The following is a 115,343-nucleotide window of genomic DNA, read 5'->3' as shown; positions in this document are numbered from 1 at the left end:
TGACACCACTTCGCGCAGCTCAACGGATGCAATCAATTGCCCAACCGCCATGTTTTCGATTAGTACCGCATCCAGTGCGCTAATCGGATTCACGCGCCGCGCGCTGCGGCCGCTTCCTGGATCGCGTTCAGATTTGCCAGCAACGCAATGATCGCCGTGGCCGTGGGTGGCTATCGGCGGCCAGTTGGTGCAGATGGGGAGCTGGCGCGAGCTCGCCGGACCGGTTAGGTCATATGACTCATCCCAGCAGGAGTTTCGGCGACGAGACTTTACCTACCGTCGGCGCGAGCTGCTTCAAGCTGCTCGGGCTGTCTGCTATTCGATGGCCAATTGGGGACAGCGCATGTCGTTTCTCATCGCAACGCCGGGCTTTGGTGCGCTGATGGGCGACCAACACCGCTATGGCCACTGGCGACCTGAGGCGCCGAGGGCAAGGGGCGTCGTTCATGACGCGAAGGCCGCAATAGCCGCGAAAGTCGTTGTGCTGCAACGTGGCGATCACCGGGACCTTCGGGAGCTACGGGCTGAATATCCGGCGCTCAGTGCGCGGGTGCCGGTGTTCCACGAAGAGTTTGTGCGGGCGTCTTGCTCGGCCGCGCGGCGCGTCTGCGGGCACCCGCTTGGTCTCCGAGAAGAAATCGTTTACGAGTTAAGGGGTCCCAGATGTTGTCTTACGTGACCGCAGCGCCTGAGGCGTTGGCCGCCGCGGCGGGAGATTTGACGGGGATCGGGGAAGCGCTGCGGGCGGCCACCGCGGCGGCGGCGCCCTCGACGACGAGCCTTGTTGCGGCGGCCGGTGACGAGGTGTCCACCGCGATCGCGACATTGTTCTCGGAACACGCGCAGAGCTATCAGGCACTCAGCGCACAGATGGCGGCATTTCACGATCGGTTCATGAACGCCCTGGCGGGTGCCAGCGGGTCGTATGCGAGTGCCGAGGCCGCCAACGTCACGCCATTGCAGACCATCGAGCAAGACCTGCTCGGCGCGGTGAATGCACCGACACAGGTGTTGTTCGGACGCGGGTTGATCGGCGATGGTGCCAACGGCACTGCGCCCGGGCAGGCTGGCGGGGCGGGCGGGCTGCTAATCGGCAACGGCGGTAACGGGGCGCCAAGTGCCGTCGGCCAAGCGGGCGGGGCCGGAGGCGCCGGGGCGAACGGTGGGGCTGGCGGCTCGGCGGGCCTCGGGGGTGCCGGTGGGGCAGGGGGCGCCGGTGGGGCCGGCGCTACCCCGGGTGGGGCAGGCGGTGCCGGTGGAACCGGCGGCGCCAATGGGCTTCTCGGCGGCGGTAACGGCGGCGCCGGTGGTGCCGGCGGGGTCGGCGGCACCGGTGCGACCGGCACCACCGGCGGGGTCGGCGGTGACGGCGGGGCCGGTGGTGCCGGCGGGGTCGGCGGGGTCGACCGGGCGCTGATCGGGTGGTCCGGTGGGGCAGGCGGGGTCGGTGGATCCGGCGGTGCTGGCGGTCTGGGCGGCACCGGCAGCGCTGGTGCAGGCTTGGGCGCGACCGGCGGTGACGGCGGTGCCGGCGGGGTCGGCGGTCAGGCGGGAGCCGGCGGCGCGGGCGGGGCGGTGACTGGCTCAATCAATCATTTGGGGAATGCCGGCGCGCACGGGGCCAATGGCATCGGCGGGGTCGGTGGTGGTGCCGGCGGCAAGGGCGGTGCCGGCGGCACCGGCGGCCAGGGCGGTGGTCCGGGCGGCACGGGCGGTATCGCCAGTGCGCTAGACAGCGGCGCCGGCGCTCAGGGCGGCGGGGTCCCCAGCACCACCGGGGTGCCCGGTGCCGACGGCGGTAAGGGCGGCACGGGTGGCACCGCGGGTGCGGCCGGTGTGGGGGTCGACGGCGGCGCGGCGGGCAGCATCGGCACCGGCGGAGTTGGCGGCACGGGCGGCAATGGCGGCGCCGGCGCCGACAATGACGTCAATGGCACCTCGGGTATTGCGCCCACCGCGGGTGGCCAGGGCGACCAGGGCGGTCAGGGCGGTGACGGCGGGTCCGGCATCGGCGGGGTCGGCGGTGGTGCTGGAGGCCACGGCGGCGTCGGCGGATCCGGTGGCACCGGTGGCACCGGTGGTAGCAATACCGCCAGCACCGGCGGGGTCGGTGCTGACGGAGGTAAGGGTGGCACGGGTGGCACCGCGGGTGCGGCCGGTGTGGGGGTCGATGGTGGCGCGGCGGGCAGTATCGGCACCGGCGGGGTTGGCGGCACCGGAGGCGAGGGTGGGTCCGGCGGCACCGGCGTTGCCGGCGCATCCGGGATAACGCCTGCCGTTGGTGGACCAGGCGGCCAGGGTGGTGCGGGCGGCACTGGTGGCGACGGTGGTGCCGGCATTGGTGGGGTCGGTGGTGGTGCCGGCGGCCAGGGCGGCCAGGGTGGTGCTGGCGGCAACGGAGGCATAGGCGGCGCCTACACCGGTACCGGACCCGGGAGCAGCGCGGCCGGTGGCCTCGGCGGTACCGGCGGAGCTGGCGGCGACGGTGGGACACCCGGTGCCGGCAGCACCACGGGTGGCATGGGAGGTAATGGCGGCACGGGCGGCGGTGGCGGTGGTGGTGGTGCCGGCGGCGCCGCCGCTAGTTTCGCAGTAGGCGGTGGTGGTGGTGGCGGTGGTGCCGCCGGCGGCCCAGGCGGTACGGCCGGAAACGGCGGGGTTGGCGGTAACGCCTTCGCCGCGGGCTTCAGCGGGACCGGCGGTGCCGCCGGTGTCGGGGCCGGGGCGCCCGGGGGCGTCGGTGGTGGTGGCGGCGGATTTGCACAACCAAATCTCTCGAACGATGGAACTCCCGGTGAAGATGGCTTCAAAGGCGGCCACGGCGGACTCGGCGGCGACTTCGGATTAGGGGCGAACGGCGGCCCAGGCGGCGATGCTGCCGGCGTGGGTGGGCATGGCGCCACTGCCTACGAATTCAGCGCCACCGCACAAGGCGGCCAGGGCCAGTCCGGTTAGCGCCGAGCCACTCCGCGGCTGCGGCTGTGGGGGGCGATATCCACGGAATGGTGGCGCCCACAACGGCAACCGGGTGTCGTGATCACGGCGGTATCGGTGATACCGCGATGCCGGCGGGGAAGCGTCCGGGACGCGCTGGCCATCCGCGACGTAGTTGTGACGCCGGCTGGGCGGAAGCGAAGGCGACACGCTGCGTAGGTGCTGAGGGATCGGGCGGCTTAGTCTGGACGGCGCGGAGGTAACACGGTGAAATTGGAGTCACGATCGGATCGATCTGCTGAACACCCCTACCGCGTGGCCGGTGGTCCTGGCGGCCCAAATCGCCTGCACCAGAAGCTGTCCCGTCGCCAGCCGGCCACCGGTGGATGGCCTTCGTAGGATTCGATACCGCGCAGGAAAACAGATGACCGATCATGCCCGCCAGCACAGACCCACTCACCCAGAATCGGAATGCAGCCGAAACCATGAGCAGTAGCCGACCCTTCACCGACCTCACCACCGCCCATGACCTCGGTGACGGAGCGTATAGCGCCACCATCGATCCCATCTGGACCATCGGCCCCAAGGTGCACGGTGGCTGCATGATGGCGGTCTGCGCAGCGGCCGCGCATCGGACGATCGGCGATGCGGTCGACCTGGCGCCAGTTGCCCTGAGCGCCAACTACATCAGCGCTCCAAACCCGGGCGAGGTGCAGCTCACCACGAAGGTCCGCCGGCGCGGACGGCAGGTATGTCTCGTCGATGTGGAACTGTCGCAGGACAGCCGCACCGCGGTAACCTGCTCGGTCACCCTGGGGTCCGTTGACACAAAGCCGCCACGACACAGCGCACCACTGCCCGTGCCGCAGATGCCGGTCCAGCCCCCTGCTGATGCCATACCCGTCTCAGCCGAACATCCCCTGGCCCAGATCCTCCATGTGAGCCAAGGATGCGAGCTCGCGATGGATTCCGCCACCACCGGCTTCCTCGTCGGGCAACGCGGAGCACCGATCAGCCGGATGTGGGTCCGCCCGTTCGCCTCTGACGAAGCCGACCCCGCCGCCGCAACGCTGTTTGCGATCATGGCCGGCGACATCGCCCCGCGCGTCACCGTGAACTGCGGCATCTTCGGCTGGACCCCCACCGTCCAACTCACCACCTACCTGCGGCGCCGCCCCGCCCCCGGCTGGATGCGCGTCATGGCCAGCTCGACCGTCATCGGTGATAGCTGGTTCGAGCAGGACCACGTCATCCTCGACGCCACCGGTCAGGTCGTGGTCCAAAGCCGCCAACTAGCCATGCTTCCGGAGGCCGCCGGGGCCTCGCGACGAACCGCCGTTGACGGCTGATCACGCCCGAGAGGCGCGGGCCTCCCCGACACGTGCGCCTGATTCAAATCAGCAGTTGCCATGCCACCGTGCGCGTGGCCGTTTGACGTCAACCGGATGCTGGGTGCCAGCGATTCCGCTGCGTCGGCGCCTTGCTGATTCCGCGAGCAAGTTGCTGCGGCGGCAAGCCGCCCGCCGATGAAGCGAGCGCAGCAGCTCGCCATCGAGGTGGACATCGCAGCGCGCACCGGCATGATGGGCGCCTACGCAGACCTGCTGCCAGCCCACACAGACCACATCGGTGGTCGCCACCCGACGGCTAGCTCAGCCATGCTCAACTCCCTCGTCTAGGGAGTGCCAAAGATCAACCGAAACACCGTCAGGCATCAACCGGAACAGAAACGTCAGCAATCACCCGACGCAATACAAACCACATGGTGCCCCCGGCAGGATTCGAACCTGCGACACCGGCTTTAGGAGAGCCGTGCTCTATCCCCTGAGCTACGGGGGCGGCTTCGCTGAGCTTACCGGGGGCAACTCAGCGCAGCTCGGCGATCACCTTTGCGAAGTTATCCAGGTGATTGTCCTGCACGGTGAACGACGTCACCCCATATATATCGCGGTAGCCGGCCAAGGTGTCGGCAATCTCGCGCGGTGACCCGCCGAGCACCGAGTGCAGCGCCAGTATCTGTTCGTCGGACAGCTCTGGCGCGTACCGGCGGGTCATCGCCAGGTCGGGCGCGGTTTCGCCTTCGTTGGGCAGGGCGGTGATCGCCAGGTTGAGCTCGAGCGCGTCAAACCGGTCTCCGGCGGCCCGGCGGACAAAGTCCACACGTTCGGCCAGCGGATCGTCTGCCCCGTGGACGTTGGACCCGGTCAGCCCGACGATGTTGGCCTGCTGGGCCGCCAACGTCATCACCCGGTTGCCGTTGCCGGCGATCAGGATCGGCACCGTCGGGTGATGCTGCTTCAGGTAGGCCGTCATGTGTTCGAGATAGTCGACGCGGGCTCCGGCGCTGGGGTAGGGCAGCTCGGCGGCATCGAACTCTTCCCGGACGTAGCCGGTGCCCAGGCCGAGCTCGAGACGACCTTCGCTGAGCAGATCCAGGGCCTCGGCGTCGCGGCTCAGCAGGGCCGGCTTGTAGAAGGCGGCGTTGAGCACATACATGCTCAACCGCATCTTCGTGGTGACCATCGCGGCGGCGGTCAGGGTGGGAAACGGCGCCGCGGCACCGAGATGATCGGGCACGCAGAGAATGTCGAACCCGAGATCTTCGGCCCGTTTGGCCAGCTCTTGCAGCGCTGCGCGCGATTTGATGAAGCGGACGCTCAACCCGAAGCGAAAATCTTTGGCCACCAACAATCTCCGTTCCACCATCGACACTTACCAAGCACGCGCGGCAGCCACCAGGCCTTGTACCAGGGAGGCGGTGACCGGCGACAAACCGTCGTCGCCGGGCAGGGGGCTGCGGGGGCTGAGCCCTCGCACCCGGATGGACAGTTCCAATTGCGCCCCACCGCCGCGGACCCGGTTGACCGGGTTGTCCGGATGCAGCCCGCGTGGCTCCGCCGGGATGGCGTCCAGATCGGTGACCACCTGGTAACCAGGCAGTTCAAGGTGGCGCGCCAGGTGGTCGGCCAGCTCGCGGTTGCGGCCGCCGGCCAGCAGCTGGGTGCCACGGCCGATGCGGCCGTAGCCGTGCAGTGAGACCGCGACGTCGACTTGGTCGAGGAACTCCGCGAGCCGCCGCGACTCGCCGGGGTCGAACCGCGACGATGGCAGGTGGTGGGGGTAGCGGTCGGGATGTCGCAGCACGTACACCGATGCGCCAGCGGCATCGGCGGCTCGCTCGGCGATGACGTCGGTCATCTTCTCCAGGCCGCCGCCGTGGATGGCGAGGAAGCCGAAGCGCGACCGTAGCTGGCTGATCTCGCTCAGGCCGGGCTCGCTCAACAATGCCGAAAGCGATTGTGGCCCAGCGCCGGAAGCCGCCGCGGATACAGGCTGGAGCCAATGCACCGGATCCCAGCGGTGCAGAAAGTCGATCCAGCGTTGCGGTAGCCCGTGATGCAGCGCGCCGTCGATGACGCGATTGAGGTATTCCGGCCGGGGCGGACCCGGGGTGATCCGGTGGTCGATGTACACCCAGGCCGTCGTCGGTCCGTCGTGGGTGCGCACGCACAGCAGGTCACGCCGATAGCGGACCGGAACCCCCTCGGCGCTGTCCAGCGTGGCCAGGTCCCGATCGGAGATCTGCCAGAGCACACCGTGCACCTGGCCGCCGGTGAGCGGCTCAACGGTGGCCACCCCACGTTCGTTGATCAACCAGTCGTGATCGGACAGGACCGCCGGACGCGGGTCGCTCGCGTCGGGGCATCGCACCGACATCTGCCGTACGCACAGGTTGGAACCGTATGCGAAGTACAGATGCCGGCCGGTGAGCATTTAGCGGGTCACCATCGGCTCGGCAGATTTCGACGCGGTGTTTTTTGACGCAAACCAACTCCCCGCGGGCCAGCACGGACGACGACGCAATCCATCCTGCCGTATCGTCGCCGCGCTCACAGCCCGGGCAGGCACAGCAGCGGAATACAGCCCAGATCCGACGGGGGCGTGTCGCCTTCATAGACAAATCCGCCGCGATTGGCCTGGAATCCGTAGTCCACCCAATACCAGGTGTGGCAGACGTTCATGTCCCAGTTGACACCGCCCGCCGGCACCGGTTCCCCGGGGCACCATTGGTAGGGGCCTCGCGGCGCTTGCGGCACGGGTCCATGGGCTCCGGGCCCGGCGTGTGCGGTGCCCGCGGTCAACCCGAACCCGGCTACCGCGACACCCCCGGACACCAGCGCGGCGCTGATCATCCGCTTCAGGTTTGCGGTGGTGTTCATGGTGAGCTTCCTCTGGTCATGCCCCGCCTGGCCAGGCGTAGTCGCGGCAAGTACACAAGCTCGGATTCGCTACCGATCCCAACCGGGAGGCCGGGCACCGGCGGTTTGCGAGTCCTGGCCCGTCAAGCACCCATTGTTCGCGGTTTGGCGGGTGTCGGGAAGCCGTCAGCCGGTCAGCGTCAGGTAGATCAGCGCCACGTTGAGCACGCTGATCAGCACCGCCACCCCCCAGCCGATCCAGGTGGTCAAGCGATGGTTGGTGTCGCTACCCATCACCTCGGGATTGCTGGTGAGCCTGACCAGCGGAAGTACCGCGAACGGTATGCCGAAGGACAGCACGACCTGTGAGAGCACCAGGGTGCGGGTCGGGTCCAGGCCCAGCGCCAAGATCGCCACGGCGGGGCACAACGTGACCAAACGCCGCACCGCCATGGGGACCGACCAATGCAGCAATCCCTGCATGATCATGGCGCCGGCGTAGGCGCCCACCGACGTCGACGCCAAACCGGAGGCCAGCAATCCGATCGCGAACAGGACCGCGATGGTCGCGCCCAGCGTGTCGTGCACGGCAGCGTAGGCGCCTTCGATCGAGGCGGTGTCCTCTCGGCCCTGCAAGTTGAGGGCGGCAACCAGCAACATCGCGGCGTTGACCCCGCCCGCGACGATCATTGCCAGACCCACGTCCCAGCGGGTGACGCGCAACAGCCGGCGCCGGTATGGCCCGGGCTCGGGATGGCCGTGGCGGTCACGGGCCAGGCCCGAGTGCAGATACACCGCGTGCGGCATCACCGTGGCCCCCAGGATCGCGGCGGCCAGCAGCACGCTTTCGGTGCCCTGAAAGTGCGGCACCAGTCCGGTGAACATCGCATCGGGGGGAGGTGTTGCGACGAAGAAGCTGGCCGTGAAGCCGACGGCAATGATCAGCAGCAGTCCGGTGATGACTCGCTCGAACAGGAGTTGGCCGCGGCGGTCCTGGATGAGCAGCAGCAGCAGCGAAATCACCCCGGTGATGATCCCGCCGATCGGTAGTGGCAGGCCGAACAGGATGCGCAGGGCGATGGCGCCGCCCACGACTTCGGCCACGTCTGTAGCGATTGCGACGATCTCGGCCTGCACCCAATAGGTCAGCCGGGCCGGGCGCCCCATTCGCTTGCCGATTTGTTCCGGCAGCGAATGTCCGGTGACCAGCCCCAGTTTTGCCGAAAGGTACTGCACCAGGCCGGCCATGACATTGGCCACCACGATGACCCACAACAGCAGGTAGCCGAACTGGGCGCCGGAGCTGACATTGGCCGCGACATTGCCGGGATCGACGTAGGCGATCGCCGCTACGAAAGCCGGTCCGAGCAGATACCAACTCGTCTTGAACGAGGTCTGCGTGTCTTGCGCCAATTCACCGGCCTTCGATCAGCACCACCGAACAACAAAGTGAGGCTAGCCGAAACAACTCGGCGCGCCGCCGGCAGGCCGCTTAGCGGTAATCGGGATTGGCGAAGTCCGGGCGGCACCCGGCGTCCCACTCGGTGCGTTGGTTCCCGTATGCCGGGACACCACCGGCGCGCTGCAACATCTGCGCCAGGTGCATCAAGTTGAAGGTCATAAACGTGGTGTTGCGGTTGGTGAAGTCATTTTGCGGCCCGCCCGAACCGGGGTCGAGATACGACGGACCGGGGCCGGCCTCGCCGATCCAGCCCGCATCGGCCTGCGGGGGGATGGTGTAACCCAGATGCTGCAGGCTGTAAAGTACGTTCATCGTGCAGTGCTTGACCCCGTCCTCGTTGCCCGTGAAGAGACAACCGCCCACCCGGCCGTAGTACGCGTACTGTCCGTTCTCGTTGAGCAGGCCTGAGCACGAGTAGAGACGCTCGATCACCAGCTTCATCACCGGAACTGTTGTCGCCCAGCCAGATCGGTCCGCACAGCACCAGGATGTTCGCCCGCAGGACCCGCTGATACAGGTCGGGCCACTCGTCGGCCTCCCAGCCGTGTTCGGTCATGTCCGGCCACACGCCGGTCGCGATGTTGTGGTCGATGGCACGGAAGCTGTCCACCTCGACACCGTGCTCGCGCATGATCTGCGAACTACGCGCGATCAGCCCCTCGGTGTGGCTGAGGTCCGGGGAGCGCTTGAGGGTTGTGTTGATGAACAGGGCGCGCAGGCCGTCGAATCGTGGAACCGCAGCACTGTCCTCGGAAGTCGCCGTCATGCCAACCTGCCTATCGTCGTCGTCGCAGTCCGGCGTCGGTTGTCGCCGACGGCCGTGATCGTAGTCCAGGCAGGAGTCGATTCCGCGGCTTGGCGCGTTGGAAAATGCGGGCTAGGCGGCCCCTGCCGGCGGTAGGTACAGGCCCTTGCCTGTAACCAGCGGCAGCTCGAGGGTCGTGCGGATGCCGGGCGGGGCGGCCACCACCGCAGGGATCGCGTTGACCACCCGCATCGCGGTGGCGACCAATCCGGCATGGTTGTGGTCGCCGCGGCGGCTGCTCAGGCAGAGGTCCATGGCGTAGGACGGTTCGCCGGTGATCTCGATCCGGTAGGACCCGCCGGGCTGGGCGGGCTGGGGCCAATCGGGGCACAGATCCTCGCGTAGCCGGGTGACGTGTTCGAGCACCACGACAGGAGCTCCGTCGACCAATCCGAGGACTTCGAAGCGCAGCGCGGCGGCGCTGCCCTGGGGAATGTGACCGGAGGCGATGTCGAAGGCGTGCGGGGCGGGTTCGCGCACGTACATCTCCTCGACCACGTCGAGGGAAAGGCCAAGACCCGCCGCAAGCTGGCGGACCACCGAACCCCAGGCCAAACTGAGCACCCCGGGCTGTAGCAGCATGGGGATCTCGTCGAGCGGCTTGCCGAATCCCATGACGTCGAACATGACGACGGCGCTGTCGTAGGTGGCGTAGTCGACGATCTCCATGCAGCGGATCTGCTCGATGCTCTGACAGGTACCCGCGAGTGCCATCGGAAGCAGGTCGTTGGCGAAGCCCGGATCGATACCGCTGACATAGAGGCTCGAGTTGCCTTTGCGGGCAGCATCTTCGAGCGGCTTGACGAGTTCGTCGGGCAGTACCTGCCACGGATACTGCAGAAAGACCGGGCCGCTGCCGACGATATTGACGCCGGCCGCCAAGACGCGCCGATAGTCATCGAGTGCCTCGGGCAGCCGGTTGTCGGCCATCGCGTTGTAGACGGCGCACTGCGGCCCGCTGGCCAGTACGGCATCCAGATCGGTGCTGGCCTTCACTCCGGTGGATTCGGCGAATCCGGCCAGCTCGGCGGCGTCTTTGCCGGCTTTGGCGTCCGATGACACCCACACTCCGGTGAGCTCGAACTCGGGGTTGGTGATGAGCGCACGCAGCGAGTGAAGGCCGACGTTGCCGGTGCCGAGCTGCACGACGGGTATTGCCATGGCTGGTTCCTTAAGGAGTGCGGATTCACAGGTCGGGGACTGGTATGTCGAGGTTCGGATGGGTGAGGCCGCCGTCGACCTCCAATGTCTTGCCGGTCAGGAAACTGCCCGCCGGGGACGCCAAATACACTGCGGCGGCGGCAATGTCGACGGGATCGCCGAGGCGGCGCAGCGGTGTCGCCTGCTCCATCGGTGCGCGCAGTTCGTCGTTGGCGGCCACCACTTCCAGTGCGGAGGTGAGGATGGATCCGGGAGCGATCGCATTGACCCGGATCCGTGGGCACAAGTCCAGTGCGGCCAGCCGCGTGTAGTGCGCCAGGGCGGCTTTTGCGGTGCCGTAGGCGGCGAACCCTCGTCCCGCCACCCGGCCCATGGTCGAGGTGATGTTGATGATGCCGCCGCCGCCGGAGTGCTCGAGCATCAACGGAACCGCCGCGACGGTCAACGCGTGGGCGGTTGCCACGTTGAAGGTGAATGCGTCCTTGAGGTCCTTCGTCGAGGTGGTCAGCAGCGTATTGGGCATCGTTCCGCCGACGTTGTTGACAACGATGTCTAGTCTTCCGAACGCCTCGACGGCCTGCCCGGCCAGCTCCGCGGTGGCCTCCGGATAGGCCAGATCGGCGGCGACGACGTGCGCGCGACGCCCGATTGAGCGGACCGTGTCGGCGACCTCGTCCAGTTGGGACTGCGTTCGGGAGGCGATCACCACATCCGCACCAGCCTCGGCAAAGGCCAGCGCAATAGCCGCACCGAGGCCGCGGCCACCCCCGGTGATAACGGCAACTTGGTCGTCGAGACGGAACCTGTCGAGGATCACTGCGGCCTCGCTTCAATTGTCGACCGAGACGGCAGCAACCCTCGCCGTTTCGGGTGGGGCAGTTTCTGGAACAGGTTCTAGTTTGGCATAGCGGCGCCGAATTGTAACGACCCCCGCGAAGTGGAACCTCCGCGACAACCTCGCCTACCGCAGCCCCGGCCGTGGCTGAAATCGCGACGAAATGCTGCCTGCCCAGGGGCGAGTGTTCAACGTCCTGTAATCGAAGGTTCCCTGTTGCTAATGTAGCCTGCAGGCTGCGAAGAAAGCTGGTTGACGTGTCGCGCCCGAGGGTTGCGGCGGGAGTGTGTTTCATCTCTACCGTTAGGAACTGAATTGAAACTCAACCGAGTTGGCGCCGCGCTGAGTGTCCTGGCCTCGGGCGCTTTGGTTTTATCAGCGTGCGGTAGCGACAACAACGCAAGCGGGGAAGTTCGCCGGCCGGCCAATCGAGCAACGTGAGCTGCGGGGGAAGAAGACCCTCAAGGCCAGCGGATCGACCGCCCAGGCCAATGCCATGACCCGCTTCGTCAAAGCCTTCGAGGAAGCCTGCCCAGGACAGACCCTCAACTACACGGGCAACGGCTCCGGCGCCGGCATTAGCGAATTCAACGGCAACCAAACCGATTTCGGTGGTTCCGATTCACCGCTTAGCAATGATGAGGTGGCGACGGCCGAGCAGCGCTGCGGCGGTTCGCCGGCGTGGAACCTGCCGGTGGTGTTCGGCCCGATCGCCGTCACCTACAACATCAGCGGCGTCAGTTCGCTCAACCTGGACGGCACCACGCTGGCCAAGATCTTCAACGGCACCATCACCACGTGGAACGATCCCGCGGTCGCCGCGCTCAACTCGGGTACCAGCCTGCCCGACACCCCGATTCACGTGGTGTTCCGCAGCGACGAGTCCGGAACCACCGACAACTTCCAGCGTTACCTTGACGCGGCTTCCGACGGCGCCTGGGGCAAGGGCGCCGGCAAGTCGTTCAAGGGCGGTGTCGGCGAGGGCGCGAAGGGCAACGACGGCACGTCGGCGGCGATCAAGAACACCGAGGGGTCGATCACCTACAACGAATGGTCGTTCGCGCAGGCGCAGCACCTGAACATGGCGAAGGTCATCACCTCTGCCGGCCCGGAACCCGTGGCGATCAGCACCGAATCGGTCGGAAAGACGATCGCCGGCGCTGCGATCATGGGCCAGGGCAACGACCTGGTGCTGGACACGGTTTCGTTCTACAAGCCCACCAAGCCCGGTTCCTACCCCATCGTGCTCGCGACCTACGAGATCGTGTGCTCGAAGTATCCCGATTCTCAAGTGGGTACCGCGGTGCGGGCGTTCCTGCAGTCCACCATCGGTGCTGGGCAGAATGGCTTGGCGGACAACGGGTATATCCCGATTCCGGACGAGTTCAAGTCAAGGTTGTCGACCGCAGTCAACGCCATCGCCTGATCTGAGGTCGACGTGGTCCAAGGCCGGCCGGCCAAGCCTGAGCTAGCGGCGGTCGACGCGAGTTCATCGCGACGAGCCGACCGGCTGTTCAAGCTCTTCGCGTCCACGGCGGGGATGACCATCGTCGTCTCCATCGCGCTGATCGCGGTATTCCTGTTGATCCGCGCCATCCCGTCGTTGCGCGCGAATCACGCCAATTTCTTCACCAGTTCGGTGTTCGACACCTCCGACGACGAGAAGTTGGCGTTCGGCATCCGCGATCTATTCATGGTCACGATGCTGAGTTCGATCTGCGCACTGGCACTGGCGGTGCCGATTGCCGTGGGAATCGCGGTGTTTCTCACCCAGTACGCGCCCAAGCGGCTCTTGCGTCCGTTGGGCGCGATCGTGGACCTGCTGGCCGCGGTGCCGTCGATCATTTTCGGCTTGTGGGGCATCTTCGTGCTGGCCCCCAAGCTCGAGCCCATCGCCGAATTCCTCAATCGCAACCTGGGATGGCTGTTCTTGTTCAAGACGGGCAACGTCTCGTTAGCCGGCGGCGGCACGATCTTCACCGCGGGCATCGTGCTCTCGGTGATGATCCTGCCGATCATCACCTCGGTATCGCGCGAGGTGTTCCGCCAGACCCCACAGATTCAGATCGAAGCAGCCCAAGCGCTCGGGGCGACGAAATGGGAAGTGGTGCGGATGACCGTGCTGCCCTTCGGTCGCAGCGGTGTCATTGCGGCGTCGATGCTGGGCCTGGGGCGTGCCCTGGGTGAAACCGTGGCGGTGTTGATCATCCTGCGTTCGGCGGCCAAACCGGGGAACTGGTCACTGTTCGACGGCGGGTACACGTTCGCCTCCAAAATTGCTTCTGCGGCTTCCGAGTTCAGCGAACCGCTGCCGACCGGTGCCTATATTTCCGCGGGGTTCGCGTTGTTCGTCCTGACCTTCGTGGTCAACGCCCTCGCCCGCGCCGTCGCCGGCGGGAAGGTCAACGGATGACCACCAACGCGCTCGATCAGCCGGTCAAAGTGGTGGTGTTTCGGCCACTGAGCCTGGTGCGGCGGATCAAGAACAGCGTGGCGACGGTGCTGCTCTTCGCCTCGTTCGCCGTCGCGTTGGTGCCGCTGGTGTGGCTGCTGTGGGTGGTGATCGAACGCGGCTGGTACGCCGTCGTCCAGCCGGACTGGTGGACGCACTCCCTTCGCGGGGTGTTGCCCGAGGAGTTTGCCGGCGGCGTCTATCACGCGTTGTACGGAACATTGGTGCAGGCCGGAATCGCGGCCCTGCTGGCCGTACCGCTGGGCTTGATGACCGCGATCTATCTGGTCGAATACGGCTCGGGACGATTGGCCCGGCTGACCACGTTCATGGTCGACGTGCTCGCCGGGGTGCCCTCCATCGTGGCGGCGCTGTTCATCTTCAGCCTGTGGATCGCCACCCTGGGATTCCAGCAGAGCGCCCTGGCGGTGTCGTTGGCATTGGTTCTGCTGATGCTGCCGGTAGTGGTGCGCTCCACCGAGGAGATGCTCAGGCTGGTGCCCGACGAACTGCGCGAGGCCAGCTTCGCGTTGGGCGTACCCAAGTGGAAGACGATCGTGCGCATCGTCGTCCCGATCGCCATGCCCGGGATCGTGTCCGGTGTGCTGTTGTCGGTGGCGCGTGTCATCGGCGAAACCGCACCGGTGCTGGTGTTGGTCGGCTACAGCCGTTCGATCAACTTCGACGTGTTGCACGGCAACATGGCGTCCTTGCCGCTGCTGATCTACACCGAGCTCACCAACCCCGAGCATGCCGGTTTCTTGCGCGTGTGGGGAGCGGCGCTGACGTTGATCATCATCGTGGCCGCGATCAACCTCATCGCCGGGGGGATCCGGTTCCTGGCCACTCGAAGGCGATAGCCCCCGCTCAGGATCCTTGGGCCAGTTTCAGCACCCTGCCGTTACCGCGATCGGCGACGTAGACGTTGCCCTTCTTGTCCACCGCCACCGACAGGGGGTGTTGAGGCCGGTGAAGGGTAACTCGGTGGAGGTGGTGGCCCCGGCCGCCAGCTTGGCCACCGCATTGTTGTCGTGTTCGGTGACGTAGACATTGCCGGCGCTGTCCACGGTGATTCCCCACGGCGCGGTCAGGTTGGAGAACGGCAACACCGACTGGTTGCTGGTGCCGGCGTCGAGCTGCAGCACCCGGTTGTTGTCGGTGTCGGTGACGTAGACGTTGCCGTCGCTGTCCACTGCCACCCCGTCGGGGTTCTTGAGCCCGTTGAACGGCAGCACGACCTGGCTGGTGGAACCGGCCGGCATCTTCACCACCCGGTTGTTGCCCCGGTCAGCGACGTACACATTGCCCTGGGCGTCCACGGCGATTCCCTCGGGGTAATTGAGGCCGTTGAACGGCAGCTCAACCTGGTTGTTCGACCCGGCGGCCAGGGCCACCACCCGGTTGTTGAAGTCGGTGACGTAGATCTTGCCGGAGGTGTCCACGGCCACGCCCTGGGGTTCGTAGAGTCCGTTGAACGGCTTCACCGTCGGCGTGCTGGACCCCGCGGGCAAGGCCACCACCCGCCCGTACATGGTCTGGTTGGTGACATACACGGTGCCGTTGGCGTCCACGGCAACCCCGCCGGGGGCGAAGCGGAAGTTGAGACCGGTAAACGGCAGCACTACTTGCCCTCGCGGCTCGGTTGAGCCTTTGGGTTTGGCGAGCACGAATGCGGTGGCGCCGGCGACGACGAGCAGCACCGCCACCACGGCGGCGCCGATTATCCAGTTCTTCCGGCTCTTTTTCGGGCTCGCCGGCGGCGCGGTGGCCGGCTGACTGGCCGGCGGTGTCGCGCTCGGACTGGATCCGGTGCCGACGGCGGGCCGGATCCCGGACTGGCTGGGCCAGCTTGTGCCGGTGATGACGGGCGCGGCCTGCGTGCGCTGGTCGGATACGTCTGGGCGGGAGCGCCATCCGGTGGTGCTTGCCGGCACCGGCCGAGCCACCGTCTCATCGCCCGTCGGATATTGCGGCGGCGGCGCAACGGGCTGCGGCGCCGGTGGCTGGGCGCCCGATCCGCTGTAGTTGGTCCAGCTTCCTCCCGCGCCAGGGTCAACGGCTGGAGTCATGAAGGCCATGTTGTCGCCCTGACGCAGGATGGTTGCTTCCTGGCGCTGCTCGGGGGTGGTGAGCGCCTCGTGCGCGGCGATGGCCAGGTCCCCGGCGCTCATGTAGCGCTCGTCGGGATTCTTGGCCATGCCTTTGGCGATCACCTCATCCAACGCGGCTGGAACCCGTCCGGGACGGAGCTGACTGGGCCGCGGGGGAGGTTCCATCAGGTGCGCGGCAATCAATCGCTCCACGCTGTCTGCGCGATAGGGCGGTGGACCGGTCAAACATTCCCCCAGCACGCACGCCAGCGCATAGATGTCGGCACGGTAGGTGACGTCGTTGCCGGTGAATCGTTCCGGGGCCATGTAGTTGTAGGTCCCCACGGCCATCCCGCCCTGGGTCAGTCCGGGATCGGCGGCGGCCCTGGCGATACCGAAATCCACCAGATACGCGAAGTCATTGTCGGCGACCAGAATGTTCTCCGGCTTCACGTCGCGGTGGGTGACGCCGTTGGAATGCGCGGCGTCCAGCGCCGCGGCGATCTGGCGCACAATGGCCACCGCCCGGGCCGGGGTCAGTGGGCCGAACTGCGTCAGCATGGCGCGCAGCGAGACACCGTCGATCAGTCTCATCTCCACGAAGAACTGGTCGTCGATCTCGCCGTAGTCGTGGATCGGCACGATGTGGGGCTCGGTCAGCCGTCCCGCGGTGTCGGCTTCGCGTTGCATCCGCGCGCAAAACGTGGGATTGCCGGAGTACTGCGTCGAAATCAGCTTGAGCGCCACCACCCGGCGTTTGCGGGTGTCTTCGGCTTCGTAGACCTCGCCCATGCCGCCACGGCCGATCAACCGCACCAACTCGTAGGGCCCAAAGCGCGACCCAACCCGTGAACCCGGCCCGGTCTCGCTCACGGTCAACGCTCCCTTCGCGTGGGCGCCCATTCCACCGGGGCCGACCCTACATATTCACGCTACCGACGCCCGTGGTGCTGGTGCGCCGAAACCGGTGGTTAACACACGGTAAATCGTCGGAGAGTGAGCAGACAACAAAAACCGGTTACTCACAGCGATTTCTGTATCCTGAGACGAAGATGTGAGCGGACCGATTCGTGCGCGAGAGAGCCCCGCAACGGGCCCGAAACGGCCCGAAGGGGGCTGAGCCAGTAGCGCTGAGGCCGGTGAAACTAGATCGGACTCTTGAGGATTCGAATGGTCCGCGGCGCCGGAGACGGTTACGCGATGGCGTTGACCACCGGGATCAATTTCGAGCGAAACGACTCCGGAAGCGGGATGTATCCGTACTCATCCAAACCAACCTGGCCGTCACCAATTGTCGCTTGCATGAAGGCTTTAACGGCGGTGCCGGTCGGCGCGTCCGGGTACTTCGAGCAGACGATCTCGTAGGTCACCAGCACTATCGGATAGGCGCCGTCCTGGGTGGGCCGGTAGAACGACGAGGTGTCCACCACCAGGTCGTTGCCCTTCCCCTTGAAGGTGGCTCCGGCGATCGTCTTGCCCACCGACTCGGCGGTGATGGTCACCGGCTCCGGGCCCGCTGACGTGATGATCTGGGCCATGTTCAATTGATGGCCCACCGCGTACGACCATTCGTTGTAGGTGATCGATCCGTCGGTTCGCTTCAGCGCCTGCGACGTGCCGTCATTGCCGGCAGCACCCTCGCCGACGCCACCGTTGAAGGTCTGGCCGGCCCCCTTGCCCCACGCTCCGTCCGACGCCGCGTCGAGATACTGCTGGAAGTTGGCCGTGGTTCCGGACTGGTCGCTGCGAAAGACCACGTGGATGGGCGTCGGCGGCAGGTTGATACTGGTGTTGAGCGCCTTGATCGCCGGATCGTCCCACTTGGCGATGGTGCCGTTGAAGATCTTGGCCAGCGTCGGGCCGTCCAGGCTGAGTGCGCTCACGCCTTTGAGGTTGTAGGTGACCGCAATCGGACCGAACACGACCGGCAGGTCCCAGGCTTCCGATCCGCAACGCTCGGAGGCCTTCTGGGGCTCGTTCTTCGCCGGGTTCATCGGCGTGTCCGACCCCGCGAAGTCGGTCTGATTCCCCAGGAACAGCTTCATTCCGGCGCCGGATCCATTTGCGTTGTAGTCCAGCGTGTGGCCCGGGCAGGCATGGATATAGGCGTAGACGAACTGTTCCATCGCATTCTTTTGTGCGGTGGAGCCCGCGGCCAGCAGCTTCTTCTTACCGCCGCAATCCACCGGCACCAATGGCGTGCTGGATCCGGTCGACGACGAGGTATTGCTGGAATGGCCTCCGCATGCCGACAACGCCAATGTGCTGGCGAGCAGCAGGCTGAGCACGACGCCAGATCGGTTGGACTTCACGCAAAAACTCCTCTCGGCGGCACGACGAGCATATGTGAACAAGTCGGGCGCTGGTCAGGACTTGGCAGCTTGTTTGGCCCGGGCCTTCTTGGCCGGCGCCTTTTCGGCGGTGCTCTTCTTCGCCGCTGACTTCCCGTCACCCGAACGCGCTTTCACGCTCGCCTCCAGCTTGGTCAGCAGGTCGGAGACATCTTCGGTCTCGTCCAGCTCTGCGGGTTGTTCTTCGGCGGTAAATGCTTCCCCGCCTTCGAGTTTGGCGTCGATCAGCTCCTGCAGTTGCTCCTGATAGGTGTCGCGGTAGCGGTCCGGGTTGAAGTCGTCTGCCATCGACTCCACCACTTGGCCGGCCATCTTGAGCTCCGCGGGTTTGATCTCCACCTCCTTGTCCAGCACCGGGAAATCCGGGTCGCGGATCTCGTCTGGCCACAACAGGGTATGCACCACCATGACCTCGCGCTTGCCGAAGTCCTTGACCCGCAACGCCGCCAGCCGCGTCTTGCTGCGCAGCGTGAAATGCACGATCGCCATCCGCTCCGTCTCGGCGAGCGTCTTGGCCAGCAGCACATACGATTTAGAGGACTTCGAGTCGGGCTCCAGGAAGTAGCTGCGGTCAATCATCATCGGATCGACTTCTTCGGCTGGGACGAATTCCAGCACCTCGATTTCGCGGCTGCGATCTTCGGGCAACGTGGCGAGGTCGTCGTCGTTGATGATCACCATCTGGCCATCGTCGGATTCGAAGGCGCGGGCCAGGTCGGAGTATTCGACCACCTCGCCACAGACCTCGCATACCCGCTTGTACCGGATGCGTCCGTTGTCCTTGGCGTGCACCTGATGGAACTTGATGTCGTGGTCCTGAGTGGCGCTGTACACCTTGACCGGCACATTCACCAGCCCGAAAGCGATTGAACCCTTCCAGATGGAGCGCATGGAGTCAGTATGCCCAGAACCCGGGTCGGTTAACAGTGCGCCGCGGCACCGGAGTCCTGCTTCCTGCCCCAGCCCCGGTCAGCTCGCGAGCGTGCGTGTCGGCACGGCGACACGCCGCATCACGCGGCATTTCGTGCACCCTCGCCGGGCCCGATTGTGGGCGTGCGGTGGTCATCGCGACTGCCGCAGGTCGGCCCGATAGGGCAGGTCGGCGCCGGCACGGGCAACGGTCAACGCCGATGTCAGGGCCGCGACTTCGAGTGCAGAGGTCAGCGCCGACACCCCGATCTTGCGCAACTCGGTGCGCCGGTCGGCACCTAACAATCCCTGCTCCCACAGCGTGTCGAGCAGACCGGCCATGAACGCGTCTCCGGCGCCGACGGTATCGACCACGCGAACCGGCTGGGCGGGCATACTTGCCGGGCCGGCCACGCAGAACGCCACTGCGCCCTGATCGCCCAACGTCAGCGCGACAATCGCCGGGCCGCAGGCCAGCCAGGCCCGCGCGGTCTGCTCCGGAGGCTGGGTGGGGTCGATCCAGTGCAAGTCTTCGGCACTGGCCTTGATGATGTCGCTGCGCTCGACGAGGCGTTGGATGCGTTCCCGAGTCAGGTCCGGGTCAGCCCTCAGCGACGGACGCACATTGGGATCGAAGCTCACCGTGGCCGCGGCCCGATAGGCGTCGAGCAGCGCCGCGACCGCCAAGCATCCTGGTTCCCGCGCGGCGGCGATGGAACCGGTGTGCACGAGAAGCGGCGGCGCCACGGGGGTGTGTCGGGTATCTGCCATTCCAGGTCGAACGCGTAGGTGGCCGAGCCGTCGGGGCCGATCCTGGCCGTCGCGGTGGGCGTCCGATCAGCCGTCTGGCTTCCCGAAACAAGTTGTACACCTGAGGATTCAATGTACTCGGCGATCCGTCGTCCGCGGGCGTCGCGGCCGATGTGGGTCAGCAGATCGACGTCGCGGCCCAATCTGGCCAGTCCGACCGCGACGTTGAGGGGGCTGCCCCCGACGTACTCGGCCGGGTCCGGCCCATCGACGATGTCGATCAGGGCTTCACCGATCACCAGCCCACGTGCCATGGCGACAGGTTACGTTGGCCATATGGGTTCGGCGCAGGCCTGGCCTCCTGGACAGGCGAATGGTCCGCAGGTGACGCTGACCAACGCGGACAAGGTGCTGTACCCGGCTACCGGAACCACCAAGTCTGACGTCTTCGGTTACTACACCGGCATCGCCGAGGTGATGATCCCGCATATCGCCGGGCGCCCGGCGACTCGCAAGCGCTGGCCCAACGGCGTCGATCAGGCGTCCTTTTTCGAAAAGCAGCTGGCGTCGTCGGCGCCGGACTGGCTGCCGCGTGCCAGCGTGGTGCACCGGTCGGGAACGACGACCTATCCGATCATCGACAGCGCCACCGGGCTGGCCTGGATCGCACAACAGGCCGCCCTCGAGGTGCACGTCCCGCAGTGGCGGTTCGTTGCCGAGTGGACGTCCAAAGGCGAAATCCTCACGCCCGGGCCGGCCACCCGATTGGTGTTCGACCTGGACCCGGGCGAGGGCGTGACGATGGCCCAACTCGCGCAGGTGGCGTGGGCGGTGCGCGATCTGCTCGCCGACATCGGCCTGAGTACCCTCCCGCTCACCAGCGGTAGCAAGGGCCTGCACCTCTACACCCCGCTCGACGAGCCGGTGAGCAGCAAGGGCGCCACGGTGTTGGCCAAACGGGTCGCGCAGCAACTGGAAACGGTGATGCCGGCGTTGGTCACCGCGACCATGACCAAGAGTCTGCGGGCCGGGAAAGTGTTCCTGGACTGGAGCCAAAACAGCGGTTCGAAGACCACCATCGCGCCGTATTCGCTGCGTGGGCGCGAACAACCGACAGTCGCCGCACCACGCAGCTGGGAGGAGCTCGACGACCCGGGGCTGCGCCAGCTGACCTACGACGAGGTGCTTGCCCGCCTCACCCGCGATGGCGATCTGATTGCGGCGCTGGACGCGGACCTCCCCGGCGACGACCGGCTGCTCAAATATCGCAGCATGCGCAACGCGTCGAAAACGCCGGAGCCGGTGCCCCGAGCCAGACCCGTTGTCGGGCAGGGTAATACCTTCGTGATCCAAGAGCATCACGCGCGCCGTCTGCATTACGACTTCAGGCTGGAGCGTGATGGGGTACTGGTGTCATGGGCGGTGCCGAAAAACCTGCCGGAAACCACGTCGGTGAACCACCTGGCCGTGCACACCGAAGATCATCCGCTGGAATACGCGACGTTCGAGGGCAACATCCCGAAAGGGGAGTACGGCGTCGGCAAGGTGATCATCTGGGATTCCGGCACCTATGACACCGAGAAGTTCCGCGACGACTCGAGAAACGGTGCGGAAAAGGGGGGAGGTGATTGTCAACCTGCACGGCAGTCGAATCTCGGTGCGGTACGCGCTGATTCAGACCAACGGGGACCAATGGCTGGCGCATCGCATGAAGGACCAGACGGCCTTCGATTTCGACACCCTCGCGCCCATGCTCACCTCCCACGGCTCGGTGGCAGGTCTCGAGTCGGGTCAGTGGGCGTTCGAAGGCAAGTGGGACGGCTACCGGCTGCTGGTCGAAGCCGACCATGGCGCGCTGCGACTGCGCTCCCGCAGCGGACGTGACGTCACCGCGGAATACCCCCAATTACGTTCATTGGCCGCCGATCTCGCTGATCACCACGTGGTGCTCGACGGTGAATTGGTGGCCCTCGACTCCTCCGGAGTGCCCAGCTTCAACGAGATGCAGAACCGGGTGCGCGCCACCCGCATCGAGTTCTGGGCGTTCGACTTGCTCTTTCTGGACGGTCGCTCGCTACTGCGGGCCAGATACCGCGACCGGCGCAAGCTACTGGAAACCCTGGGCAGTGCGGGCAATCTGATCGTTCCGGAGTTGTTGCCCGGTGACGGCGCCGAGGCGCTGGCCTACTCGCACAAGCGCGGTTGGGAGGGAGTCATTGCCAAGCGCCGCGACTCCGGCTATCAACCCGGGCGGCGCTCGTCGGCGTGGATCAAGGACAAACACTGGAACACCCAGGAAGTCGTCATCGGCGGTTGGCGAGTTGGGGAGGGTGGGCGCAGCAGCGGGATTGGATCGTTGCTCATGGGCATTCCCGGCCCGAGCGGTTTGCACTTCGCCGGCCGTGTTGGAACCGGCTTCACCGAACGTGACCTGGCCAACCTCAAGAAGACGCTGGCGCCGCTGCATACCGACGAATCCCCATTCGACGCTGCGCTTCCGGCGCGCGAGGCCAAGGGTGCTACGTTCGTCGCGCCGACGCTGGTCGGGGAGGTACGCTATAGCGAGTGGACCCCCGATGACCGATTGCGGCAATCCAGCTGGCGTGGGTTGCGCCCGGACAAAAACCCGAGTGAGGTGGTGCGCGAATGAAATGGGTGACGTATCGAAGTGCGGACGGTGAGCGTGTCGGGGTGTTGTCCGACGGTTCGATCTACGCGATGGCGCCGGGAGTCGCCCTGCTCGATCTGATCAAGCGCGGCGCCGACGGATTACGCGAAGCCGGTGAAAACGTCTTGCGCTCACCGAGTGAGGTGGTGGCTCTCGACGAGGTGACGTTGGCGGCGCCGATACCGCGCCCGCCATCGATCCGCGACTCACTGTGCTTCTTGGACCACATGCGCAACTGTCAGGAAACGGTGGGAGGCGGCCGGGTGCTGATGGATACCTGGTATCGCATCCCGGCGTTCTACTTTGCCTGTCCGGCCACCGTGCTCGGGCCCTACGACGACGCGCCCATGGCCCCCGGAAGCGCCTGGCAGGACTTCGAATTGGAGATCGCGGCGGTGATCGGAACCGGCGGCCAGGATCTGTCCGTCGAGCAGGCCGAGCAGTCCATCATCGGCTACACGATCTTCAACGACTGGTCGGCACGTGACTTGCAGCAACTGGAAGGCCAGCTGCGCATCGGGCAGGCCAAGGGCAAAGACAGCGGAGTCACCTTGGGCCCGTATCTGGTTACCGCCGATGAGCTGCAGGCCTATCGCCGCGACGGGAAGCTGAGTCTGCAGGTGAGCGCGCTGGTCAATGACACGGTCATCGGCTCGGGATCCACCGCGACGATGGATTGGACCTTCGGGGAAGTCATCTCCTATGTCTCGCGCGGGGTGATGCTGGCGCCGGGCGATGTGATCGGCTCCGGCGCCGTGCCCACCTGCACCCTCGTCGAGCACCTGACCAACCCCGACTCGTTTCCCGGCTGGCTACATGACGGCGACGTCGTCACCCTCGAGGTCGAGGGGTTGGGGCAGACGCGGCAGCGGGTATGTGCGACCCCGCCACCGCAGCCTTTGGCACCTCGCGTTGATCCCAACGCCGCGCCAGAGGCCGCCCGGGTCAACCCGGCGCCGCCGCTGGTGCCCTACACCCGTGGGCTGCACCAGGTCGCCGATCGGGTGTGGGCGTGGACATTGCCGGACGGCGGATTTGGCTGGAGCAACGCCGGGCTGGTCGCCGGAGACGGTGCCTCGCTGTTGGTCGACACGCTGTTCGATCTGGCGCTCACGCGCGAGATGCTGGACGCGATGCGGCCGATCACCGATGCGGCGCCCATCACCGATGCGCTGATCACCCATTCCAACGGTGACCACACCCATGGCAACCAATTGTTGAGCCCTTCGGTGCGCATCATCGCGGCCAAAGGCACCGCCGAGGAGATTGCCGAAGACACCGGTCCCACCTTGCTGACGGCGATGCAGACCATCGACCTCGGGCCGGTCGCGACGAGATTCATGCGGGATCGCTTCGGGCACTTCGATTTCAGCGGAATAAGGCTGCGCAACGCGGATCAGACATTCGACCACGAGCTGACGATCGATGTTGGTGGCAGGCGGGTCGATCTGATCAACCTCGGTCCCGCGCACACCGCCGCGGACTCGGTGGTGCATGTGCCCGATGCCGGCGTGCTGTTCGCCGGGGATCTGCTGTTCATCGGCTGCACGCCGATCGTCTGGAACGGGCCGATCGCGAACTGGATAGCGGCCTGCGACGCGATGATCGCGCTGGACGCGCCCATCGTGGTCCCCGGCCATGGCCCAGTCACCGACCCGGATGGAATCCGGGCCGTCCGCGGCTATTTCGAGCACGTCAACGAACAGGCCGAGGCTGCCTACCGCAAGGGTCTGTCCTTCGACGAGGCAATCGAGACCGTCGAGCTTGGAGAGTATGCGTCGTGGCTGGACTCCGAGCGGATCGTGGTCAACATCTATCAGCGCTACCGCGAACTCGATCCCCACACCCCGGAGGTAGAGCGATTGGCGCTGCTGGTCATGCAGGCCGAGTGGGCGGCCAAGCGCGTCTAGCGGGTTAGCCGGGTAACCCGAGTGCGCCGAATATCCGGCCGCCGGCGCTACCGGCACCCGGGATCGCGCCGGCGCCGCCGGCACCGCCGTCCCCGATCAGACCGGCGTTGCCGCCATTGCCGCCATTGCCGCCATTGCCCGTGGTGGCACTGACGCCGCCCGCGCCCCCTCCACCGCCCGTACCGTAGAACCATCCGCCGGCTCCGCCGGTGCCACCGCTGCCGCCCACTCCCGCGTCGGAGAACAGCAGGCCATCGCCCCCGGCGCCCCCGGAGCCGCCGACGCCGATCAACCCGGCGGCGCCCCCGGTACCTCCGGTGCCTCCGGCGCCAGCGGGGCTGCCGCCGCTGGCGGCGCCGCCGGTGCCGCCGGTGCCGCCGGTGCCGAACAACCCGGCCGCCCCGCCGGCCCCAACCATGCCGCCGACTCCGCCAGTCCGGTCGGCCTCGCCGCCCTGTCCGCCATCGCCGCCGTTGCCGGCGATACCGGAAAACAATCCGGCGTTGCCGCCGTTACCGCCGTTGCCTCCCGAGCCGGAATTATCAGAGCCTTGGGTTCCAGGACCACCGCCGGCCCCGCCGGTGCCGCCGTTGCCCCAGAGCCCGGCGGAGCCCCCGTTGCCGCCGTTGCCGCCCGGCCCGCCATTACTGTTGAAACTTGCCGGCCGACCGGCACCGCCGGCTCCGCCATCACCGCCGTCGCCGCGTAGCAGACCGCCCTGCCCGCCGGCGCCCCCGTTTGCGGCCACACCGCCGTCGCCGCCGATACCGCCGCCGTTGCCGATCAGTCCGGAGTTTCCGCCACGACCGCCGACCTGGCTGCCTGTGGGTACTGCGGGGTCGTTGAGGTCGCCGCCAGCCCCGCCGTTACCGCCATTGCCGCTCAGCATGCCGCCGTCACCGCCGGCACCGCCGGCCGCGCCATTGGCGCCGTCGCCACCCGCACCGCCATTGCCGATCAGACCCACGCTCCCGCCGTCTCCGCCGGCCCCACCATTGAAAAAGAACTGCTGTCCTGCGCCGCCGGCACCACCCGCGCCGGCATTGCCGAACAGCCCCGCGTTGCCGCCGTTGCCGCCGGCACCGCCGCCGATCACGAACGACGGGCTATCCCCGCCGCCTCCACCGGCGCCGCCGTCGCCGAACAGCATTCCGCCGTGCCCGCCGGCCCCGCCGGCGCCGCCCGGCCCGCCAAGCCCGCCGGCCCCGCCGTTGCCGATCAGCCCGGCGCTTCCGCCGTTACCGCCGGCCACACCCTGGTTCGTGCCGGGCGCGCCGTTGCCGTCGTTGCCGAACAGCAGCCCGCCGTCGTCGCCGCTTTGCCCGGGCGCGGCACCGTCAGCACCGTTACCGATCAGCGGGCGCCCCAGCAAGGCCGTGCTCTGCTGGTTGATCACGTTCAGCAGTTCCTGCAGCGGGGATGCGTTGGCGGCTTCGGCGCCGGAATAGGAGGCCGCCGCACCGCTCAACGATCGCCAGCACTGCTGGTGAAATGCGTTGGCTTCTAAACTGATTGTTCGATAGTCCTGGGCATGGTCGGCAAATAGCGACGCCACCGCGGTCGATATCTCGTCGGTACCCGCGGCCAGGATCTCGCTGGTCGAGGGCAGTGCCAAAGCATTGGCGGTGCTCAGGGCCGAGCCAATTCCTTCCAGGTCAGCCGCCGCGGAAGCCAACAGTTCCGGCACTGCCATCACATACGACATGTTTGTCCCTTGTGTTCTGGTGAGTAGGCGGGAAAGTGCAGCGTATCGCGATACCGAACTGCGTCGTCGTGTTCTGCGAGTATCGTTGTCGGACTTGCTTTCTGGATGCCGTGCTGTTGCTAGTCGGTGGAGCGGACCGCGATCACGAAGCCGATCGTGCTGGCCGGGCTCTGCCGGTCGGCCGCGGTCAGTTCCGCAAGCCCGGCGGCCAGGACCAGATCGCCATGGTCGGCGGTGGCCGTCTTCCAGCCGTGTGATCGCAGATAGGCCGCGACGTCGGTGTGCTCACCGGGATAGGTCAAGCCGGCGATATCCATGTCGAGTCCATGGGCTCGCCATCCCTCGGTCATCTGCTGCGCCAGTTGCTGGGACTCCGCCGATGACCCATTGATGGTTCCGTAGTCGGCGGCTAGCCGGCTGCCGACGGCGCTGAGCTCAATGACATTGTCCAGCAATCGAGTTTCGGCCTCCGGAGGAAGGAAACCGATGAGCACCCCTTCGGCCAGCCAGGCGGTCGGGCGGGCGGCGTCGAAACCCGCTGCCCGCAGCGCGGACGGCCAGTCGTCGCGCAGGTCGATGCCCACCGGATGGTGGTCGGCGGTTGGGGATGCACCGAGTCGAGCCAGCGTGGTGGTCTTGAATTCGATCACCTCCGGCTGGTCGATTTCGTACACCCTCATTCCGGTCGGCCAGGGCAGCCGGTAGGGCCGCGCGTCAAGGCCGGAGGCCACGATCACCACCTGGCGCAGTCCCGCGGCGATCGCATCGGCAAAGAACTTGTCGAAAAACAGTGCACGGGCGGCGAACGTGTCCACCATGCGCGCAAATCCGAGACCGGCTGCAACCTCGTCGAGATCAACCTCGCCGGAGGCCGCCCGGGTGAACAAGTCCAGCCCCACGGCGCGGACCAGCGGCTCGGCAAACGGGTCGGCGATGATCGGCCGTGACCGCCGGGTTGCGGCGGCCCGCGCCGCGGCGACCATGGTGGCGGTGGCGTCCACACTGTTGGCCAGGTCCCAGCTATCGCCCTCGGTTCGTGCCATCTTCTTCTCCTTCGACTTGGGCAGGCGTCAATCCACCGTAGGCCGTGTCGGTAAACGGTCACGTCGCCTACCGTTCGGGTATGGCTGCAGTGGAATTGCAAACTCTTCAGCACAACATTGCTTGCGTCACCTTGAACCGGCCGACCCGGTTGAACGCCATCGACGGATCGCTGCTCGACGCGATGGACGACGCCCTCGACGCGCTGAGCGGGGGCGAGTTTCGGGCCGCGATCCTGACCGGCGCCGGGCGCGGGTTTTGTGCCGGAGCGGATTTGAGCGGCACCGGACAGCCTTGGACGAAGGCCACACCCACCACCCCGCCGTTCAAGGCCACCTACGATGCCCAGGTCAGACTGGCCGACCAATTGACCCGGCTCTACGAGCTGCCCATTCCCGTGATCGCGGCGGTCAACGGCGTCGCGGTCGGTGGCGGGCTGGCCTTTGCGCTGCATTGCGATATCCGGATCGCTGCCGAAGACGCCAGGTTCGGATCGGTGTTCATCAAGGCCGGGTTCTCGTCGATGGACATGGGCACCAGTTATCTGCTGCCCAGAATCGTCGGTGCCGGGGTGGCGCGCGAACTCATGCTGACCGGCCGCATCATCGACGCTGTGGAGGCCTATCGGATCAGGCTGGTGCACGAGGTGGTGGTAGCGGACGAATTGTTGACTGCGGCGCAGAAGCTGGCCGGATCGATCGCCGAGAACAATGCGTATGGCGTGTGGCAGACCAAGATTGGGCTCAACGCGGCGCTGGATGCCCCCAGCCTGCGGCATGCCAAGGAAATCGAGAACCGTACTCAGATTATCAGCGGCTTCACCAACAACCCGGCCGAGGCCGCCCGCGCGCATCAGGAGAAGCGTCCGCCGGCATGGGATTCGCTGTAGCGTCTAATCTTTCGAGATAATCTTCTCGGCGAACTTTTCCAGGTGGGCGATCTTGGTCTGTAGCGGCTCGGTGTCGGGACCCTTGATGTAGGGCATCCGGAAGCCCACGATGACGTCGGTGACTCCTTTGTCCTGCAGCCGCTTGATGCCGTCGACGGTGTAGGCATCCATTGAGATCACATGGATTTCGAACGGGCCGGTGTGCCCCTCTTCCTCGCGAAAGTGCTGAAGTTTGCTGATCAGGCGGTCGAGTTCGTCGGGATCGGTGCCGCCGCCATGCATCCAGCCATCCAGGCGCGCCGCGCGCCGAAGTGCGGCATCGGCATGGCCGCCGACCAGGATCGGGATCGGCGCGGTCGGGGCCGGGCTCATCTTCGTCTTGGGAATGTCGTAGAACTCGCCGTGGAACTCGAAGTATTCACCGGTGGTGAGTCCTTTGACGATTTCGATGCATTCGTCAATCCTCTTGCCGCGCTTGGCAGAGGGCACACCCATCAGCTCGTAGTCTTCCGGCCATGGACTGGTGCCCACGCCCAGCCCTACCCGATTGCCGATCAGCGCGGCCAGTGAACCGGCTTGCTTGGCGACCAGGGCGGGGGGCCGGACGGGGAGTTTGAGGACGAAGAAGTTGAACCGCAGTGTCTTGGTGACCGCGCCCAATGCCGCGGTCAGGACGAAGGTTTCAATGATCTCCTTGCCGTCGAGAAACTCGCGATTGCCGTCGGGTGTGTACGGATACTTCGAGTCGGACTCGTAGGGATAGGCGAGGCTGTCGGCGATCGTCATGCTGTGGTAGCCGGCCGCCTCGGCGGCCTGTGCCAGCGGGACATAAAACGACGGGTCGGTCATCGCCTCGGCGTAGCTGAACCGCACGTCATCCCTCCCTTCTGTGAGCGGGCATCCAGATCGATACTAGAACGTGTTCTAGTGCAATCGCGGCGAGTCCGGACAACCGCGGCTACTCGGCCGGCGCCCAGCAAGCACGCGGGATGAGGGCCCGGCTCACACCGTCGCCGGCTAGAGCTGGTTCTCCGGGCCGATGATCGCCCACACCGTTTTGCCGGTCGCGGTGGGAGTGCTGCCCCACGCGCGGCACAGCGCTTCCACGATGGCCAGGCCGGACACGTCGATGCCTTTTGGCGGAGTCTGCAACCGGATAGCCGGGGCATTGCTGCCGTCGGAGACGGCGATGGTGGCCGCGGTGCCGTCGCACTGGACCTTGATCACTGGGTCGCTTCCGGTGTGCTCCAGCACGTTCTCGACGAACACGTTGACGATCACCAAGGCGACCGGTATCAGCCCGGGTTTCGACCACGACGTGAGCCACTCGCGGACCAGCTTGCGGGACTCGCGAAGGCTGCCCAGGTTGGCGGGCAATTGCACCTGGGCATACCGCACCTTGCGTCGCGCGAGCCGGCCGACGGCCTTGATGGCGCCTTTCTCGGTGGGGTACACCGGCATGAAACGGGTAACTCCGGTTCGGGTGATCAGTTCCCGGCCGGCGCGACTCGCGCACACCAGCAAGATGGGGACATGCTGCGGGGTATCGACCTGCCAGCGTGCGCTGACAAAGATGGACCAGGACGCTTCGTCGGGTACCTGCAGGGCGCTGACGTTGACGACGACGGCGTACGGCTCGTCGAGCGTGGCCTTGATGATGGCATCGCGCAGCGCCGCGCAGTTGGTGGAGTCGATGGCGCCTCGACCGAAAGGACCACCAGCGAGTCTTCGCTGCGCGTGTCGATGGCCAAGGCGTTGGGAGACTTCGCCGTCGCGTTCACTGGACCCGCTCCCGCTTCCGCGAGCTGATCATCGCCCCGACCGGCGGCCGGTGCCTGGCTAGCCGATCTGCAGACATCCCGAACCGGTATGCCAGCTGCATCCTGTCCTCCGGTTCCATGTCGTGCTCCTCGAACTCCCGCCCGTGAATCGTTAGAGGACACCGACTACATCGGTGGCGCAAACTTCCATTTTCGGCCAATGCGGACGCTTTGGGTACATCGGGTGCCATCTGTCTCGCCCATGGCCAAGAGACGGGAAATTTTGTCGGCTATCGATGGTTCGTACCCGGACCGGGTAGATCGGCGCGGCCGGCAAATCCGTGCAGCATGCCAAGGGCGGGCCGGGCGGATCCTGCCACCGCGCCCGCCCGAACTGTCGACCGCTATCGCAGACCATGCCGTTCTCGCTTGTGTCGTCGTCCGTCACCGCACGAGCCACCCAGGATGGTTACCCACACACGTGCGCGGCCAACCCAAGGCTGGGATGGGTCAAGCCTATCGGGCTTGGATCGGACAAGCGCGACGACTACGCGCCCGACGGCCGACGCAGCGACGCCTACCGGCCGCTGTCCGCATAGGGGGGTGCGCCCAGTCCCGCGACCGAATGGGTGCCCCACGGCGTTTGCTCGATGACACGTACCGCGGCGCTTCGTTCACCTACGGTCAGGGTGCCCGCCCTGGCCTGCTTGAGCGTGTCCCGCGGAAGCTGATCAAGGACCGTTCCCTGCCAGTGGTAATTGCCGTCGATCGGGTCGAGGTGGCCGGCAAGGCGCACATGCACCGCATGGCGGACGCCGCCAATCTCCAACGTGGCCGCCCCGTCATAAATGTTGGGGATGTTGGGAATGCCAGTGTCTTCGGGCGCCCCGGCGGACAGGTCGAACGCCCGAAGCGGCTGGTATGGTTGCACCGGCCTTAGCTGGGCGCGCTCGTTGAACACTTGCTGGCTGCTGCGCAGCACCTCGATGCGGGTGCTGGCGGCGCGTTGCAGCAGGTCCACGCACTCGGCGACGTAGCTGATCTGCGCGGCGACGTCGGGACCGCAGATGAAGAAATAGTTGGGAAACCCGTGCACGGCAACACCCAGGAAGGCCTCCATGCCCGGGTACCAGGCCTGTTGGATGGTCAGTCCGCGCGTGCCCACCAGTGTCGGTTCAACGGTCTGCTCAGGGATGGTGAATCCGGTGCCGTAGATGACGGCGTCGACGGGGTGCTCGATGCCATCGTTGGTCCGGATGCCCGACGGGGTGAGCGCCGCGATGGCTGATGCTGCGATCGTGGGCGCCCGCCGCGGTCGCTTGGCGCCGATGCGGCCGAGTAGCCATCGCTTGGCCTGGGGTGGGTGGCGTGCCAGGTCAGTGACCACGCGCCGTGGTCCCTGGGCGAACACGGTGACCGATGCCGCGGAGTCCGCCCACTCATCGATCCAATGAGCGACGTTGGAGTCGGTGCCCAGCACCGCAATGCGTTTGCCCGCCGGACGGAAAGCCGGGTCGGGTGCGCCCGCGTGAAACGACTCGCCCCGGAAATCGTTACGCCCGGCAAAGTCGGGTGTCCAGGGGACGTACACCGGCGGACAGGCTGCCACGACCACGCGGCCGCACACGGTGGCGCCATCGGCCGTGCGCAGCGCCCAGGTGTCGGTGTCGTCGTCGAAGGCCGCGCCGATGACCCGGCCGGGTCGCAGCTGCGAGTTGGCGGGCAGGCCGGGGGCGTGGTCGAGGATGACGACGTCGCAGACGCCGGCCGCCAGCAGTGCCGCATGCACACTCCGGCCACGGAACCCCGCCCCGATGATGACTACGTCGTGACAGTCGTGGCAGTCGCGGAGGGCCCGCGCGACACCGGGGGTGTGGGTCACAAGAACCTGCTGCGCTTCCAGCCGCGCCGCGCGATCGGTCCGAGCAGGCCCACCTCGGTCAGAAAAGTGGCCAGCGGTGCGAAGCCGGCGATCTGTATTTCGCGCCGATGTGGGCTGCTGCGCGCGATCCGGCGGGCCCGCTTGGGGTCCAGGCCCGCCCGTGCGTACGGGATCGGATTGCTGAACAGATAGTTGAAGAAGTACCCGCCGAGCCCGTTGATGTTGGCCATGAACCACCGGTTGACCCGAGGCATCTCGCCCACCCGCTTGCGTGCGCCATCCCGCGCGAATTGGATGTGGCGCGCCTCCTCGGTCACGTGAATCCGCATGAGCCGCTGGATGATTGGCTGCAGTTCCGGATCGTCCATCATCTGGCGCTGCAGCGAATCGAAGATCTCCTCGCCGATCAGCGCGGCCACCCACAGCATCGAACCCCGCTGAAAGGCCAGCGGAAGGGTGTTGATGACCATCCGATGCAATCGCCGTGGGCGTACCGGCTTGGCGCCGATGCGCTCGATGGCTTTGCCGAACATGACCATGTGGCGGGTCTCGTCGCCCAGCTCGGTCAGCTTGTAATGCGTCGAGCGGCTGGTCGGGTCCTCGTGCAGGATGGTGCGCAACAGCGATTGGTTGAGCATGTTCTCGAACCAGATCCCGGCCGAGAGCGTATTGACCAGCTCTTGGCGGGACAGCTCGATCTGCTGCTCGCGGGTCATTTCGTCCCACATCTCGGTGCCGTACAGCGACACCAGCCTGGGGGGCAGGTAGAACTTGTCCGGGTCCAGCGGGGCATCCCAGTCGATGTCGACGATGGGTTCGTAGGACTTTTTGACCGAGCCTCTGAGTAGGCGTTCGGAGAACTCTTCACGACCCGGCCCACTTGGTTTCACCGCAGTGGTCATCGCTTGGCGTCCCTTCATCAGGTGCTTCAGACGTTAGGGAGATCACACTCGATAGTCAATACCCATGGTACTGGGTACCGCTGGTAACGGATAGGTATTTCGCGATCTCAATTACGTTGTGTTGCAAGACCCCGACGACCTCCCGGAAGGACGCCATGGTGAGTCGGCATATTCACGTCATCGGTATCGGCGCCGGTGATCCCGACTATGTGACCGTCCAGGCGATCAACGCGCTCAATGACACGCAAGTGTTTTTCGCGATGGACAAAGGCGAGGCCAAAAGTGAGCTAGTGGAGTTGCGCCGTGCGATATGCGCACGATTTATCCGCGAGCCGAGATATCGCTTCGTCGAGTTGCCCGACCCCAAGCGTGCGGTGGATGCCCATTACGAGGACGCGGTTTCGCAGTGGCACGCGCAGCGGGCGCGGATCTGGGCGAGGGCCATCAGCACCGAACTGGGGCCCGGTGGGGTGGGGGCTTTTCTGGCCTGGGGCGACCCCTCGCTCTATGACAGCACCCTGCGCATCCTGGATGCGGTGTCCGCCGAGGTGGACTTCAGCTACGACGTCATCCCGGGCATCACGGCAGTTCAGGCGTTAACGGCCCGGCATCGAATTCCGCTCAACGACGTGGGCGCGCCCGTCGTCATCACCACGGGCCGGCAATTGCGCGCCCGCCAAGTCGCCGGCACGGCGGTAGTCATGCTCGACGCCGATTGCTCGTTTCGGGCCTGCCCGCCGCAGACTCGCATTTGGTGGGGCGCCTATCTGGGCACCGAAGACGAACTGCTCGTTGCGGGCACGGTCGCCGAAGTCGGCGAGCGCATCGCGGCATTGCGTGCCGAGGCTCGAGCGCGCCACGGCTGGATCATGGATACCTATCTAATTCGAACTTATTAAGGGCTTGCGTAGGCGAGCGCGCTGAACTGCACTGGCTCAATGATGAATTAAGGATTTGGTTTAAGCGCCAGTATCGGGCGCTAGATCGCGCTAGCATCGGCGTCCTACTCAACTTGTGTCGAAGGTCACGTTTTGGCAGTTGCGCTGTCGTGGGGTCGGGAGGTTTTTCAATGTCGTGGGTGATCGCAGCGCCCGAGTATGTGGCAGCAGCGGCCAACGATCTTGGGAGTATCGGTTCGACTCTTGCTCAGGCCAACGCGGCCGCGTTGGCACCGATCACCACGGTGTTGCCCGCAGGCGCCGACGAGGTGTCGGCTGCGATTTCGTTCTTGTTCGGTGCGCACGCCCAGGCCTACCAGGCGCTCAGTGCGCAGGCTGCGTCGTTCCACCAGCAGTTCGTCCAGCTGATGAGCGGCGGTGCCACGGAGTATGCCGCCGCCGAGGCGTCCAACGTGACGCCGATGCAACAGGTCGAGAACCTGGTAAATGCACCGGTGCTGGGTCTGACCGGGCGTCCGTTGATCGGCAATGGTGCCAACGGAGCCGCGGGCACCGGGGCGGCCGGGGGTGATGGCGGCTGGCTGTACGGCAACGGCGGCTCGGGCGCGGCGGGCCAGGCCGGTGGTAACGGTGGGTCGGCCGGGCTGTTGGGCAATGGCGGAAACGGCGGCGCCGGCGGAGCGGGCGCCGCGGGTGCCTCGGGGGTATCCGGCCAGGCCGGTGGTAGCGGCGGTATGGGTGGCAGCGGTGGGTTGCTGTACGGCCTGGGCGGCACCGGCGGTCTGGGTGGCCTTGGCGGCAACGGTGGCGCCGCCACCACGGCCGGCACCAATGGTGGCGCCGGCGGCGACGGCGGCCTGGGCGGGCGCGGCGGATTCTTATTTGGTGATGGCGGGCTAGGGGGTCAGGGCGGCGACGGTGGCGACGCCACCGGCTCCACCAACGCATCAGGTACCGGCGGCACCGCGGGCTCCGCCGGCAACGGCGGCGACGGCGGCCACAGCGGATGGTTGTACGGCAACGGCGGTAACGGCGGCAATACCGGCAACGGTGGGACATTCCAGGCCAGCGCCGACACCATCTTGTCCGGTGCCGGAGGCGGAAACTTTGCGGTAACCGGCGGTAATGGCGGCGACTCCGGGCTGTTCGGCATGGGCGGCGCCGGTGGTAACGGCGGCAACGGTGGGGCAGGTCAGGCCGCCGCCGGCGACCTGACCTTTGCCGGCGCTGGTGGTGACGGCGCCTTCGGCGGTAACGGCGGCAACGGCGGGTTCATCTGGGGCAACGGGGGCGTCGGCGGCGACGCCGGGGACGGTGCGGCCGGCGGAGCGGGCACCAACAACTTCCAGTCGTATGCCGGCGCTGGCGGCTTCGGCGGCTTCGGCGGTACCGGCGGCCAAGGCGGTCTGTTCGGTAACGGCGGTAACGGTGGCAGCGGCGGTAACGGCGGCGACGGCGGCGGGGGTGCGCGCAATGGTGCCGATGCCGGTCCGGGCGCGCTCGGCGGCCAAGGTGGCAGCGCGCTGCTGTTCGGCAACGGCGGCGCCGGCGGAGATGGCGGTGCTACCGGGACGCCCGGCACCTACAGCGATGGCACCGGTACCGGCAGCGTCTACCAGACCAGTGACGGCGGTGGTGGCGGTGACGGCGGCTTCTTCTTCGGTAACGGAGGCAAGGGTGGCGCGGCGGGCAGCATCCCGGCAGGCTTCATGGCTCCCAGCGAGAACGGCATCGGCGGTACTGGCGGTGACGCCGGGCTTATCGGCAACGGTGGGGACGGAGGGGCCGGTGCCCCCGCCGCCCAGGGCGGTATCGGTGGCTTGGGCGGTTCCGGCGGAAAGCTGTTCGGCACGGCTGGGGCGCCCGGACCGGCGTAGCCGCCGATTGCCAGGCGGGTGCCGCCCCATCCGGATCGCGATTGAAACCCTTGGTAGCCGTCAGAGGAGCCATCGATATCTTACCTCTTCGCTGCGCCCGAGTTAGTTGCTTCTGCAGCAACGGATTTGGCGGGCATCGGTTCGTCGATCAACGCGGCCAGCGTTGCCGCGGCGGCACCGACGACGGGGGTACTGGCCGCCGGGGCGGATGAGATTTCTGCAGCCGTGGCGGGAATGTTCGCCGCACACGCGCAGGCCTATCAGGCCCTCAGCCAGCAGGCGGACACATTTCACGCACAGTTCGTGCAGCTGCTGAACTCCGGCGCCAGCGCCTACACCGGCGCCGAGGCGGCGAATGTGTCGCCGCTGCAACAAGCCCTTGACGCTGTCAATGCGCCGGTACAACAACTGACCGGCCGCCCGCTGATCGGCAAAGGCGCCGACGGGATCAACGGGACGGGGCAAAGCGGCGGTGATGGCGGCTGGCTACTCGGCAACGGCGGCAACGGCGGGTCCGGCGCGGCGGGTCAGGCCGGCGGGAACGGCGGGTCGGCCGGGCTGTTGGGCAACGGCGGTGCCGGCGGTGCCGGTGGCGCCGGTGCGTCCGGGGCCGCCGGCGACAGTGGCCTGACCGGCGGCAACGGGGGAATCGGGGGCGCGGGAGGATTTCTGTACGGCCTCGGCGGCAATGGCGGGATCGGTGGCCACGGCGGCGACGGCGGCGCGGCCATCGGAACCGGCACCGACGGCGGCAATGGTGGTAACGGCGGCCTGGCCGGCGCGGGCGGACTGCTCTTCGGCAACGGTGGAGTTGGTGGTCAGGGAGGCGACGGTGGCGACGCCACCGGCGGCACCGCCACATTCAGTGGCGGCCTCGCGGGCTCGGGTGGCAACGGCGGCAATGGCGGTCAGAGCGGGTGGCTGTACGGCAATGGTGGGGACGGCGGAAACAGCGGTAGCGGTGGCACCTTCGAGAGCGCCGGGGGCTCCGTCCTCAGCGGCGCGCAAGGCGGTGGTTTCGCCGCCTCTGCCGGTAACGGCGGCAATTCCGGGCTGTTCGGCAACGGAAGCAGCGGCGGCAACGGCGGCAACGGCGGACTCGGCCAGGCCGCGAGCGGCGACGATAGCCAGGGCGGCATAGGTGGCGATGGCGCGCAGGGCGGCAACGGTGGCAAGGCGGGCTTCTTCTACGGCAACGGCGGCAATGGCGGCTTCGGCGGAAACGGCGCCAATGGCGGAGACAACTCCGGCACGTCATCTGCCGTCAACGGTGCCGGCGGCATGGGCGGCTGGGGCGGCGCCGGCGGCCAGGCGGGTCTGATCGGCAACGGCGGCACCGGGGGAGCCGGCGGCAGCGGTGGTGCCGGCGGGAGCGGCGGCACCGAAAACGGCGACGCCGGTCCCGGCGGGTTCGGCGGCCATGGCGGCGACGCGCTGCTGTTCGGCAACGGCGGCAACGGCGCCAACGGTGGAAACACCGGGGCCCCCGGGACGCTCAGCGGCGGCGGCACCGGGACCGTGTACCTGACCAGCAATGGCGGCGACGGCGGTCAGGGAGGCATCTTCTTGGGCAACGGCGCCAACGGTGGTGCGGCCGGGAATGTGCCCGCCGGCTTCATGGCGCCTTCGCTCAACGGTATCGGTGGTGACGGCGGCGACGCCTTCCTGATCGGCAACGGTGGCAACGGCGGTGCCGGTGCCGGTAGCGACCAGGGTGGCACCGGCGGCACCGGTGGAACGGGCGGATTGCTCTTGGGCCTGCCCGGGTTGGAGGGGCCCGCATAGCCCGCCACACACACGAGTATTTGCCGAGCCCGATGTCGGGCCCAGCCCGCAGCGTCTGACTCGGGCTGCAATGCGAAAAATCCCGCGGATATGTCGGGATCTCACAGGAGGTCTTTAAGTGTCCTTTCTCTACGCCGCACCCGATTTCGTGGCCGCTGCGGCCACCGATTTGGCCAGTATCGGTTCGTCGATCAATGCGGCCAGCGTTGCCGCGGCCGCGCCGACGACGAGGATACTGGCCGCCGGCAGCGACGAGGTGTCTACGGCCATTGCCGGAATGTTCGCCGCACACGCTCAGGCATATCAGGCGCTGAGCACCCAGGCGGACCTGTTTCACGCACAGTTCGTGCAGCTGCTGAACTTCGGCGCCAGCGCCTACACCGGCGCCGAGGCGGCAAATGCTTCCCCGCTGCAACCGGTACTGGACGCGGTGAATGCGCCGTCGCAGGCGCTGACCGGGCGTCCGCTGATCGGCAACGGCGCCGACGGCGCGGCGGGAACCGGGCAGAACGGCGGCGACGGCGGCTGGTTGATCGGCAGCGGCGGCAGGGGCGGTTCCGGCGGCGTCGGCCAGAAGGGCGGCAATGGCGGCTCCGCCGGCCTCTGGGGCAACGGCGGTAACGGAGGCCTCGGTGGTGAAGGTGTCCAAGGCGGACCGGGCCACCCCGGCCAGGCCGGCGGTAACGGCGGTAACGGTGGCAACGCCGGCTTGCTGCAAGGGGTTGCCGGAAACGGCGCGGCTGGAGGGTTGGGCGGCAACGGCGGCACGGTGGGTACGGGTCAGAGCTCCAACGGCGGGGCCGGGGGCGATGGCGGTTCCGGCGGCTCCGCGGGGCTGTTCGGCGGCGGCGGTGCTGGGGCGCTCGGTGGCGACGGCGGAAATGGCGTGGGTAGTGACGGGAGCGGCGGCGGCGCCGGTAGCGGTGGCGACGGCGGCAACGGAGGATTTTTCTACGGCGACGGTGGCAACGGTGCCGACGCCGGTAGCCCCGGCGCAGGTCAGTCGTCATTCGGCTCGCTCGGCATCGCGGGCGAGGGTGATGGCGGCGATGGCGGGAATGCGTTTCTGATCGGCAACGGGGGCAACGGTGGTGCCGCGGCCGCATTCGGCTTCCCTGGTTTTGGCGGCAACGGTGGATTGCTGTTCGGCAAGGCCGGGGCCGACGGTCCGGGTAGGTAACCTGGCGCGGATGGACACCCCGTTGCGACCATCGGCACACTGAACAGGTGCCCGAACTCCCGGAGATCGAAGCGCTGGTCGACCACCTGCGCCGGCACGCCGTCGGGACCACCATCGGCCGCGTCGATGTGGCCGCGCTGTCGGTGCTGAAAACCTTCGACCCGCCGATCAATGCCCTGCACGGCCAGACCGTGACCGGTGCGGGCCGGTGGGGAAAATACCTGGGGGTGCAGGCCAGGGCTCCGGCGTTGTTGATTAGCAGGCTTGTGAGCTGGGGAATTGTGGATTGAGGAGGTCTAGGCGGCGGTTGGCGGTCAAAGCGGTGATCCGGCAGGCTTCGGTGATGTTGTCGGCGCCGTTGAGGCGGTGCAGATTGATCGTGGTGTTGCGTAGCGTTGCTAGGACCTGTGCGCCGTTTCCGGTATGTGCCCTTTGATGGTCTTCGTCGAAGGTGACGTCGCGTATCCAGTGCAGGCTGTTCTCGATTCCCCAGTGTTGACGCATCCAGGTCATGATCGCGGTAGGGCGGGCGTGCTCGAACGGCAGGCTGCAGATGGCATAGACCACCTCCACGCTGCGCTGGTCGGTGGCGGTGATCAAGCGTTCACGAGTGATCCGGATGATTTGTTTTGCGTAGGGGAAGCCGATTCCTCGTGCAGCGGTGATGATTTGCAGGGTGCGGGTCTCGACACGGCCGTGGCCGCGGGAGTCGTCGGTAGCGGCTGTGGGCACCTCGGCCCAGGGCAGCGCGGTGATACGCGCAAGTATTTTGGCTTGGTTGGACTTGACGATCATCAGGTAGTGCGACTTCAAGGTGGCGCAGATCAACTTCGCGGTGACGACCTGGGTATGCATCGCATCCACGGTGACCAGCCACCGCAAGCTACCCGGCAGCAGCGTGAGCAGGGCACGTACGCAGGGAATTTCATTGCTTTTCTCGGCGACAGCGAGTTGACCGAGCACCAATCGGGCACGGTGGGCGAACACCGACACGAGATGCGTGGCTGTCGCTTTGGCGCGTAAAGCACCACGCAGCATCTTGCCGTCCAACGCGATCGGCACCAATCCACTGGGGTCGCTGCTGGCCACGTGTGCAGTGAAGTAACTGCCCATCCTGGCGTTGAGGTCGGCGGGGTCTAGCCGAGACAAAACAGCGCGGAAGGTCTTCTCACTGGGCCGCCGGAACCGGACCCCTAATTGGGCCAACACATCATCGGGAGCGGTGGCCGCTCATGTGGCAAAACCAGCATAGCCGCGCATCCCCGCGGCAGTGGCCAGAACCGCGATCGCCAACAAAGCCATCAGCGAATACCTCCGACCGCGTGGGTCCCTCGGGTCTGGCACCGAGGCCAACACACCGAGAAACTCCGATCCGATGAGCTCGCTGCGCTCACCAGGACTCCAGCGGTCGAACACCTCTGGAACCGACGACACAGGCAATACTGAAACGGTAGGCACGGGCAACTCCAGACCAACGACGAACAGTAACCAACTCGATCGTTCTCCAGATAGCCCGTGCCTACACTCCGGCCCCAATAGCGCGGCACCAAAGATCATCAACCCAGCTCACAAGCCTGCTAATCAACAACGCCGGAGCCCTGGGGTGCAGGCGGGGCCGCTGTGGTTGATCGCGCACCTCTCGCGGGCGGGCTGGTTGCGCTGGTCGGACAAGCTGGCGGCGGCCCCATTGCGCCCAGGCAAAGGCCCGATCGCGTTGCGCGTCCATCTCGGCACCCCCGGGGTGGCACCCGGCTTCGATCTCACCGAAGCCGGGACCCAGAAGCGCCTGGCAGTCTGGCTGGTCGAGGATCCGCGGCAGGTGCCCGGCATCGCCACGCTCGGACCGGATGCGCTCGAACTCGGGCCCGAGGAGCTGGCCGGAGTCTTGGGCCCCCACACCGGCCGGATCAAGACGGTCATCACCGATCAGAAGGTGATCGCGGGCATCGGCAACGCCTACAGCGACGAAATCCTGCACGTCGCGAAGATCTCGCCGTTCGCCACGGCCGCAAAACTGTCCGAAGAACAACTTGCCGCCTTGCACGACGCGGTGGTTTCCGTTCTGACCGACGCGGTCAGCCGTTCCGTCGGCCAGGGCGCCGCCACGCTCAAAGGGGAGAAGCGTTCCGGCCTGCGGGTACACGCGCGCACCGGCCTGCCGTGCCGGGTGTGCGGGGACACCGTGCGAGAGGTTTCGTTCGCGGACAAGTCATTTCAATATTGCGCGACCTGCCAGACCGGCGGCAAAGTGCTGGCCGACCGGCGCATGTCGCGGCTACTCAAGTAGTGGCGCTCGAGCATCGCGGCGCTGCGCAGGGTAACCGCCCGTCGGCCCGACAACTCGACGCTGGGCGGGCAGCCGATATGCTGCGCGAATGACCCGCCAGAAAATTCTCATCACCGGCGCCAGTTCCGGGCTGGGTGCGGGCATGGCCCGCGCTTTCGCTGCCCGAGGCCGCGACCTAGCGTTGTGCGCGCGACGCACCGATCGTCTCGAAGAATTGAAAAGCGAACTCGCGCAAAAACATCCAGAAATCACGATCGCGATAGCCGAGCTGGACGTCAACGACCACGACCAAGTGCCCAAGGTATTTGCCGAGTTGCGCGATGAACTGGGCGGCATCGATCGCGTCATCGTCATCGTCAACGCCGGCATCGGCAAGGGTGCACCGTTGGGCTCGGGCAAACTGTGGGCGAACAAGGCGACGATCGAGACCAACCTGGTGGCGGCGCTGGTGCAGATCGAAACGGCGCTGGAGATGTTTCACAAGAGCGGTTCTGGCCACCTGGTGCTCATCTCCTCGGTGCTCGCCAGCAAGGGAGTGCCGGGCGTGAAAGCCGCCTACGCAGCGAGCAAAGCCGGCCTGAGCTCGTTGGGCGAGTCCTTGCGCGCCGAGTACGACAAGGGCCCGATCACCGTCTCGGTGATGGAACCGGGCTACATCGAGTCCGAGATGACGGCGAAATCGGGCAGCACAATGTTGATGGTGGACAACGAAACCGGTGTCAACGCGCTGGTTTCCGCCATTGAACGCGAACCTGGCCGGGCCGCGGTGCCCTGGTGGCCGTGGGCGCCGCTGGTGCAGTTGATGCGGGTGCTGCCGCCGCCGCTAGCCAAGAAGTTCGCCTAGCGCCTGCTCGCGCCCCTAGTGCCTAGGTGCGCGAGCGTGCGTGTCTGTGCGCGACACGCCGTTCGCTTGTGCACAATTGCGCACGCTCGCGCCACCGCTCTAGCCGGTGCGTCCGCGTTGGGTTCGGTATCGACGTACCAACGCGTCGGTGGAGCTGTCCGACTGCCGCTGCGGTGAGCCATCGCTGGTGATCACCGGAAGCAACGCCTTTGCCTGAGTCTTGCCCAGTTCCACGCCCCACTGATCGAACGAGTCGATACCCCACACCACGCCTTCGGTGAACACCTGATGTTCGTAGAGGGCGATCAGCTGTCCCAACACCGACGGCGTAAGCCGTTTGGCCAGAATGGAAGTCGACGGCCGGTTGCCGGGCATCACCTTGTGCGGCACCACCGCGGCGGGGGTGCCCTCGGCGGCGATCTCCTCGGCGGTCTTGCCGAACGCCAGCACCTGGGTCTGGGCGAAGAAGTTGCTCATCAACAGGTCGTGCATGCTGCCGGTGCCCTCGACGGTCGGCAGGTCATCGATGGGCTGACTGAAACCGATGAAGTCTGCCGGCACCAGCCGGGTGCCTTGATGCAGCAACTGGTAGAAGGCGTGTTGACCGTTGGTTCCTGGCTCGCCCCAATAGATTTCACCAGTATTGGTGGTGACTGCTGTACCGTCGGCACCGGTCGATTTTCCGTTGGACTCCATGGTCAACTGCTGCAGATAGGCGGCGAATCGCGCCAGGTCATTGGAGTAGGGCAACACGGCGCGCGACTGCGCACCCAGGAAGTTGGAGTACCACAGCCCGATAAGCCCAAGCAGCGCAGGCGCGTTGGACTCCGGCGGAGCGGTCCTGAAGTGCTCGTCGACGATGTGGAATCCGGATAGGAAGTCGGCGAAGGCCTCCCGGCCGATCGCGGCCATCACCGAGAGTCCGATCGCGGAGTCGACCGAATAGCGTCCACCGACCCAGTCCCAGAATCCGAACATATTGTCGGTGTTGATTCCGAAGTCGTCGACCAGACGCCGGTTGGTGGAGACCGCAACGAAGTGTTGCGACACCGCCGCATCGCCGAGTGCGTCGGTTAGCCAACGCCGTGCGGCGGTCGCGTTGGTCAGCGTCTCGAGGGTGGAAAACGTCTTCGACGCGACAATGAAAAGTGTTGTGGCCGGGTCTAAGTCGGCCAGCGTGGCGATGAGGTCGGCCGGGTCTACGTTGGAGACGAAACGGGCTGAAATCCCGGCGTCGGCGTAGTGGCGCAGCGCTTGGTAGACCATGACCGGGCCCAGATCTGATCCGCCGATGCCGATGTTGACGACGGTGCTGATCCGCTTCCCGGTGGCGCCGGTCCACTCCCCACTGCGCAACCGGTCGGTGAAGTCGCCCATCGCGTCCAGCACCGCGTGCACGTCCTCAACCACGTTGCGGCCATCCACGATCAACTCGGCGTCGCGGGGCAGCCGCAGCGCCGTGTGCAGAACCGCCTGGTCCTCTGAGGTGTTGATGTGGGCACCCGCGAACATCTGGTCACGGTGTGCTTCCAGATTTGCCGTACGCGCCAGATCGACCAGCAAACTTATTGTGTCGCGAGTGATCCGGTGCTTGCTGTAGTCGATGTAGAGGTCGCCGACGGTGACCGTGAGATGGTGGCCGCGATTGGGATCGTCGGCGAAGATCTGCCGAAGGTGGGTTTCTCCGATCTGATCGTGATGCTTGCGCAGGGCTTCCCACGCCGGGGTGGCGGTGATGTCAGGGATTGATTGCTCGGAGGTCATGGTTCGACCCTAATGCGGTCGGATTCGCGCTAGTAGGGGCGTCTAGCCCGCGCCCAGCACACGTCGTAGATCCGGCAGCATGGCCTGTAACTGCGCGCCCCAGTACTGCCACGTGTGTAGCCCGTTGTCGGGAAAATTGAATACGCCGTTGTAGCCGCCGGCCGCTTTGTATTTGCTCTGGAATGCCTTGTTGCTCACTCGGGTGGCGTTTTCCAGCAGACTGGCCCCGGGCTTGTCCCCGCCCAGTTCTGCCGAGGGGGTGCCGTTGCCGGAATAGACCCAGATGCGGGTGTTGTTGGCGACCAGCTTTGCGGCATTGACCGTCGGATCGTTTTGCGCCCATGCGGGATCCTCCGCAGGGCCCCACATGGCATCGGAGTGAAAGCCACCCGCACCCAGTTGCGCGACACTGACCAGCGACGGCCACTTGCCCGCGGACAAGTTCAGAAAGCCCGACATGGACGAGGCGTAGACGAAGTTGCTGGGGTGGCGGGCCGCCAGGATCAGCGACGCGGATCCGGCCATCGACGCGCCCACCACCGCGTTGGCCATCTGGCTGACGCCCTTGTTGTTCTCCAGCCAGGCGGGCAGTTCCTCGGTGAGGAACGTTTCCCACTTGTAGGTCCAGGTGCCGCCGTTGCCGACCGCAGGCCGGTACCAGTTGGAGTAGAAGCTGGCCATTCCACCCGTGGGCATCACGACGGACAATCCCGACTGATCGAACCAGTCGAACACCGGGGTGTTGATGTCCCAGCCGTTGTAGTCGTCGCGGGCGAGCATGCCGTCGAGCAAGTACACCGCGTGTGGGCCGCCGCGCTGGAACTCCACCTTCACCTGGCGGTGCATCGCCGGCGACGGGACGGTCAGATACTCGATGGGTTGGCCGTGGCGTGACCACGCGGATGAGGTTGCCGAAGTCGAGGACAGCGCGACGAGCAGGACTAGCAGGGCGGCCGCGGACATCCACGTCAGACGGCGCGCCCGTGAAATCCCAGCCGGCTTTGCTGCATCCATTTCGGCGGAAATGTACCGCAGCATTGCCGCAATCTGCGGCAAAGAGCCGCGTTAGTGACCGTTTAGCGGCCGAGTCGACCTCTACCCAACCGCAAAAGCAGAATTGCCAGGTCTTTACCCTCGGGTCCCAGCTCGCTGTAGCGCTCGATGACCTTCATCTCGCGGTTGTGCACCAGTCGGGTGCCGCCGGAGGCCATCCGGGCCTTGCCGATCGCCTGAGACACCTCGGCGCGCCGCTTGACCGCGGCCAGGATCTCGCGGTCCAACCGGTCGATCTCTTCGCGCAGCTCGTCAATGCTGGGGAGATCTTCAGTGTCGATTGTTTCGGTGTTCATTTCTAACTCCGCGTTCTCGTGAGGTGGGGGTTCTGATCTCATCCGGCATCAGGCCTCACGCGAGAGACGAGCCCCGATCGCCGAAGCGGACCACGGGGATCTGCGAAAGCAGCTACGCCTCGGGTACCGCTGGCGGGTACCCGTAGAAAAATCGACGCTGCGTGTTGAGCACCAGGAGAGTGTGCCATTAACGGCCGCACCTGCGCAAAAGGGGTATGGGATGTGAGCCCGGGGCGGTGGCCGAATCGCACGCGGTTTGCGGCGATCGCGCTCGCTGGGAACCGCCTGTGAATCACGGCCCGGTTGCTGGAAAGCGCACGGATCCTGGATCCAGGAGCTTGGATATTCGCAGGCTCCGAATTCGGTGCGGCCGGGAGTCGGCGGCTCAGCTTCGAAGCCTGGCTAAGACCGCTATTCAGGGCTCCGGCGTTGTTGATTAGCAGGCTTGTGAGCTGGGGAATTGTGGATTGAGGAGGTCTAGGCGGCGGTTGGCGGTCAAAGCGGTGATCCGGCAGGCTTCGGCGATGTTGTCGGCGCCGTTGAGGCGGTGCAGATTGATGGCGGTGTTGCGTAGCGTTGCTAGGACCTGTGCGCCGTTTCCGGTATGTGCCCTTTGACGGTCTTCGTCGAAGGTGACGTCGCGTATCCAGTGCAGGCTGTTCTCGATTCCCCAGTGTTGACGCATCCAGGTCATGATCGCGGTAGGGCGGGCGTGCTCGAACGGCAGGCTGCAGATGGCATAGACCACCTCCACGCTGCGCTGGTCGGTGGCGGTGATCAAGCGTTCACGAGTGATCCGGATGATTTGTTTTGCGTAGGGGAAGCCGATTCCTCGTGCAGCGGTGATGATTTGCAGGGTGCGGGTCTCGACACGGCCGTGGCCGCGGGAGTCGTCGGTAGCGGCTGTGGGCACCTCGGCCCAGGGCAGCGCGGTGATACGCGCAAGTATTTTGGCTTGGTTGGACTTGACGATCATCAGGTAGTGCGACTTCAAGGTGGCGCAGATCAACTTCGCGGTGACGACCTGGGTATGCATCGCATCCACGGTGACCAGCCACCGCAAGCTACCCGGCAGCAGCGTGAGCAGGGCACGTACGCAGGGAATTTCATTGCTTTTCTCGGCGACAGCGAGTTGACCGAGCACCAATCGGGCACGGTGGGTGAACACCGACACGAGATGCGTGGCTGTCGCTTTGGCGCGTAAAGCACCACGCAGCATCTTGCCGTCCAACGCGATCGGCACCAATCCACTGGGGTCGCTGCTGGCCACGTGTGCAGTGAAGTAACTGCCCATCCTGGCGTTGAGGTCGGCGGGGTCTAGCCGAGACAAAACAGCGCGGAAGGTCTTCTCACTGGGCCGCCGGAACCGGACCCCTAATTGGGCCAACACATCATCGGGAGCGGTGGCCGCCCATGTGGCAAAACCAGCATAGCCGCGCATCCCCGCGGCAGTGGCCAGAACCGCGATCGCCAACAAAGCCATCAGCGAATACCTCCGACCGCGTGGGTCCCTCGGGTCTGGCACCGAGGCCAACACATCGAGAAACTCCGATCCGATGAGCTCGCTGCGCTCACCAGGACTCCAGCGGTCGAACACCTCTGGAACCGACGACACAGGCAATACTGAAACGGTAGGCACGGGCAACTCCAGACCAACGACGAACAGTAACCAACTCGATCGTTCTCCAGATAGCCCGTGCCTACACTCCGGCCCCAATAGCGCGGCACCAAAGATCATCAACCCAGCTCACAAGCCTGCTAATCAACAACGCCGGAGCCCTGGACCGCTATTGGGAAGGGCTGCGGCAATGAACTTTTCGATTTTTCCTCCCGAGATCAACTCCCTGCGAATGTTTACCGGCGCCGGTTCTGCCCCGATGCTTCAGGCCGCGGCGGCGTGGGAAGGCCTGGCCGGCGAGCTGGGGTCGGCGGCGGACTCGTTCGCATCGGTGACCTCCGGGCTGGTTGGGCAGGCGTGGCAGGGCCCGGCATCGGCGGCAATGGCGGCTGCGGTCGCGCCCTACACGAGTTGGCTGAGTGCGGCGGCGGCGCAGGCGGTCGGTGCGGCCGGTGCGGCCAAGATGGTGGCGAGCGCGTTCGAGGCGGCGCGGGCGGCGACGGTGCTGCCGGCCGCGGTGGTGGCCAATCGAAATGCGTTGGTGCAGATGGTGATGTCGAACATCTTCGGTCAAAACGCGCCGGCCATTGCGGCCGCCGAAGCCGCCTATGAGGAAATGTGGGCGCAGGACGTCGCGGCCATGTTCGGCTACCACTCGGGGGCGTCGGCGGTGGCGGCGGCGCTGTCACCGTGGGAACAGCTGCTGCAGAATGTCCCTGCCCTGAGCCCGCTGGCGGCAATCGGCAACCTCGGCGCCGGGAATCTCGGATTCGGCAACATCGGAATCGCGAACCTGGGCAACGGGAACACGGGCAACCTCAACTTCGGCGGCGGCAACATCGGAAACTTCAACTTCGGCAGCGGAAACCGGGGCGGCAACGTCAACTTCGGCAACGGCAATAACGGCTTTTCAATCTGGGCGGCGGGAACATCGGGTCGAACAACTTCGGCAGCGGTAACCGCGGAAACGGAAATATCGGCTTCGGGAACTACCAAAGCACCGGCGGCGCAAATATCGGCGGCGGGAACAGTGGCAGTGGCAACAAGGGATTCGGTAACACCGGAAACTACAACATCGGTAGCGGAAATTTCGGGAGCTTCAACTTTGGTGACGGGAACCGCGGCAGCAACAACTTCGGTTTCGGCAACACCAATAGCGGCAACGTGGGTTTCGGCAACCTGGGCGCCAAAAACGTGGGCTTCGGAAACCTTGGCAGTGGCAACGTGGGCTTCGGAAACACCGGCAACAACAACTTTGGGATCGGGCTGAGCGGCAACGATCAGGTTGGCATCAACTTCAACGGACTCAATGGCGGAAGCGGAAACATCGGCGTGTTCAACTCGGGCAACAACAACGTCGGCTTCTTCAACTCCGGTGACGGAAATTGGGGCATAGGGAACTCGGGTGACACCAACACCGGCATTGGCAACTCCGGCAGTTTCAACACCGGGTTCGTCAACGCCGCCTCGCTCAACACCGGCATGGCGAACTCGGCCAACACCTGCTTGGGCGTCGGCAACTCCGGCGCCGGCGACGTCGGCTTCATGAACGCCGGTCACGACAATGTCGGGCTCGGCAACGCCGGCAGCTTCAACATGGGCTTCGGCAACGCGGGATCCGGAAACGTCGGCTATGAGAACGCCGGCGGTGCCAACGTGGGCTTCGGCAACTCGGGTTCGGACAACACCGGGTTCCTCAACTCGGGCAGCGTGAACACCGGGTTCCTCAACTCGGGCAGCACGAACACCGGCGCCGGCAATTCCGGTGAGGTCAATACCGGCTTCGGTATCGCAACCGACAGTGGTGCGACCAACTCCGGCTTCGGGAATACCGGCAGCGGAAACTCGGGGTTCAACAACGACGGCAACGACAACTCGGTCTTCCAGAACACCGGCACCTCGAGCGAGGGTTTCGGAAATGTGGGCAATAACCAAACGGGTTTCCAGAACACCGGCGGCACCAATACCGGCTTCTTCAACACGGGCACCAATGATGTGGGAGTCGGGAATTCGGCCAACCTCAACATCGGATTCTGGAATAGCACCGGGGCCGGAAACGTGGGCGTCATGAACACCGGCACGGACAACTCCGGTTTCATCCAGACCGGAACCGCCAGGGCTCCGGCGTTGTTGATTAGCAGGCTTGTGAGCTGGGGAATTGTGGATTGAGGAGGTCTAGGCGGCGGTTGGCGGTCAAAGCGGTGATCCGGCAGGCTTCGGTGATGTTGTCGGCGCCGTTGAGGCGGTGCAGATTGATCGCGGTGTTGCGTAGCGTTGCTAGGACCTGTGCGCCGTTTCCGGTATGTGCCCTTTGACGGTCTTCGTCGAAGGTGACGTCGCGTATCCAGTGCAGGCTGTTCTCGATTCCCCAGTGTTGACGCATCCAGGTCATGATCGCGGTAGGGCGGGCGTGCTCGAACGGCAGGCTGCAGATGGCATAGACCACCTCCACGCTGCGCTGGTCGGTGGCGGTGATCAAGCGTTCACGAGTGATCCGGATGATTTGTTTTGCGTAGGGGAAGCCGATTCCTCGTGCAGCGGTGATGATTTGCAGGGTGCGGGTCTCGACACGGCCGTGGCCGCGGGAGTCGTCGGTAGCGGCTGCGGGCACCTCGGCCCAGGGCAGCGCGGTGATACGCGCAAGTATTTTGGCTTGGTTGGACTTGACGATCATCAGGTAGTGCGACTTCAAGGTGGCGCAGATCAACTTCGCGGTGACGACCTGGGTATGCATCGCATCCACGGTGACCAGCCACCGCAAGCTACCCGGCAGCAGCGTGAGCAGGGCACGTACGCAGGGAATTTCATTGCTTTTCTCGGCGACAGCGAGTTGACCGAGCACCAATCGGGCACGGTGGGCGAACACCGACACGAGATGCGTGGCTGTCGCTTTGGCGCGTAAAGGCACCACGCAGCATCTTGCCGTCCAACGCGATCGGCACCAATCCACTGGGGTCGCTGCTGGCCACGTGTGCAGTGAAGTAACTGCCCATCCTGGCGTTGAGGTCGGCGGGGTCTAGCCGAGACAAAACAGCGCGGAAGGTCTTCTCACTGGGCCGCCGGAACCGGACCCCTAATTAGGCCAACACATCATCGGGAGCGGTGGCCGCCCATGTGGCAAAACCAGCATAGCCGCGCATCCCCGCGGCAGTGGCCAGAACCGCGATCGCCAACAAAGCCATCAGCGAATACCTCCGACCGCGTGGGTCCCTCGGGTCTGGCACCGAGACCAACACATCGAGAAACTCCGATCCGATGAGCTCGCTGCGCTCACCAGGACTCCAGCGGTCGAACACCTCTGGAACCGACGACACAGGCAATACTGAAACGGTAGGCACGGGCAACTCCAGACCAACGACGAACAGTAACCAACTCGATCGTTCTCCAGATAGCCCGTGCCTACACTCCGGCCCCAATAGCGCGGCACCAAAGATCATCAACCCAGCTCACAAGCCTGCTAATCAACAACGCCGGAGCCCTGCCGGAACCGCCAACTCGGGCTTCGCCAACTCGGGCACCAGCAGCTCCGGCGGCCTCAACAAGGGTGACCAGCAATCGGGCTTCGGGAACTGACCCCGAATCCAGACGCTCGCCTGGGTGTTGGACCCCGTCGGCGCCAAGTCGTCGGCGGGCGGCGGTAAGTTTGGGCGGACATGACTGTTCAAGCGACCGATGCCGACCAACTGCTGGAAGGTCTCAACCCACAACAGCGCCAGGCCGTGGTGCACGAAGGCTCGCCGCTGCTGATTGTCGCGGGCGCGGGCTCGGGCAAGACGGCGGTGCTGACCAGGCGGATCGCCTACCTGATCGCGGCCCGCGGTGTTGGGGTCGGTCAGATCCTGGCCATCACCTTCACCAACAAGGCCGCCGCCGAGATGCGGGAGCGGGTGGTGAGCCTGGTCGGCGGCCGGGCCAAGTACATGTGGGTGTCCACCTTCCACTCGACCTGCGTGCGCATCCTGCGCAACCAGGCGGCGCTGATCAAGGGCCTCAACTCGAACTTCTCGATCTATGACGCAGACGATTCACGGCGGCTGCTGCAGATGATCGGGCGCGATATGGGCTTGGACATCAAGCGATACTCGCCGCGCTTGCTGGCCAATGCCATCTCCAATCTGAAAAACGAATTGATCGACCCGGATCGGGCGGTGTCGGATCTGTCGGAGGATTCCGATGACTTGGCGCGCACCGTCGCATCGGTCTACGCGGAATATCAGCGCCGCCTGCGGGCCGCCAATGCGCTGGACTTTGACGATCTCATCGGCGAGACGGTGGGCATTCTGCAAGCTTTTCCCGACATCGCCGGGCACTATCGGCGCCGGTTTCGGCACGTTCTGGTCGACGAATACCAAGACACCAACCACGCGCAATACGTCCTGGTGCGGGAACTGGTTGGTCGCGGCAGCGAAGACGAGCCCGGGGACGTGCCCCCGGCGCAGTTGTGCGTAGTCGGCGACGCCGATCAGTCGATCTATGCGTTTCGCGGCGCCACCATTCGCAACATCGAAGACTTCGAACGCGACTATCCCGATGCCACAACGATTCTGCTGGAACAGAATTACCGCTCGACACAGAACATCCTGTCGGCGGCCAACTCGGTGATCTCGCGCAACTCCGGACGTCGCGAGAAGCGGCTGTGGACCGATGCTGGCGCGGGGGAGTTGATCGTCGGCTACGTCGCCGACAACGAACACGACGAGGCGAGGTTCGTCGCCGAAGAGATCGACGCACTGGCCGAGCGGGACGAGATCACCTACAACGACGTCGCGGTCTTCTATCGCACCAACAATTCGTCGCGGTCGCTGGAAGAGGTGTTCATCCGCGCCGGCATTCCCTACAAGGTCGTCGGCGGCGTGCGCTTCTACGAGCGCAAGGAGATTCGTGACATCGTCGCCTACCTGCGGGTGCTGGACAACCCCGGCGATGCGGTCAGCATGCGGCGCATCCTCAACACGCCGCGCCGCGGCATCGGCGATCGTGCCGAGGCCTGTGTGGCGGTGTACGCGGAGAACACCGGCGCCGGCTTCTCCGACGCTCTGGTGGCCGCCGCCGAGGGCAAGGTGCCGATGCTCAATAGCCGTGCGGCGAAGGCGATCGCGGGCTTTGTCGAGTTGCTCGACGAGTTGCGAGGACGCCTCGACTCATCCGAGGGGGATCTCGGTGAGTTGGTGGAGGCGGTGCTGGAACGCACCGGATACCGCCGCGAACTGGAGTCCTCCACCGATCCGCAGGAGCTGGCCCGGCTGGACAACCTCAACGAACTCGTCAGCGTTGCCCACGAATTCAGCACCGACCTGGCAAATGCCGCCGAGCCCGAACCGGATGCCGAGGATGTGCCGGACACCGGCATGCTGGCGGCCTTTCTGGAACGGGTGTCGCTGGTCGCCGACACCGACGATATTCCCGAGCATGGCGCGGGCGTGGTCACCCTGATGACCCTGCACACCGCCAAAGGTCTGGAGTTCCCGGTGGTGTTCGTGACCGGGTGGGAGGACGGGATGTTCCCGCACATGCGGGCACTGGATGATCCGACCGAACTCTCCGAAGAACGGCGACTGGCCTACGTCGGCATCACCCGGGCCCGGCAACGGCTCTACCTGAGTAGGGCCATCGTCCGGTCTTCCTGGGGGCAGCCGATGCTCAACCCCGAATCCCGGTTCCTGCGGGAGATACCTCAGGAACTCCTCAACTGGCGCCGCCTTGCGCCCAAGCCGTCGTTCAGCGCGCCTGTGAGTGGAGCCGGCCGGTTTGGCACTGCGCGGTCAGCACCCGTCCGCACGAGCACGAGCAAGCGGCCGCTGTTGGTGCTGCAGCCCGGCGATCGCGTCACACACGACAAGTACGGTCTGGGCCGCGTCGAGGAAGTATCCGGTGTCGGCGAATCGGCGATGTCGCTGATCGACTTCGGTAGCTCGGGACGGGTGAAGCTGATGCATAACCACGCCCCGGTCGCCAAGCTTTAGCGGCTACTCGCCGAACCTGAACTCGTTGCGAAAAAGTTGCGAAATCGTCGCAGTGAGAACACATTCGGCCGGAGCCGGCTAGTCGAAAAGCCAGCGCCTGGTCTGGGGATGCAGCGCCAGCACCGCGCTCGCGATCGGCAACACCGGAAAGGCGTGCACGATCCAAGCGACGAGAGCGCCGGCGATGAACACGCCACCGTATGTCAATACCGCAACCACGGCGCCCACCACGATCAGGTAGCGCCCGAAAGGGCGGCGTAGCAACAGCATGATCACCCCGGCGGTGGTGGAGCTCGCGAAGACCAGCGCCAGAAATCCCACCGCGATGCAGAACAGGCGGTCGCTGCGCCACCAGCCGGTGATCAGGTCGGTGGCAACCACCGAGGTGGCCCATCCGTTGACGATGCTGACGGCCGCGGTTGCGACCGCCGTCCGCGAACTTGGCTCGACGGGCAGCCCGTCGGGCAACGGCGGTAGCCGGTGTGCCCGCGCAGTCTCGTCAAGGGAGGTTGGGCGGTGCGAAATCTTGGCGGTCGCGGAGTCCGTCGTCACCGGTTGTGGTCCCGTCGGCGCGCGCCGAATGATGCGGGTCCGTGGCTCGTCGGCGGACGGGGACGGATGGGGTGGGGTCTCGCTCGCAGCGGGGTCGCCCGGTGCGGTCAACGGTCAGCCGGCGTAGTTGCCGACATTCAGGCCGCGCTTGGCGAGCCAGGGCACCGGGTCTATCCGCTCAGTGCCGCCCTGGAGCACTTCGAAGTGCAGATGCGGGCCCGTGGAGAAGCCCCGGTTGCCCATCGTCGCGATCTGATCGCCGGCCATCACCCGCTGTCCAACATTGACCAGCGTGGTGTTGACGTGCCCGTAGAGCGTCACGGTGCCGTCAGCGTGGCGGATTTTCACCCACATGCCGTAGCCGGCGGTGGGGCCCGCGTCGATCACCAGGCCGTCCGATACCGCGTAGATCGGGGTTCCGATGGAGTTGGCGAGGTCGATCCCGGCGTGCAGCACACCCCAGCGGTAGCCGAAGTTGGAGGTGAAAATGCCTTTGGTGGGCATGACGTACAGAGGCTGTTGCAGTCGAGCCTCGCGCTGGGCGCGTTCCTGGGCAAAGGCCACACCGCGAGCGAACTCGGCCTTGTGTGCCTCGACATTGGTCGCCGGTTGTGCGGCGATGACCTGAACCCCGCGGGCCTCGTTGCTGTCCGAGCCTCCGATAAGGGCCGATGCGTTCGCGGTCAGCACGGTGTCCATGCTGGTGACGTCGGATTGGTGGGTCACGGTATGCGCTGCGGCGGCGGCTGCACCGGCGGCCATGGACCCAATCAGGAGTCGACCCTTTGCCGCGCTGGTGGACTGCTTGCGGTGCTGGCCACCACGGCGGGGTGCAGGGGCGACGTTCGCGGCCGGGGGGACAGCAGCGCTTGGCTCGGGGAGAGCCTCGCTGGTCGCGCCGACCAGTACCGGGCTGGGGGTTGCCAACCACGCCGGAATCAGATTGTCGATCTCGTCGAGATCGTCAAGCTCGGGCGCTTGAAGGAGCTGTCGACCGGTGTCGAACTCGGGATCACCAAAGTCCAAGTCGTCGAGATCGGCGAGCTCTAGCTCGTCAAGCTCGTCGAAACCATCCAGTGGGATGATCTCGGTGACTTCGTTGCGATGGTGCTGGCGCCAACGATCGCGGGATGTGCGAGGGTCGCCAACGACGGCAGTGCGGGCGTATCGGTGCTGGGACAATGCTGAAATGTCCTCGTATTGTGACCATAACGTTATCTGGACCCTGAGACGGTATCCGCTCTCGGAGGTAGCTGGCAACCTCAGTTTGGGAACCTGCCTCAAAATGTGAGTTGGATCACGTTTAGATCCGCGGATTTTCGGTGACCTGCGCCACACCGGTGGATGCGATCGCCGGGCTCATTTGGCGCCTAGATACAGTTTGCAACCGTACGAGTTGCCGAATCTTGGTATCGCCTCCCTATTGGTCTAGCAAGTCGAGCGAAGACAGTGAGCCCATGGATCTATTCGAGTATCAAGCGAAGGAACTGTTCGCCAAGCACAATGTACCTACTACGCCGGGGCGGGTGACTGACACCGCCGAGGGCGCGCGGGCTATTGCCACCGAAATCGGTCATCCAGTAATGGTCAAAGCGCAGGTCAAGATCGGTGGTCGCGGCAAAGCCGGTGGCGTCAAGTACGCTGCCACGCCCGACGACGCCTACGAACACGCCAACAACATCCTCGGCTTGGACATCAAGGGCCACGTGGTCAAGAAGTTGCTGGTCGCTGAGGCTAGCGACATCGCCGAGGAGTACTACATCTCGTTCTTGCTCGATCGTGCCAACCGCACCTACCTGGCGATGTGCTCGGTAGAGGGCGGCATGGAGATCGAGGAGGTGGCCGCCACCAAGCCCGATCGGTTGGCCAAGGTCCCGGTGGATGCGGCCAAGGGGGTTGGCCTGGCATTCGCCCGCTCCATCGCCGAACAGGGCCACCTGCCGGCCGAGGTGCTCGACGCTGCCGCGGTAACCATCTCCAAGCTGTGGGACCTGTTCGTCGGCGAGGACGCCACCCTGGTTGAGGTCAACCCGCTGGTGCGTACCCCCGACGACCAGATCCTGGCGTTGGACGGCAAGGTCACCCTGGATGCCAACGCCGACTTCCGGCACCCCGATCACGTCGAGTTCGAAGACCGTGCGGCCACCGATCCGCTGGAACTCAAGGCCAAGGAACACGACCTCAACTACGTCAAGCTCGACGGCCAGGTCGGCATCATCGGTAACGGTGCTGGCCTGGTGATGTCGACCCTGGACGTGGTTGCCTACGCCGGTGAGAAGCACGGTGGGGTCAAGCCCGCCAACTTCCTCGACATCGGTGGCGGCGCCTCGGCCGAGGTGATGGCCGCCGGCCTGGATGTCGTGCTGGGCGATTCACAGGTCAAGAGCGTGTTCGTGAACGTGTTCGGCGGCATCACCTCATGCGATGCGGTGGCCACCGGGATCGTCAAGGCGCTGGAAATCCTCGGTGCCGAGGCGAACAAGCCGCTGGTGGTCCGGCTCGACGGCAACAACGTGGAAGAGGGCCGTCGCATCCTGACCGACGCCAACCACCCGCTGGTGACGCTGGTGCCGACGATGGACGAGGCTGCCGACAAGGCTGCTGAGCTGGCCAGCGCCTGAAAGGACTTTGAACAATGTCGATCTTCTTGAACAAGGACAACAAGGTCATCGTCCAGGGCATCACCGGCAGCGAGGCGACCGTCCACACTGCGCGCATGCTCAAGGCCGGCACCCAAATCGTCGGCGGGGTGAACGCGCGCAAGGCGGGCACCACCGTGACGCACGAGGACAAGGGTGGCCGGGTAATCAAGCTGCCGGTATTCGGCGGTGTCGCCGAGGCGATGGAAAAGACCGGCGCCGACGTCTCGATCATCTTCGTGCCGCCGAAGTTCGCCAAGGACGCGATCATCGAGGCCATTGACGCCGAGATTCCGCTGCTGGTGGTCATCACCGAGGGGATCCCGGTGCAAGACACCGCCTATGCCTGGGCCTACAACCTGGGCAAGGGCGGCAAGACCCGCATCATCGGGCCCAACTGCCCGGGCATCATCACCCCGGGGCAGGCGCTGGTTGGCATCACCCCGGCCAACATCACCGGCGCCGGCCCGGTCGGGCTGGTCTCCAAGTCCGGCACGCTGACCTACCAGATGATGTTCGAGCTGCGCGATTTCGGTTTCACCACCTCGATCGGTATCGGTGGCGACCCAGTGATCGGCACCACCCACATCGATGCCATCGAGGCGTTCGAGAAGGATCCCGACACCAAGCTGATCGTGATGATCGGTGAGATCGGTGGGGACGCCGAGGAGCGAGCGGCCGACTTCATCAAGGCCAACGTGTCCAAGCCGGTTGTCGGTTACGTGGCGGGATTCACCGCGCCGGAGGGCAAGACCATGGGGCACGCGGGTGCCATCGTGTCCGGCTCCTCGGGCACCGCGGCGGCCAAGAAAGAAGCCCTGGAGGCCGCCGGGGTACAGGTCGGCAAGACCCCGTCGGAGACCGCGGTGCTGGCCCGGGAGATCCTGAAGGGTCTCTAGACGCCGAGCAGACGCAAAATGGCACGCTTCCGTCTGGAAGCGTGCCATTTTGCGTCTGCTCGGGCACTTGTCGCGCCCCGTGTTCGGCGGCTACGGCAGGCCGGGGTTGCCTGGCACGCCAATCAGCTGACCGCCGTCGCCGCCCTGGCCGCCGGTGCCGGTGGTCGCCGTCCCCACCCCGCCGTTGCCGCCGTCCCCGCCGAAACCGATGAGCAACGCGGCACGCCCGCCGTTGCCGCCGGTGCCGCCGGGATCAGTGCCGCCGTTGGGTCCTCCCGAGCCGCCGGCCCCGCCGTCGCCGATCAACAAGCCCGCGTCACCGCCGGCCCCGCCGGCACCGCCGCCGTCTCCACCGGCGCCGTACCCGCCGATGCCGCCGTCCCCACCGGAGCCGGACAGTGTGCCGCCGGCCCCGCCGGCCCCGCCAGCCCCTCCGGTGGGGCCGAATCCGCCGGCGCCGCCGGTACCGCCATTGCCGTTGAAGAAACCGCCGTGGCCACCGATCCCGCCGGTGCCACCGGTGGTGGTGGTCCCGGTCCCGTTACCGCCGCCACCGCCGCCTCCGCCGGGGCCGAGCAGGATCCCGCCTGCCCCGCCGGCGCCACCCGCGCCGCCCGCGCCGGCGGCCGGAGTCGTGCCGCCATGGCCGCCGGCGCCGCCGGTACCGATCAATCCGCCCGCACCGCCGGCGCCGCCGGCCCCGCCGTCGCCGGAGATCAGCGTCGCACCGCCGTCGCCGCCGACACCGCCGGTGCCGAAAAACAGCCCGGCAGACCCGCCGTTACCGCCGACACCGCCGAGGCCGGACCCTCCGGTGCCGCCGGCTCCGCCGTTGCCGAACAGCAACCCGCCGGCCCCGCCGTTGCCGCCAGCGGCCTGGTTGCTGCTGGGCTTGGCGGGTCCGCCGGCTCCGCCGTTGCCAAACAACCCCGCCGCGCCGCCGTTGCCGCCGGCGGGATGTGCGGCGGTGCCCCCGCCGCCGGCGCCGCCATTTCCGATCAGCAGCCCGCCCGCTTGGCCGTCTGCCCCGGGTGCCCCGTCAGCCCCGTTGCCGATCAGCGGGCGTCCCAGCAGGGCGTTGGTGGGGGCATTGATCACACCGAGAAGCTGCTGCTCCAGGGTTTGCAGAGGCGACGCGGCGGCGGCTTCGGCGGTCGCATACCGTCCGGCGCTTGCCGCCATGAGCTGTGCGAACTGGGCATGAAAAGTCGCCGCCTGAGCGCTCAGGGCCTGATAGGTCTGCGCGTGTGCCCCGAACAGTGCCGTGATGGCGGCCGACACCTCGTCGGCGCCGGCGGCCAGCACCCCCGTCGTCGGGGCAAGGGCGGCCGCGTTGGCCTGACTGACTGCCGTGCCGATGCTCGCCAGATCCGACGCTGCCGCGTTGACAAACTCGGGCGCTGTGGTGAGAAAAGACATCTGCGACCTCCACGGCGCAGGGAATGACAGATACATTCCGGACTGCTAATCGTACGCGCCCACCGGCGGTGTTATCCCAGTTCCGGGCGATATCTCGGGCGTGAATGTGCCCCCGCGACGCCCCGGCGCAGACGTGTGATTCGGCTAGGTAGATAGTGATGCTATGGATTTTGATCCGGGTACGCCGGTCATTGTCGGTGTCGGACAGGCTGTCGAACGCATCGATGACCCCGACTACCAGGGGATGTCGGCCGTTGAGCTGGCCGCCGCCGCTGCCCAGGCCGCTCTCGAAGACTTTGCGGCCGACGTGGCCGCGGCCATCGACACCGTCGCGGGCGTCCGACAGTTCGAGATCTCCGGGCCCGTCCCCAAGGCCCCGTTAGGCCGGTCCAACAACTATCCGCGCTCGGTGGCCCAGCGGATCGGGGCGGATCCGGCCCGCGCGATCCTCGAGATCGTCGGCGGCCAGGGGCCCCAGCACCTGATCACCGAGCTGGCCGGCGCGATCGCGGCAGGCAGCTCCGAAGTCGCGATGGTGTTCGGCTCTGATGCGACGTCGACCAGTCGTCACTTCGCTGGGCGTGCCGACAAACCGGACTTCACCGAAATCGTCGACGGGGAGCTGCAAGACCGCGGCCCTGGCATCGACGGCCTGATCACGCGCTACACGATCATTCACGGCCTGGTGGATGCGCCCACCCAATACGGCTTGCTGGAGAATGCCCGCCGGGCCGCAACGGGCCTCGGCCCGGCCGACTACCTGCGGCGGATGGGCGAGCTGTTCGCGCCGTTCACCAAGATCGCGGCCGGCAATCCTTTTGCCGCGGCGCCAATCGAGCGCACCGTCGAGGAGCTGATCACGGTCACCGACCGTAATCGGATGATCGCCGAGCCCTACCCCCGGCTGCTGGTCGCGCGCGATCAGGTGAACCAGGGCGCGGCCGCGCTGGTGATGTCGGTTGCGGCCGCACGCCGGCTCGGGGTTCCCGAGGAAAAGTGGGTCTACCTTCGCGGGCATGCCGACCTGCAAGAGCAGGCCCTGCTGCAGCGCCCCGATCTTGGGCACGCCCCGTCAGCCGTGCTGGCGGCGCGCGAGGCGCTCCGGGTGGCCGGTGTCGGTGTCGACGACATCGCCACCTTCGACCTGTACAGCTGCTTTCCGGTGCCGGTGTTCAACATCTGCGACGGTCTGGGGATTGCGACCGATGACCCGCGCGGTCTGACGCTCACCGGTGGGCTGCCGTTCTTCGGCGGGGCGGGAAACAACTACTCGATGCATGCGGTGGCCGAGACCGTAGCCCGAATGCGTAGCGAGCCGGGACGGTTCGGGCTCGTCGGCGCCAACGGCGGGATCATGAGCAAGTACTCGGTCGGGGTCTATTCCACTGCCCCGGCGCAATGGCAGCCGGACCGCAGCGCCGAGCTGCAAACACAAATCGACAGCGGGGCCAGCCGACCGGTTACCGAGCAGGCCGACGGCCCCGCCACGATCGAGACGTACACGGTCCGCCATGACGGTGGGCGTCTCACCGGGATCGTCATCGGCCGGCTGGCCGCCGACGGCCGCCGCTTCCTGGCGAGCACCGAAGACGACGAGCTGATCGGGTTGCTGACCGACGGCGACCCGCTGGGGCAAGCGATCCGGGTGCGCTCGTTCGACTACGGCAACCGCTGCGTTCTCTAGCTCGCGCCTAGACCATGGCGGCCAGCTTGCCGGCCAGCCGCTCTACGTACGCGGCGATCTCATCCTCGGGGCGATCCGGTAGTCCGAACAGCACCTCGGTGACCCCAAGCTCGGCCCAGCGGGCCAGCTTCTCGGGGACCGGCTTGAAGTCCAGCGCCACGATCTGTGGGGCCCCGTCGCGGCCGGCGGCCGCCCAGGTGTCCTGTAACAACTTGACCGGCGCGTCGATGTCGAAGTCACGCGGTGTGGTCATCCAGCCATCGGCGCTACGCGCTATCCATTTGAAGTTCTTCTCGGTGCCAGCGGCGCCCACGAGCACCGGAATGTGGGACTGCACCGGCTTGGGCCAGGCCCAGCTGGGGCCGAACTTGACGAACTCGCCGTCGTAGGCGGCTTCCTCCTGCGTCCACAGCGCCCGCATCACCTCGAGGTATTCACGCAACATCGTGCGGCGCCGTCCGGGTGGAACGCCATGGTCGGCGAGTTCGTCGGTGTTCCAACCGAACCCCACGCCGAGGCTGACCCGTCCGCCGGACAGATGATCCAGCGTGGCAATGCTCTTGGCCAGGGTGATCGGGTCATGCTCGACGGGCAGCGCCACCGCAGTCGACAGCCGTACCCGCGAGGTCACCGCCGATGCCGCGCCCAAACTCACCCAGGGGTCCAGCGTGCGCATATAACGATCGTCGGGAAGCGAGGAATCGCCCGTCGTTGGATGAGCGGCTTCTCGCTTGATTGGGATATGGGTGTGCTCAGGCACATAGAAGGTGTGAAAGCCGTGGTCGTCAGCGAGTCTCGCCGCCGCCGCCGGAGCGATGCCGCGGTCGCTGGTGAAAAGCACAAGCCCATAGTCCATAACAGAATTAGAACGTGTTCTACCTCGGCCGGGCAAGCGCCCCCGCGCCAATCGGCTTGGCGGGATCGACGGAGGTGATGGCGCTGGTCGAGCGGGGGCAGGTCGCCGCGGCGCGAGCACCGGAACGTGCGCTAGCGTGGTTGTCGAATCGCGTCGCAGGGACCAAGCGTCGCAATGCAGCAGCGGCGCCGCGACGGCGCGCAAGTAACAGGAGGAGCCATGACCTACACGCCGGGTAGCCCCGGATATCCGCCCGCGCAGTCGGGCGGCTCCTACGGAGGCGCCACACCGTCTTTCGCTCAAGCCGACGACGCGGCGAGCAAGCTCCCGATGTACCTGAACGTTGCGGTGGCGGTGCTCGGTTTTCTCGCATATCTCGCCAGCTTCGGGCCGATGTTCACGATCAGCTCGGAACTCGGCGGCGGCAGCAGCGAAGCTTCCGGCGACACCGTGCTGGCCGTCGGGATGGCGTTGCTGGCCGGGCTGCTTGCCGGAGTGAGCCTGCTCCCCAAGGTCAAGAGCTACGGGGCCGTCGTCGCGGTCGTCTCGATACTGGGCGTATTCCTGATGATTTCGTCGACCTTCAACAAGCCGAGCGCCTTTTCGACCGGTTGGGCACTGTGGATTGTCCTGGTGTGCATTGTGTTTCAGGCTGTCGCCGCAGTCGGCGCGCTGTTGCTGGAGACCGGCGTGGTGTCGGCGCCGGCGCCGAGGCCGAAATTCGATCCCTATGGCCAGTACGGCCAGTACGGGCAGTACGGCGGCCAGCCGGGCGGGTACTACGGTCAACCGGGTGCACAGCAGTCCGCGCCCAATCCGCAGCAGTCGCCGCAGCAGCCGTCCGGGTACGGGTCGCAGTACGGCGGCTTTACCTCCAGCCAGGGTTCCAACCCGTCCAGCGGTGGATTCAGCGCCCCGCAAGCACAGTCGGCCCCCCAGCCGATGCACCAGACCCCGTCCACTCCGCCCACTGGATTCCCCAGCTTCAGCCCGCCGCCGTCCGTTAGTGCCGGGACGGGATCCCAGGGTGGTTCGGCTCCGGTCAACTACGCCAATCCCGGCGGTGCGCAGCAGAACTACGGCCAGGGCCAGCAATCTTCGTCACCCGGGTCGGCGCCGGTCTAACCGGGCGCTCTCGCGCCTAGTAGGACACGTGCGCGGAGAGTGACACGGGTGGAGGACAGTCGAGCAGCGGGTGCTCGCCAGGCTCGCGACCTGGTCAAGGTCGCGTTCGCCCCGGCTGTGGTGGCGCTGGTCATCATCGCGGCGGTCACGCTGATTCAGCTGGTGATCGCAAACAGCGACATGACGGGCGCGCTGGGTGCGATCGCCAGCATGTGGCTGGGTGTGCACCAGGTGCCGATCTCGATCGGTGGCCGTGAACTGGGCGTAATGCCCCTGTTCCCGGCCATGTTGATGGTGTGGGGCACGGCCCGCACGACGGCGCTGGCGACCTCGCCGTACTCGTCGTGGCTGGTTGTTCGGTGGGTTATCGCATCGGCGTTGGGCGGGCCGCTGCTGATCGCGGCGATCTGCCTGGCGGTGATCCACGATGCGTCGTCGGTCATCACCGAGTTGCAGACGCCCAGTGCGTTGCGTGCGTTTGTCAGCGTGCTGGCGGTTCATGCCATCGGTGCGGGCCTGGGGGTCTGGTCGCGGGTGGGCAGACGGGCTCTGGCGGTTTCACCGCTGCCGAACTGGCTGGGCGACTCGCTGCGGGCCGCCGCCGCCGGGGTGCTGGCACTGCTCGGGCTCTCCGGCCTGGTGACCGCGGGGTCGCTGGTCGTGCACTGGGCGACGATGCAGGAGCTATACGGCATCACCGATTCCGCGTTCGGCCAGTTCAGTCTCACCGTGCTGTCGGTGCTCTATGTGCCTAACGTCGTCGTTGGCGCCGCGGCGATCGCTGTCGGGGCCAGTGCGCACATCGGCTTCGCGACGTTCAGTGCGTTCACGGTCTTTGGCGGCGACATCCCCGCTGTGCCGATCCTGGCCGCGGCTCCCACCCCGCCGCTGGGGCCGGTGTGGGTAGCCCTGCTGATCATCGGGGCGTCCTCCGGAGTGGCGGTCGGGCAACAGTGTGCGCGCCGTCCGCTGCCGCCCCTGCCGGCTATGGGCAAACTGTTGGCCGCGGCCCTGTTGGGGGCATTGGCGATGGCGCTGCTCGGTTACGGGGGGAGCGGGAAGCTAGGCAACTTCGGCGCCGTTGGCGTCGACGAGGGAGCACTGCTGGTCGGCGTGTTCTTCTGGTTCGCCGTGGTCGGGGGCGCCACGCTGGTGATGGCGGGTGGAATCAGACGACGTCCCAGGCGGCCCAAACCGCGGCCGGTCCCACCCGCTGAAGCAGACGTTGACGAGCCCATTCATGAGCCCGTTGATGAGCCCTTTGTCCCACTTTTCGATCAGGACGCCCCGCTGGATGATGTGACTTCGCGCGAACCCGTTGCGCCCGGTGGCGACGACGCCGACGTCCCCCCTGCCGCACCCGACGAGGTCGATTGGTCAGATGGGCCAGACCGGCAGGACGGGCCTGACACCAGCCATCCGCCCGAACATTTGACCTGACAGCGGATGCCCGCCCGCCGCTGCGGCCGGGTAGCCCGACTAGGCTCGCCGTGTGCAGGAACCGGTCCGGGTACCCCCGAGTGCACCGGCGCGGCTTGTGGTGCTCGCGTCGGGCACGGGGTCATTGCTGAACTCATTGCTGGACGCCGCCGTGGCCGACTACCCGGCGCGAATCGTCGCCGTTGGGGTCGATCGGGATTGCCGGGCCACTGAGGTCGCCGCGCAGGCGTCGGTGCCCGCCTTCACCGTCCGCGTCTCCGATCACCCCAGCCGCGATGCTTGGGACGCCGCCATCACCGCCGCCACCGCCGCCCACTCGCCTGACCTGGTGGTATCCGCCGGATTCATGAGAATTCTTGGGCCGCAATTCCTTTCGAAATTCCACCAACGGATCCTCAACACCCATCCGGCACTCCTGCCGGCGTTTCCCGGTGCCCATGGGGTAGCAGATGCGCTGGCCTACGGCGTGAAGGTCACCGGTTGTACGGTGCACCTGGTGGACGCCGGGATGGACATGGGACCGATACTGGCGCAGCAAGCCATTGCGGTGCTCGACGGCGACGACGAAGCAACCTTGCACGAACGGATCAAGGTAGTGGAGCGCAAGCTTCTGGTGGACGTGGTGGCCGGGATTGCCACCGGCGGCGTGACGGTGATCGGACGAAAAGCGATGATTGGACGAAAGGCGACCATAGGATGAGCACCGACCACATAAGACGGCCGATCCGCCGCGCGTTGATCAGTGTGTATGACAAGACCGGGCTGGTTGACCTGGCGCAGGGGCTGACCGCGGCCGGTGTCGAGATCGTCTCGACCGGATCAACCGCGAAGACCATTGCCAGCAAAGGGATTCCGGTGACCCGGGTGGAGGAGCTGACGGGATTCCCCGAGGTACTCGACGGGCGGGTCAAGACGCTGCATCCGCGCGTGCATGCCGGCCTGCTGGCCGATCTGCGAAACCCCGAGCACGAGGCGGCGCTGGCCGAGCTCGGAGTCGAGGCATTCGAGCTGGTCGTGGTCAACCTGTACCCGTTCAGCCAGACCGTGGAATCCGGTGCCAGCGTCGACGAATGCGTCGAACAGATCGACATCGGCGGCCCCTCCATGGTGCGGGCGGCGGCCAAGAACCATCCCAGTGTGGCCGTGGTCACCGACCCGCAGGGATACGACGGCGTGCTGGCCGCGGTGCGTAGCGGCGGATTCACCTTCGCCGAACGCAAGAAGCTGGCCTCGCTGGCCTTTCAGCACACCGCCGAATACGACATCGCGGTCGCGAGCTGGATGCAGTCCACGGTGGCGCCCGAGCAGCCCGAAACCGACTTTCCGCGCTGGTTCGGCAGAAATTGGCGGCGTCAGGCGATGCTGCGCTACGGCGAGAACCCGCATCAGCAGGCCGCGCTCTACGCCGACCCCGGCGCTTGGCCGGGATTGGCTCAGGCCGAGCAGCTGCACGGAAAAGAGATGTCCTACAACAACTTCACCGATGCCGACGCGGCCTGGCGGGCCGCCTTTGACCACGAGCAGAAATGCGTGGCAATCATCAAGCACGCCAACCCGTGCGGCATTGCCATCTCGGAGGTTTCGGTCGCCGACGCGCATCGCAAGGCCCACGCCTGCGACCCACTCAGTGCCTACGGCGGCGTGATTGCCTGCAACACCGAGGTCAGCCCAGAGATGGCGGAGTACGTCAGCACCATCTTCACCGAGGTGATCGTCGCACCGGCCTACGCTCCCGCCGCCCTTGATCAGTTGACGAAGAAGAAGAACATTCGGGTGTTGGTGGCATCCGAGCCCCAAGACGGCGGCGCCGAGCTGCGTCCGATCAGCGGGGGACTGCTCATGCAGCAGCGTGACCAGCTCGATGCCGCCGGTGACAACCCGGCCAACTGGACCCTGGCCACCGGCTCGCCCGCCGATCCGGCGACGCTGACCGACCTGGTCTTCGCTTGGCGCAGCTGTCGTGCGGTCAAGTCCAACGCGATCGTCATCGTGGCCGACGGCGCCACCATCGGCGTCGGGATGGGCCAAGTCAACCGCGTCGATGCCGCACGGTTGGCGGTGGAGCGCGGCGGCGAACGCGTCAACGGCGCCGTCGCTGCCTCCGATGCGTTCTTCCCGTTCCCCGACGGCCTCGAGACGTTGACGGCCGCCGGGGTCAAGGCGATCGTGCACCCGGGAGGGTCGGTGCGCGACGAGGAAGTCACCGCGGCGGCTGCCAAGGCGGGCATCACCTTGTACCTCACCGGTTCGCGCCACTTCGCGCATTAGGGGGCCGGTGTGGGCGCATTTGTGCCTGGCTAGGCCCCGTTCCCAGGCGCCTGTCCCTGACTCGTCGTAGCGTGGAGTGGTGACTTCACCGAGCAATCTGCCTCGCACCGTCGGCGAGCTGCGTGCCTCCGGTCATCGCGAGCGGGGGGTTAAGCAGGAAATCCGGGAGAATCTGTTGACCGCGCTGGCCGATGGGCCGGATAACGCGGCCGTCTGGCCGGGCATCGTGGGCTTCGACGACACCGTGATTCCCCAGCTCGAGCGGGCCCTGATCGCGGGCCACGACTTTGTGCTGCTGGGCGAGCGCGGCCAAGGCAAGACTCGGCTGCTGCGCGCGCTGACCGGATTGCTCGACGAGTGGACACCGCTGATCGCCGGTGCCGAACTTCCCGAGCATCCTTACCGGCCGATCACGCCGGAGTCGATCCGCCGGGCCGCGCAGCTAAAAGACGATCTGCCGGTGGCATGGAAGCATCGCAGCGAGCGTTACACCGAAAAACTGGCCACCCCCGACACCAGTGTTGCCGACCTGGTCGGTGACATCGACCCGATCAAGGTGGCCGCGGGTCGCAGTCTCGGAGACCCCGAAACCATCGCCTACGGGCTGATTCCGCGCGCACACCGCGGCATCGTGGCCGTCAACGAGCTGCCCGACCTGGCCGAGCGGATCCAAGTGTCCATGCTCAATGTGATGGAGGAGCGCGACTTCCAGGTCCGCGGCTACACCCTGCGCCTGCCGCTGGACGTGTTGGTGGTCGCCAGTGCCAACCCCGAGGACTACACCAACCGGGGGCGCATCATCACCCCGCTCAAAGACAGGTTCGGCGCCGAGATCCGCACTCACTACCCGCTGGAGCTGGAGGCGGAGATGGGTGTCATCGCGCAGGAGGCGCATCTGAGCGCTCAGGTGCCCGATTATCTGTTGCAGGTGATCGCGCGGTTCGCCCGCTACCTGCGCGAGTCCAGTTCGGTCGACCAGCGCTCCGGGGTGTCGGCGCGCTTCGCCATCGCGGCGGCGGAGACCGCGGCGGCCGCCGCCCGCCACCGCGGGGCGGTGCTGGGCGAGACCGACCCGGTCGCCCGGGTGGTCGATCTGGGCACCGTGATCGACGTGCTGCGCGGCAAGCTCGAGTTTGAGTCCGGTGAGGAGGGGCGCGAGCAGGCGGTGCTCGAACACCTATTGCGCCGGGCCACCGCGGATACCGCGTCCCGGGCGCTGGGTGGCATCGACGTCGGCACACTGGTGTCAGCCGTCGAGGGAGGTTCGGCGGTGACGACCGGTGAGCGGGTATCGGCCAAGGATGTGCTGGCGGCCGTTCCGGGACTGCCGGTGGTGGAGACCATCGCACGCAAACTCAACGCCGAATCCGAAGGGGAGCGGGCCGCAGCCCTGGAGCTGGCCCTGGAGGCGCTGTACCTGGCCAAGCGAGTCGACAAAGTGTCCGGGGAGGGCCAAACCGTTTATGGCTGACCGGGCGAAGGGGCACTCGACGCGGTACTCGGCGTACACCGGCGGACCTGATCCGCTGGCTCCGCCGGTAGACCTGCGCGAGGCGCTGGAGCAGATCGGTCAGGACGTCATGGCGGGCACCTCACCGCGCCGGGCGCTGTCCGAGCTGCTGCGGCGCGGCACCAAGTCCATGCCCGGCGCCGACAGGTTGGCGTCCGAGGCGAACCGCCGCCGCCGCGAGCTACTGCGCCGCAACAACTTGGACGGCACCCTGCAGGAGATCAAGAAGCTGCTGGACGAGGCGGTGCTGGCCGAGCGCAAAGAATTGGCCCGGGCGCTAGACGATGACGCTCGATTCTCCGAATTGCAGTTGGAGGCATTGCCGCCGTCGCCGGCCAAAGCCGTACAGGAACTCTCCGAGTACGACTGGCGCAGTGGCGAGGCCCGCGAAAAGTACGACCAGATCAAGGATCTGCTGGGCCGCGAGCTACTCGACCAACGCTTCGCCGGCATGAAGCAGGCGTTGGAAGGCGCCACCGACGAGGATCGCCAGCGCGTGAACGAGATGCTCGACGACCTCAACAACCTGCTGGACAAGCACGCCAGGGGACAGGACACCCAGCAAGACTTCCAAGACTTCATGGACAAGCACGGCGAGTTCTTCCCGGAGAACCCGAGCAATGTCGAGGAGCTGCTGGACTCGCTGGCCAAGCGGGCCGCCGCCGCGCAGCGGTTCCGCAACAGCCTGTCCCAGGAGCAGCGTGATGAGCTGGATGCGTTGGCGCAGCAGGCTTTCGGATCGCCTTCGCTGATGCAGGCACTCAACCGCCTCGACGCCCATCTGCAGGAGGCGCGTCCGGGCGAGGACTGGACCGGCCAGCAGCAGTTCTCCGGCGACAACCCGTTCGGCATGGGTGAAGGTACCCAGGCGCTGGCCGACATCGCCGAACTCGAGCAGCTGGCCGAGCAGCTCTCGCAGGCTTATCCGGGCGCCACCATGGATGACGTCGACCTCGACGCGCTGGCCCGTCAACTCGGCGACCAGGCCGCCATCGATGCCCGCACGCTCGCCGAACTGGAACGGGCCTTGGTGAATCAGGGTTTCTTCGATCGAGGATCCGACGGCCAATGGCGGCTGTCACCCAAGGCCATGCGCAGGCTGGGTGAGACCGCATTGCGCGATGTGGTGCAACAACTTTCCGGACGCCGCGGTGAGCGGGATCACCGGCGTGCGGGGGCGGCCGGTGAGCTGACCGGCGCGACCCGGCCCTGGCAGTTCGGTGACACCGAACCGTGGCACATCTCGCGCACGCTGACCAACGCGGTGCTGCGCCAGGCCGGTACGGCGCCTCCTGGCGGCGGCGCCGGCCCGATCCGGATCACCGTCGATGACGTCGAAGTCTCCGAGACTGAGACCCGAACTCAGGCCGCGGTTGCGCTCCTGGTGGACACCTCGTTTTCGATGGTGATGGAGAATCGGTGGCTGCCGATGAAGCGCACGGCGCTGGCGCTCAACCACCTCGTGTGCACGCGGTTCCGCTCGGATGCGCTGCAGATCATCGCGTTCAGCCGCTATGCGCGGACCGTGACGGCCGCGGAGCTGACCGGTTTGGAGGGCGTCTACGAGCAGGGCACCAACCTGCACCACGCGCTGGCGCTGGCCGGGCGACATCTCAGACGCCACCCGAACGCGCAGCCGGTCGTCTTGGTGGTGACCGATGGGGAACCCACCGCCCATCTCGAGGACTTTTCCGGCGAGGGAGCGGGTTCTGCGGTGTTCTTCGACTACCCGCCGCATCCGCGCACCATTGCCCACACCGTGCGCGGGTTCGATGACATGGCGCGGCTGGGCGCCCAAATCACCATCTTCCGGTTGGGCAGTGACCGGGGCCTGGCCCGGTTCATTGATCAAGTCGCGCGTCGGGTCGAGGGACGTGTCGTCGAACCCGATCTCGACGGACTCGGTGCGGCCGTGGTCGGCGACTACCTGAGGTCTCGGCGCAGGCGCTAGGGCCGTGCGTTTGACCGACTGATGGGTCTACTTGCGCGCCTTGCGTGGTTTGCGTTTGATGCCCACCCCGCCCCAGAACGAGAAGCCCTGAATCTTGACGTTGGGGGCCCCGCGACTGCCCTCGCCCGCGACTTCCCGGTCAAAGTTGCCCATGATTCCGCGGCCGTCGATCTCGACGTTGATCTCGGGCGGCAACAGGATGGTCTGCACGCCCATGACCGAGTAGGCGTGAATTTCGACTTCGGTTGAGGTGAAGTCGGCGTAGCGCAGATCCAATACTCCGCTGCCCCACAGGGTCAAGGTGGTCAGCTTCTTGGGCACGTTCCACCGGCCGCGACGCTCGAACCCGCTCAGCAAGGCCAGCAGCAGAGTCGAAGGTGCCGGGTTGCAGTTGCCGCCGCGGCGCGGACTTACTGCGGCGCCGGGCAGATCGGCGCTCAGCTGGTCCAGCTCCTGATACGTGGTTGCGGCGTAGGCCCTGGTCAATCGGTCTTCATACTCGTTGAGCTGCAGTCGTCCCTGCTCGGCTGCGTATGCCAGCAGCTGTGCGATCTGGATCCGATCGGTATCCGCAGCGAGCGACGAATCGTCGCGCGTGTCCTGTGCGTCACGTCGGGCTGGATTGCTCATCACCCACGAGCCTACGACTTCGCGATTTTGCTGCAAGAGGTGTTGGCTAAACTGCAACGTTCGCGCGGCCGGTGGGCTCTGGTGACCCGGTGCCAAGTGCGCGTTTCTACGGGGCCTGAGATCCGGCGACCGGGCCGCGCGGGGATGGTGATTTGTGATGGCAACGGCGGGGCACGCCGGCTACCCCAGTGTGGCGGATGCGCCGAAGAGTAGGCCGCCGTTGCCCGGGGTACCACCGGTTCCGGCGGATGCGCCGGTGCCGCCGGCTCCACCGCCGCTGCCGCTGCCGCTAAAGCTGGTTCGAGCTCAGCGCGGGCCAGCTCGAGTCGGTCGCGGTGGGTTCCGGCTATCGAGATTCGAGCGGGCATACATGGAGTTTGGTCAATGTATGTTAGTTCGCTGTGCGTCACCAGCCCCGGGCCCGGGGCGGCAGCCTGTCCGGCGGCTTCGGCTGCCGGAGGTTCAGTCGGAGGCCCAGCTGGGTTGGCGTTTCTGCAAGAACGCGAGCATGCCTTCGCGGGCTTCCTCCGAGACGAACAGCCGCGCCGATTCCTCGGTGAGGCGTTCCGCATCACGGTCGAAACCGGCCAGGACGGCCGCGGTGGTCAGTGCCTTCGACGCCGCAAGGCCCTGCGGCGAACCGCGCCCGACATCGGCGATCAGCGCGGCCACCGCGGCCTCCATGTCGTCGGCGGCGATGGTGACCAAACCCATCTCCGCCGCCTCGTCGGCGCCGAACTTCGCTCCGGTCAGGTAGTAGCGGGCGGCCGCCCGCGCCGACAGCTTCGGCAGCAATGTCAGCGAGATGATTGCCGGGGCGACCCCGATCCGGGCTTCGGTCAGCGCAAAGGTGCACGCCGGGCCGGCGACCACGATGTCGCAGGCACCGACCAGGCCGAAGCCTCCGGCGCGCACGTGCCCGTTGATGGCGCTGATCACCGGTCGTGGCGACTCCACAATGGCGCGCAGCACCGTGGTCATTTCCCGGGCCCGCGCGACAGCCAGGTCATAGGGGTCGCCGGAGCCGGCCTCGCTCAAATCCGCGCCAGCGCAGAAGGTGCCGCCGGTGTGCCCGAGCACGACGACCCGAACGCCCGGATCGGCCGCGGCATCCCGCAGCCCCTCATGCAGCTGGGTGACCAGGGTGGTGGACAGGGCGTTGCGGTTGTGCGGGGAGTTCAGCGTCAGACGGGCAATCACGCCGTCACGCGCGTACTCGACGAGACGATCAGCCATCGGTGGGGCCTCAGTAGCTTCGGGGCAGGCCCAGCGACGTCTGCGCGACGAAGTTGAGCACCATTTCACGGCTGATCGGGGCAATCCGGGCCAAGCGCGACGAGGTCAGCATGGCCGCGACGCCGTACTCCTGGGTCAGCCCGTTGCCGCCCATCGACTGCACGGCCTGATCGACCGAGCGGGCCGACGCCTCCGCCGCCGCGTACTTGGCCATGTTGGCGGCCTCGGCCGCTCCGCCGTCATCGCCGTGGTCATACAGCGTCGCGGCCTTTTGCATCATCAGCTTGGCGAGCTCGACTTCGATGTGGCATTGCGCCAAGGGATGCGCCAACCCCTGGTGGGCGCCGATCGGGGTGGACCACACCTGGCGCGTCTTGACGTAGTCGACGGCCCGGTTCAGTGCGAACCGTCCCATGCCGACCGCGCTGGCCGCACCCATGATGCGCTCGGGATTCAGCCCGGCGAAAAGCTGGGCGATGGCCGCGTCCTGGGCTCCGACCAGCGCGTCGGCGGGCAGCCGCACATCATCGAGGAAAACCTGGAACTGCCGTTCGGGGCTGACCAGTTCCATGTCGATCGCCGCGTAGGTGAAGCCGGGGGTGTCGGTGGGGACCACGAACAGCGCCGGACGCAGCTTCCCGGTCTTGGCTTCCTCGGTGCGTCCCACCACCAGCACCGCCTGGGCTTGGTCAATACCGGAGATGTAGACCTTCTGCCCCTTGATGATCCAGTCGCTGCCGTCACGGCGGGCGGTGGTGGTGATCTTGTGCGAGTTGGATCCGGCTTCGGGCTCGGTGATGGCGAAGGCCATCGTCAGGGTCCCGTCCGCGATGCCGGGAAGCCAGCGCTGCTTCTGCTCGTCGGTGCCGAACTTGCTGATGATGGTGCCGTTGATGGCCGGCGAGACCACCATCAGCAACAGGGCGGAGCCGGCCGCGGCCATTTCCTCCATCACCATCGACAGCTCGTACATGCCGGCGCCGCCGCCGCCGTACTCCTCGGGCAGGTTCACCCCGATGAAGCCGAGTTTGCCGGCTCCCGACCACAGCTCGGTGGTGTGCTCGTGAGCACGAGCCTTCTTCAGGTAGTACTCGTGGCCGTAGTTGGACGCCCATTCCGATACCGCCTTGCGTAGCGCCCGGCGGTCCTCATTCTCGATGAAGCTGGTGTCGGTCATCACGAATCTCCTTCTGCTTCAGGCGCTTCCACTCTGGCTAGGACGGCGCCGACGTCGACTTGTTGGCCGGTTTGGACGTTGAGCTGGGTAAGTACGCCATCGGTCGGGGCGCTGATGGTGTGCTCCATCTTCATCGCTTCCAACCAGATCAGTGGCTGACCGGCGGTGACGGTATCGCCAACATCGGCGCCCAACCGGATGACGTTGCCCGGCATGGGTGCCACCAGCGATCCTTGTTCGACGGCCGAACCCGGCTCCGGGAAGCGGGGCAGCGCAACCAGGTGCACCGGGCCGCTGGGGGAATCGACGAAGACGTCCTGGCCGTAGCTCGCGACCGTGAAGCGTCGGGCCACCCCGTTTTCGCCGGCCAGCACCACCTCGTTGGGTGTCGCCGATACCAGCCGCACCGAGTCGTCACCGGCAATCTGGAGTCCCGTTCTGGTGAATCGGTATTCGATGCGGTACTCGACGTCACCGCCGTCGCGGTAGGTCTTGACCTGATAGCCCGACGCCACGTTGCGCCAGCCGCTGGGAATGGATCCGAACACCGTCGCGGTTGCCCGGTTGTGGGCGGCGTCGGCGAGGGCCGCGGCGATCGCCGACAAGCGGATGTTGTCCGCGTCGGCCAGCGGCGCGGCCAGTTCGGCCAACCCGTGGGTGTCGAAGAACGCTGTGTCAGTAGCGCCGTCGAGAAACGCCGGATGCCGCAGCACGTTCACCAACAGCTCACGGTTGGTGTGCAGCCCATGCAGGTGGGCGCGGGCCAGCGCATCGGCGAGTACCAGTGCGGACTGCCGGCGCGTGGGGGCGTAGGAGATGACCTTGGCCAGCATGGGGTCGTAATGGATGGACACCACCGAGCCGTCGACAATCCCGGAATCCAGCCGAATTCCGGTGCGCTGTCCCAGCGTGGCGAATTCGGCTCGGACCGACGGCACCTCGATGGTGTGCATCGCGCCCGCCTGCGGCTGCCAGCCCTGCGCGGGATCCTCGGCGTAGAGGCGGGCCTCGATGGAATGACCATGGGTGGGCGGAGGTTCCGCCTCGAGACGGCCACCGTCGGCCACCGCGAGCTGCAGTTCAACCAGATCCAGGCCGGTGGTCTCCTCGGTGACCGGATGCTCGACCTGCAGTCGGGTGTTCATCTCCAGGAAGTAGAACTCGCCCGCATCGTCGGCGAGGAACTCCACGGTGCCGGCGCCGGTGTAGCCGATGGCTTCCGCGGCCAGCCGGGCCGCGTCGAACAGCTTGGCCCGCATCCCCGGGATGCGCTGCACCAAGGGGGAGGGTGCCTCTTCGATGATCTTCTGGTGGCGACGCTGAATGGAGCATTCGCGTTCCCCGACGGCCCACACGGTGCCGTGGGTGTCGGCCATCACCTGAACCTCGATGTGGTGCCCGGTGGGTAGGTAACGCTCGCAGAACACGGTCGGGTCACCGAATGCGGACTGCGCCTCGCGGCGGGCGGCCTCGACTTCGGCGGGCAGGGCCGACAATTCGCGGACCACACGCATGCCGCGACCACCGCCGCCGGCTGAAGCCTTGACGAGCACCGGCAGCTGTGCCGCGGTGACGGTCTCGGGGTCGAGTTCGTCGAGCACCGGCACACCGGCGGCGGCCATCAGCTTCTTGGACTCGATCTTGGAGCCCATCGCGCGCACCGCGTCCACCGGCGGCCCGATCCAGGTCAGGCCCGCCGCGGTGACGGCGGCGGCGAACTCGGGATTCTCCGAAAGGAATCCGTAGCCGGGGTGGATCGCGTCGGCGCCCGCCGCACGGGCGGCGGCGATGATGGCCTCGGCGTTGAGATAGTCGTTGGTCTGCGCCAGCCGCACCCGGGCGTCGGACTCGGCGACATGCGGCGCGGCCGCATCCGGGTCGGTATAGACGGCGACGGTGCCCAGGCCGAGCCGGCGACAGGTGGCGAACACCCGCCGAGCGATCTCGCCGCGGTTGGCAACTAGCACTCGAGTGATAGACATCGGCATCACATCCGGAAGACGCCGAAGTTCGACGTCCCCTTGATCGGGCCATTGGCAATGGCGGACAAACACATTCCCAGTACGGTGCGGGTGTCGCGCGGGTCGATCACCCCATCGTCATAAAGCATTCCGGACAGCACTAGCGGCAGCGACTCCGCTTCGATCTGGCCCTCGACGGCCGCGCGCATCGCGGCGTCGGCGGCCTCGTCGACCTGCTGGCCGCGAGCCTCCGCGGCCGCTCGCGCCACGATCGACAGCACGCCCGAGAGCTGCGCACCGCCCATGACCGCGGATTTGGCACTGGGCCAGGCGAACAGGAAGCGCGGGTCATAGGCGCGCCCACACATGCCGTAGTGACCGGCACCGTAGGAGGCGCCGAGTAGCAGGGAGATGTGCGGGACCTTCGAGTTGGACACGGCGTTGATCATCATCGAGCCGTGCTTGATCATGCCGCCTTCTTCGTAGTCCTTGCCCACCATGTAGCCGGTGGTGTTGTGCAAGAACAGCAGTGGCGTGTCGGCGCGGTTGGCCAGCTGGATGAACTGGGTGGCCTTCTGTGACTCCTCGCTGAACAGCACGCCGCGGGCGTTGGCCAGGATGCCCACCGGGTAGCCGTGCAGCCGGGCCCAGCCGGTGACCAGCGACGACCCGTACAGCGGCTTGAATTCGTCGAATTCGGAGCCGTCGACGATGCGGGCGATCACTTCACGGGGATCGAAGGGGACGCGCAGATCCGAGGGCACGATGCCGATCAGCTCCTCGGCATCGAAGAGCGGCTCGGTCACCGGCGCGGGGGCTGGGCCCTGTTTGACCCAGTTCAGCCGAGCCACGATGCGGCGCCCAATGCGGATCGCGTCGAGCTCGTCGACGGCAAAGTAATCGGCCAAACCAGATATGCGGGCGTGCATTTCGGCGCCACCGAGCGACTCATCGTCGGACTCCTCGCCGGTGGCCATCTTCACCAGCGGGGGACCGGCCAAGAACACCTTGGACCGCTCCTTGATCATCACCACGTGATCGGACATCCCGGGCACGTAGGCGCCACCAGCCGTCGAGTTTCCGAATACCAGTGCAATCGTGGGAATCCCGGCCGCGGACAGCCGGGTCAGATCGCGGAACATCCGCCCGCCGGGGATGAAGATCTCCTTCTGGGTGGGCAGGTCCGCCCCGCCGGATTCCACCAGCGAGACGACGGGAAGCCGGTTCTCGAAGGCGATCTGGTTGGCCCGCAGGATCTTCTTCAACGTCCACGGATTGCTGGTGCCGCCTTTGACCGTCGGGTCGTTGGCGACGATCATGCACTCGACCCCCGCCACCACCCCGATGCCGGTAACGGTGCTGGCGCCGACCTTGAACGCGCTGCCCCAGGCGGCCAGGGGGCTAAGCTCCAGAAAAGGGGAATCCGGGTCGACGAGCAACTCGATGCGTTCCCGGGGAGTCAGCTTGCCGCGGGCATGGTGGCGGTCAACGTACTTGGGCCCGCCGCCCGCCAGCGCGTTGGCGAGTTCGGCGTCGATCTCATCGAGCTTCGTGGTTGCGGCCGAAGCCGCCTCGCTGAAGGCGGCCCCGTTCGGGTCGAGTGTGGAGCGCAATACGGTCACGCGCACCGCCTGCGGTGGCGGGCGAACCGGTGGCGAACTGGTGTTGCAATCATGATTGATACCCCAGGAGTTTGGCGGCCAGTGCGGTCAGGATTTCGGTGGTGCCACCGCCAATGCCCAGGATTCGCATGTCCCGGTATTGGCGTTCGATTTCGGATTCGGCCATGTAGCCCATGCCGCCGAACAGCTGAACGGCTTGATTGGCTACCCATTCGCCGGCCTCGACGGCGGTGTTCTTGGCGAAGCAGACCTGCGGGATCAGGTCGTGCTCGCCGGCGAGTTGGCGCTCCACCACGCTGCGCGAGTAGACCCGGGCGACGTCGATGCGGCGGGCCATCTCGGCCAGCGTCTTCTGCACCGATTGGCGCGAGATCAGTGGGCGGCCGAATGTTTCCCGGTCGCGGCACCATTGCACGGTGATGTCCAGGCATCGCTGCGCGCTCGAATACCCCTGTGCGGCAAGCGCGATGCGCTCGGAGACAAACGCCTGCGCGATCTGGGCGAAGCCGCTGTTCTCGGCGCCGACGAGGTTGGCCGCGGGAACCCGCGCATCGGTGTAGGACAGCTCGGCGGTGTCCGAGGAGCGCCAGCCCATCTTGTCCAGCTTGCGGCTGACAACGAACCCCGGGGTGCCCTTTTCCACGACCAACAGCGAAACCCCACCGGCTCCGGGGCCTCCGGTGCGGACCGCGGTGACCACGAAGTCGGCGCGTACTCCGGAGGTGATGTAGGTCTTGGCGCCGTTGACGATGAAGTGGTCACCTTCGCGCACCGCGCTGGTCCGCAGATGCCCCACATCCGAGCCGCCGCCGGGTTCGGTGATGGCAAGCGCGCCGATTTTGTTCCCGGCCAGCGTGGGCCGAACGAACTCCTCGATCAGTTGCTCATCGCCCGAGGCAATCATGTGCGGCACCGCGATACCGCAGGTGAACAGCGATGCGAAAACCCCACCCGGGGCACCCGATTGGTGCATCTGTTCGCAGATGATCACCGAGTCGGCGCCGTCGCCGCCGCCCCCGCCAGCGGATTCGGGCAGTCCGGCGCCCAACAGGCCGGCCGCCCCGGCGCGGCGATGCAGGTCACGGGGCAACTCGCCGGTGCGTTCCCATTCGTCGATGTGCGGTAGCACTTCCCGCTCGGCGAATGAGCGCACCGACTTGCGCAACTCTTCGCGCTCGGGGGTGTTCCAGATGCTCATAGGAGGCTCTCCGGGATATCGAGGTGGCGGCTGCGCAGCCATTCGCCCAGCCCTTTGGCTTGCGGGTCGAATCGCGCCTGATAGGCCACGCCTTGACCGAGAATCCCCTCGATGACGAAGTTCAGCGCCCGCAGGTTGGGCAACGCGTAGCGGGTGACTTGCAGATCGGCCGCCTCGGGCAGCAGTTCCTTGAGCAGTTCCACGGTCAGCGTGTTGGCCAGCCAGCGCCACTGCTCGTCGGTGCGCACCCATAGTCCGACGTTGGCCGACCCGCCCTTGTCCCCGCTGCGGGCGCCGGCAATCAGGCCCAGCGGTACCCGTCGGGTCGGGCCGGTGGGCAGCGGATCGGGCAAGGCCGGGGGATCGACCGATTCCAGTTCCAGGGTCTCGGTGGCGCAGGGGATATCGGTGCGCGTGCCGTCGGCGTGCACGGCGATGTGTGGCACCAGCTTGGCGTCCACGTAGCCGGGCACGAACACCCCATACACCTGGCCGTCGCCCGGGGGCGCGGTCGAGGTGAATCCGGGGTAGCTGGCCAACGCCAATTCCACCGCGGCCGAGGAGAATTTGCGGCCCACATTGGCGGGGTCGGGGTCACGGACCACGCAGTGCAGCAGGGCGCTGGCGGCTTCCTCGGTGTCGGCGTCGACGTGGTCGGTGCGGGCCAGGGTCCATTCCAGTTCGGCGGGTTTGACGGTCAGGGTGGCCTCGAGCTGGCGTTGCACGAGCTCGGCCTTGGCCTCGATGTTCAGACCCGTCAAGACGAACGTCATGGCGTTGCGGAACCCGCCGATGCTGTTCAGCGACACCTTCAGGGTCTGTGGGGGCGCTTCGCCGATCACGCCGCCGATGCGCACCCGATCCGGGCCATCGCTGGACAGCTGGATGGTGTCCATCCGGGCCGTCACGTCCGGATTGGCGTAGCGGGCGCCGGATATCTCGTAGAGCAGTTGTGCGGTGACGGTGTCTGGGCTGACCAGCCCACCGGTGCCGGGGTGTTTGGTGATCACCGAGGTGCCGTCGGCGCTGACCTCGGCCAGCGGGAAGCCGGCGTAGGTCAGATCGGGGACCTCGGTGAAGAAGGCGTAGTTGCCGCCGGTGGCCTGGACCCCGCATTCGATGACATGGCCGGCCACCACGGCGCCGGCCAGCTGGTTGTAGTCGGTGCGGCCCCAGCCGAAGTGCGCCGCCGCGGATCCGACGATCACCGAGGCGTCGGTGACCCGGCCGGTGACCACGACGTCGGCCCCGCTGTTGAGGCAATCGACGATGCCCCACGCGCCCAGGTAGGCGTTGGCTGTCAGCGGTGTGCCCAGGCCGAGTTCGGCCGCGCGGGGCGCCAGATCGTCGCCTTCCACGTGGGCGATGCGGGCGCCGATGCCCAGGCGCTCGGCTAGGGCCCTGATCGCATCGGCCAGCCCGGCGGGATTGAGGCCGCCGGCGTTGGCGACGATGCGCACTCCGCGATCGTGGGCCAGTCCCAGGCAGTCTTCGAGCTGGGCCAGGAAGGTCTTGGCGTAGCCGCGCTCGGGGTTCTTCATCCGGTCGCGGCCCAGGATCAGCATGGTCAGTTCGGCCAGGTAGTCGCCGGTGAGGTAGTCCACCTCGCCGCCGGTGAGCATTTCGCGCATCGCCGAGAGACGGTCCCCGTAGAAACCGGAACAGTTCGCGATGCGTACGGCGCCGGACGCATCAGAACGAGACGCCATCCGCGTCCTCCTTCATCGGGGTTACCGGTAGGCAGGGTTTGCCGGTGCGTGAACCAACCAACCGGTAGGTCAGCATAGCGGGAATCCTGCCACGGTGTGATACCCGCCTCACTCGGTGCGCGAACACGGCGGATCCGGCGGTGCCCGGTTTTGGCAACCAGCAGGTCACCGACTATCGTTGACGTCATTCGTCGCCGCTGTGCCGATTGGCCATGCCGTGCGACATGTTGAACCCGAAACCCCGACCGAGGAGTTAGGTCCGACCATGGCCACACCAAAGCGCAGGATGTCGCGCGCGAATACTCGAAGCCGGCGCTCGCAGTGGAAGGCCACCAAGGCCGAACTCGTCGGCGTCACCGTTGGCGGTCAGAAGCACAAGGTGCCTCGCCGGCTGCTCAAGGCGGCCCGGCTCGGTCTCATCGATCTCGACCGTCGATAGCCCGATTACCCTGGGCCATCGCGCCTGGGTGTCTCTGTCCTCTTAGCGGCGACTGCCGTCGCTGCTGAGTGGGCGCAACCCGGCCCCTTCCTAGTGGGGCCAATGTGGCGGTTGTGATACGGCGCGGCATGACGGCCGCGCGGTGCATCGATGCCGGCTGCCTGGCGGCGCTGGCAAACCGTTGGTTATTGATCCCGATCAAATTGTGACGCTGTCGTCATTTCGGCGCGCCTCTCAGGCCGCTCTCAGGCGTTAGGACGAAACTAATGTCCGTGCGGATACTTGTCGTCGACGACGATCGCGCGGTGCGCGAGTCGCTGCGCAGGTCGCTTTCCTTCAATGGCTACACGGTTGAGCTGGCACACGATGGTGTGGAAGCTCTCGAGATGATTGCCAGTGATCGGCCTGACGCGTTGGTGCTGGACGTCATGATGCCGCGACTGGATGGCTTGGAGGTATGCCGTCAACTTCGCAGCACCGGTGATGATCTGCCCATTCTCGTGCTGACCGCCCGGGATTCCGTCTCCGAACGGGTCGCGGGGCTCGATGCCGGCGCGGATGACTACCTGCCGAAGCCGTTCGCGCTGGAAGAGCTGTTGGCGCGGATGCGCGCGTTGCTGCGCCGCACCAAGCCCGAAGACGACGAAGCCGCCGATTCGGTAGCCATGACGTTCTCCGACCTGAGCCTGGACCCGGTGACCCGGGAGGTGACCCGCGGGGCGCGGCGCATCAGCCTCACCCGAACCGAGTTCGCCCTGCTGGAGATGCTGATCGCCAACCCGCGACGTGTGCTGACCCGCAGCCGCATCCTCGAAGAGGTGTGGGGCTTCGACTTTCCCACGTCCGGCAACGCGCTCGAGGTCTACGTGGGCTACCTGCGGCGTAAAACCGAGGCCGAGGGCGAGCCGCGGCTGATCCACACCGTGCGCGGGGTGGGTTACGTGCTACGCGAAACGCCACCCTGATGGTGGGATTCCGTCGCGGACCGCGCGCACCGCTGCGTGCCACCAGCTCGCTGTCGCTGCGCTGGCGGGTGATGCTGCTGGCGATGTCCATGGTGGCGATGGTCGTGGTGCTGATGTCCTTCGCCGTCTATGCGGTGATCTCCGCCGCCCTTTACAGCGACATCGACAACCAGCTGCAGAGCCGGGCGCAGTTGTTGATCGCCAGCGGCTCGCTGGCCGCCGATCCGGGCAAAGCCATCGAGGGCACCGCCTACTCGGATGTGAACGCGATGCTGGTGAACCCGGGCCGGTCGATCTACACGGCCAACCAGCCGGGGCAGACCCTGCCGGTCGGGGCGCCGGAGAAAGCGGTGATCCACGGGGATCTGTTCTTGTCCCGGCGCACCGTGTCCGATCAGCGCGTGCTTGCGATCCATCTGCCCAACGGCAGCTCGCTGCTGATCTCCAAGAGTTTGAAACCGACCGAAGCGGTCATGACAAAGCTGCGCGCCGTGCTGCTGATCGTTGGTGGCGTTGGCGTCGCGGTCGCCGCCGTGGCCGGTGGAATGGTGACCAGGGCCGGGTTGCGCCCGGTGGGTCGGCTTACCGAAGCGGCCGAGCGGGTCGCCCGCACCGACGACCTGCGGCCCATCCCGGTTTTCGGCAGCGACGAGTTGGCCAGGCTTACCGAGGCATTCAACTTGATGCTGCGAGCGCTGGCCGAGTCCCGGGAACGGCAGGCGCGGCTGGTCTCCGACGCCGGCCACGAGTTGCGTACCCCGCTGACTTCGCTGCGCACCAATGTCGAGCTGCTGATGGCGTCGATGGAGCCCGGCGCGCCATGCCTGCCGGAGCAGGAGATGGTTGGCTTGCGCGAGGATGTGGTCGCCCAGATCGAGGAATTGTCCACTCTGGTGGGCGACCTAGTCGACCTGACCCGTGGCGATGCCGGTGTCGTGGTGCACGAACCCGTCGACATGGCCGAGGTGGTCGACCGCAGCCTGGAGCGAGTCCGGCGCCGTCGCAACGACATCCACTTCGACGTCGATGTCGTCGGTTGGCAGGTCTACGGCGATGCGGCCGGGTTGTCGCGGGCGGCACTGAATTTGATGGATAACGCCGCCAAATGGAGTCCGCCGGGCGGCCGGGTGGGCATCCGGCTGCGCCAGCTTGATCCATCGCACGCGGAGCTGGTGGTGTCCGACAACGGGCCGGGCATTTCCCCGCAGGAGCGTCGTCTGGTCTTCGAGAGGTTCTACCGGTCCACTTCGGCGCGGGCGATGCCGGGCTCGGGCCTGGGGCTGGCCATCGTCAAGCAGGTGGTGCTCAATCACGGGGGATCGCTGCGCATCGAAGACACCGTCCCGGGCGGTCAGCCGCCCGGAACAGCAATCTGCATGCTGTTGCCTGGGCGCCCGATGCCGGATTCGGCCTACCCGGCGGCCCCCGATGACAAAAAAACCGAGCCCGTAGACACCCGCGGCGCCAATGGCGCGAACTCTCGGGGTTCGGCGAACGTTATCTCAGTGGATTCTCAGTCCGCGCGCGCAAGGTAGTTGTGCAGTTACTGTTGACCATCAAGCCCATGCAAGCAGCGCATGGCTGGAAAATCGAGGGCCAAACAAAGCCCGAGCAGAGGAAGAGCGACTTAGCGACATGACGAATCACCCGAGGTATTCGCCACCGCCGCAGCAGCCGGGATATCGTACCGCGCCTAACCAGCCAGTGCCGCCCGCTTATGCCCAGGGGCCGCAGCAAAATTACAACCCGCAGTTCGACTGGCGCTATCACCAGTCCCGCCCGCAGCCGCGCCCGTCCTACGAGGGTGTGAGCGGTACCGGGCCGGGCCTACTGCCGCCCGCCACCGGTCCGGGACCGATCCCGCCCGACACCGGGCCGGGCCCGATCCCCGGCGGCACGGGGCCGGGGCCGATTCCCGGCATGCTGCCACCGATGGCGCCCCCTCCCAACGTAATTCGCGAACGTCGGCCCCGGGCCGGAATGTTGGTCATGGGTGCGGTGGTGATCGCGGTGGTGTCCGCCGGTATCGGCGGTGCGGCCGCATCGATCATCGAACTCAACCGCTCGCCGGCAACGAGCAGCGGTCGTGAAATGGTTGCCAGCGGGGCTCCGAGTGTCCCCGCAGCAAACATGCCGCCGGGTTCGGTGGAGCAGGTGGCCGCCAAAGTGCTGCCCAGCGTCGTGATGCTGGAAACCGACGTGGGCCGCCAGTCCGAAGAGGGTTCGGGCATCATCTTGTCGGCCGACGGATTGGTCATGACCAACAACCACGTGGTGGCCGCCGCCGCCAAGCCGCCCGCCGGTGCGCCGGAGCCCAAGACCACGGTCACGCTCTATGACGGGCGTACCGCGTCGTTCACCGTGGTCGGGGCCGACCCCACCAGCGATATCGCCGTCGTCCGGGTGTCCGGGGTCAGTGGCCTGACCCCGATTGCGCTGGGATCGTCGGCGGACCTGCGGGTCGGCCAGCCGTTGCTGGCGATCGGATCCCCGCTGGGCCTGGCCGGCACCGTGACCACGGGAATCGTCAGCGCCCTCAACCGTCCGGTGTCCACCACCGGTGAGTCGGGTAACCAGAACACCGTGCTGGATGCCATCCAGACCGACGCCGCGATCAACCCGGGTAACTCCGGTGGCGCGCTGGTCAACATGAACGCTCAACTGGTGGGCATCAACTCGGCCATCGCCACGCTGGGCGCGGACTCCGGCGATGCCCAAAGTGGTTCCATCGGCCTGGGCTTCGCGATTCCGGTCGACCAGGCCAAGCGCATCGCCGACGAGTTGATCAGCACCGGCAAGGCATCACACGCCTCGCTGGGTGTGCAGGTGACCACCGACAAGGGGGTACCCGGCGCCAAGGTTGTCGAGGTGGTGCAGGGCGGTGCGGCCGCGACCGCCGGGTTGCCCAAGGGCGTTGTCGTCACCAAGGTCGATGACCGGGCGATCACCAGCGCTGACGCGCTGGTCGCCGCGGTGCGGTCCAAGGCGCCGGGTGACAAGGTGTCGCTGACCTTCCAGGATCCCGACGGCAGTACTCGTACCGTGCAAGTCACCCTCGGCAAGGCGGAACAGTGAACGCCGATGCACAGCTGTCCGACCTCGGATATAGCGTTGCACCCATGGAACAGGGTGCGGAGTTAGTAGTCGGCCGGGCACTCGTCATCGTCGTGGACGACCGCACCGCGCACGGCGATGAGGATCACAGCGGGCCGCTGGTCACCGAGCTGCTCACCGAGGCCGGTTTCGTCGTCGACGGGGTGGTTGCGGTTGAGGCCGACGAGGTCGACATCCGAAACGCGTTGAACACCGCGGTGATTGGCGGGGTGGACCTGGTGGTATCGGTGGGCGGCACCGGTGTGACGCCGCGTGACGTCACCCCGGAGGCCACCCGCGAGATTCTGGACCGCGAAATTCTGGGTATTGCCGAGGCCATCCGGGCCTCGGGATTGTCCGCCGGAATCACCGACGCCGGGCTCTCACGTGGCTTGGCCGGGGTATCCGGGAGCACGTTGGTGATCAACCTGGCCGGGTCCCGCTATGCCGTGCGGGATGGGATGGCGACGCTGAATCCGTTGGCCGCCCACATCATCGGCCAACTGTCGAGTCTGGAGATCTAGGCCCGGGCCCGGTGACGGGTCAGGTGTCCGCGCGGGGTCCGTAGTTCGGCGGGGGCGTCCCGGCTGTCCCCGGGGCCTCGTGCCGGCCGGACGAGTTGGAGTTCGTCTGTGCGAGCAAGTCGCGGATTTCGGTGAGCAGGACGATTTGGGCGTCGTCGGCCTGCTCGACCTCACCCTTCTTGCGCAACGTGTTGTAGGGCACCACCACCAGGAAATAGACCACCCCGGCGACCAGGATGAAGTTGATGGTGGCCGACAGCAATACGTTCAAGTCGATGCTCTGGCCGCGGCCGATGCCGATCTTCAAGATGCCCAGATCGGACTGCTCGTTGACGCCCACCCGGTTGATCAGCGGCGTGATGATGCTGTCGGTGAACCTGGTGACCAGCGCCGTGAATGCCGTACCGATGACCACGGCGACGGCCAGGTCGACGATATTGCCCCGCGAGAGAAACTCCTTGAACCCTTTGAGCATTGGGATGTCCCTTCAGGAATGGACCGAGACTGGACCGCGTTTGCTGTCGATCACCTGTCCAACGGCGGCGAGCTGCTCAGTGCAGGGTCAGGGTGAGAGTCTGCCCAAGCGCAGAGCCCGCCACCATGTTCGCCAGGCGAGCCGGCAGCGCAACCAACACTACGCGGTGAGCGTGCGTTTGTAGCTCCTGCTTGGCCGACACCAGCACGACGACGGCGTCGGTGGCCACGACCTTCGCGGCCGGTGGGGAGGGCTGATTGGCCGCCGGCGTGTCGGTGGGCGGCGCGGCCAGGACGTCCACGACGTCGCCGACCCGGATCAGATCGATCAGCGCACTGTCGGCCAGATGCAGCGGCACGACCCGGGCGCCGGGGCCCGCGGTGGACTCGGCCAGCCGGCTGCCCAGGATTCGGACGTCGGTGAGCACCTCGCCGCGCCGGGTGGGGCTGGCCAGTGTCGCCCCGACCAATGCGCCCACATCGGTTTGGGATCCGTCGGGAAGGGTTGCGGCCGAACGCGTTTCCAGGCGGACGTCCGCGATGGTCAACGGTGTGCCCGGCGACAGGTCACGCGCGGCAACCACCACCTCGCAGAGGTTGGTGTCAGGGCTGGGCCACAGGGCGGCGACGGCGGCCAGCACGACCAGAACGCCCGCGACAACGCGGCGGGCCAGGACGGTCCGGGTCCACTCGGGACGCACCGACACCGCTATGCGGCTGAGCAGGGTTGGGTTTAGCGAGGGATCCGCCACGGTGCAAACGGTAGGCGGGTGGCGGGGCGGCGGGTGCCGGTCAGACGGCTCCCTGTGGATAACCCGCTAGCTCGAGGTGCTGGCTGCGGCCGGGGTGGCGCTGCTTGTCGACTTCTCCTTGGAGCTCGACGACGTGCTCGACGTCTTGGCGTCGCTCGACCCGGAGCTGCTGGAAGATTCGCTCGACGACGACCCGCCGCTGGAGCTCTTCGATTTCTTTGTCGCTTCGCGGCTATCGGTGCGGTAGAAACCGCTGCCCTTGAACACGACGCCAACTGCGTGGAACAGCTTGCGCAGCCGACCGGAGCATTCCTCGCACGTGGTGAGCGAGTCGTCGGTGAACGACTGCACAACGTCGAAGCGGTTGCTGCACTCAGTGCACTCGTAGCTGTAGGTCGGCACAGAAACCTCCGGATTTGGTCAGTCTGGGTTAGCACTCTACCGTTTCAAGTGCTAGAGTCGCCACGTGAGCTCGATCATTCCCGGTGTGGAAAGGAAATGATCCCGCGCTGGGGGGTAATCGCGTGCGTCATCCGCACGTCGTGCGGCTCCGAGGGCAACCGGTCGACCACCTCCTCGTCGCGCACGATCGCCAGCAAGCGGGCTTGCGGGTTGCGGTTGGTCAGGGACCGGTCGTAAAAGCCCAGCCCCTTGCCGAGCCGGACACCCTCGAGGTCGACGGCAAGGGCGGGCAGCAGCACCAGGCTGGCCTGGCCCACGGCTGACTCCGGCAGCCAGGGCGCCGGCGGTTCCAGCAGTCCCCAGCGGCCGCGCACCAGCTCACCGGGCCGATACTCGCCCCACATCAGCGGCAATGGGCCGTCGCCGTCGGTGGTGCGGGCGACCGGCAGCAACACCCGCGCCCCATGCTGCAACAACACGTCGAGCATGGTGATCGAGCCCGGCTCGGTGCCGACCGGAACGTATCCGCAGACGGTGGCGCCACCGTCGATGACCTGCGCCAAGCGCGCATCGAGGAGCAGGGCTTCGGCGGCGTGAACGTCGTCGGGGACCACGCGCCGGGCCTGCCGCAGCCGCGCCCGCATCGCCGCCTTGTTCACCGACGTCATGGCCTCAACGATGACAGGTCACGATTTCTACCGGCCGGACCGACTCGGCGATTCCTGGCGAGGTTATCGTTTGAACGATGTCACAAGAAGTTGCGATCCCCTTTACGGCGATCGTTCCCGCTGCCGGCCTGGGTACGCGGTTCCTACCTGCGACTAAGACGGTGCCCAAGGAGCTGCTGCCGGTCGTCGACACGCCCGGTATCGAGCTGGTGGCCGCCGAGGCGGCCGCCGCCGGTGCCGAGCGGCTGGTGATCGTCACTTCGGAGGGCAAGGACGGGGTTGTCGCGCACTTTGTCGAGGACTTGGTGCTCGAGGGCACGTTGGAGGCCCGCGGCAAGACGGCCATGCTGGCCAAGGTTCGCCGGGCCCCGGCACTGATCAAGGTCGAGTCCGTGGTGCAGGCCGAGCCGCTCGGACTGGGGCATGCCATCAGCTGTGTCGAGCCGACGCTGTCCGATGATGAGGACGCCGTATCGGTGCTCTTGCCCGACGACCTGGTGCTGCCGACCGGCGTGCTGGAGACGATGTCGAAGGTGCGGGCCCGGCTGGGCGGCACGGTGTTGTGTGCCATCGAGGTATCCCCCGACGAGATCAGCGCCTACGGCGTGTTCGATGTCGAGCCGGTGCCGGGCGGGGAATGGGCGGCAAATCCCGATGTTCTCAAGGTCAAGGGCATGGTCGAAAAGCCCAAGACCCAAGACGCGCCGTCGATGTTCGCGGCCGCGGGGCGCTATGTGCTCGACCGCGCCATCTTCGATGCGCTGCGCCGGATCGAGCGCGGCGCCGGGGGTGAAGTTCAGCTCACCGACGCGATCGCGCTGCTGATCGCCGAGGGGCATCCGGTCCATGTCGTGGTGCACCGCGGATCCCGACACGACTTGGGAAATCCCGGCGGCTACCTCAAGGCTGCGGTTGACTTTGCATTGGATCGTGACGACTACGGCCCGGATTTGCGGCGATGGTTGGTGGCGCGATTGGGCCTGACCGAGCAGTAGCCGAGCGGGTTGGGCCCAGCTCGCCCACTTGGCTCGACGGAAAGGCGCGCTGTGCGTTCTGTAGAGGAGCAGCAGGCCCGAATATCGGCCGCTGCGGTGGCCCCGAGGCCGATCCGTGTTGCCATCGCCGAGGCGCAGGGCTTGATGTGCGCCGAAGAAGTGGTCACCGAACGTCCCCTTCCGGGTTTTGATCAGGCCGCCATCGACGGGTATGCGGTGCGCAGCGTCGACGTGGTGGGGGTCGGGCAAGACCTCGCCTCCGGCGCCGCCGAGTTCTTTGTCGACGACGGCAGCGCTACCAGCCGTGATGCGGTCACGCTGCCGGTGATGGGCACCATCGAAGCCGGTGCTCGCACACCCACCAGGTTGCAGCCCAAGCAGGCGGTTCGGGTGCAGACCGGGGCCCCGCTACCGACGCTGGCCGACGCGGTCCTGCCGCTGCGGTGGACCGATGGCGGAATGAATCGGGTTCGGGTGCTGCGCGGGGCGCCGTCGGGCGCCTATGTGCGCCATGCCGGTGACGATGTGCAGCCCGGTGACGTCGCGGTGCGCTCCGGCACCATCATCGGGGCCGCCCAGGTGGGGCTGCTGGCCGCGGTGGGGCGCGAACGGGTGCTGGTGCACCCGCGGCCGCGGCTGTCGGTCATGGCGGTGGGCGGGGAGCTGGTGGACATCTCCCGCACGCCGGGCAATGGGCAGGTGTACGACGTCAACTCCTACGCGCTGGCGGCCGCCGGCCGGGACGCCGGCGCCGAGGTGAACCGGGTCGGCATCGTCAGCAACGACCCCAAGCAACTCGGCGAGATCGTCGAGGGCCAGATCAACCGGGCTGAGGTGGTGGTGATCGCCGGCGGGGTGGGCGGCGCGGCCGCCGAGGCGGTCCGCTCGGTGCTTTCCGAGCTCGGCGATATGGAAGTGGTTCGCATCGCGATGCATCCGGGATCCGTTCAGGGGTTCGGCCAACTCGGCCGCGATCGGGTCCCGACGTTTCTGCTGCCCGCCAACCCGGTCAGCGCCTTGGTGGTGTTCGAGGTGATGGTTCGTCCGCTCATCCGGCTCTCCCTGGGCAAACGCCAACCGATGCGCAGGATCGTGCAGGCCCGCACGCTGTCGCCGATCACCTCGGTGGCCGGCCGCAAGGGCTACCTGCGCGGCCAGCTCATGCGGGATCAGGAGAGCGGCGAATACCTGGTTCAGGCGCTGGGCGGGGCTCCGGGGGCATCCTCGCACTTGCTGGCCACGCTGGCCGAGGCAAACTGTCTGGTTGTGGTACCCACCGGAGCCGAACAGATCCGTACCGGCGAGATCGTTGACGTCGCCTTCCTGGCGCAGCACGGGTAGAGCGACCCACGGCAAGATCTTCGTGAACCTCATGCGCGCTGGGCAGCGCCATCCCGGTTGGCCGATGGATGTCGGTCCGCTGCGGGTTCGTGCCGGCGTGATCCGGCTGCGCCCGGTTCGAATGCGCGACGGCGCGCAGTGGAGCCGGACCCGGCTGGCCGACCGCGCTCACCTGGAACCGTGGGAGCCCAGCGCGGAGGGCGACTGGACCATCCGGCATTCGGTCGCGGCCTGGCCGGCGGTGTGTTCGGGGCTGCGTTCGGAGGCGCGTAAGGGCCGGATGCTGCCGTATGTGATCGAGCTGGACGGCAGGTTCTGTGGCCAGCTGACCGTCGGCAACGTGGTGCACGGGGCGCTGCGTTCGGCCTGGATCGGCTATTGGGTCGCCAGCTCGCAGACCGGTGGGGGAATCGCCACCGGTGCGGTGGCACTGGGGCTGGACCACTGCTTCGGGCCGGTGGGGCTGCACCGGGTGGAAGCCACGGTGCGCCCGGAGAACGCGGCCAGCCGAGCGGTGCTGGCGAAGGTCGGGTTCCGCGAGGAGGGGCTGTTGCGCCGCTACCTCGAGGTGGACCGGGCATGGCGCGATCACCTGCTGGTTGGCCTCACCGTCGAAGAGGTCGAAGGGTCGGTGGTCTCGACGCTGGTTCGCGCGGGGCAAGCCAGCCGGCTCTGAGCGCCGGCGGCAAACCGGCCGGTGCGAATGGCGAAATCCCGCTGGCGGGAGCCCTAGGGAAAATTGGGGCTATCGCGACACGTGTGGCGTGTGGTGCTTGTGGGAGGCAAATTACAGGTGTGTAATTGCCCTTGGGCGCTTTTGACCCGGCCGCGTTGGCCACTGATGTGCCTCGCGGGGATCGGAACCGAAGAGAGCAGGTCACTATGCCAAGCATCCCGCAGTCGTTGTTGTGGATATCGCTGGTGGTGCTGTGGCTGTTTGTGCTGGTACCCATGCTGATCAGCAAACGCGAAGCGGTCCGTCGCACCAGCGACGTCGCCTTGGCTACCAGGGTGCTCAACGGGGGCGCGAGCTCGCGACTGGTCAAGCGCGGCGGTCCGGCCGCCGGTCATCGCAGCGACCCCGACTGGAAACGCCAGCGAGAGTGGGACCACGAGGCCCACGACGATGACGACGACGAGGACGACGCCGAGCCGGAAACCGACCAAATCCCGGAGTTGGCGCACGGCGATGACGAGGTAGCCCAGGACACGGGCAGCCAGGGTGCGGTCATCATGAAGGTGGCGGCCACTCGCGACACCGCGGTCGACGAGCCCGACTACCTCGATGTCGATGTCGTCGAGGAAGACTCGGGTGTGCTCTGCCTGGGCCCCGGCGCTCGATCGGCGCAGGAGCAGCCGATGGCGCGGGCGGCCGGCACGGCGGTGCCGGAGGCCGAACTCGACGGTGAAGAAGAGCCCGTTGACGAGTCGCAGCTAGGTGATGAGCCGGAATTGGCCGACGACTCCGAACTCGACACCGCGGAGCTCTTCGCGGCGCGCGCGGCCAACCACGAGCACGCCGAAGACGACTATGAATACATGGACGACACTTCCGGTTTGGAGGCGCAAGCCGACGACGAAGAGGGCTACGAGCCGACGCCGAGGTACACCTCCGGTGCCTCGTGGCGGCGCCGATACGACACCAAGACCGCCGCAGCGGTCAGCGCTCGCAAGTACGCGTTCCGTAAACGCATGCTGGTGGCGATGGCAGTGGTGCTGGTCGGCTCGGCCATTGCCGCCTTCGAAGTGACGGCTGCCGCGTGGTGGCTCTGCTCGGCAGCCACCGTGGTGACGATGCTCTACCTGGCGTATTTGCGCCGCCAGACCCGCATTGAGGCCAAGGTGCGGCGGCGCCGGATGCAACGACAGGCCCGGGCGCGGCTCGGGGTGGAAAACACCCACGACCGCGACTACGACGTGGTGCCGTCGCGGCTGCGGCGTCCCGGCGCGGTGGTGCTCGAGATCGACGACGAGGACCCGATCTTCGAGCATCTGGACTACGCCGGCCCGGTGCGCGGCTACGGCTGGCCGCGGGACTTGCCGCGCGCCGTGGGCCAGTAGGGGCAGGCGGTTCGGCCGTTGCGGCCGCGGCTGGTAGCCTGCATAGCGTTCAGGGGCTATGGCGCAGTTGGTAGCGCGACTCGTTCGCATCGAGTAGGTCGGGAGTTCGATTCTCCCTAGCTCCACAGATTCGCAGACTCGGTTCACAAGTGAGCGCCGAGTCGCGTGGCGGATGCCCCGGCCGTTGGCTGGGGTTTTTTCGTTCGGCCGGCGGTTGCCGGGTGATGGCCCGGTCTAGGGGACGAAGACGAAATTGTTGACGTAGACGCCCCGGGGCGCCCAGCCATCCCGCTGGCCGCCGATGTTCGCCGGGTTCTGATGCCGGGCGACGTCGAACTCGGCGATCGGGCGCCGCTCGTCGCTGAGTTCGAAGAAGCCCCGGTACCCGAGTCCGCCCAACAGGGTGGTGATCTCGGCCACGGCGTTGGGGCGATGGCGTTCCTCGGCTTCCACCAGAATCGTCGGCCGGTTGCGCATGAGAGTGTCGGTGGCGCCCCGCAACACCGCCAGTTCGTGGCCTTCCACGTCGACCTTGATCAGGCCGACGTCGCTCAATTGCAGATCGTCGAGGCGCTTGACCGCTACGTCGATGCTTCGGATTCGGCCAGCCACATCGCCCAGGGCGTTGCCGGTGTCTATCGTGCTGCGGCCCGGTTCGGACTCCACGACGCGCATGGACAGGCAACCGGGCTTGTCGGATAGCGCCACCGCTTCCACCCGCACCGCGGCGCCGACCGCGTCGAACATCGAGGCCAGCTCGCGCGCCTGGGCGGGCCGGGGCTCGAACGCGACGACCGAGCGTGACGAGGCCAGCATCGCGATGGTGAACTCGCCGACGTCGGCCCCGATGTCCACCGAGATGCGATCCGGATCGCACAGCGACGCGGCCAGCCGGACATCGGCGCGGGATTCCCCGAGGCGTTGCAGCACCCGGTACTTGCGTTGCCAGAAAAGACCCGGCGCGACGGTTCGGACCACCGGAGCGAGCCACCGTTTGATCCGGGCCGCGGCTGTCATCGGCGGCAGTCTTCCCTCGCGATCGTGAGCCTGGCGTCGCATCGGCATCTCCTACGGCCAAGCCATTGCCGGGTTAGAACGCGTTTGCGCCGCGGCTTGTCGGTGACACGCTACGCGAACCGGCGTGGTCAGCGCTGCGCGCTTGGGGGCCACCGCGCGGTGTCGGGGCTGGTCGGGGCTGGTCCGGATGTCGGTGCCGGGTCCGGGGGCAAGGACCGCCGTATCTCCTGCGTGACGGCGAGAATGCTGCATAATTCCAGAGGAATTCCCAGTGCGGGTGCCCAGGGAACGCGATCGGCCCTCTTTGTGTGGCGCCGGCTCAGAGGGGGTAATGGATGGATTTCCGCACCTTTGTTCAGACCCTCGCCAAGCGCTGGAAACTTGTGGTCGGCGCGCTGCTCGCGTGTCTGGCCGGCGCGACAGCCGTCACCGCATTTCAGACCAAGGTCTATCAATCCTCGGCCACCATCTTCATCTCGGTATCCGGGCAGACCGACGTCAACGACGTGTACTGGGGCGGGTAGGCCGCACAAGACCTGTTGTCGTCATATGCCGAGATCGCCGGGGGCCGTGAGGTGGCGCAACGCGCCATCAGTCAGCTGCAGCTGCCGATCAGCCCCGAAGCTCTGGTGCAGCAGACCCAGGTGAAATACACGCCGAAATCAATGCTGTTCACCATCGCGGTTTCCGACACCGATCCAAAGCGTGCCGCGTTGCTCGCCGGGGGCATGGCCGATTCGTTCGCCACGCTGGTTGGGACGCTCGGTTCGGCCCCGCGCGCACTCGGCGCCGAACCGCAGCAGCAGGCGCCGCCCACCGCCCCGATGGCCAGGGTGACGGTGGTCAAGCGGGCCGAGGTGCCTGTTAGTCCCAGCCGGCCGCTGCCCAAGCGCAACTTGGTGATGGGGCTTGCGGCCGGGTTGCTGCTCGGGATCGCGGTGGCGCTGGCCCGTGAGGCCAGTGATCGCACCGTGCATAGCCGCCGGCAACTCGACCAGCTTTCGGGTCTGCCGACGTTGGCCGAGCTTCCCGGCCGGCGCGGCGGCGTGCCGCAGTTCGGTACCGACGTCGCCATCGACGACGCGGTGCGCGGCCTGCGTACCCGCCTGCTGCGGGCGATGGGGCCGCAGGCCCGGCGCCTGGTGGTGGCGGCGCCGTTCGCCGGCGAGGGAACCACGACCACCGCGCTGAATCTCTCACTGTCCTTAGCCGAACTCGGTGAAGACGTACTTTTGGTCGAGGGTGACACCCGTCGGCCCGTGATTGCCGGCTTGCTGAAGGTGGAATCCCGAGAAGGGTTGGCCAACGCGCTGGCCAACCCCGAGATCGCGCTGGAAGTCGTCAAGCCCACCCGGATCTCGAAGCTGTTCATTCTGGCGTCGCGAAGTGTCCGCCGCGAGACCGCGTCGGCCAACGCTTACCTGCCGGAAGTGATTGACAGCGTGCTGATGGATCTTTCGGCACGCTTTTCCCGATTGGCGATCGACGGCCCGCCGGTGCTGGCCACCGGCCGATACCGGCTTGCTGGCCGGGGCCGTGCAAGCCACGGTGCTGGTGGTGCGCGCGGGACGCACCACCGTCGATGAAGTCGACGACGCGCTGTCGGCGCTGCGCGCGGCCGGGGCGAACGTCGTCGGCACCGTATTGACCGACGCCCGAATTTCGCGCCACACCAGCGCCGCCGCCCGGATCTACCGCGGAAAGCTAAGCGGGCTGTCGTGATCCTCTACCTGCCGCGCCGCTATCGCTTGGCGATGGGTGCGGCACTGCTCGCGGCGTTCTTGTTCGGATGTTTCGTTTTCGGCGTGCTGTCGGTGCGTCACACCGGCCAAGGTGTGATGCTGATCGCCGGGATGTTCAGCCTGGTCGTGTATTGGGCGAAACCCGAAGCGATGGTAGGGATCGCGCTGTTCTTGGCGTTCGCGGCGCTGCCGGCAAGCCTGCACGTGGGCAAGGTCGTCGGCCCGGGCGTGATCTACGCCTATCAGGTGGCGTTGGTGCTGGCGATCTGCTACCTGATTCCACTGGTGCGACCGCGGGTCTCCGATTTCGTGCTGCCCGGCATCTTCGCGGTGGCGGTGCTGCTGTATGCGGTGGTCGGGCTGGTGCTTGGACACCCCGACTGGGTGGTGATGCGGTCGGCGCAAAACCTGTTGGAGATGGCCGGCGGGTTCGTCTTGGCGCTGTTGGTGGTGTACGGCAACGATTGTCACGATGGTCGTGACGCTGTGGTTCTCGGCGGGCATGGCCATTGTCGGTTCGGTGCATGCGATCCGGCTGGCCGGCCGGGCGGAAAGCCTTGCCGAGACGACGGGAGCCGACCAGGCCCTGCGGATCATCTTGTCCGCGCAAACACCGGCCACCGCCGTGCTGAGCGCATTGGTCGCCGCGGTGATCGTTGGGCGGGTCAGGCCGGCCTTCTTTTTCGCGCTGGGCCTGCCCGCGTTGATCATCGTGTTGCTGGCCACCTTCAGCTGGCCGGCGCTGCGCCGGACCGCCACGCTTTTCCTGGTCGGCACCGCGGTTGTCGCGTTTGTGGTGCCGACCTCATTGTTTCTGCTGCAGCAGTCCAGGGCCGGGGCGTGGCTCGCCGATCAGTTCACCGCATTCAACCAGCGTGTGCTGCATGGCCTTTCGGGCGGCGCGCTCGCCGTCGACGAATCGACGCAAGATCGGCTGCGCGAAATCGACAGCCTCGACCGCGCGATCGCGGAAGCCCCGGTGTTCGGCCACGGCCTGGGCTACGCCTATCAGCAACCGTACGGAGACGACCCCGACGACTTCACGATGAAGCTCTACCCGACCTTCTCGCACAACTTCTATCTCTGGTGGCTGGCCAAGGCCGGGGCGGTGGGCATGGCGGTGTTTGCGATCTTCGCCCTCACCCCGCTGTTCGGGGCGCTGCGCCGCGGGTCGGACCGCGCCAAGATCGCTGCGGCCACCAGCATCGGCTTGCTGGCCATCTCCGCCGTCTGGCCATTGCCGGAGATGCCGGTGGACGCCCTGGGCTTGGGTCTGGTCTTGGGGTTGACGATGGGATTTGCCACGCAGCGACGCGGCGGCGCCGATGCCCAGGCCGCGGATACCGACGCGGCGCTGGCGCCGGCGGGCACGCCCGAGTGAACTCGGTCGGGGTGCCGACGCCGCAGGGCCGGCTGCGCGTGCTGGTGGTCGGCCCGGCCCCGGCCGCGGCGACCAGCCGGGGCGGTATGGCCACGGTGATCGCGCTGATGGCGGCCCATCCTGACCCACACATCCACATCACGGCGGTGCCCACGTTCATCGACGGCCCGCTATGGCCGCGGCTGATGCTCGGTGTCCGCGGAATGCTGCGCGCCACCTGGCTGGTGCTGCGCAAGCGCACCGATGTCCTGCATGTTCATCTGGCCCACGGCGGCAGCGTGATTCGCAAAGCCCTGCCGCTGTTAGCGGCGCGACTGACCGGTACACCGGCGATTGTGCATGCCCACAGCTACGACTTCGGCGGCTGGTTCGATCAGCTCGCGCCGCCAGCTCGGGCGGCGGTGCGCCGGATGCTGGCCGCCGATCACTGGGTGGTGCTGGGGGAGCGCCATGTCCAGGAGTACGCCAGCCGGCTGCGGTTGCCCACCAACCGGATCAGCGTGCTACCCAACGCGGTTCGAATTCCGAACACCCCGGTGAATCAGCTGGGGGTCCAGCGGGTGCATGCGGTGGCCCTGGGGCGGCTGGGCGTGCGCAAGGGCAGCTATGACCTGATCGAAGCGGTAGCGGCGCTCGATGAGACGGTGCGCAACCGGCTGCTGGCCACGCTCGCCGGGGACGGCGACGTCGCCCAGGTGCGTGCGGCGGTCGCCAAGGCCGGTCTGGGCGAGACGATCGACGTGGTGGGCTGGCTCGATCCGATGGCGCGCGACGAGTTGCTGTGCCGTGCAAAAATTTTCGTGTTGCCCAGCCGCAACGAGGGCCTGCCCATGGCGTTGCTCGAGGCGATGGCGAACGGGCTGGCCCCGGTGACGACAACGGCGGGCAGCATCGGCGAAGTGGTCACCGATGGCGTCAACGGCCTGCTCGTTGGGCCCGCCCACGCCGATCAGCTCGCGCACGCGCTCGGCGCCCTGGTGACCGATGAGAACCTGCGCGCCCGCCTGGGCGGGGCCGCCCGAGAGCGGGCCGGTGAGTTCGGGCTCGACCGCTGGTATCAGCCGCTGACGCGGTTGTGGGCAAGCCTGGCCAGCGATCCGCACCCGTCCCGGCGATGACGATGTCAACCAACCATCCCCGACGGTGTTCTCATAAGGTACGACGATGACGACAGGCACGGTGGCCGGCGGCGATGCCATGCCGACACACGGATGGGTCGGGTGGCGTTGACCGAGAGCGAAGAGTACGCCCGGCAGTACTTCGATGAGCAGGCGGAGTCCAACAACGAGTATTGGCGTCGGTTCGGGGTTGTCCCCGACTGGGCGGGCAAGCGGGTCCTCGACGTCGGCTGCGGCCATGGCGCGTTGTCGATCGACATCGCCCAAGCCGGCGCCAGCGTGCTCGGCGTGGATCTGGATGAAGGGCGCGTCGCGTTCGCCAATCGCAACCTGGCGCAGCGATTTCCCGAGCTGGCCGATCGGGTGAGGTTTCGGGCGGTCGATGTGCGGTCGCTTCCGGTGGACGAACCGTTCGACGTGATCCTTTCCAAGGACACCTTCGAGCATGTTGCCGACGTGGCGTCGTTGCTTTTGGCCCTCGGCGAACGGTTGACCCGGCCCGGCGGGCGCATCTACGCGGGATTCAGCCCGCTGTATTACAGCCCCTTCGGCGACCATGGGCGCACCGGCTTGAAGGTGCCCTGGGCGCACGCGATCCTGCCGAAACGGCTGGTGTTTGCGGCCGCAGCACGCAAATACGGCCATCCGGTGGGCTCGCTGTTGGACATCGGCCTCAACGGCAACACCCCCGATCAGTTCCGGGCGGCGTTCGACAACAGCGGACTGCGACAGCTCGACATCGGCTACAACCGGGGCGCCAAGCGGTTGCTGCCCGCATTGGAGAGGGCGCGCCGGCACTGGCGGCGCTTCGACAGGTTCACCACCGTCAGCATCTATGCCGTCTTCGGGGTGTGATCGTCGCCGGCCCGACCCGGCGGGGTCCGGCCGATCGTGGCGTGTGCGATCTGGTCCGGTCCGGCGCCGGCCTCGGCTACCAGCGTCGACGTCGCCGACCAGATAGCCGAATGGCCCGCTGTGTGTAGGTAGCCACCTCCGGTGGGCCCGGCGAAGCTTGCCATGGCAACCGGCGCGGTACACGTCGCGGCAATGGTGCGAGCACGGTGCCGTTGCTCGCCGAGTTCCCCGTCATGATGAACGACACCGCAGGCATACAGGTCCACCCCGAGCCGCGCGGTGCCCCGCACGTGCTCGGGCACACCAGTGTCACGACATATCCCCAACCCAATGCGCCACCCGTCAAGGTCGATCGTTCGGGGGCCGGGACCTGGCCGGAACCGCGCCTTTTCGGCGGCGCCCAGGTGCGTCTTGCGGTAGACTACCTCAGCGCCCGAGGAGTCGACCAGCACCATCGCGATGTAGCGCCGCCCGCGGTCTTCGACGGGTGCGCCGACCAAGGCACTGCAACCCGTTGCCGCACATGCCAATACCAACCGATCAACGACTGGGCCGGCGACATCGACCGGTGCCACCTCTAGTTGGTAGCCCGTGAGCGAAAGCTCCGGAAACACCACCAGGCGTGCGTTGGCCCGTTGGATCAGGGCCGCGTGGGCATCGACATTCGCGGCCACCGCGCCCATCACGGTTCGTGGCTGTGCGACGGCAACCACCAACTCCGTCTTCACCTGGTGCATTCTCGCCGAACGCCGCGTTTTCCGCAGCGGGGCGTTTTCTTGCGGTGCTCACCGGCAGCCATTAGTTTCGTTATGCGGCGGTCGCTGGCAGGATCCGGCTCGAAACGCCACACCGGAGATTCCGATGTCATCGGGCCGACGTCAAAGACTAGGGATAAATGTCGAACTGGTTGCGCGACACCGCCACGGACATCAATTCGCGGCGATCCCTTTCGGGGCGCGCCCGCGCGAGACGATGGCGGCACCTCATCGAGGTTTTTCCGTCGTTCGCCGAAATGCGAGTGCTCGATCTGGGCGGAACACCGGAGTCGTGGCGGTTGGCCCCAGTGCGGCCCACCGCGGTCACCACGGTCAACCTGCTGCCCATCGAATCGCAGATCACGGGCATCACCGCGATCCAAGGCGACGCATGTGAGCTGCCCAGCACGATCGCGAACGACCACTTCGACCTGGTGTTCTCCAATTCGCTACTGGAACATGTCGGCGGCCATGTGCGGCGGCAACGCTTGGCCGACAATGTGCACCGGCTGGCCGACCGGCACTGGGTGCAAACCCCCTACCGCTATTTTCCGATCGAGCCGCACTGGTTGTTCCCGGGCATCCAGTGGTTGCCTTACGAGGCGCGGGTGCAGATATCGATGCGCTGGAATCGCGGTTACATTCGGACGCATACTCGCGAAGAGGCACAAGAGCAGGTCGATGAGATCGACTTGATCGGTATTGCACAGATGCGCCGATACTTCCCGTCATCGTTGATTTGGTACGAACGATTCGCCGGCTGATCAAATCGCTGGTCGCCATCAAAACCGACCACGACGGATAGGTAACGGCGGCCGCGGCACCGGCGGGGCCCCAACCGGGCGGAGCCGACATACTGAAATTGTGCGTTTACCGTCGCACCGGGCCAGCGTTAAGGGGACTAGATGAGCAGTCGAACGGACTTGAAGACCGTCGACAGCTGGAGCGACGAAGTGGCGCTGTGTTCCTCGGTCATCAAAAGTCTCGGCGGTCCGCTGGAGATACTCGAAGCCGGATGTGGGCTCGAATGGCCAATCAATCTGGATGGCATCGATTATCGGTTGACCGGTATCGACCTCAATGCTGATGCGCTGCAAAGGCGTGTTGAGAAGGTCGGAGACCTCGACGAGGCGATTCTGGGTGATTTGACCGTCAAGGGAACGATCCCGCCCGGGCGCTACGACGTCATCTACAGCTCGTTCGTGCTCGAGCACATCCACGACGCCGAGGCCGCGCTCGCGTTGATGCTCGACGGGCTCAAACCTGGCGGGCTGCTGCTGCTGCGTATCCCGGACCGCGACGCGGTCTACGGCTGGACCACGCGGCACACACCGTTTTCGGCTCATCTGGCCTACTACCGCTACTTCGTGGGTTACCCCGACGCCGGGAAGCCCGGCCATCCGCCGTTTCGCACCTACCATGCGCCGGTCATCTCCCGGCACGGCATACGGGCGTTCTGCGACAACAACGAGTGCACGATTGTCGAAGAGCGCGGGCACACCTATTACGTCCGGGGCAAAGGCTTACGGGTCCGGATCGTTCGGGCATACGCAAAAGCGCTGTGGGCCTTGTCCTTTGGTGTTCTGGCCTGGCGGCACAATAACCTCACCTACGTGATCCGCAAGGCGGAGCCGGTCAAGTCCGCCAACGCCGTGCACCGCGCCGCCGGGTTCGGCCAGAGTTCAACGACCCCGACCGGGTGAACGGGTCCACTTCGCGGCGCTCGCCCGCAGTCGATGCTTTAGCCGGCTAGCGGCGTTTTGCGCGCGCCAGAGCGCTGATTTGTGGCGAACCGCGCGCCGGTAAATATCCAGGTAGCGTTGCGCGCTTGCGGGGCCCACCGCGCCCCTGGCCTGCAGCAGCTGCACGCACCGGAAGGACAGGTCGAACGAGCCATAGCAATGATGCGAAATCATTGCCAGGTGCTTGAGCTGTTCGGCGGTCATCGCGTCGGGGTCAAAGAAGTCCCGGACGTAGACGATGTCGGTTTCCAGGATCTGGTTCAGTGGGCGGCTTGGACTCCCGCCGACGACAAAGTCGCCGATCACCCATCTCTTCACCGCGTTGGGGATGCAGTGCGGGACAAACCCCTGACTGCGTAGTTCCAGGTCGACATCCCCGAAGCGCGGCTGATCCCGATACAAGGTGATGAATGAGACCTCGGTCTGAACTGCCACCGCTTCGGCCAGTTTTTCCCGGCCGTTCTGAAAAACAGCCAGTTTGCCGCCTTGGATATCGATTTTCAAGAGATCAAGATGTTCGATTTCACCGATGTCGTCGAGGCGATGAGTCTGGATCGGGAGGCGCTCGATCACCTTGCCGAACGGATCGAAGAGCGTGAACAACCCCTGCGTTGTCGGGTCGGGTTCGAGCAGGCTGGTCATTCCCCCCGGTGGCGGGCAGACCTGCAAAGTCTGTGGCGTGCCGTCGCCGAGGGTGTAGGGCAGGTAGGACTCGTTGGGGCCGCGCGTGCGCTGCAACTCGAGCAACGCTTCGGGCCCCGGCTCGAAGCCGGTGAGGTGGCACAGGCCTGCGTTGAGCATGGCCGTGTACGGCCAGTCGCCGCAGCTTCGGCTGGCCCCGACATCAACGATGTGGGTGAGCCGCGACGGGGACAGAATGTCTCGCAACCCGCCGGTCAATCGAGCACCGCCGAATGTCTGTATGTTTGCTGCGCCCTCGTGAATTGGGGCTTGTCGCGACGGTATTGGCAGCGACGGCGGTGGCCGCGCGGCGTTGGCCGTTGATCGCTGCGCTTGGCCACGCCGTCACCTTAACCATCCGCGGTGGCGCCAACCAAACAGCGGCGCGGCTTGTTGGTTGGCTCAGGCGGGTCAGCGACACCGCGTGAGTGCCTCGCCGGCCGCGTGACCAGGTCGAACGTTACCCACAGGTTCGGCGCCGATCTGTAGTAGTGTGCACCTGTGAGGGGGGCTCTATTACCATTTCGGCTTGCTGTGCGACGTCGATTTTCCTTGAGGCAGAACATCTTTGGTGTCTGCGGAAGTTGATCAGGCCGGATTTCCTGGAACGTATTGAGGCATATTGATGTACCGCAATTCTGTGCGCATAGCTCGCATGGCTCTGGCGCTGGCCAGCGTGGTCGGATTCCTGGCCTTGAGCGCGCCGGCGTCCTGGGGTGCGCCCGAGGAGACCGATACCACGCTCGTGGACGCGCCGACCATGAGGTTGAGCAGTCTCGGATACAACTCCGTCTTGTCGTTCTATGGTCTGCAGGGCACCCAGCAGCTGACCATTCCCGCTCCGCACGGGCTCAAACCGACTGCGTTGAACGCGACCGCCGTACTGCCGGTCAATCTGCGCTCCGGCTTGATCACGGTCACCCAAAACGACCGCGAAATCGCGAGGGTGAACCTGCCCGCGGCGGACCAATCGCCCATTGTCATTCCGCTGGCCGACGCAACGGTGGTCGATGACGCGGTGACCGTGATCTTGCGGGCCTACCTGGTGCCATTGGAGGACTTGTGCGTCTACCCGTGGAGCCCGTTTAGCCTGGTCAACGGCTCGGTAAGCTTCGTCGGCGTGGAGCGGCCGCCCGTCACGGTGGCCCATTTCCTGCCGCCGGTGCTGCGGCGGCTGAGCATCTTCGTGCCGCCATCGCCGTCGGTGGCCGAGTCCGACGCGGTGGTCCAGTTGGTCGCCGCCGCGGCGGCCCACTACGGCAAACAAGCCCCGGAAATCGCGGTGGTCCGGTTGCCCGAGGGGGAGCTCGCCCCGCCGGCGCCGCCGCGACCGCTGGAACGCCAAGTCGTCATCAAAGAGGGGCAGGACGAGGGGCTTTCCCTTCGGGGGGCCACCGGTGTGCCCTGGCTGCTGATCTCCGGGCTGCTGGGTTCGGCCGCGGAATCATCGATAACGTTGCTGTTCAGCAGCCTGTCCCAGCTGGCTCTGGCTTCCAAGGCCGTGGTGGGATCGTTCAAGCCCAGCCTGCACCTGCCCGGTGACACCACCACGCTGCGCGAACTCGGGCAGCCCGGCCTGAACTCCGTTGGACTGCAGCCGCGGGTGACCATCGGGCTGGACCAGACTCGGTTCGCGAGATCGGTGCACTCGATGCGGGTGCATCTACAAGGCTCATACTCGCCGATACCGCCGAGTATGGCCGGTCAGATCGTCGCAACGATCGGCGCGGAGACCATCGACCGCTGGCCAACCGAAAGCAGTGGTGTCATCGACCGCTGGGTGGACGTTCCGGATCGGCTCCTGCAACGGTGGACCGGCGTTGACCTGATGCTGGATGTGTCGGGCAACGTTGGGCGCTGCGGAGATTTCTACACCGCCGGGGCGGGAGATCACGTACTTACCCTGACCATCGACGGCGACACCGCCGTGCAGAGCAGCCCGGCGGCGCCGCCGGTGCCCGACGGACTGCGATCGGTGCCCCAAGCGCTGATGCCGCAGATCCAGGTGGGCATCGAAGAGCACTCCTTTGACGACACCGCTCGCGCCGTCAGGATTGTGGTTGGTCTGCAGCGAACCAGTTCGGTGCCGCTGCAGACCACCGTGACCAGCGTGCAGCAAGCGATCGATTCGTCGAAGTCGGCGATATTGATTGCGGCCGACGGATGGAACCACGCCGATATCGTGCTTCCGGTCTCGGCCGGACCCGGCGGGCCGATCACCATCAACGCGGTCAAGTCGGACGGCAAACCGGCCACCTTGACCCTGGACCCCGCACTGCGATTTGCTTCTCTGCAAACGGTTTTCCAGCACGGCCGGTCGCTGCTGGTGGCGACGTCCAATGTCGCCCCCGAACAGCTCGACGGGCTTCTCGGGTGGCTCGATGGCGACAGCGCCCGCTGGCCCGGGATCAGGGGCGTGGCGCTGGTGGCCATGCCCGGGCAAGACCCGGTTGTGGTGGAACGTCCGAACGCGGGTTCGGTGGACGACGCGACATCCGAGCAGCGTTCCGGCTCGGGATGGATTTGGTGGTTTGGTGGCGCCTGGCTTGTTGCGGCCGTCGTCGGCGCCGGGGTGATCCTGTTCCGTAGCCGGCTCGGCCCCCTGCGGCGCAGATAGCCCGGATAGCCCAGATAGCTCAGATAGCTCAGATAGCCCGGATAGCAAGGGAATAGCTTTTGTGGAACCGCGGGGCGACAAGTTAATCGCGCGCTACAAGCAAACGTACGGCATTGCGGCCGAGGCGGATATCACCGAACTCATGATCCTGGAGCATTGGAACTTGGAGAAGCGGCTCACGCGCGAGCTGCTGCAATCGGATCCCGAAACCCGATGGGAAACGTTCGACCGGTGCTACACGCGTCTATACACCGAGTTGACGTGGCTCAACGAGTTCTCCGACACCGCGTCATCAGCATCTGCACAAGAGCGATTCGGAAGATGGCTGGAACTCATCGGGCCACCGCCGCAGTCGATATACGAAATCGGTTCGGGCAAAGCCGGTCTCATCTCGTTCCTGGCCCTCAACGGCTATGACTGCAAGGCCACGGAGATCACCCGCGAACGTGGACCCGCGCTGCTCTCGGACTCGCACGAGAACCTGTCCTGGGGAGTATCCGACGGAGTCCATCTGGATCGGTTCGAGCCCGCGCAGACCTACGATGTGGTGGTCTCGGATCAGGTGATCGAGCACCTACATCCCGATGACCTGCAGACCCACCTGCACAGCGTCCATCGCATATTGAAGACGGGTGGGCGCTACATATTCAACATGCCCAGTAAATACACCGGGCCGCACGACGTCTCGCGCGTGTTCAAACGCGCTGAGCCGGAGGGAATGCACCTCAAAGAATATGACTGCCGCGAAATCGTTGAGGTCACGAAGCGGGCCGGCTTCAGCGCGGTGCGCTACGGATTTGTGCCTCGAAGGTTCCGGCTTCTGCTCGTCGCTGTGGGGGCAAGGAAGCTCGCCGAACCCGAGCGGGTGGGAGTCCTGTTTCTGCGGATGGTGCTATTCGTGGAGAAGGTGTTGTGCGGGTTGCGCGCCCACTGGCTGCGCCGTCTTTGTGCAAACATGCTCTGCAAGCTGGGTGTTTTCTCGGGCACCATTTCGGTGGTGGCCGAGAAATGAGATCGCGGCCCGCTCTAGGGCCGCCGGGTGGCCACTTCCTCGATGACGGCCAGCAACGCTTGCGCGGCCCGGTCGACGGCGAAGCGCTGCTGGTAGTAGCGCGCCGCGGTGAGCGGCTCGGCGAGCGTGTCGAAGGCGGCGGCGAGGCCGCGGACATCGTCGATGCCGACTGGCGGGCAGCCGGGCGGCTGGTATTCGGGCAGGCCGCCGGCGTTCGACACGATGGGTGTGACGCCCAGCTGCATTGAAAGCACCTGTACGCCGCTTTGCGACGCGCGACGGTAGTGGGCAACCGAGGCCTTCGCGGCGGCCAGGGTCGCGACAACGTCGCAGTAGCGGTAGTCGCCGGGCAGCCAGCGGGTGTGCTCGGGCAGGGCGCGGGCATCGAATGGTCCACCGATGAGCAGCAGATCGTCGCCGCGCCAGCCGTTTCCGCCGACATGGCGTTGCCAAGCCTCGAGCACCACATCGGCGTTCTTGTAGGGGTGCAGCCGGCCGATCATGACGAAGTCGTGACGGTCCTCGGGTCCCACGAGTGGCGGAACCAGTGTGGGGTCCAGGTCACTGGTGAGGGGCACCACGTGCACCGGCGTGCCGGCGACATCACGGCGCGTGGCGACCGCTCCGGCGACATAGTCGCTGTAGGTGATGGTTGCCGCCGAACGGGCGCCCCAGCGGTCGAATATCGCCCTTTCGTAGGCGCGCCGGTGTTCGGCCGTGTCGTGCGGGCGGTCGTCGTGCACCAGCTGAATGCGAGGAGCCGGCCCGGCCAGTGCGATCCAGCGCGGATCGCGAACCAACTCGGCGATCACCACGTGCGGGCGGTACCCGCGCACTCGGCGCCCGGCCGCGACGCCCGCGGGCCAGCTGGCGGCCGCACGCAACCGCGGATCAAGCACCACCTCGTAGTCGCGGGCCGCGTCCGACTCGGGATGTTGGTCGGTGGTCACCAGCAGTACGTCGATCCCGCGGCTGCGCAGCGCCTCCGCCTGGATTCGTGCCAGCGGCCGCATCCACGGTGAAAGCCAAAGCAGACGAAGCGAGTTCATAGCACCGCGTGGATGGTGTCCAGGTAGGCGTCGGTCATCGCGGCCACCGTGTAGTGCTTGCGCATGCGCGCGAAACCGCGTTGTCCGACGGCGGGCAGCCCGCCGGGGTCAGCCAGGATCTGGGCCAGCCGCTCTTGCCAGGCCGACACCGTCACCGGCTCGACGACAAAGCCCGCCCCGCCGAAATCCAGCATCTCCGGGACGGCGCAAATCGCGGACGCCCGACCGGTACCGCCCGTGCCATCGCTTCGAGAATTACCAGTGGGAACGCCTCTGAGCGGCTCGGTACGCAGAGCAGGTCGGCATCGGCAAGAGCCGGCCCGGGCCCGGGTGACCAGCCGCGCCAATGGACGCGATCACGCAGCCGTTCGGGAGTGCGGGCCTGCAACCGCTCGCGGTCCGGTCCGTCACCGAAAATGGAAAGAGTCCAAGGTAGTTCGGTAATCCCGCTGAGCGCTTCGATCAGCAGATGCGGGTTCTTGTGCTCGACGATGCGCGAAAGCATGACCAGATGCGGCGGTGCGCCGGCCGGCCTGCTGCGACCGGCCGGGCGGTCGGTCACCGCGACGCCGTTGGGTGCGACGAACCGTGGTCCGCCAAGGCGATGGTAGGGGGTCAACATGTCCCAATGGCGTTGTGCCAGCACGATTAAACCGTCCGCACGGCGCATCGCGGCGGTCAGCGGCCGGGAATAGATGGGCCCATCCTCGAGTGGCGGGATGTGGGCCGCGACCAGCCAGCGCCGCCGGCGGCCGGCCGCGCGCCACAGCGTGGCGAAGCCGGTCTCGGTGTTGGTGTCACCGCTGATCAGCACGGCTGGACCAGGCCCAACGTCGACGATCGGTGCCCACCAGGGTTGGCGCACCACGCGGACGGTGTCCGGGATCTCCTTGATCAGCGGGCCGAACCGCTGCACGCACACGATGGTGACGGGGTAGCCGCGGCGGTCCAATTCCGCCGCCAGCAATGCCTTTTGCCGCTCGGCGCCGCCGTAGACCAATCGGTTGGTGGCGATCACGATCGCCGGGCGGCGCTTGCCGGCATCCGTATTGCGGATCGCGCGGCGCTGGGCCCGGCGCAGCCGCTGCAGCACCTTGGTGGTGGCCAAGTACGCGTTCGCGTGATGCAGGCTGCACTGATGCTCGAGCAGTAGCGCGTCGTTGGCGCGGATCACGTCTCGAGTGCGGCGGCGTTCGCCGGCCGTCACGGTCGGGTCGGTTTCGGCGCCGGTCGGCGGCGCGCCGCCCTGCTGGGCGCCGAGTTCGTCGGCCAGCAGCACCCGCCAGCCCGCCGCGCGGGCACGCGCTTGCCAATCGGCCGGGGCGCCGTGGCTGAAGTACTCCTCGTCGAAGCCGCCGACGGCGTTCCACGCGGCACGGCTGATGGCCAGGCAGGTCGCCTTCAAATAGCCGCTGACGCTTTGTGATTCGCGGGGCCGTTGGGGGTAGAGGGGCGAGATGGGGGTGGCCCGCAGCGAGCTAGACAGTCCGGTCGCTTCGACCACGCCCCGGACCAGTGTCAACCGCTGGGTCGCGATGTCCCATGGCGGCCGATCCGGTGCCGCCTCGTCGCGCACCAGCGGCGAGACCGCTGCCACTCCCGGTTGGCGCAGCAACTGTCTGGTGCGGGTCAACGGCCCCCGCAGCCGGGCATCGGCCTTGAGTAACAGGAGATCGCTATCGCCGGGCGACTGCCGCGCCAACGCGTTGCAGGCCGCGGCGAAGCCGACGTCGGCCGGACCCGAGATCCAGTGCACCGCTGGGTGGCCGGCGGCTAGTTCTTGCCGGCCGGGATATCCCTGAGCATTGTTGTCGTACACGTAGACCGGGAGCCCGGGCAGCTGCTCCGCGACGCTGTGCAGGCAGCTCTGCACCGGGTCGTGGCCGTTCTCGATCACGATCAGGACCGCCAGCGAGCGCTCGGCGGGTAGCGGGGCCGGGTCGCCGACCGGGCGCCGCAGATACGCGCGGTCCATCTCGTCGGTCATGGCGTGAGCTGCTCGGGCTGCGCATTGGGCCGTAACGAGGCCATAGTCGACCAGGTGAGCGGGCCGATGGCCGCGTTGATCGCCAGATAGGCGACCGCGGCGGCGGCCAGCACGACGATGACGTGGTGACCGGCCAGGAGTAGGACCACCGCGACGCTGGCCGCCGTCGGGACCGATAACCGCAGCAAGAACAGCACCGGTGTGTGGTAGCCGCACTGACGATGCAGCCACCAACTGGCGATCGTCATGTTGAACAACTCGGTACACACCAGCGCGATCCCGGCTCCCACGGTGCCCAAGCGCCCATCCAGGGCGAGATTGAGGACGATGTTGAGTGTGAGGGTGGCGACCGACAGCCAGAACCAGAACCGCTGACTGTGGCTGGCGAACAGACCCTCGCCGAGGGTGGTAGCGATGAAGCGTAGCCCCACCGCGATGAACAGCAAGGCCAGCGTGGGCGTACCGCGGCTGACGAACGCCTGGCTGCTCAGGAGCCGGATCAGGGGTTGCGCCACCAGCACGCCGACCACGGCGATCGGCACGGCAAGGAAATACATCAGCTCGACGCTACGGCGGATGAAACCGGCGAATGCCGCCAGGTCGCGGGAATACAGTTCGGTCGCGGTGGAGAGCGTGGACTTGAGGAAGAACACCGACAAGACCAGGGTGTTGAGTGCGATCGAGGAGGCCAACCCGTAAACGCCGACCTCGGAATGGGTGTTCAGCAGGGACAGGATCACCCCGTCCACGCGCCAGTACAGCACGGTGATGACCGTGACGCCCATTGGAAAAAGGCTCTCCCGCAAGAGATCTGCGGCCTCGCGCAGCGCGAGGATGGGGCGCAGCCGGACCCGCTGGGACGCCGCGCGGCTCTGGATCAGCAACTGCAGCGCCGTCTGAATGAGTTGCGGTACCGCGAACCAGATGACATCGGCTCGGCTGGCCACCAGAAAGCTGATCACGCCCAGCGTCGCCAACCGGCCGACGACGTCGGAGACGGCCACGGCGGTGAACCGCACGGTGACCAGGAACACCGGTTCCAGTCGCGTCAGCATCGTCACGATGAGCAGCTGGCACGAGAGCACCACGAGCATGGCTCGCACCTCGTGGTCGTGATACACCAGCAATCCAGATCCCGCCGCCACCAGGGTCAGCGGAATGCAATAGACCAGGGACAGGCCGTTGTAGATCCGGACCAGGCGTTCCAGATCGTCGGGGGATGAGGTGACGCGGCGCACGATGACCCGGCCGATACCGAGATCCACCAGGCTCGCCCACATTCCGATGAACGCCACCGCAATGGTGAGCTGGCCGTAACGGCCGGGCCCGAGATAGCGCGCGGTCAGCATCACCGAGACCACCGAGGCCAGCATCCCGAGTATCCGGCAGATGAGCTGGATCGAGAACGCCTGCGCCAACCGTGCTACCGGCACCGATGGCACAACCGGGCTGGGCGCCGTCGGTTCGGTCATGGTTCGCGGGCCACCTAGTAGGCGCCGCGGCTGGCCAGAACGGCCTTCACGGTTTTGGCGATGATCATGAGATCACCTGCCATCGACCAGTTGTCGACATAGGAAAGATCCAGCCGGACCGATTCTTCCCAGGAAAGTTGGGACCGGCCGCTGACTTGTCATATCCCGGTAACGCCCGGCTTCACCAGCAGCCGCCGCCGGACATCCCCGTCGTAGCTGTCGACTTCTCGACTCAGCGGCGGCCGGGGCCCGACCACGCTCATGTCCCGCTTGACCACGTTGATGAACTGCGGAATCTCATCGACGCTGAATCTGCGAAGGATTCGGCCGATCGGTGTCACCCGCGGATCGTCGCGCATCTTGAACAGAATGCCGCCGGCGCCCTCATTCCGGGAAACCAGGTGGTCGATTTGGCTGTCGGCACCCACCACCATCGTTCGAAGTTTCAGCATGGTGAAGGGTTGGCCGTTGATGCCTATGCGTTCGGCGCGGTAGCAGACAGGCCCCTTGCTGGTCAGCTTGATAGCGACGGCGGCGGCGATGAGCAGTGGCGATGCGGCGATCAGAGCTGTCAGTGCGAAGCAGAAGTCGAAGGCCCGCTTCTGAAACCGTTGCGCCCCTGAATACTGCGGCTTTTCGACATGCAGCAATGGGAAGCCGGCCACGGGGCGCAGGGTCAGTCGGGCCTGCGCGATGTCCGTCACCCCCGGCGACACCACCAGGTCCACATCCAGCGTCTCCAGCCGCCAGATCAGGTTCCTGATCGCGTGCACGCCGAACTGCTCGGTCTGGGTCACCACCACCGTGTCCGCGCCGCACTCGTCGATCGCCGCCATCGCGTGCGATTCGTCGCCCAGGATCGGGACTTGGCGGCCTTCGACCTGCAGCACGTCGCCGCGCGGGGACCCGTAGCCCGGTATGCAGACCCCGACCACGGAGTAGCCGTCGCGCGGATTGCGGACCAGTTCCTGGATGAGGCGCGAAACCCCTTGCCGGTCACCGATAGCCAGTGCGATCGTCTGGCATTTGCCCCGAGCGCGTTTGCGGCCGACATACTTGCGCCACCCGTTGCGACTCGCCAGCAATGCGATGGTGCCGACCGGCAGGGCGACCGCCAGATAGCCGCGGGCCAGGTCGATCTTGGCGAGCAGGGTGACCATTGCGATGGCCCCGAATGTCCAGAATGATGCGCTGCTGATTCGGCGGTATTCGTCGATTCCCACCCCGATGACGTGCTGTGATCTCGTGTTGAAGATCGCCAGACACGACAGCCACAGCGCCGCGAACAGAACCGAGAACAGCGTCATAACCGGGCCCGGGTAGCCCGATCTGTTCGGTGAATCGCCGAAGCGCACGTATTGCGCGAGCATGACCGCCGCGAAGACGATCGCCGAGTCGGTGATGCGCAGACGGCGTGAATACTGCAGCCGCCAGCGCCGCACCGTGTCGCGATTGGGCGAGCCCATGGGATCCGGAGTTGCCGGACAATCACCGGTTCGCCCGTGCAGCAACGAGGTCACGCTGGCCCGCTTTCCCTTACGCAGTCGCAGGTTCGGGCTGGGTGGTGTCGCGGACGGAGGCTGGGATGTCGACATGATCACTCGATGGCGGGCCCCCGCAGTAGGTGTGGGGGTAGTAGATCAACTGCGCGCGCCGCGCGGAGCAAGGCAATGGGGCCCTGCAACAGATAACGGCGGGCCAACCGGCGGGGCTCGCTGGCCAACCGGTACAGCCATTCCAGGCCGGCCTTCTGCATCCAACCGGGGGCTCGGTTGGTGGCGCCGGCCAGGAAGTCGATGGCACCGCCGCACGGCAGGAAAACCCGGGCCCCGGTCGCGAAGCCGTGCTGGTCGACCCACCGTTCCTGGCGAGGTTTGCCCAAGCTGACGATCAGGATGTCGGTGCTTGTGTTGCGGATAGCGGCCGCCAGGTGTTCTGACGATGATTCGATGTCGTCGGGGGTCGGCGCCCACATGCCCGAAATTGCCAGTGTCGGGTGTCGCGTCGCCAAGGACTCGGCGAGCAGCCGATGGGTCCCGGCGCTGCCGCCAAAAAAGCCGACGCGCTGACCCGAGCGCTCGGCCAACTCCAACAGGCTGGGGAGTAGGTCGGCCCCGGTGATCCGGGGCCATGGCTCGCCCGTGAGCAGCTTGCCCCGCCATGCGATCGGCATGCCGTCGGCCAGCAGCAGCCATTCCAGCCGGCCGCGGGGCGAGGCCGCGATTTTGCGGAAATGGAAGAGGTGGTCGAGATTCACCGAGCCCACCGAGAGGCACCCCTGGGAGGTGGGTTGCAGGCGTGACGCGATGATCGACAGCACCTCATCGAACTCGTGGCGCTCGACGATGGTGCCGCTGACGGCCATTCGCACCGCGGGCGCAGACCGGATGCCCTGGTTCATGTTCTCGCGCTTCCCGTCTCGCCCGGCAGGGGTGCGGCTATTGCGACCGCGCCCGCGGTGGCATCGAGTGTCACTCGCCGCTCCTTCCGGAACGGGGTGCGGCGACCGGCACCGTGCGATTGCGGTCACCGCGTGCACCATCCCCGACGGAATCCGGGAAGTCAGCCGCCCGCTGCTCATGGCGGGGCTTACGCGTATCCGCCAGAGGGCGGCCGCGACATGATCGTGGGGACCACGCCGTATCGGGGCCCGGGTGATCTGGGCGCGCCGGCCAACGCTCCCCGCGGCGCCGCACCAAGGACTGTTGGCGCCGCGTTGGCGGCGTCGAGCCCGGCGTTGGGTAGCCCGGAAATCGCGCCCCCGTTCAGCGTTGGGATGACGCTGGTCCAGTTGGCCGGTACCGACAACGGGCCCAGTGAGGCGGCGTTGCCCAGGCCGCCCACCACGCCCGATCCCAACGATCCGAGCGCGCTCGCCCCCGCCGCCGCCCCCTGCACGGCCGCGGCAGCTCCGTTCGCCAAGCCCTGTGCGGTCTGTGCCATTCCCAGGATGGACGACATCGCATACAGCGGGGTGCCGGCCGCCATGAAATAGCTCGGCAGGGCGTAGATCGGGGTGGTGCCGAGTTCGGGGAGTAGCGACGACGTCGCCGCGGTAAGCGCGGAGGTGGGTGATGCGAGCCCGCCGAGCATGGTGGGAACCGCGGAAACCAGTCCGGCCAGCGATAACTGGTCTGTTCCCGTGACCGCGGCGGCCTGGGCTCCCGAGGCGGCGGTTGCGTGGGTGACCGCGGTGGTTTGGGTGGCCGCCCCAGCCGGATTGACGACCTCCGGCGGCGAGTTCAGCACCGTCAGCGCGCACGCGCTTGCCGAGTTTGCCGCGTAGTCATACATCGCCAATGCGTCTTGCGCCCACATCTCGCTGTATGTGGCCTCGGTGGCCGCGATTGCCGGCGAATTCTGACCGAAGAAGTTGGTGGCGGTCAGTGTTGCCAGCTGGACCCGGTTGGCGGCCACCACCGGTGGTGGCACGGTCATTGCCAGGGCGGTCTCGTAGGCTCCCACGGCCAGCGTGGCCTGGCTGGCGGCCTCGCCGGCCTGGGTGGCCACCATGGACGTCCACGTCACATACGGCCAGAAGGCAGATGCCATGGAGAGCGATGCCGGTCCCAGCCAGCCGCCACTGGTGAGTCCCGAGACCACCGATTGGTAGTAGCCCGCGGCGGTCTGCAATTCGGCGGCCAGGCTCGCCCAGCTCGCCGCGGCCGCCGACAGCGATCCGGGGCCGGGCCCGGTGTAGATCCGCGCGGAGTTGATCTCCGGCGGCAGGGCGCCAAAGTCAATCACTTCATGCCTCAGCTCGTGGCCGCTGGGTGCGATTCGAATCGTGAGGCTGCTAGCAGCGGCGCTGGCGGCGCAGCTGGATTTGTGATGGTCGTGATGGCGTGACCCCCTGCCCATCCCTTCCGCCGCGAGGCGGGCGCGGTGTATGATCCAGTCTGGCCGTCGGCGTCCAGGTACGGTCTGTTAGTCACGCCCGTAAATTTCTGCGCTCAGAATATCGGATCAACCAAAAACTTAACTAGTTTTTGCGAAACCCGCTGTGTGTGCTATGTCACCGCCAGGCTGTTCGAGTGGCCGGCGCGGGAACGGGTCGGGGCGGTCAAGGCGTTGTCTGCGCGCTGAGCGATAACAAGGCGGGCGCGACCGGCCGGGTCGCATAGGTACGTCCACCGGCCGACACGGTAAGCGCGATGCGCGGGGGTTGATCCTCGACACGTTCGGTGGCCGCCGCGAAGCGGTGTGCGCGGTGCAGCTCGGTGAGGAAGATGGCGCTGGCGCCGGGTGGAATCTCGTGCGGCACTTCGGTACCGCCGATCGGTGGATCGACCGGCACCAATGATGTGCCGCTAGGATCGGCGCGTATCGCCCAGCCGGTTACCAGGCATGGTGTTCGCGCGCTGTTGACCACCTTGACGCCGATGAAAAACGGGCCGGAGTGCAGTTTCTCCGCGGCGGACGCCAGGGATTCGCGGACGTCGCAGCCGGCATCGTTGGTCACCAAACCGTCGGGTGTCAGCAGGCCGACTATCGGCGTCAACCTCGGTCGTGCGCCCCGTAGCAACATCGCCTGCCAGGTAATCGACGCCACCGCCAGTACGGTCGCGACGATGCCGAGGACAAACGCGGCGACTGTCACCGAATGTCCAAGATGTCGAGCATGATGATGAACGCTACTGGTGATCCGCGCATGAAGTCGAAATGCCTGCCTGCGTGTCCACCCTGTGTCGTTCTCGGAGGCCTGCGATGGTGAGTCGTTGGGTAGTGATCAACATCCCGGCATGGCTGCTGCTGGTCGCCTTGGTCATCCTGGTGGCGGGCGGGGCGGTGCTGATCCAGATGATCGTGCGGCGCCGGTTCCCGAAACTAACCCAGGACGCACACAATGATGCCACCCGATTCGCTTACGGCGTAATCGGATTCGTCTACGCCTTCTTTGTGGGATTCATGGTGTCGGCGCTCTGGAGCCAGATCAACAACGAGGATTCTCAGGCCCGCAGCGAGGGGGCGGCGGCGATCCAGCTGGCGCGAGACCTCACCGTTTTCGACACCGCCGACCGCGACCGGATCCGGCTCGCCCTACTGCAGTACGAGCGCGCCGCCGTGGCGGAATGGCCCATCGCCGCAAGCGGATCCGACTACCCGCAGGCGGACTCCACTCTGCAGGATCTCTACGCCGCCTACCAGCAGGTGCAACCGCGCGATGACACCCAAAAGATTTTTCTCGCCGCATCTTTCAGAAACCTGGAAAAGATGTACCAGGCCCGGGTGGAACGGGTGATTCAAGCTTGCACCGACGAGGGGCCGTCCTGGCTGTTGTGGTCGGTCATCCTGTTGACCAGTGGGTTGGTGTTGGGCTGCTCGATCGTCTTCGGCGTCGAACAGCCCCGCATTCACTACACCTTGGTCGCTACCGTGGGGGTCTTGGTGGCGGTGAACCTGTTCTTGCTACTGGAGCTCGGCCATCCGTTCACCGGCGCGTTGGCGACTTCCCCTGAGCCGCTGCGCGACGTCATCCACGTGCTGTCGCCGCCCTCGTCGTAGTCACGACACGGCCCGGGCGCCAAGTCTGATGATGATCCAAAATTCAGCTGAGCATTTGCTAAGACGGTGTTTTGCCGGGCGGCTCAGGATCGCATCGGTCCTAGGGTCGCTGGCATGAGCACGAAGTACTACCTGCAGATGGTGCCCGTTGAATCCGTGGAGCCGGGTTTTTCGCTGGCCATCGAGCACCGCGGCGACTACCGCTTGTTCCAGGTCGATTGCACCCAGATGTCCCGGCGCACCGGGCAGCCCGTGATGATCAAGCTCACCTCCGAGCGGCCAGGTGGCAGCGATCCCTGGATTCTGGAATACGAGGCCGGCGCCCCGGTGGCGCGGCTGCTCGGTGTTTGCCAGGTCGCCTCGTAGTGCGGGCCGGCCTGGTCCGCCACCGTGCGTCGGGCCTACTTCGGTTTCGCGGCGACCACGAACTGCAGCCCACGTTGGGTCTGCTGGTCGATGTCGACCAGACCGGCTGAGGAGAACAGGTCGACGAAGCTGTCCTGGTCGAACATGGTGAGCCCGATGGCGCCGGCCGCGGCATCGAGCGCATGGCGGATCGGTGCCCGCTGCCCGGAGTAGGTGGTGAGAATCGCGATGCGGCCGCCGGGGCCTAGCACCCGGACCATCTCGCGGGCGATCCGGAACGGCTCGGGCATCAGGTACAGCGCGCCGAAACAGCAAACAGCGTCAAACGTTTCGTCGTCGAACGGCGACATGCGGGCGTCGCCGCGCACGTAACAGGTCTGTGGTCCGCTGTTGTCCAGCACCGCCCGAGTCAACATCGGCTCGGAAATATCGAGCCCCACCGCCAGGCTTCCGGCCGGCAGCTGCTTGACCAACGGGGCGGTGAAATTTCCTGGGCCGCAGGCGACGTCGAGTAGGCGGTGGGCGGTCGACAGATGCAACGCTGCCGCCGCCCGGTGTTGCTCGGCTCGTGTGGTGACGCCGCTGGCGAGGTAGAAGGCCGCCGGACGCCACAACCGCTCGTACACGGTCGCGACGAAGCGACTGTTCATGGCCCGTTGGGCAACCGTGGGAACGGGTGAACTGGTGGATTCACCCAGCACGTCGAGGAAGCCGTGCCATAGATCGCCGGGCTCGGTGAGCAGGCCGCGGGTCACCTCGCGCGGATCTGGGGTGGCACTCATAGCCGGTGCCCTGGTGTCTGGTCCATCTGCCCATTCTGATGCCGAGTCCGGCCCGACTCGCCGGTGCCGGGCCAAAGGGCGCCGGTGGCGTATTGCCGCGGTGGCACGCAACGCCATAACCTGGGTCGGAGCGGACGGCGAGCCCTGCTTGGCGCTGTGGCGGATTGGACGGGATGGCCGAAGTGACCGGCGCGTGGGTAGGAGAACTCGCGGCATGGACATCTTTGCCGGATGCGCAGCGCAGGATCTCATGCCCTTGGCGGCCCGCCTTGCGCCGCTGCGGGCGGCGGCCGGGCAGATCCTGATGCGCCAGGGTGAGCAGGCGGTCTCATTCCTGCTCATCTCGTCGGGCAGCGCCGAGGTCATCCACGTTGGCGACGACGGCGTGGTGATCGTCGAGCAGGCGTTGCCAGGCATGATCGTCGGCGAAATCGCGCTGTTGCGTAACGTCCCGCGCACCGCGACCGTCACCACGGTCGAGCCGCTGACCGGCTGGATCGGCGGCACCGACGCCTTTGACCTGATGGTTCACATACCCGGCATCATGGATCGGTTGGTGCGCACCGTCCGCCAGCGATTGGCCGCCTTCATCACCCCGATCCCGGTGCCATTGCGCGATGGCACGCAGCTGATGTTGCGCCCAGTCCTGCCCGGCGACAGTGAACGCACCGTGCACGGGCACGTTCATTTCTCCAGCGAGACGATCTACCGGCGATTCATGTCGGCCCGGGTGCCCGATTTGGCGATGATGCACTACCTATCCGAGGTCGACTACGTGGACCACTTCGTCTGGGTGATGGTCGACGGCAGTGATCCGGTGGCCGACGCACGCTTCATCCGCGACAGCGTCGATCCGGCCGTTGCCGAGATCGCCTTCACCGTCGCCGACGCCTACCAGGGCAAGGGCATCGGCAGCTTTCTGATCGGCGCCCTAGCGGTGGCCGCCCGCGTCGACGGTGTGGCCAGGTTCTCCGCGCGGATGCTCGCCGACAACCTGCCGATGCGAACCATCATGGACCGCCACGGCGCGGTCTGGCAGCGCGAGGACGTCGGGGTCATCACCACGGTCATCGATGTGCCCGGCCCGCGCGATCTGGGCTTCGGGCGCGAGATGGCCGGCCAGATCAGGCGCGTCGCGCGCCAGGTGATCGAGGCGGTGAGCTGATCGGGGGCCGGTGCGGACTCAAGCACCGGCGAACCCCCTGACGGGGCCCACGCGGCGTGATGTGAACGGTCATGCGCCCGCTCTGGATCGGTCTGCTGGCCATCCTGCTGGTGGGCTCATGCGCGCGGTCCCCGGCGCCGGTGATCGTGCCGGTGCGATCCTCCCCGGCGGCGCGCTCCGCCGTCATCAACCCGGCCAACATCAAGCGGGTCGCCCGCGAACTGCCGCCCGGCTAC

At 66.5% G+C, this 115,343-nt stretch carries 82 protein-coding genes, 2 tRNA genes and 15 pseudogenes (1 of these 99 cut by a window edge); 49 read left to right on the top strand and 50 right to left on the bottom strand.

The window, feature by feature from the left end:
- Window positions 1–666: 666 nt before the first annotated feature.
- The 3 genes from CKW46_RS25305 to CKW46_RS25295 all read left to right on the top strand — a co-directional run bounded on the left by CKW46_RS25305 (window position 667) and on the right by CKW46_RS25295 (window position 4,613).
- Window positions 667–2,955 (top strand): PE family protein, encoded by a 2,289-nt coding sequence (locus CKW46_RS25305; RefSeq protein ID WP_482053479.1) that lies wholly within the window; start codon window positions 667–669, stop codon window positions 2,953–2,955.
- Between the two features lie 464 nt (window positions 2,956–3,419).
- On the top strand, window positions 3,420–4,283 hold the full coding sequence (locus CKW46_RS25300) for a thioesterase family protein (RefSeq protein ID WP_482052539.1): 864 nt from the start codon (window positions 3,420–3,422) through the stop codon (window positions 4,281–4,283).
- Window positions 4,284–4,460: 177 nt separating this feature from the next.
- The gene (locus CKW46_RS25295) at window positions 4,461–4,613 is read left to right on the top strand and encodes a hypothetical protein (RefSeq protein WP_011742030.1); all 153 of its coding nucleotides are present in this window, start codon (window positions 4,461–4,463) and stop codon (window positions 4,611–4,613) included.
- A gap of 84 nt (window positions 4,614–4,697) precedes the next feature.
- On the opposite strand, the gene CKW46_RS25290 is transcribed toward CKW46_RS25295, so the two are convergent.
- The 8 genes and pseudogenes from CKW46_RS25290 to CKW46_RS25255 form a co-directional block, all read right to left on the bottom strand.
- Window positions 4,698–4,773 (bottom strand) — tRNA-Arg (locus CKW46_RS25290).
- Between the two features lie 27 nt (window positions 4,774–4,800).
- Window positions 4,801–5,625 (bottom strand): LLM class F420-dependent oxidoreductase, encoded by an 825-nt coding sequence (locus tag CKW46_RS25285; RefSeq protein ID WP_172607307.1) that lies wholly within the window; start codon window positions 5,623–5,625, stop codon window positions 4,801–4,803.
- A gap of 21 nt (window positions 5,626–5,646) precedes the next feature.
- Window positions 5,647–6,708 carry a poly-gamma-glutamate hydrolase family protein gene (locus tag CKW46_RS25280; protein WP_482052538.1) on the bottom strand — a complete coding sequence of 354 codons (1,062 nt, stop codon included), beginning with the start codon at window positions 6,706–6,708 and terminating at the stop codon, window positions 5,647–5,649.
- 116 nt (window positions 6,709–6,824) lie between these two features.
- Window positions 6,825–7,154, bottom strand: coding sequence for a hypothetical protein (locus CKW46_RS25275; protein WP_015357061.1), 330 nt, complete (start codon window positions 7,152–7,154; stop codon window positions 6,825–6,827).
- A gap of 165 nt (window positions 7,155–7,319) precedes the next feature.
- Window positions 7,320–8,546 (bottom strand): Nramp family divalent metal transporter, encoded by a 1,227-nt coding sequence (locus tag CKW46_RS25270; protein WP_012396132.1) that lies wholly within the window; start codon window positions 8,544–8,546, stop codon window positions 7,320–7,322.
- Window positions 8,547–8,625: 79 nt separating this feature from the next.
- Window positions 8,626–9,361: pseudogene (locus CKW46_RS25265) on the bottom strand (flavodoxin family protein).
- Between the two features lie 111 nt (window positions 9,362–9,472).
- Window positions 9,473–10,561: an NAD(P)H-dependent amine dehydrogenase family protein gene (locus CKW46_RS25260; protein WP_015357059.1), complete on the bottom strand. Its 1,089-nt coding sequence runs from the start codon at window positions 10,559–10,561 to the stop codon at window positions 9,473–9,475.
- A gap of 25 nt (window positions 10,562–10,586) precedes the next feature.
- Window positions 10,587–11,378 (bottom strand): SDR family oxidoreductase, encoded by a 792-nt coding sequence (locus CKW46_RS25255; protein WP_482052537.1) that lies wholly within the window; start codon window positions 11,376–11,378, stop codon window positions 10,587–10,589.
- A 333-nt stretch (window positions 11,379–11,711) separates the two neighbouring features.
- Here CKW46_RS25255 and pstS (CKW46_RS25250) point away from each other — a divergent pair.
- The 3 genes and pseudogenes from pstS (CKW46_RS25250) to pstA all read left to right on the top strand — a co-directional run bounded on the left by pstS (CKW46_RS25250) (window position 11,712) and on the right by pstA (window position 14,708).
- Window positions 11,712–12,822 (top strand): annotated as a pseudogene (gene pstS, locus CKW46_RS25250) (phosphate ABC transporter substrate-binding protein PstS).
- 114 nt (window positions 12,823–12,936) lie between these two features.
- Window positions 12,937–13,809 (top strand): phosphate ABC transporter permease subunit PstC, encoded by an 873-nt coding sequence (gene pstC, locus CKW46_RS25245; RefSeq protein WP_252872449.1) that lies wholly within the window; start codon window positions 12,937–12,939, stop codon window positions 13,807–13,809.
- Window positions 13,806–14,708, top strand: coding sequence for a phosphate ABC transporter permease PstA (pstA, locus tag CKW46_RS25240; RefSeq protein ID WP_015357056.1), 903 nt, complete (start codon window positions 13,806–13,808; stop codon window positions 14,706–14,708). Before pstC ends, pstA begins: the two co-directional genes overlap by 4 nt.
- Window positions 14,709–14,715: 7 nt before the next feature.
- On the opposite strand, the pseudogene CKW46_RS25235 reads toward pstA, so the two are convergent.
- The 4 genes and pseudogenes from CKW46_RS25235 to CKW46_RS25220 all read right to left on the bottom strand — a co-directional run bounded on the left by CKW46_RS25235 (window position 14,716) and on the right by CKW46_RS25220 (window position 20,262).
- Window positions 14,716–16,811 (bottom strand): annotated as a pseudogene (locus CKW46_RS25235) (serine/threonine-protein kinase PknD).
- 320 nt (window positions 16,812–17,131) lie between these two features.
- A complete protein-coding gene (pstS, locus tag CKW46_RS25230) occupies window positions 17,132–18,250 on the bottom strand; it encodes a phosphate ABC transporter substrate-binding protein PstS (protein WP_012396124.1) in 1,119 nt (372 codons plus the stop codon).
- A 54-nt stretch (window positions 18,251–18,304) separates the two neighbouring features.
- The gene (gene ku, locus CKW46_RS25225; RefSeq protein ID WP_117436434.1) at window positions 18,305–19,180 is read right to left on the bottom strand and encodes a non-homologous end joining protein Ku; all 876 of its coding nucleotides are present in this window, start codon (window positions 19,178–19,180) and stop codon (window positions 18,305–18,307) included.
- Between the two features lie 171 nt (window positions 19,181–19,351).
- A pseudogene (locus CKW46_RS25220) lies at window positions 19,352–20,262 on the bottom strand (carbohydrate kinase family protein).
- Between the two features lie 22 nt (window positions 20,263–20,284).
- On the opposite strand from CKW46_RS25220, the pseudogene CKW46_RS25215 reads away from it, so the two are divergent.
- Window positions 20,285–22,598, top strand: a pseudogene (locus tag CKW46_RS25215) (ATP-dependent DNA ligase).
- Window positions 22,595–24,526 carry a fumarylacetoacetate hydrolase family protein gene (locus CKW46_RS25210; protein WP_482052535.1) on the top strand — a complete coding sequence of 644 codons (1,932 nt, stop codon included), beginning with the start codon at window positions 22,595–22,597 and terminating at the stop codon, window positions 24,524–24,526. The pseudogene CKW46_RS25215 and the gene CKW46_RS25210 overlap by 4 nt, the downstream one beginning before the upstream one ends.
- A gap of 4 nt (window positions 24,527–24,530) precedes the next feature.
- Here CKW46_RS25210 and CKW46_RS25205 read toward each other — a convergent pair whose 3' ends face one another.
- Together CKW46_RS25205 and CKW46_RS25200 are read right to left on the bottom strand one after the other, a co-directional pair.
- Window positions 24,531–26,231, bottom strand: a complete 1,701-nt coding sequence (locus CKW46_RS25205; RefSeq protein WP_482052534.1) for a PE family protein — start codon at window positions 26,229–26,231, stop codon at window positions 24,531–24,533.
- 119 nt (window positions 26,232–26,350) lie between these two features.
- Window positions 26,351–27,274, bottom strand: coding sequence for an SAM-dependent methyltransferase (locus CKW46_RS25200; protein WP_482052533.1), 924 nt, complete (start codon window positions 27,272–27,274; stop codon window positions 26,351–26,353).
- Between the two features lie 80 nt (window positions 27,275–27,354).
- Here CKW46_RS25200 and CKW46_RS25195 point away from each other — a divergent pair, with 80 nt between their 5' ends.
- Entirely contained in the window at window positions 27,355–28,161 is an 807-nt protein-coding gene (locus CKW46_RS25195) for an enoyl-CoA hydratase/isomerase family protein (RefSeq protein ID WP_036427146.1), read from the top strand.
- A gap of 3 nt (window positions 28,162–28,164) precedes the next feature.
- Here the strand turns inward: CKW46_RS25195 and CKW46_RS25190 are convergent, their stop codons facing one another.
- From CKW46_RS25190 to CKW46_RS25175, 4 genes and pseudogenes are all read right to left on the bottom strand, one after another.
- A complete protein-coding gene (locus CKW46_RS25190) occupies window positions 28,165–29,034 on the bottom strand; it encodes an LLM class flavin-dependent oxidoreductase (RefSeq protein ID WP_117435381.1) in 870 nt (289 codons plus the stop codon).
- A 144-nt stretch (window positions 29,035–29,178) separates the two neighbouring features.
- A pseudogene (locus CKW46_RS25185) lies at window positions 29,179–29,942 on the bottom strand (STAS domain-containing protein).
- 556 nt (window positions 29,943–30,498) lie between these two features.
- On the bottom strand, window positions 30,499–31,803 hold the full coding sequence (locus CKW46_RS25180; protein WP_482052532.1) for a DUF4873 domain-containing protein: 1,305 nt from the start codon (window positions 31,801–31,803) through the stop codon (window positions 30,499–30,501).
- Window positions 31,800–32,705 (bottom strand): AurF N-oxygenase family protein, encoded by a 906-nt coding sequence (locus CKW46_RS25175; protein ID WP_015357044.1) that lies wholly within the window; start codon window positions 32,703–32,705, stop codon window positions 31,800–31,802. The genes CKW46_RS25180 and CKW46_RS25175 overlap by 4 nt, the downstream gene beginning before the upstream one ends.
- A 155-nt stretch (window positions 32,706–32,860) precedes the next feature.
- Here CKW46_RS25175 and cobF point away from each other — a divergent pair, with 155 nt between their 5' ends.
- The 5 genes and pseudogenes from cobF to CKW46_RS25150 all read left to right on the top strand — a co-directional run.
- Entirely contained in the window at window positions 32,861–33,604 is a 744-nt protein-coding gene (gene cobF / locus CKW46_RS25170; protein ID WP_482053478.1) for a precorrin-6A synthase (deacetylating), read from the top strand.
- A 170-nt stretch (window positions 33,605–33,774) separates the two neighbouring features.
- Complete coding sequence (locus CKW46_RS25165; protein WP_482052531.1) at window positions 33,775–35,481, top strand: PE family protein; 1,707 nt, start codon at window positions 33,775–33,777, stop codon at window positions 35,479–35,481.
- Window positions 35,482–35,556: 75 nt separating this feature from the next.
- Complete coding sequence (locus CKW46_RS25160) at window positions 35,557–37,266, top strand: PE family protein (RefSeq protein ID WP_482053477.1); 1,710 nt, start codon at window positions 35,557–35,559, stop codon at window positions 37,264–37,266.
- Window positions 37,267–37,384: 118 nt separating this feature from the next.
- Window positions 37,385–38,446 carry a PE family protein gene (locus CKW46_RS25155; RefSeq protein WP_482052530.1) on the top strand — a complete coding sequence of 354 codons (1,062 nt, stop codon included), beginning with the start codon at window positions 37,385–37,387 and terminating at the stop codon, window positions 38,444–38,446.
- Window positions 38,447–38,493: 47 nt separating this feature from the next.
- Window positions 38,494–38,682, top strand: a pseudogene (locus tag CKW46_RS25150) (DNA-formamidopyrimidine glycosylase family protein); the annotation flags it as partial.
- Between the two features lie 19 nt (window positions 38,683–38,701).
- Here the strand turns inward: CKW46_RS25150 and CKW46_RS25145 are convergent.
- Window positions 38,702–39,904: pseudogene (locus CKW46_RS25145) on the bottom strand (ISAs1-like element IS2404/ISMul1 family transposase).
- Between the two features lie 361 nt (window positions 39,905–40,265).
- On the opposite strand from CKW46_RS25145, the gene CKW46_RS25140 reads away from it, so the two are divergent.
- On the top strand, window positions 40,266–40,733 hold the full coding sequence (locus tag CKW46_RS25140; RefSeq protein ID WP_180338886.1) for a zinc finger domain-containing protein: 468 nt from the start codon (window positions 40,266–40,268) through the stop codon (window positions 40,731–40,733).
- A gap of 88 nt (window positions 40,734–40,821) precedes the next feature.
- On the top strand, window positions 40,822–41,577 hold the full coding sequence (locus tag CKW46_RS25135) for an SDR family oxidoreductase (protein ID WP_117435639.1): 756 nt from the start codon (window positions 40,822–40,824) through the stop codon (window positions 41,575–41,577).
- 99 nt (window positions 41,578–41,676) lie between these two features.
- Here CKW46_RS25135 and pgi read toward each other — a convergent pair whose 3' ends face one another.
- The 4 genes from pgi to CKW46_RS25115 all read right to left on the bottom strand — a co-directional run bounded on the left by pgi (window position 41,677) and on the right by CKW46_RS25115 (window position 46,329).
- Window positions 41,677–43,341: a glucose-6-phosphate isomerase gene (pgi, locus tag CKW46_RS25130; RefSeq protein WP_117435640.1), complete on the bottom strand. Its 1,665-nt coding sequence runs from the start codon at window positions 43,339–43,341 to the stop codon at window positions 41,677–41,679.
- A gap of 42 nt (window positions 43,342–43,383) precedes the next feature.
- Window positions 43,384–44,379 (bottom strand): esterase family protein, encoded by a 996-nt coding sequence (locus CKW46_RS25125; RefSeq protein WP_020726464.1) that lies wholly within the window; start codon window positions 44,377–44,379, stop codon window positions 43,384–43,386.
- A gap of 38 nt (window positions 44,380–44,417) precedes the next feature.
- Entirely contained in the window at window positions 44,418–44,732 is a 315-nt protein-coding gene (locus CKW46_RS25120; protein WP_117435641.1) for a chorismate mutase, read from the bottom strand.
- 394 nt (window positions 44,733–45,126) lie between these two features.
- On the bottom strand, window positions 45,127–46,329 hold the full coding sequence (locus CKW46_RS25115) for an ISAs1-like element IS2404/ISMul1 family transposase (protein WP_482053476.1): 1,203 nt from the start codon (window positions 46,327–46,329) through the stop codon (window positions 45,127–45,129).
- Between the two features lie 169 nt (window positions 46,330–46,498).
- Between CKW46_RS25115 and CKW46_RS25110 the strand changes: the two are divergent.
- Window positions 46,499–48,477: pseudogene (locus CKW46_RS25110) on the top strand (PPE domain-containing protein).
- Here CKW46_RS25110 and CKW46_RS25105 read toward each other — a convergent pair.
- Window positions 48,443–49,646, bottom strand: a pseudogene (locus CKW46_RS25105) (ISAs1-like element IS2404/ISMul1 family transposase). The pseudogenes CKW46_RS25110 and CKW46_RS25105 overlap by 35 nt on opposite strands.
- Window positions 49,647–49,961: 315 nt before the next feature.
- On the opposite strand from CKW46_RS25105, the gene pcrA reads away from it, so the two are divergent.
- The gene (gene pcrA / locus CKW46_RS25100) at window positions 49,962–52,271 is read left to right on the top strand and encodes a DNA helicase PcrA (RefSeq protein ID WP_240274561.1); all 2,310 of its coding nucleotides are present in this window, start codon (window positions 49,962–49,964) and stop codon (window positions 52,269–52,271) included.
- A gap of 78 nt (window positions 52,272–52,349) precedes the next feature.
- On the opposite strand, the gene CKW46_RS25095 is transcribed toward pcrA, so the two are convergent.
- Together CKW46_RS25095 and CKW46_RS25090 are read right to left on the bottom strand one after the other, a co-directional pair.
- Complete coding sequence (locus CKW46_RS25095; RefSeq protein WP_482052529.1) at window positions 52,350–52,934, bottom strand: hypothetical protein; 585 nt, start codon at window positions 52,932–52,934, stop codon at window positions 52,350–52,352.
- Window positions 52,935–52,937: 3 nt separating this feature from the next.
- Entirely contained in the window at window positions 52,938–54,005 is a 1,068-nt protein-coding gene (locus CKW46_RS25090) for a M23 family metallopeptidase (protein WP_015357033.1), read from the bottom strand.
- A gap of 275 nt (window positions 54,006–54,280) precedes the next feature.
- Between CKW46_RS25090 and sucC the strand changes: the two genes are divergently transcribed.
- Entirely contained in the window at window positions 54,281–55,444 is a 1,164-nt protein-coding gene (sucC, locus tag CKW46_RS25085) for an ADP-forming succinate--CoA ligase subunit beta (protein WP_020786108.1), read from the top strand.
- Window positions 55,445–55,458: 14 nt separating this feature from the next.
- Window positions 55,459–56,361 (top strand): succinate--CoA ligase subunit alpha, encoded by a 903-nt coding sequence (sucD, locus tag CKW46_RS25080; RefSeq protein WP_015357031.1) that lies wholly within the window; start codon window positions 55,459–55,461, stop codon window positions 56,359–56,361.
- A gap of 90 nt (window positions 56,362–56,451) precedes the next feature.
- On the opposite strand, the gene CKW46_RS25075 is transcribed toward sucD, so the two are convergent.
- Window positions 56,452–57,780: a PE family protein gene (locus CKW46_RS25075; protein WP_482052528.1), complete on the bottom strand. Its 1,329-nt coding sequence runs from the start codon at window positions 57,778–57,780 to the stop codon at window positions 56,452–56,454.
- A 163-nt stretch (window positions 57,781–57,943) separates the two neighbouring features.
- Between CKW46_RS25075 and CKW46_RS25070 the strand changes: the two genes are divergently transcribed.
- Entirely contained in the window at window positions 57,944–59,464 is a 1,521-nt protein-coding gene (locus CKW46_RS25070; protein WP_117435556.1) for an acetyl-CoA acetyltransferase, read from the top strand.
- A 7-nt stretch (window positions 59,465–59,471) separates the two neighbouring features.
- On the opposite strand, the gene CKW46_RS25065 is transcribed toward CKW46_RS25070, so the two are convergent.
- A complete protein-coding gene (locus tag CKW46_RS25065) occupies window positions 59,472–60,320 on the bottom strand; it encodes an LLM class F420-dependent oxidoreductase (RefSeq protein ID WP_117435557.1) in 849 nt (282 codons plus the stop codon).
- Between the two features lie 219 nt (window positions 60,321–60,539).
- Here CKW46_RS25065 and CKW46_RS25060 point away from each other — a divergent pair, with 219 nt between their 5' ends.
- The 6 genes from CKW46_RS25060 (at window position 60,540) to CKW46_RS25035 (ending at window position 68,614) form a co-directional block, all read left to right on the top strand.
- Entirely contained in the window at window positions 60,540–61,445 is a 906-nt protein-coding gene (locus tag CKW46_RS25060; protein WP_015357027.1) for a DUF5336 domain-containing protein, read from the top strand.
- 48 nt (window positions 61,446–61,493) lie between these two features.
- The gene (locus CKW46_RS25055) at window positions 61,494–62,885 is read left to right on the top strand and encodes a cell division protein PerM (RefSeq protein ID WP_015357026.1); all 1,392 of its coding nucleotides are present in this window, start codon (window positions 61,494–61,496) and stop codon (window positions 62,883–62,885) included.
- A gap of 52 nt (window positions 62,886–62,937) precedes the next feature.
- The gene (gene purN, locus CKW46_RS25050; protein WP_117435558.1) at window positions 62,938–63,585 is read left to right on the top strand and encodes a phosphoribosylglycinamide formyltransferase; all 648 of its coding nucleotides are present in this window, start codon (window positions 62,938–62,940) and stop codon (window positions 63,583–63,585) included.
- Complete coding sequence (gene purH / locus CKW46_RS25045) at window positions 63,582–65,153, top strand: bifunctional phosphoribosylaminoimidazolecarboxamide formyltransferase/IMP cyclohydrolase (protein ID WP_015357024.1); 1,572 nt, start codon at window positions 63,582–63,584, stop codon at window positions 65,151–65,153. The genes purN and purH overlap by 4 nt, the downstream gene beginning before the upstream one ends.
- A gap of 76 nt (window positions 65,154–65,229) precedes the next feature.
- Entirely contained in the window at window positions 65,230–66,624 is a 1,395-nt protein-coding gene (locus tag CKW46_RS25040; protein WP_117435559.1) for a sigma 54-interacting transcriptional regulator, read from the top strand.
- A complete protein-coding gene (locus tag CKW46_RS25035; RefSeq protein ID WP_117435560.1) occupies window positions 66,617–68,614 on the top strand; it encodes a vWA domain-containing protein in 1,998 nt (665 codons plus the stop codon). The genes CKW46_RS25040 and CKW46_RS25035 overlap by 8 nt, the downstream gene beginning before the upstream one ends.
- 27 nt (window positions 68,615–68,641) lie before the next feature.
- Here the strand turns inward: CKW46_RS25035 and CKW46_RS25030 are convergent, their stop codons facing one another.
- From CKW46_RS25030 to CKW46_RS25000, 7 genes are all read right to left on the bottom strand, one after another.
- The gene (locus CKW46_RS25030) at window positions 68,642–69,244 is read right to left on the bottom strand and encodes a DUF1707 SHOCT-like domain-containing protein (protein WP_015357021.1); all 603 of its coding nucleotides are present in this window, start codon (window positions 69,242–69,244) and stop codon (window positions 68,642–68,644) included.
- A 462-nt stretch (window positions 69,245–69,706) separates the two neighbouring features.
- Window positions 69,707–70,480, bottom strand: coding sequence for an enoyl-CoA hydratase family protein (locus CKW46_RS25025; RefSeq protein ID WP_117435561.1), 774 nt, complete (start codon window positions 70,478–70,480; stop codon window positions 69,707–69,709).
- Window positions 70,481–70,490: 10 nt separating this feature from the next.
- Window positions 70,491–71,657 (bottom strand): acyl-CoA dehydrogenase family protein, encoded by a 1,167-nt coding sequence (locus CKW46_RS25020; RefSeq protein ID WP_015357019.1) that lies wholly within the window; start codon window positions 71,655–71,657, stop codon window positions 70,491–70,493.
- A complete protein-coding gene (locus CKW46_RS25015; RefSeq protein WP_117435583.1) occupies window positions 71,657–73,639 on the bottom strand; it encodes an acetyl/propionyl/methylcrotonyl-CoA carboxylase subunit alpha in 1,983 nt (660 codons plus the stop codon). Before CKW46_RS25015 ends, CKW46_RS25020 begins: the two co-directional genes overlap by 1 nt.
- Window positions 73,640–73,644: 5 nt before the next feature.
- The gene (locus tag CKW46_RS25010) at window positions 73,645–75,240 is read right to left on the bottom strand and encodes an acyl-CoA carboxylase subunit beta (RefSeq protein WP_012396083.1); all 1,596 of its coding nucleotides are present in this window, start codon (window positions 75,238–75,240) and stop codon (window positions 73,645–73,647) included.
- A gap of 49 nt (window positions 75,241–75,289) precedes the next feature.
- Window positions 75,290–76,438 carry an acyl-CoA dehydrogenase family protein gene (locus CKW46_RS25005; protein WP_117435562.1) on the bottom strand — a complete coding sequence of 383 codons (1,149 nt, stop codon included), beginning with the start codon at window positions 76,436–76,438 and terminating at the stop codon, window positions 75,290–75,292.
- Complete coding sequence (locus tag CKW46_RS25000) at window positions 76,435–78,147, bottom strand: acyclic terpene utilization AtuA family protein (protein ID WP_117435563.1); 1,713 nt, start codon at window positions 78,145–78,147, stop codon at window positions 76,435–76,437. The genes CKW46_RS25005 and CKW46_RS25000 overlap by 4 nt, the downstream gene beginning before the upstream one ends.
- 265 nt (window positions 78,148–78,412) lie before the next feature.
- On the opposite strand from CKW46_RS25000, the gene rpmF reads away from it, so the two are divergent.
- From rpmF to CKW46_RS24975, 5 genes are all read left to right on the top strand, one after another.
- Window positions 78,413–78,586, top strand: a complete 174-nt coding sequence (rpmF, locus tag CKW46_RS24995) for a 50S ribosomal protein L32 (protein ID WP_011742229.1) — start codon at window positions 78,413–78,415, stop codon at window positions 78,584–78,586.
- A 272-nt stretch (window positions 78,587–78,858) separates the two neighbouring features.
- Window positions 78,859–79,551, top strand: coding sequence for a two-component system response regulator MprA (gene mprA / locus CKW46_RS24990; protein ID WP_020726450.1), 693 nt, complete (start codon window positions 78,859–78,861; stop codon window positions 79,549–79,551).
- Window positions 79,551–81,086: a HAMP domain-containing sensor histidine kinase gene (locus CKW46_RS24985; protein ID WP_117435564.1), complete on the top strand. Its 1,536-nt coding sequence runs from the start codon at window positions 79,551–79,553 to the stop codon at window positions 81,084–81,086. The genes mprA and CKW46_RS24985 overlap by 1 nt, the downstream gene beginning before the upstream one ends.
- A gap of 100 nt (window positions 81,087–81,186) precedes the next feature.
- Window positions 81,187–82,626 (top strand): S1C family serine protease, encoded by a 1,440-nt coding sequence (locus tag CKW46_RS24980; RefSeq protein WP_117435565.1) that lies wholly within the window; start codon window positions 81,187–81,189, stop codon window positions 82,624–82,626.
- A 44-nt stretch (window positions 82,627–82,670) separates the two neighbouring features.
- On the top strand, window positions 82,671–83,168 hold the full coding sequence (locus CKW46_RS24975) for a MogA/MoaB family molybdenum cofactor biosynthesis protein (RefSeq protein ID WP_482052527.1): 498 nt from the start codon (window positions 82,671–82,673) through the stop codon (window positions 83,166–83,168).
- A 19-nt stretch (window positions 83,169–83,187) separates the two neighbouring features.
- On the opposite strand, the gene mscL is transcribed toward CKW46_RS24975, so the two are convergent.
- The 4 genes from mscL to CKW46_RS24955 form a co-directional block, all read right to left on the bottom strand.
- Window positions 83,188–83,643 carry a large-conductance mechanosensitive channel protein MscL gene (mscL, locus tag CKW46_RS24970; protein WP_011742224.1) on the bottom strand — a complete coding sequence of 152 codons (456 nt, stop codon included), beginning with the start codon at window positions 83,641–83,643 and terminating at the stop codon, window positions 83,188–83,190.
- Window positions 83,644–83,719: 76 nt separating this feature from the next.
- Window positions 83,720–84,394: an SAF domain-containing protein gene (locus CKW46_RS24965; RefSeq protein WP_117435567.1), complete on the bottom strand. Its 675-nt coding sequence runs from the start codon at window positions 84,392–84,394 to the stop codon at window positions 83,720–83,722.
- A gap of 66 nt (window positions 84,395–84,460) precedes the next feature.
- Window positions 84,461–84,796 carry an FmdB family zinc ribbon protein gene (locus CKW46_RS24960; protein ID WP_011742222.1) on the bottom strand — a complete coding sequence of 112 codons (336 nt, stop codon included), beginning with the start codon at window positions 84,794–84,796 and terminating at the stop codon, window positions 84,461–84,463.
- Window positions 84,797–84,870: 74 nt separating this feature from the next.
- Window positions 84,871–85,464: a 5-formyltetrahydrofolate cyclo-ligase gene (locus tag CKW46_RS24955; RefSeq protein WP_117435568.1), complete on the bottom strand. Its 594-nt coding sequence runs from the start codon at window positions 85,462–85,464 to the stop codon at window positions 84,871–84,873.
- A gap of 77 nt (window positions 85,465–85,541) precedes the next feature.
- Between CKW46_RS24955 and CKW46_RS24950 the strand changes: the two genes are divergently transcribed.
- The 5 genes from CKW46_RS24950 to CKW46_RS24930 all read left to right on the top strand — a co-directional run bounded on the left by CKW46_RS24950 (window position 85,542) and on the right by CKW46_RS24930 (window position 89,986).
- On the top strand, window positions 85,542–86,459 hold the full coding sequence (locus CKW46_RS24950) for a UTP--glucose-1-phosphate uridylyltransferase (RefSeq protein WP_012396073.1): 918 nt from the start codon (window positions 85,542–85,544) through the stop codon (window positions 86,457–86,459).
- Between the two features lie 51 nt (window positions 86,460–86,510).
- Window positions 86,511–87,800 (top strand): molybdotransferase-like divisome protein Glp, encoded by a 1,290-nt coding sequence (gene glp / locus CKW46_RS24945; protein ID WP_015357011.1) that lies wholly within the window; start codon window positions 86,511–86,513, stop codon window positions 87,798–87,800.
- A gap of 22 nt (window positions 87,801–87,822) precedes the next feature.
- Complete coding sequence (locus tag CKW46_RS24940) at window positions 87,823–88,476, top strand: GNAT family N-acetyltransferase (protein ID WP_012396071.1); 654 nt, start codon at window positions 87,823–87,825, stop codon at window positions 88,474–88,476.
- Between the two features lie 206 nt (window positions 88,477–88,682).
- On the top strand, window positions 88,683–89,861 hold the full coding sequence (sepX, locus tag CKW46_RS24935) for a divisome protein SepX/GlpR (protein WP_015357010.1): 1,179 nt from the start codon (window positions 88,683–88,685) through the stop codon (window positions 89,859–89,861).
- A gap of 52 nt (window positions 89,862–89,913) precedes the next feature.
- Window positions 89,914–89,986: transfer RNA gene (locus CKW46_RS24930), tRNA-Ala, on the top strand.
- Window positions 89,987–90,095: 109 nt separating this feature from the next.
- Here the strand turns inward: CKW46_RS24930 and CKW46_RS24925 are convergent.
- Window positions 90,096–90,878, bottom strand: coding sequence for an FkbM family methyltransferase (locus CKW46_RS24925; RefSeq protein WP_117435569.1), 783 nt, complete (start codon window positions 90,876–90,878; stop codon window positions 90,096–90,098).
- A 335-nt stretch (window positions 90,879–91,213) separates the two neighbouring features.
- On the opposite strand from CKW46_RS24925, the pseudogene CKW46_RS24920 reads away from it, so the two are divergent.
- The 4 genes and pseudogenes from CKW46_RS24920 to CKW46_RS24905 all read left to right on the top strand — a co-directional run bounded on the left by CKW46_RS24920 (window position 91,214) and on the right by CKW46_RS24905 (window position 95,974).
- A pseudogene (locus CKW46_RS24920) lies at window positions 91,214–92,600 on the top strand (tyrosine-protein kinase domain-containing protein).
- Window positions 92,597–94,001 (top strand): annotated as a pseudogene (locus tag CKW46_RS24915) (O-antigen ligase family protein). The pseudogenes CKW46_RS24920 and CKW46_RS24915 overlap by 4 nt, the downstream one beginning before the upstream one ends.
- Window positions 93,998–95,119, top strand: a complete 1,122-nt coding sequence (locus tag CKW46_RS24910) for a glycosyltransferase family 4 protein (protein WP_117435570.1) — start codon at window positions 93,998–94,000, stop codon at window positions 95,117–95,119. The pseudogene CKW46_RS24915 and the gene CKW46_RS24910 overlap by 4 nt, the downstream one beginning before the upstream one ends.
- Before the next feature lie 93 nt (window positions 95,120–95,212).
- Entirely contained in the window at window positions 95,213–95,974 is a 762-nt protein-coding gene (locus CKW46_RS24905) for a class I SAM-dependent methyltransferase (RefSeq protein WP_252872296.1), read from the top strand.
- On the opposite strand, the gene CKW46_RS24900 is transcribed toward CKW46_RS24905, so the two are convergent.
- Complete coding sequence (locus CKW46_RS24900) at window positions 95,953–96,702, bottom strand: carbon-nitrogen hydrolase family protein (protein ID WP_015357006.1); 750 nt, start codon at window positions 96,700–96,702, stop codon at window positions 95,953–95,955. The two genes, CKW46_RS24905 and CKW46_RS24900, sit on opposite strands and share 22 nt — an antisense overlap.
- 167 nt (window positions 96,703–96,869) lie before the next feature.
- On the opposite strand from CKW46_RS24900, the gene CKW46_RS24895 reads away from it, so the two are divergent.
- Both CKW46_RS24895 and CKW46_RS24890 read left to right on the top strand, forming a co-directional pair.
- On the top strand, window positions 96,870–97,493 hold the full coding sequence (locus CKW46_RS24895) for a class I SAM-dependent methyltransferase (RefSeq protein ID WP_015357005.1): 624 nt from the start codon (window positions 96,870–96,872) through the stop codon (window positions 97,491–97,493).
- Window positions 97,494–97,652: 159 nt separating this feature from the next.
- Window positions 97,653–98,432 carry a class I SAM-dependent methyltransferase gene (locus tag CKW46_RS24890; protein ID WP_238559436.1) on the top strand — a complete coding sequence of 260 codons (780 nt, stop codon included), beginning with the start codon at window positions 97,653–97,655 and terminating at the stop codon, window positions 98,430–98,432.
- On the opposite strand, the gene CKW46_RS24885 is transcribed toward CKW46_RS24890, so the two are convergent.
- Window positions 98,412–99,371 (bottom strand): FkbM family methyltransferase, encoded by a 960-nt coding sequence (locus CKW46_RS24885; RefSeq protein ID WP_015357003.1) that lies wholly within the window; start codon window positions 99,369–99,371, stop codon window positions 98,412–98,414. The genes CKW46_RS24890 and CKW46_RS24885 overlap by 21 nt on opposite strands.
- Window positions 99,372–99,807: 436 nt before the next feature.
- On the opposite strand from CKW46_RS24885, the gene CKW46_RS24880 reads away from it, so the two are divergent.
- Entirely contained in the window at window positions 99,808–101,769 is a 1,962-nt protein-coding gene (locus CKW46_RS24880; RefSeq protein ID WP_117435571.1) for a hypothetical protein, read from the top strand.
- Between the two features lie 142 nt (window positions 101,770–101,911).
- Window positions 101,912–102,781, top strand: a complete 870-nt coding sequence (locus tag CKW46_RS24875) for a class I SAM-dependent methyltransferase (protein ID WP_252872297.1) — start codon at window positions 101,912–101,914, stop codon at window positions 102,779–102,781.
- Between the two features lie 14 nt (window positions 102,782–102,795).
- Here the strand turns inward: CKW46_RS24875 and CKW46_RS24870 are convergent, their stop codons facing one another.
- The 7 genes and pseudogenes from CKW46_RS24870 to CKW46_RS24840 form a co-directional block, all read right to left on the bottom strand.
- Window positions 102,796–103,830, bottom strand: a complete 1,035-nt coding sequence (locus CKW46_RS24870; RefSeq protein ID WP_015357000.1) for a glycosyltransferase family 4 protein — start codon at window positions 103,828–103,830, stop codon at window positions 102,796–102,798.
- Window positions 103,827–105,817 (bottom strand): annotated as a pseudogene (locus CKW46_RS24865) (glycosyltransferase). The gene CKW46_RS24870 and the pseudogene CKW46_RS24865 overlap by 4 nt, the downstream one beginning before the upstream one ends.
- On the bottom strand, window positions 105,814–107,289 hold the full coding sequence (locus CKW46_RS24860) for an oligosaccharide flippase family protein (RefSeq protein ID WP_117435573.1): 1,476 nt from the start codon (window positions 107,287–107,289) through the stop codon (window positions 105,814–105,816). Before CKW46_RS24860 ends, CKW46_RS24865 begins: the two are co-directional and overlap by 4 nt.
- A 14-nt stretch (window positions 107,290–107,303) precedes the next feature.
- Window positions 107,304–108,809, bottom strand: a pseudogene (locus tag CKW46_RS24855) (sugar transferase).
- Between the two features lie 77 nt (window positions 108,810–108,886).
- The gene (locus CKW46_RS24850; protein WP_117435574.1) at window positions 108,887–109,690 is read right to left on the bottom strand and encodes a WecB/TagA/CpsF family glycosyltransferase; all 804 of its coding nucleotides are present in this window, start codon (window positions 109,688–109,690) and stop codon (window positions 108,887–108,889) included.
- A 188-nt stretch (window positions 109,691–109,878) separates the two neighbouring features.
- Window positions 109,879–111,036 carry a PPE family protein gene (locus CKW46_RS24845; RefSeq protein WP_117435575.1) on the bottom strand — a complete coding sequence of 386 codons (1,158 nt, stop codon included), beginning with the start codon at window positions 111,034–111,036 and terminating at the stop codon, window positions 109,879–109,881.
- Between the two features lie 316 nt (window positions 111,037–111,352).
- A complete protein-coding gene (locus tag CKW46_RS24840; RefSeq protein ID WP_015356994.1) occupies window positions 111,353–111,889 on the bottom strand; it encodes a hypothetical protein in 537 nt (178 codons plus the stop codon).
- A gap of 125 nt (window positions 111,890–112,014) precedes the next feature.
- On the opposite strand from CKW46_RS24840, the gene CKW46_RS24835 reads away from it, so the two are divergent.
- Together CKW46_RS24835 and CKW46_RS24830 are read left to right on the top strand one after the other, a co-directional pair.
- A complete protein-coding gene (locus tag CKW46_RS24835; protein ID WP_020786150.1) occupies window positions 112,015–112,794 on the top strand; it encodes a bestrophin-like domain in 780 nt (259 codons plus the stop codon).
- A 114-nt stretch (window positions 112,795–112,908) separates the two neighbouring features.
- Window positions 112,909–113,160 (top strand): hypothetical protein, encoded by a 252-nt coding sequence (locus tag CKW46_RS24830; protein ID WP_117435576.1) that lies wholly within the window; start codon window positions 112,909–112,911, stop codon window positions 113,158–113,160.
- 35 nt (window positions 113,161–113,195) lie between these two features.
- On the opposite strand, the gene CKW46_RS24825 is transcribed toward CKW46_RS24830, so the two are convergent.
- Window positions 113,196–113,942 carry a class I SAM-dependent methyltransferase gene (locus CKW46_RS24825; RefSeq protein WP_117435577.1) on the bottom strand — a complete coding sequence of 249 codons (747 nt, stop codon included), beginning with the start codon at window positions 113,940–113,942 and terminating at the stop codon, window positions 113,196–113,198.
- Window positions 113,943–114,106: 164 nt separating this feature from the next.
- Between CKW46_RS24825 and pat the strand changes: the two are divergent.
- Both pat and CKW46_RS24815 read left to right on the top strand, forming a co-directional pair.
- Window positions 114,107–115,107, top strand: a pseudogene (gene pat / locus CKW46_RS24820) (acetyltransferase Pat).
- Window positions 115,108–115,178: 71 nt separating this feature from the next.
- Window positions 115,179–115,343, top strand: partial view of a DUF5642 family protein gene (locus CKW46_RS24815; protein ID WP_015356991.1) — the 5' end (the start) only. 513 nt of this gene lie beyond the right edge of the window; only the first 165 of its 678 coding nucleotides appear in the window; its start codon is at window positions 115,179–115,181; the stop codon falls past the right edge of the window.

The sequence above is a fragment of the Mycobacterium liflandii genome (genome assembly GCF_022354805.1).
Lineage (GTDB): Bacteria > Actinomycetota > Actinomycetes > Mycobacteriales > Mycobacteriaceae > Mycobacterium > Mycobacterium marinum.
Note: the sequence above shows the minus strand (reverse complement) of the source record. Positions and strands in the feature narration are given on the sequence as shown.

Bases quoted from the DNA above. Each gene is read 5' to 3' on its own strand.
- CKW46_RS25020 (WP_015357019.1), bottom strand. From the start codon at position 71,657: ATGACCGACACCAGCTTCATCGAGAATGAGGACCGCCGGGCGCTACGC.
- CKW46_RS25280 (WP_482052538.1), bottom strand. From the start codon at position 6,708: ATGCTCACCGGCCGGCATCTGTACTTCGCATACGGTTCCAACCTGTGC.
- CKW46_RS25015 (WP_117435583.1), bottom strand. From the start codon at position 73,639: ATGTCTATCACTCGAGTGCTAGTTGCCAACCGCGGCGAGATCGCTCGG.
- CKW46_RS25260 (WP_015357059.1), bottom strand. From the start codon at position 10,561: ATGGCAATACCCGTCGTGCAGCTCGGCACCGGCAACGTCGGCCTTCAC.
- rpmF (WP_011742229.1), top strand. From the start codon at position 78,413: ATGGCCACACCAAAGCGCAGGATGTCGCGCGCGAATACTCGAAGCCGG.
- CKW46_RS25210 (WP_482052535.1), top strand. From the start codon at position 22,595: ATGAAATGGGTGACGTATCGAAGTGCGGACGGTGAGCGTGTCGGGGTG.
- CKW46_RS25135 (WP_117435639.1), top strand. From the start codon at position 40,822: ATGACCCGCCAGAAAATTCTCATCACCGGCGCCAGTTCCGGGCTGGGT.
- CKW46_RS25165 (WP_482052531.1), top strand. From the start codon at position 33,775: ATGTCGTGGGTGATCGCAGCGCCCGAGTATGTGGCAGCAGCGGCCAAC.
- CKW46_RS24980 (WP_117435565.1), top strand. From the start codon at position 81,187: ATGACGAATCACCCGAGGTATTCGCCACCGCCGCAGCAGCCGGGATAT.
- CKW46_RS24955 (WP_117435568.1), bottom strand. From the start codon at position 85,464: ATGACGTCGGTGAACAAGGCGGCGATGCGGGCGCGGCTGCGGCAGGCC.
- ku (WP_117436434.1), bottom strand. From the start codon at position 19,180: ATGCGCTCCATCTGGAAGGGTTCAATCGCTTTCGGGCTGGTGAATGTG.
- CKW46_RS25175 (WP_015357044.1), bottom strand. From the start codon at position 32,705: ATGACCACTGCGGTGAAACCAAGTGGGCCGGGTCGTGAAGAGTTCTCC.
- CKW46_RS24875 (WP_252872297.1), top strand. From the start codon at position 101,912: ATGATCCTGGAGCATTGGAACTTGGAGAAGCGGCTCACGCGCGAGCTG.
- CKW46_RS25070 (WP_117435556.1), top strand. From the start codon at position 57,944: ATGGATTTTGATCCGGGTACGCCGGTCATTGTCGGTGTCGGACAGGCT.
- CKW46_RS24950 (WP_012396073.1), top strand. From the start codon at position 85,542: ATGTCACAAGAAGTTGCGATCCCCTTTACGGCGATCGTTCCCGCTGCC.
- CKW46_RS24905 (WP_252872296.1), top strand. From the start codon at position 95,213: ATGGGTCGGGTGGCGTTGACCGAGAGCGAAGAGTACGCCCGGCAGTAC.
- CKW46_RS25000 (WP_117435563.1), bottom strand. From the start codon at position 78,147: ATGGCGTCTCGTTCTGATGCGTCCGGCGCCGTACGCATCGCGAACTGT.
- cobF (WP_482053478.1), top strand. From the start codon at position 32,861: ATGGTGAGTCGGCATATTCACGTCATCGGTATCGGCGCCGGTGATCCC.
- sucC (WP_020786108.1), top strand. From the start codon at position 54,281: ATGGATCTATTCGAGTATCAAGCGAAGGAACTGTTCGCCAAGCACAAT.
- CKW46_RS25025 (WP_117435561.1), bottom strand. From the start codon at position 70,480: ATGGCTGATCGTCTCGTCGAGTACGCGCGTGACGGCGTGATTGCCCGT.
- CKW46_RS24860 (WP_117435573.1), bottom strand. From the start codon at position 107,289: ATGACCGAACCGACGGCGCCCAGCCCGGTTGTGCCATCGGTGCCGGTA.
- mscL (WP_011742224.1), bottom strand. From the start codon at position 83,643: ATGCTCAAAGGGTTCAAGGAGTTTCTCTCGCGGGGCAATATCGTCGAC.
- CKW46_RS24850 (WP_117435574.1), bottom strand. From the start codon at position 109,690: ATGAACCAGGGCATCCGGTCTGCGCCCGCGGTGCGAATGGCCGTCAGC.
- CKW46_RS25125 (WP_020726464.1), bottom strand. From the start codon at position 44,379: ATGCTGCGGTACATTTCCGCCGAAATGGATGCAGCAAAGCCGGCTGGG.
- CKW46_RS25295 (WP_011742030.1), top strand. From the start codon at position 4,461: ATGAAGCGAGCGCAGCAGCTCGCCATCGAGGTGGACATCGCAGCGCGC.
- sepX (WP_015357010.1), top strand. From the start codon at position 88,683: ATGCCAAGCATCCCGCAGTCGTTGTTGTGGATATCGCTGGTGGTGCTG.
- CKW46_RS24870 (WP_015357000.1), bottom strand. From the start codon at position 103,830: ATGAACTCGCTTCGTCTGCTTTGGCTTTCACCGTGGATGCGGCCGCTG.
- CKW46_RS25030 (WP_015357021.1), bottom strand. From the start codon at position 69,244: ATGAGCAATCCAGCCCGACGTGACGCACAGGACACGCGCGACGATTCG.
- purH (WP_015357024.1), top strand. From the start codon at position 63,582: ATGAGCACCGACCACATAAGACGGCCGATCCGCCGCGCGTTGATCAGT.
- pstC (WP_252872449.1), top strand. From the start codon at position 12,937: ATGACCATCGTCGTCTCCATCGCGCTGATCGCGGTATTCCTGTTGATC.
- CKW46_RS24975 (WP_482052527.1), top strand. From the start codon at position 82,671: ATGGAACAGGGTGCGGAGTTAGTAGTCGGCCGGGCACTCGTCATCGTC.
- CKW46_RS25300 (WP_482052539.1), top strand. From the start codon at position 3,420: ATGAGCAGTAGCCGACCCTTCACCGACCTCACCACCGCCCATGACCTC.
- CKW46_RS25205 (WP_482052534.1), bottom strand. From the start codon at position 26,231: ATGTCGTATGTGATGGCAGTGCCGGAACTGTTGGCTTCCGCGGCGGCT.
- pgi (WP_117435640.1), bottom strand. From the start codon at position 43,341: ATGACCTCCGAGCAATCAATCCCTGACATCACCGCCACCCCGGCGTGG.
- CKW46_RS25005 (WP_117435562.1), bottom strand. From the start codon at position 76,438: ATGAGCATCTGGAACACCCCCGAGCGCGAAGAGTTGCGCAAGTCGGTG.
- sucD (WP_015357031.1), top strand. From the start codon at position 55,459: ATGTCGATCTTCTTGAACAAGGACAACAAGGTCATCGTCCAGGGCATC.
- CKW46_RS25195 (WP_036427146.1), top strand. From the start codon at position 27,355: ATGGCTGCAGTGGAATTGCAAACTCTTCAGCACAACATTGCTTGCGTC.
- pcrA (WP_240274561.1), top strand. From the start codon at position 49,962: ATGACTGTTCAAGCGACCGATGCCGACCAACTGCTGGAAGGTCTCAAC.
- CKW46_RS25035 (WP_117435560.1), top strand. From the start codon at position 66,617: ATGGCTGACCGGGCGAAGGGGCACTCGACGCGGTACTCGGCGTACACC.
- CKW46_RS24925 (WP_117435569.1), bottom strand. From the start codon at position 90,878: ATGACAGCCGCGGCCCGGATCAAACGGTGGCTCGCTCCGGTGGTCCGA.
- CKW46_RS24825 (WP_117435577.1), bottom strand. From the start codon at position 113,942: ATGAGTGCCACCCCAGATCCGCGCGAGGTGACCCGCGGCCTGCTCACC.
- CKW46_RS24895 (WP_015357005.1), top strand. From the start codon at position 96,870: ATGTCGAACTGGTTGCGCGACACCGCCACGGACATCAATTCGCGGCGA.
- CKW46_RS25275 (WP_015357061.1), bottom strand. From the start codon at position 7,154: ATGAACACCACCGCAAACCTGAAGCGGATGATCAGCGCCGCGCTGGTG.
- CKW46_RS25065 (WP_117435557.1), bottom strand. From the start codon at position 60,320: ATGGACTATGGGCTTGTGCTTTTCACCAGCGACCGCGGCATCGCTCCG.
- CKW46_RS25075 (WP_482052528.1), bottom strand. From the start codon at position 57,780: ATGTCTTTTCTCACCACAGCGCCCGAGTTTGTCAACGCGGCAGCGTCG.
- CKW46_RS24830 (WP_117435576.1), top strand. From the start codon at position 112,909: ATGAGCACGAAGTACTACCTGCAGATGGTGCCCGTTGAATCCGTGGAG.
- CKW46_RS25120 (WP_117435641.1), bottom strand. From the start codon at position 44,732: ATGAGATCAGAACCCCCACCTCACGAGAACGCGGAGTTAGAAATGAAC.
- CKW46_RS24880 (WP_117435571.1), top strand. From the start codon at position 99,808: ATGGCTCTGGCGCTGGCCAGCGTGGTCGGATTCCTGGCCTTGAGCGCG.
- CKW46_RS25060 (WP_015357027.1), top strand. From the start codon at position 60,540: ATGACCTACACGCCGGGTAGCCCCGGATATCCGCCCGCGCAGTCGGGC.
- pstA (WP_015357056.1), top strand. From the start codon at position 13,806: ATGACCACCAACGCGCTCGATCAGCCGGTCAAAGTGGTGGTGTTTCGG.
- CKW46_RS24985 (WP_117435564.1), top strand. From the start codon at position 79,551: ATGGTGGGATTCCGTCGCGGACCGCGCGCACCGCTGCGTGCCACCAGC.
- CKW46_RS25200 (WP_482052533.1), bottom strand. From the start codon at position 27,274: ATGGCACGAACCGAGGGCGATAGCTGGGACCTGGCCAACAGTGTGGAC.